This window comes from Hymenobacter terricola, from assembly GCF_017921975.2.
GTDB lineage: Bacteria > Bacteroidota > Bacteroidia > Cytophagales > Hymenobacteraceae > Hymenobacter > Hymenobacter terricola.
Window position 1 is genome coordinate 1 of sequence record NZ_JAGEMO020000062.1, and the last position, 87,670, is coordinate 87,670.

Consider the following 87,670-nt stretch of genomic DNA (forward strand, 5'->3'; position numbering starts at 1 on the left):
CTCCCTCCATACTGTGCAGTCTTCAGGCAAAAACGAGAAACGAGGCACAGGTTCTCCTGTACACGGTCGACACCAAAGAGCCGCCGTTAGAGAATAATAGTGTCCTCGTTTCCTTTTCTGGCTACCTCTCTACTTGAAAGGCAGGGCAATCATACAAGAGTATGCTCTCAAAAATGGTCTTCCTTGCACCGTATTCCCACCTTTCGCATTCTCACCCGCTCATGCTGGCTCGCCGCACGTTTCTTACTGGTTTGGTTTTGGCGCCGTTTGCAAAGGACTGGGCAGGCCTCGCGGCCGGCCGGTTGATTGACTATCCCAAAAGCGACTTCTCAAAATTCAGCAGGCACCTCAAGCCCGTGGGCCGGGCCCTGGAGCTGCCCGACTATTACGTGTGGTGCAACTCGCCCATTTATGCCCCCGATGGCAAGGTGCACGTCTTTTTCTCGCGCTGGGAGGCCAAAAAGAGCATGAGCGGCTGGATAAATGGCTCTGAAATCGCCCATGCCGTGGCCGACCATCCCGCCGGCCCTTTCACGGTGCTCGACACCGTGCTGGCCCCGCGCGGCCCGGGCTACTGGGACGCCACCACCTGCCACAATCCCAGCATTCAGTTCGTGGATGGCCAGTATTGCCTGTTTTTCATGGGCAACTCCAACGGCAAAACCGACACCAAGCGCATCGGGCTGGCCACCGCTCCCACCCTCAACGGCCCCTGGACGCGCCCTGACCAGCCCCTGCTGCTGCCCGGCCCCACCGGCGCCTGGGACGACCACTGCACCACCAATCCCGCCTTCATTAAGCACCCCAACGGCCAATACTGGCTCTACTACAAGTCGTGGAACACCCAGGAATATGTGGAGTCGAAAGACCCCGTCATTCACGGCAACCGCAAGTACGGCCTCGCCGTGGCCGATAAGCTGGAAGGTCCCTATGTAAAATTCGAGGGCAACCCGGTCATCGACTTCTCCAAGCAAGGCAACAACAAGCAGTTCGAAGATGCCTTTGTGTGGCGGCAGCACGGCAAGTTCAACATGCTGGCCCGCGACATGGGCGTGTACAGCCAGGAAGTAGGCCTCTACCTCGAATCAGAGGACGGCAAGGCCTGGACTTTTCCCAAAATTGCCTTCCTGCCCATCCGCGACTACGGCGTGGCGCAGCCGCCCGCACCGCCCAAGCTCAAACGCTACGGCCGCCTCGAACGGCCACAGCTGCTGCTGCGCGATGGCAAGCCGGAGTACCTGTTCTGCGCCTCGCAAGGGGGCAAAAGCATGACGGCTTCGGCTTTCATTCTGAAAGTTGGGTAGCGGGTGGGGCGACGGGGCCGCCCGCCCCGGCAGGCAGGAGGGTACGGGATGGCAGCGCTACGGAAAAAGCGGATTTTTATACAACTGATTGAGTAAGGGCTCGGCTGGTGGTCCCCACGCTACCAACCAGTCGGCTCCACTTGCCAGTGCCAGGCAGGGCCGCGCCCCGGCAAAGTGCACTGGCGCCTTCTAGAGAGCTGTCTGAAGCGCTTTATCTGTGAGCACTCACTTATAAATCGGTGCGGCACCACCAATCCTACCGCCCACCCTACCGCCCGCGAACCGGGAATAGTGGAGTCCGCGCGTTGCCCCATTTCCCGGCCCGCTGCCGCACGCCGGCCAAAGTGGAAATCCAGCGACACAACAACGCTAAGATTTCACTAAAAACTCACTGAGCAGTAGTCTACAGGAGAGTATGGGCACAATAGGGCCATAATATTGACTTAGGTTCCGGCTTCCACTTTCTGCTTGCATCCCAAAATCTCACCCACCAATTACCAGTATGAAGAAGTTAGACACCTGGCAACGTTTACGCTTTGCAGCGTGCTTGCCAATGCTCCTGTTGGCGGGGCCGGGCATGGTGGCCGCGGCAGCGCACCCGGTTCGGCACGTTGTGGCTGAGTGGCCACTCACTGGCAAAGTCACTTCCCCCACCGGCGAACCCCTCCCCGGCGTGACCGTGGTGGTGAAGGGCACCACCCTGGGCACCTCCAGCAACGCCGACGGCTCGTTCAGTCTGTCGGTACCGGATAAGGCTGGCACGCTGGTATTTAGCTTCATTGGTTTTCAAACCCAGGAGAAAGGCTTTTCCGGACCCGACAGCTTCACCATCAAGCTGGCCGATGACTCCAAGAGCCTCGACGAAGTGGTGGTGGTGGGCTACGGCACCCAGAAGCGCGCCGATGTGACGGGGGCCATTGCCACGCTCGACGCCCGCAAGCTGGAAGAGCGGCCCCTGACCCGCGTGGACCAGGCGCTGGTGGGCCAGCTGGCCGGTGTGCAGGTGAAGCAGGTGTCGGGCGTGCCCGGCCGGGCCTTCAGCATTCAGGTGCGGGGCGCGGGCTCCATCTCGGCCGGCAACGAGCCGCTGTATGTGATTGACGGTTTTCCGCTGGAAACGGCGGCGGCCAACGGCGGCGGCCGGTTCAGCGCCGGCAGCCCGCTCGATAACATCAACCCGAACGACATTGAGAAGATTGAGGTGCTGAAGGATGCGGCCGCGGCCGCCATCTACGGCTCACGCGCGGCCAACGGCGTGGTGCTCATCACCACCAAGCGCGGCCGCAACGGCAAGCCCCAAATCAGCGTGAACTCCTACGTGGGGGGCTCGCAGGCTGCCAAAAAGCTCGACGTGCTCAGCGGCGACGATTGGATTTCGCGGGCTACGGAAATCATCAACACCAACTGGGTGCGTTCGACGCCAACTACGCCCGGCGCCACGCCGCGCACAGCCGACCAGAATAACACCACCCGTCGCCAGATTCTGAACACCACGCTCACGGCCACCGGCGTGCTGCCCACGCAGCTGGGGGCCACGCAGTACAACACCGACCTGATGCTGGACGAGCGTTGGGCCCTGCCCGGCCATCCCGGCCTGGCGTTCGTGGACTGGCAGGACCAGCTGTACCGCACCGGCCTCAGCCAGAGCTACCAGGTGAGCGCCTCCGGAGCCACCGATAACGTGAACTACTTCGTGTCGGGCAACTACAGCGACCAGCAGGGTTTCGCCATCGGCCTCGACTACAAGCGCTATTCGGCCCGCGCCAACGTGGAAGTAAAAGCCAGCGACAAGCTGCGCTTCGGCCTGACGGTGAGCCCCTCGTTTTCGATTGCCACCGACCCGGGCATTGAGGGCAAGGACAACCGCTTCCACCAGCTGCTCACCGAAACCCCGGTGGTGGAAGACACGGCCGGCGTGAACACCGGCTATGGCAAAAACGACGTGTACCGCTGGGGCGTGAGCACGGCCAGCCCGATTGCCGTTATCAAAGCCTACCAGGGCGATACCCGCACGTTCCGGACCCTGGGCACGGTGTTTGGCGAGTTTCAGCCCATTGTGGGGCTGCGGCTGCGCTCGTCGCTGAACTTCGACAACACCGACGCCACGTCGAAGTCGTTTCAGGCGCCCACGCGCAACTTGGTTACCTCGCTGGCCAGCGGCTCGTACAGCGCGTTCCGCCGCCAGACGTTTGTGAACGAGAACACAGCCACCTACAGCAAGGTCATCGGCAAAAACGATTTCTCGGTGCTGCTGGGCCAGGCCTACAACTTCTCCAAGCTCGACAACGTGGCCCTGGCTGCGAACGGCGGCTTTATCAACAACAACCTGACTACGCTCAACGCGGCCACCAACATCACGGGCACGGCCGCCAACTACACCACCGAGACCCAGAGCGTACTGCTCTCGTACTTCGGCCGCCTGCAATACGCCTTCGACGGCAAGTACCTGGTTTCGGCCAGCGTGCGCCGCGATGCTTCGTCACGCTTCGGGTTTGAGGACCGGGCCGGCGTTTTTCCGGCCGTATCGGCCGGCTGGCGCATCTCCCAGGAGCCGTTTATGGCGGCCACCACCAACGTGCTGAGCGACCTGAAGTTGCGCGGTAGCCTGGGCTACTCCGGCAACAACACCATCGGCGACTACAGCAGCATTGCCACGCTGGGCTTTGCCAACTACGCCCTGGGCGGCACCGCCCCGGTGCAGGTGACGGGCCAGGCCCCCAACAAAGTGGGCAACCCGTCCCTGAAATGGGAGCGCAACCGCACCATCGACTTCGGCGCGGACGTGGCCTTCCTCAAAAACCGCATCGTTGTTTCGGCCGACTACTACACCAAAACCAGCCAGGACCTACTCCTGAACGTGCCCGTGGCCAGCGGCGCGGGCTTCACCACCAGCCTGCAAAACATTGGCGAGGTGCGCAACAACGGCTGGGAGCTGGAGTTGAACACCCGCAACCTGGAAGGCGCCTTCTCCTGGACGACCTCCTTCAACCTGAGCCACAACACGAACAAAGTAGTGCACCTAGGCCCCGGCGATGCCACCATTGAAGTGCCCAACGGCCTGGACACGCCCAGCAACATCCTGAAAGTGGGCTTGCCCATCTACAGCATTTTCGTGGTGAAGCAGACCGGCATTCTCACCCAGGGCGACATCGACGGCAAGGCAGCTCAGCTGGGTACGCAGTCGGCCGGCGAGCCCAAGTTTGAAGACTTCAACGGCGACGGCAAGATTGACTTCAACGACCGCCAGGTGGTGGGCAACCCCAACCCCACCTACACCTACGGCATGACCAACACGCTGCGCTACAAGGGCTTCGACCTGAGCTTCCTGGTGCAGGGGCAGGCCGGCGGCTCCATCTACTCCACCCTGGGCCGGGCCATCGACCGGATGGGCGTGGGCTACAAGGAAAACGCCCTGGGCCGCGTGCGCGACCGGTGGCTGTCGGCCGACAACCCCGGCGACGGCATCAAGGGCAAGGCTACGCCGCTGAGCACCACCTTCATCCGCAACACCGACTGGCTGTACTCGTCGAACTACTACCGGGTGCGCACCATCACGCTGGGCTACGACCTGGGCCTGATTATCAAGAAAAGCGTGGCGCAGGGTGCCCGCGTGTACGTGACCGCCGAAAACTTCTTTGGCCACGACAACTACTACGGCGGCCTCAACCCCGACGCCCTGAACACCAACAACGGCAGCACCTTCGTGTCGGGCTCCGACTACGGCGGACTGCCGCTGGCCAAAACCCTGATTCTGGGCCTGAACCTTACTTTTTAATCGGCTGGGTTTGTCCCGCTCACCCTTCTAAAAATTCCCATGAAACGAATATTCCTCTTCTTAAGCCTGGCCTGCGCCGTGGCCCTGAGCGGCTGCGAAAAAGACCTGGACCAGCTCCCGCTGTCGAATGGCTCGGTGCCGGTGTTCTATAAATCGGCCGCCGACTTCGACCAGGCCATGACCTCGGTGTACAGCCAGCTGCGCGGCTACCCCGACCGCGAGGTGTACCTCTCGGAAGTGCGCTCCGATAATATTTATGCCTCCAGCGCCGTGGGCGGGCGCGACTGGGACCCCATCAACAACTTCTCCACCCTGCTCAACATCAACGCCATCGTGGCCGATGCCTGGGCTTCGGACTACGCCACCATCTACCGGGCCAACACGATTCTCGACCAGCTGGCCGCCAATGGCTCCGTGGTGCCGGCCGCGCTGCGCACCCGCTACGAAGGCGAAGCCAAGTTCATCCGGGCCTTTATGTACTTCGATTTGGTGCGCAAGTTTGGCCGGGTGCCCGTGATTGAGCACGCTCTGCTGCCCCGCGAAGTGGCCCTGATTCCACGCGCCGAAGTAGTCGATGTATACAAGTTAATTTACCGGGACCTGCGCACGGCCATTGCAACCCTGCCCGTTTCCTACACCGGTGCCAACGTGGGCCGCGTGACGGTGGGGGCCGCCAAGGGCATTCTGGCGCAGGTGTTCCTCACCCGTTCCGGCCCGGACTACGGCATCAAAGGCCCCGGCCTGAACTCCAACGAGTTTGCCCGAGCCGATTCTCTGCTCAGCGACATCATCGCGGCCAGAGGCACGGCGCGCTACGCCACCCAAGCCACGTACGCCGGCATTTTCGCGCCCACGGCCGAGAACAACTCGGAGGTAATCTTCGACATTCAGTACTTCGCCAACGGCACGGTGGGCGGCTCGTTCCAGAACATCGTGGTGCCCGATGGCTACTATACCCAAATAGGGTTGGCATTCTCGGCCGGCTCGGTCGAAATCAAGCCCTGCTCGAACGACTTGGTGAATACGTATACTACTGCTGACCTGCGCAAGGCATTCAATATACAGCTTGGCTTCTCGTACGTCTCTGGTGCGACTACTATCTCGGATACCCGGCCGTTCTTCAAAAAGTACGTGAACGTGGCAGCCAAAGGTGCCAGCCGCACCGACTGGGGCCTGAACTACATCGTGCTGCGCTACACCGACATCCTGATGATGAAGGCCGAGTGCCAGATGCGCGGCGTAGGCGGCGGCGTGGGCGATGCCCTGCTGCTGGTGAACCCTATTCGGGTGCGGGCGGGCGTGCCGGCCCTCACCACCCTCACCCTGGAAAGCCTGATGGAGGAGCGCCGCCGCGAGTTTGCCGGCGAAAACCTGCGCTGGAACGACCTCATGCGCTCCGGCCTGGCCCTGACGGTGATGAACGCCTGGGCTCAGCGCGAAGACCTGGCCCCGCCGTTCAACAAAATCACCCGCCCCATCACGGCCAACCTGCTGCTCTACCCCGTGCCGCAGGCTGAGCTGGCCGCCGTGCCCGGCCTCTACGACCAGAACCCCGGCTACTAAAAAACCCGCTTGCTGAGGCGCTACGCCCGGTTTTGGATTTCGTTGGCACCCTGCCGGCGGGGCCGGAACCGGGCGTAGCTGCGTTCAGTCCCACCCACACCCCACAGTACAGGACAGTGCGGGCAGCATCGGCAGCTTCTTTTGTCACTCCCTCCTTTTTCACGCCCCATGTTAAATCTCAATTCCGGCCGGTTTGCAAGGGCGTGGCAGCCAGCGGGACTGCTGCTGTTGCTGTGGAGCCTGGGCACCGCCGTGCTGGCCGCCTCACCCCCGGCCGGCCGGCTGAAATTCAATTTCAACCCCGAATGGAAAGTGCGGGTAGGCGATGCTCCCGGCGCGGAAGCTGTCACATTTGACGACGCCCAGTGGAAAAAGGTGACGCTGCCCTACGCCTGGAACGAGAGCGAAGCCTTCAGCAAGGACATCAAGGATTTGAGCACGGGCGTGGCCTGGTACCGCAAGCATTTCCGGCTCCCGGCCGGTGCGGCGGGCCAGAAGGTTTTCATCGAGTTTGAGGGCGTGCGGCTGGCCGGCGAATTTTTCCTGAACGGCCAGCGCCTGGGCCTGCACGAAAACGGCGTGATGGCCGTGGGCTTCGATTTGACGCCCTTTCTCAAGCCTGTGCCGCAGGACAACGTACTGGCCGTGCGCACCGACAACGACTGGGACTACAAGGAAAAAGCCAGCGGCCAAACCTTCCAGTGGAGCAACCGCAACTTCAACGCCAACTACGGCGGCATTCCGAAAAACGTGTTTCTGCACCTCATAAGCCCGCTGCACCAGACGCTGCCGCTGTTTTCGACGCTGGGCACCACGGGCGTGTATGTGTATGCGCAGGAGTTTGACGTGGCCGGCGGCAAGGCCACCGTGGTGGCCGAGGCGCAGGTAAAAAATGAGTTTCCCGCCGCCCGCACCTTCACGTTTGAAACGTCGGTGGCCGACGGGGAAGGCAAAACCATCAGCACCTTCAGCGACGGCGAAACGACTTTGCAGCCAGGGCAAATGAAAACGGTGACGGCCCGCGCCAGCCTTGCGGGGCTGCATTTCTGGAGCTGGGGCTACGGCTATCTGTACACGGTTTCAACCAGATTGATAGTCGATAAGCAAGTCATCGACGAAGTCAAAACCCGCACCGGCTTCCGCAAAACGGAATTCGCCAACGGCCTCATCAAGCTCAACGACCGGGCGATGATGGTGCACGGCTACGCCCAGCGCACCAGCAACGAGTGGCCCGCCGTGGGCCTGGGCGTGCCCGCCTGGCTCTCCGACTACAGCAATGGCCTGATGGTGGCCGGCAACGCCAACCTGGTGCGCTGGATGCACGTCACCCCTTGGAAGCAGGACGTCGAAAGCTGCGACCGGGTGGGCCTGCCCCAAGCCATGCCCGCCGGCGACGCCGAAAAAGACGTGACCGACCGCCGCTGGGGCCAGCGCCGGGAGCTGATGCGCGACGCCATCATCTACAACCGCAACAACCCCAGCATCCTATTCTACGAGGGCGGCAACGAGAGCATCAGCGCCGCCCACATGCAGGAATTGAAGGACATTCGGAACCAGTATGACCCGCACGGCGGCCGGGCCATCGGCTCGCGCGAGATGCTCGACATTCCGGCCGCCGAGTACGGCGGCGAGATGCTTTATATCAACAAAAGCGCCACCAAGCCGCTCTGGGCGATGGAATATTCGCGCGACGAGGCCCTGCGCAAGTACTGGGATGAGCTCACGCCGCCCTTCCACAAAGACGGCGCGGGCCCGCTCTACAAAGGCGCCAACGCATCCGACTACAACCGCAACCAGGACTCGCAGGCCCGTGAGGACGTCATTCGCTGGTACGACTACTGGCACGAGCGGCCCGGCACCGGCACCCGCAGCAGCGCCGGCGGCGTCAACATCGTTTTTTCCGATACCAACACCCACTACCGGGGCGAGGAAAACTACCGCCGCAGCGGCGAAGTCGACGCCCTGCGCATTGCCAAAGACGGCTACTACGCCCACCAGGTAATGTGGGACGGCTGGGTAGAGCCCGAGCACCCGCACACGCACATCATCGGCCACTGGAACTACAAAGCGGGCACGGTGAAGAACGTGGACGTGGTATCAAACGGCGAGAAAGTGGAACTGTTTCTCAACGGCAAGTCGCTGGGCTTCGGGCAGCAGAATTACCGGTTCCTGTTCACTTTCAAAAATGTGGCCTGGCAGCCCGGCACCCTCCGCGCCGTGAGCTACGACGCAGCCGGCAAGCCCGTGAGCGAAGCCGGGCACCAAACTGCCGGCCCGGCCGTGGCCCTGCGCCTCACGTCCACCGCCAGCCCCACCGGCCTGCACGCCGATGGCACCGACTTGGCCCTGATTCAAATCGAAGCCATCGATGCCCAGGGCCGCCGCTGCCCCACGGCGCTGAACATGGTCAATTTCACCCTCAGCGGCCCGGCCGAATGGCGCGGCGGCCTCGCGCAAGGGCCGGGCAACTTCATTCTGAGCAAAAATCTGCCGGTGGAAGGCGGCGTAAACCGCGTACTCATCCGCAGCACCACGCAGGCCGGCAAAATCAATATCACCGCCACGTCTGAGGGCTTGAAAGCGGCCACGGTCAGCCTGAAATCGCAGCCGGTGCAAGTGGAAAACGGCCTGAGCACGGCGCTACCCGGGGCCGACTTGCCGGTGAGCCTGCGGCGCGGGCCCACGCCGGCCGGGCCGTCGTTCACCGTCTCGCGGGTGACGGTGCCGATAACCGGCGCCACGGCCAGTTCCAACGTGGCCAATGCCGCTTACAGCTTCGATGACAACGAACTGTCGGAGTGGATTTCGGACCGCAAAGAAATCAACCCGTGGATTGAATACACGCTGGCCCGGCCCGCGCCCATTAGCCAGGTAGCCATGAAGCTGACCGGCTGGCGCACCAGCACCTACCCCATCCGCATTCTGGTGGATGGGCAGGAGGTTTTTCGGGGCCCTACTGAGCGCAGTCTGGGCTACTTCACGGCCGTTTTTCCGCCGCGCACCGGCCAGAAGGTCCGAATTGAATTAACGGGCATTACCCAGGCGAAAGACGCCTTCAACATCACCGAGCTGGAAACGCCCAAATTAGCCGCCGCCGCCACCGACCAGGCCGGCCCGCCCGGCACGTTGGGGCTGGTGGAGGTGGAAATGTATGAAAAGCCGGCGGGTACGCTGGCGCCGTAGGTTTTGGATAGCACCGCCAGCCACCAACCTCACCCCCTGGCCCCCTCTGCAAAAAAGAGGGGGCACCGGTTCGGCCCAGTTAAAAGTTGTGAAATGTCCATTGCAGTCAATTTTTCACCCTCTTTATCATCCCAAAAGGCAAAACCGGTGCCTCCTCTTTTTTGGAGAGGGGGCCAGGGGGTGAGGTTCCGTTGGGCGATACTGCTAGTATTATTAACCCTCGCCGCCCACGCCCAAACCGCGCCGCCCGTCCTCTGGCACAACCAGCCGCGCACCCTGCGCTACCACCCCGAAGGCCCCGATTTCGTCATCACCAACGGCACGCACCGCTTCACCCGCGCCCTCTACGGCACCAATACCGCCTTCCGCATCGAGGCCGGCGACCTGCCGGAATTCGCCCTCTACCTGCCCGGCATGGGCGGCAACCTGAAGTTTGGCCTGCTGGCCAACGGCCAAAGCAAGTGGCTGATAGAAGCCGAAAACATCACCGCCCGCTACCGGCCCGGCACGATGCTCTACGACATCACCGACCCGCTGCTGAGCACGGGCAAATTGCACCTCGAAGTGCTGGCCCTGGCCGGGGCCGAAGGCATATTGGTGAAAGCCCGATTCGAAAACGTGCCAGCCAATACGGTGCGCTTGCTCTGGGCTTTTGGCGGGGCCACGGGCAAGAAATTCAGCCGCGACGGCGACATCGGGGCCGACCCCGAATCGAGTTTTTACCTCAAGCCGGAGTATTGCCAGGGCAACGTGTTCGAATTGAAAAAGAACAGCTTCACCCTTAGCTACGGCGCGGCCGCCAGGCCCGCCGCCGATGCCTACCGCGACCTGGGCACCCAAGAATCAGCCACCAACTCAGCACCGTCCACGCCGCCAGCCGCCGCCAAAACGCTGCTGGGCGTAGTGCCGCCCGCATCCCAAAACCACGTTGCAGACGCTACGCAACAGGAGACGCCCCAGCAGCTTTTCGCCTCTCAGGCTTCAGTCACGCCGGTGCTGACGGGCGCAGTAACTGCCAAATCGGGTAAGGAGCTGTACTTCGCGGTGCAGAAATCAGAAGACAGTATAGCCTTGACCTATAAGGATTTGGCCGCTGCCTTTGTCCGCGCCGAAGCGGCCCGCACCGTACTGGCCGGCCGCGTGAAAGTAAGCACGCCCGACCCGTACATCAATACCCTGGGCGGGGCGCTGGCAGTGGCCGCCGATGCCATCTGGGAGTCGCCCTCGTACCTGCACGGCGCAGTGGCCTGGCGCATCCGGCTCGATGGCTGGCGCGGACCCTACGCCGCCGACCCGCTGGGCTGGCACGACCGCGCCGCCATGCACTTCCGCGCCTACGCCAAGTCGCAGCTCACCCGCCCGCCCAGTGGCCCCGTGGTGCCCGACACGGCCCTGCACCTGGCCCGACAGCTGGAGAAACTGGGCACCACGGTATTTAGCGAAGGCTACATCAGCCGCAACCCCGGCGGCGATTTCCGGCCCCACCACTACGACATGAACCTCGTGTTCATCGACGCCCTGCTGCGCCACCTGCGCTGGACCGGCGACCTGGCTTTTGGCCGCGAAATGTGGCCCGTGCTCCAACGCCACCTCGCCTGGGAGAAGCGCAATTTCGACCCCGACAACGACGGCCTCTACGATGCCTACGCCGCCATCTGGGCCTCCGATGCGCTGCAATACAGCGGCGGGGCCGTCACGCACACTTCGGCCTACAACTACTTCGCCAACCAGCAGCTGGCCGAGCTGGCCGTGTTGTTGGGCGAAAACCCCGCGCCCTATCGCCAGGAAGCCGCCCACATCCATCAGGCGATGCAGGCCCGGCTCTGGCTGCCGCACCACGGTTGGTTTGCCGAATACCAGGATGCCCTGGGGCTCAAAAGCCTGCACCCCGCCGCCGGGCTGTGGACCATCTACCACGCCCTTGATTCGGAGGTGCCCGATGCCTTCCAGGCCTACCAGGCGCTGCGCTACGTCGATGCCGAAATTCCGCACATTCCGGTGCGCGCCGCCGGCCTGCCCGATGCCGGCTACTACCTGCTCTCGACCACCAACTGGCAGCCCTACGACTGGTCGCTGAACAACGTGGTGCTGGCCGAGAACCTGCACACCAGCCTTGCCAACTGGCAGGCCGGCCGCCGCGAAGAAGCCTTCCTGCTTTGGAAAAGCGCCCTGCTCGAAAGCATGTACCTGGGCAGCAGCCCCGGCAATTTCCAGCAGATTTCCTATTATGATGCCTACCGGGGCGAACTCTACCGTGACTTTGCCGACCCCGTCGGCATGGCCGCCCGCTCGCTGGTCGAGGGCCTGTTCGGCGTCCGCCCCGATGCGCTGCACGACACCCTGCGCATCGCGCCCGGCCTGCCCGCCGCCTGGGATTCGGCCGCCCTGAAAGTGCCCGATGTGGCCTTCCAATTCCGCCGCCAGGGCCAGCGTGAAACGTATATCATAGCCCAGCAACTCCCGAAACTGCTGGCGCTTCAGCTCCAAGTGCCCGCCCTGGCCAGCCGCGTAGCTTCGGCGAAAGTGAACGGCCGGCCGGCCGCCTGGCACAGCGTTGCTGCCGCTGTGGGCCGGCCGATTATCGAAATCAGCAGTGCCCCGGCCGCCCGTTACGTGGTGGAAATCGAGTGGCAGGGCGAAGTGCCCGATGCCGCCGCGCCGCAAGCGCCGGTTGCGTTCGGCGCGGCCATTTCCGCAACATTGGCCCATGCTCAGGTAGCCGCCGTTTCCGACCCGCAGCAGGTGCTGAGCCAAACCCAACTCGCTGGTTCAAAACTCACGGCGCGGGTGGCCGGAGGGGCCGGCAGCCGCACCGCATTCGTGCAATTAAAACAAGGGGATTTGACGTGGTGGGAACCGTTGAAAATCACCGTTCAAAAACCCGAAATGCCCGCTGCTGAAGCGGCTTCAGCTACGCCCGCAACCTGGGAAACCATTGACCTAAGTGCTGCTTACAACGACCGGGTGACGCAGATTTTCCAGAACAAATACCTCTCGCCCCGCGCCGAAACCGCCACGCTGGAGCTGCCCACCCAGGGCATCGGCAACTGGTGCTACCCGCTCATTCAGGCCACCATTGACGACAGTGGGTTGCGCCTACTGGCCGGCCCGAAAAACGAAATCCGGCTGCCTTCCGGCGTGCCGCTGCGCACGCCCGGCGCGGCCGGCGCGAAGAACATTCTGTTCGTGTCGCAGTGGGATAATTACCCCAGACAGGCCACGGTGCAACTAAAAGGGCACGCCGCCCGCGCCGTGCTGCTCGTGGCCGGCTCCACCAACGCCATGCAAAGCCAGTTTGTGAACGGCGAAGTCACTGTGACCTACGCCGACAACAGCACCGCCACGCTGCCCCTGCGCAACCCCGAAACCTGGTGGCCCATCGAGCAGGACTATATGGACGACGGTTTCGCTTTCCAGACCGGCGCGCCCAACCCCTGGCGCGTCCACCTCAAAACCGGCCTCATTACCCAGGATTTCAATCAGTACACCAGCATCAAAGGCTACAGCACCCGCTCTATCGACGGCGGCGCGGCCACCGTGCTGGAGCTGCCGCTCGACCCGAAAAAGAAGCTCAAAAGCCTCACGGTGAAAGCCCTGGCCAATGACGTGGTAATCGGGCTGATGAGCGTGACTTTGGGGCGCTAAACAGGAAAGCTTCAACCGACTGCAGAAACGAAAGATTCCTAATAACTCCCGTATAATATCCAGGCGCATGCTTCCCGCTCTTTCCTTCTATAAATGGCTGGTTGTTAGGACATGGCTGGGTAGCTGGCTGCTGCTGGCAGGGCCGGCGCTGGCCCGGGGCGCCACGCCCAACGTGCAGCTGACGCGGGGCAGCTGGCAGCTAACCGTGGCACCGGAGGGCAGCCTCGTGGGCATCAGAAATGTGGCCGACTCGACGCGCATGAACTGGGGGCATTGGGGTTACGGCTGGGGCCTGTTGCGCCATGCCGCCATGCCGGCCCGGGCACCTACCGTTTTCAACCAGCCGGCGCTGCGTTGTCCCGACGACCATACCGTGGAATGCGTGTACCGCCGCGACGGCCTGGAGCTGGCCGGCACGCGCATCATTACGGCCGAGGACGAAGCCACGGAGCAGTACCCGCTCACCAATACCGGCCCGGCGCGGCGGGAGTTTCCGCTGGGTACGCTCAGCCTCGCGGTGCCGTTCAGCGACGGCTGCGAAGGCGGCGCGGCCTGGTGCCTGCACCAAAATTGCAACGCCCACCTCGGGATGGGTGGGGCGAGTGCGTGGGCGAATGCCGTGCGCATGAGCGGTGCTGGCCCGCACCTGGGCAGGGCGCTCAGCGAGGGCAATGCCGCCGCCTACAGCGTGCTGGAAGGGGCGACGTCCAACGACCGGGGCCACCTGGCCCCGCACCCGGCGGCCTTTGCCCTGAACCCCGGCGAAAGCCACACGATGGCCTGGGCAAATGACCCGGATTGGGCGCTGGTGCACTGGCTGATGCTCAAAAACCGCAAACAACTGAAATAAAGCCCCCGCCACTCATCGCTGGAATTTCCTTTATCACTATGAAAAACACGAACCCAGAACTCACGTCCGGCTCCCCTTCTTCACGGGCGAGGGGGCCGGGGGGGGAGGCAACCCGCCTGGCCCTGTTGCTGCTCATACCCTTCTCGCTGGTAAAAGCCCAGCCCATCAACCGCCAGGCCGTAGTGGAGCGCCACAAAGTGCACGTCAGCAACACCGACTCGCTCAACTCGCTCTCCGTCGGCAACGGCAGATTCGCCTTCACGGCAGACTTCACCGGCCTCCAAACCTTCCCGCTGCACTACGAGAAGGGCATTCCGCTGGGCACCGAATCGGAATGGGGCTGGCACCGCTTCCCCAACAAGAAAGGCTATACATTCGCCCAAAGCCTGCGCGAATACCCCTTCAACGGCCGCACCGTGAGCTACTCGGTGCAGGTGAAAACGCCCGGCAACAAAGACGCCGTGGACTACCTCCGCGCCAACCCGCACCGCTTGCAATTGGGCAATCTGGGCTTCGTCATTCTGAAGAAAGACGGTAAGCCAGCCGAAATCAAGGACATCAAAAACATCAGCCAGGAGCTGAACCCCTGGACGGGCGAAATCCAGAGCCACTTCACGGTGGAGGGCACGGCAGTGGACGTGGTGACCGTCGGCCACCAGACGCAGGATGCCGTGGCCGCCAAAGTCACTTCCGAATTGCTGAAAGCGGGCCGGCTGAAAGTGGCCCTGCGCTTCCCGTTTCCCACCGCCGGCTGGGCCGATATGGCCGTGGATTACTCCCACGAGGCCGACCACAAATCGGCCATTGCTTCGCAGCAATCCGGCCGCGCCCTGCTGAGCCACCAGCTTGATACCACAAAGTATTTCGTGGCCCTGAGCTGGACCGGCACCGCCGCGCTGGCCGCCACCAGGCCCCACGAATTCGTGCTCACGCCCGGCCGCCAGAGCAGCACGCTGGAGCTGGGTTGCCAGTTTGCGCCCCACCAAATGGCCGCGCCCACCTTCGCCGCCACCCGCGCCGATAGCCACGCGCAGTGGCAGCGCTTCTGGCGCAGCGGCGGAGCCGTCGATTTCAGCGGCACCGCCGACCCGCGCGCGGCGGAGCTGGAGCGTCGGATTGTGCTCTCGCAATACCTGACCAACATTCACAACGCCGGCTCGCAGCCACCGCAGGAAACCGGCCTGCTGCTCAATAGCTGGTACGGCCGCCCGCACCTCGAAATGCACTGGTGGCACGCAGCCCACTTCGCACTGTGGGGCCGCCCCGAAATCCTGGAAAAGAGCCTGACCTGGTACGCCCGGCCCGACGTGCAGGCCGAAGCCCGCGCCATTGCCCAGCGCCAGGGCTACGCCGGCTGGCGCTGGCAGAAAATGACCGACCCCTGGGGCGCCGAAGGCCCGTCGTCCGTGGGGGCCTTTTTGCTGTGGCAGCAGCCCCACACCATCTATTTTGCCGAAGAAGCCTACCGCGCCCACCCCGATGCGGCCACGCTGAAACTCTACCAGGAGCGGGTGAATCAGACAGCGGAATTCATCGCTTCGTATCCGTTTTTTGAGAAAGACAAGGGCCGCTACATCCTCGGGAAAGGCGTAATTCCGGCGCAGGAGCGGTTCAAGGCCGAGGACACGTTCAACCCCACGTTTGAGCTGGTGTACTGGCATTGGGCTTTGGAAACGGCGCAGAAATGGCGTGAGCGGCAGGGCCAGCCCCGCAATGCTCAGTGGGACGACGTGCTGGCCAGACTTTCGAAACTGCCCGAAGCCAACGGCGTGTACCTGGCCGCCGAAAGCGCCCCGGATTCCTACACCAACCCCGAATACAAAACCGACCACCCTTCGGTGCTGGCCGCGCTGGGCATGATGCCCGCCACCGGCCAGCAGGACGCCGCCACCATGCGCCGCACCTTCGACCTGATTTGGCGCGACTGGAGCTGGGACAAAACCTGGGGCTGGGATTTCCCCATGACTTCGATGACGGCCACCCGCCTCGGCTTGCCCGAAAAGGCCGTCGATGCCCTGCTGATGAAGGTCCGGACCAACACCTTCCTGCCCAATGGCCACAACTACCAGGAAGGCCGCCTGCCCCTCTACCTGCCCGGCAACGGCGGCCTGCTCGCGGCCGTGGCCCTCATGTGCGCCGGCTACGACGGCTGCCAGGAAGCCAACCCCGGCATTCCGAAGGACTGGAAAGTGAAGTGGGAAGGATTACAGAAAATGCCGTAGAAAGCGTAGAATTTCCATTCGCAAGGACCAAATTGGTATTCGCAACCGCTGTTATGGTCCTGGCAACGACCCAAACCGTCCTGGCAACGACCCAAACCGTCCTGGCCAGGACGCCGCAGTTGCTACTGCCGTTTCCCTTGCTTTAATCTGGTATGAATATGAAAGTATTTCTTTTTCTGAGCCTGCTGGGCGTGGCCGGAGTTGAGGTTCAAGCCCAGCCGTCCAGCATCCCCGCGCTGCCCCTCGTCAAACCCACCCGTTTCCCCACCGACACCTTTTCCATCGTCAAGTACGGAGCCGTGGGCGATGGCCAAACGCCGAACACCGCGGCCTTTCAGCAAACCATCGCGGCCTGCCAGGCCAAGGGCGGCGGGGTGGTGCTGGTGCCGCCGGGCCAGTGGCGCACCGGCCCCATCGAGCTGCAAAGCAACGTGAACCTGCACCTGGCCGCCGGCGCGCTGGTGCAGTTCAGCGACCAGCTGGCCGACTATATGCTGATAAAAACCAACTGGGAAGGCGTGGCCGCTGTGCGCAACCAACCGCTGATTTACGGCAAAAACCTGGAGAACGTGGCCGTCACCGGGCACGGCATTCTGGACGGCGCGGGCGCAGCCTGGTGGATGGTGCAGCAGGGCCGCACCCTCGACGGCGACTGGAAGAAACGGGTGGCCTCGGGTGGCGCGCTCAATGACAAGCAGGACCGCTGGTACCCGACGGCCCAGTCCCTGAAAGGAACCACCGTGAAGGAGGCCGGCGTGCTGACCACTGAGAAAGCCAACATCGCCGATTTTGAGGACATCAAGGACTATTTGCGGCCCGATTTCCTGGTGCTCGATGGCTGCAAACGCCTGCTGATTGAGGGCGTCACGTTCCAGAACTCACCCGCCTGGACGGTGCATCCGCTGCTGAGCGAGGACGTGATTATCCGCAACGTGACGGTGCTCAACCCGCCCTACAGCCCCAATACCGACGCGCTGGACCTGGAATCGTGCCGCAACGGCCTCGTGGAAGGCTGCTCCTTCACGGCCGGCGATGACGGCATCTGCATCAAATCGGGCCGCAACGAGCAGGGCCGGGCGCGGGGCGTGCCCACCGAAAACTTCCGCATCCGCAACTGCACGGTGTACCGGGCCCACGGCGGCTTCGTGATTGGCTCGGAGATGTCGGGCGGGGCCCGCAATATCTACGCCTCCAACCTCACCTTTATTGGCACCGATATCGGCCTGCGCTTCAAAACCACGCGCGGCCGGGGCGGCGTGGTCGAAAACATTTTCATCGACCACATCACCATGAAAGACATTCCGAACGAGGCGATGCTGTTCGACATGTACTACATGATAAAGGACCCCAGCCCCCAGGTGCCCGGCTCGAAAGAGCGGCCCGCCTCGCCGCCCAAACCCGTGGATGAGAGCACCCCGCAATTCCGCAAAATCTACATCGACCACGTCACCTGCAACGGAGCCAAAACCGGCATCATGGTGCGCGGCCTGCCCGAAATGGCCATCCAGGACATCAGCATCAAAAACGCCGTGCTGAAGAGCGAGCAGGGCCTTATCTGCATCGAAGCCGACCGCATCAACCTCGGCAACGTGACCCTGCTCAGCACCCGGACCGACCCGGTAATGGAAGTCCATAACAGCCGCAACATCACCCTCGACGGCATTCGCTACGCCCCCGGCGCGGCCGTGCTGCTGCGCGTATCGGGGGCCGAAAAAGCGAAGAGCATCGCCCTCACCAATACCGATATTACCAAGGCCAGACAGGCGCTGGAGCTGGGCGCGGGCGTGAACAAGAAAGTAGTCATTCTGCCCAAAAAGTAAGCCCGTAGGCGGTCATGCAGACCGCCTTTTGCCCGACGTTCTCACACTCTTTAATTCTCCGATGAAACTCCGCACCCTGTTTCTTCCCGCGCTGCTGCTGAGTGGTTCGGCGGCCTCGGCCCAGCAGCCGGTAGTGGCCAAGGCACCATCGCAGCAAATGGCCGATTCGTTCATCAAAGCGTACCCCGATTCGCTGGGCATCACCCAGAGCCGGGTGGCCCGCTGGGGCTACGAGCAGGGCCTGATGCTGAAGGCCATTGAGCGGGTGTGGCAACGCACCGGCGACCGCAAATACCTCGACTACATCACGCGCATCACCGATTATTCGCTGCCCGATGATGGCACTATTACCAATTACAAAGCGGCCGATTTCAGCCTCGACAACATCAATACCGGCCGCACGCTGCTCACCCTGGGTCAGCAGTCGGGCCAGCTCCAGGCCCGGTACCGCGCCGCCGCTACGTTGCTTTATCAGCAGCTCGAAAAGCAGCCTCGCACCAAGGAAGGCGGCTTTTGGCACAAGAACCGCTACCCCAACCAGATGTGGCTCGACGGCCTGTACATGGCCGAGCCCTTCGCGGCCGAGTACAGCAAGCTGTTCGGCAGGCCCAAAGGGTTTGACGACGTGGCGCTGCAATTTGCCCAGGTCGAAAAGCACATGGTGGACTCCAAAACCGGCCTGCTCTACCACGGCTACGACGAAAGCCGCGAGCAGAAATGGGCCGACAAAACCACCGGCCTCTCGCCCAACTTCTGGAGCCGCGGCATGGGCTGGTACGCCATGGCCCTGGTCGACGTGCTCGACTATTTTCCCAAAAACCACCCCCAGCGCGCCCAGCTCATCAAGGATTTGCAGCGCCTCGCGCCGGTGCTGGCCCGGTACCAGGACCCCGCCACCGGCGGCTGGTGGCAGGTAACGGACCAGGGCACCCGCGCCGGCAACTACATCGAAACCTCCGGCTCCTGCATGTTCGTCTACGCCCTGGCCAAGGGCGTGCGCCTGGGCTACCTCGACAAAAAATACGCCCCCGTGGCCAAAAAAGGCTACGACGGCATCGTGAAGAAATTCGTGCAGCCCGCCCCCGGTGGCGGCCTCAACCTGGAAGGCACGGTGAGCGTGGGTGGCCTCGGCGGCCAGCCCTACCGCGACGGCAGCTACGAATACTACCTCGCGGAGCCCATCAAGCAGAACGATTTCAAAGGCATCGGCCCGTTCATCATGGCCAGCGTGGAAATGGAAATGGCGCGCTGAATTTGCGTGCTTGTTGTGAGCTGAGGGGACTTCTGCGCTGGAACAGTTAGGGAGAATGCTGGCGATGCATCAATGCAGCGCGGGCTCTGCGAATCCGCGCTACGGCCGGTTCTGGCATTTAGTCCGTTTCACCTTCATTTTCTGACTTTTAGCGGCATTTCCGGCGGGCCGGGGGCAGCGCCCGAATTACTTCGGAAAGGATGGCAAAACTATTTTTTCGAATAAAAATTCTAAAAGTATATATATTATGAATAATTTATATACTTTTACCCCGACTCCTCCACTCTTCATCTGGCTCACCTGAGCCACCCGGCGCTTCGCTGTCCCAGCCTTGGGCAGCACTTGTCACTTGCTAGCTAAGCCGTTGCCAAACAGCTTTTTTTCCGCCATTCAGCGGCGAATTCTACCACCGATGCGCTATGATTTTTGAGGCTCTTGAACTGATTCGGACCGAGCTGGCGGCCTACCTTGCCCCCCGCAACGCCACGGCCGTGGACGTGGCGTTGGGCAGCATTGCCAGTGCCGCCGGCACCCAAACCGACCAGGTACTCATCAGTCTGGTGAACGTGGAGGAAGAAACGGCCCTCAAAAACAGCAGCCCCTACCAGCGCAACGCCACCGGCGGCTTCGATGTGGTGAACCCGCCCGTGTTCCTGAACCTGTTCGTGCTCATCGCGGCCAATTTCAACGACAACGCCACCTACGCCACCGCCCTGAAGCGCCTGGCCTGGGTGGTGCAGTGCTTCCAGCAGAAAAGCGAGTTCACGGTGGCCAACACCCCCTCCGCCACCATTGCCGACGCGGCCGTAGCCGTGCGCCTGCACGTCGCGCTCGATTTGTATTCGCTCTCCTTCGAGAAGCTGAACCAGCTGTGGGGCACCCTCGGCGGCAAGCAGGTGCCGTGCGTGCTCTACAAGGCGCGGGTGGTGGAAGAACAGGCCGACGGCTTGCTCAACACCGGACCGGAAATCATGCGCGTCGAAGGCCGCACGGGCACCCTGGAACTCCAGCTTTCCTAACCCGCGCACCGGCCATGCTCCTCGAAACCTTCACCACGGGCTACGAAACACTGTTTCAGGTGCAGATTCTGCACCGCTACTTCCTGAACGTGGGCACCACGGCCTTCGACGCGGCCGCGCCCCTGCCGGCGGTGCAGCCCGCCCTGGCAGCCGCCCGCCGCGCCTACGCCGTGCAGCCGTTCTGGCGTCTCATGCCCGATGCGGCTACTCAGGAAGCCCTGCGCAACGCCCGGTTGCTCTTCAAGCTGCTACCCGACGGCTTCCGCGTGGGCGTGCCCACCGATGGCGGGCACCACCCCGTCGTGCCCCTACCTGATGAGCTGGATTTGAACTTCCTTGTTTATTCCACTGACCCGTTTTTTGCGCTTTACACGGACATTGACCGGGCCGTGCTTGATGCGTTCCAGCCCACACCGGCTGCGCCGCAGGGCCAGGTTTTCGGCTGGACCAATACGGCCGGCAGTTCGGTACTGAATGCGCACGAAACCATTCAGCTGGCTGATTTGCGGCCCCGGCCGGCCGGAAGCGGCGCGGGCGGGCCGCCGCTGGGCATCATCGAAATCCGGCACCGGCCAGCGGGTGGCCCCAGCCTGCTCGATGGCGCGGGACAGGTGCTGCGCCCGGTTTTCACGGCCGTGCTGCGCAACCGCTCGACGCGCTGGGAATACCAGGGGGCCGATGTGGGCCTGTTTCCGTTGGTGCGCGCCGGGCGGCTGGCCGCCAGCGGCGGCAACCCCGTTCGGCCGCTACCGAACCCCACGCCAGCCACCACGGCCGACCGGGGCGCGGCCTTTGTATCAGTCATTTATTGAATGCATGACGTGCTACTGACTCTTACCAACTCCTTCCCGATTTCCCAAACTCCCAACTTTTTCAACCCATGGCCAGCACCCTCAACCTCGGCACCGTGAAAACGCCCGGCGTCTACATCGACGAAATGTCGCTGTTTCCTCCCTCGGTCGCGCAGGTCGATACGGCCGTGCCGGCCTTCATCGGGCCCACGCGGATACACCTCAAGGACGGCAAATCCGTGCAGAACATTCCCACCCGGGTGAAGTCGATTGCCGAGTTTCGGGCCTGGTTTGGCGGCGGGCCTGACCGCAACCTGACCGTGGTGCTCGACCCGCTAAATGGTGTGCAGTCGGTGACGGCCAACGCGGCGTTTTACCTCTACGACAGCCTGTTGATGTATTTCGGCAACGGCGGCGAGAAGTGCTACATCGTCTCGACCGGCCAGTACACGGCCGCCGCGCCCACCGCCGCCACTTACGCCAACGCCCTGGATACGCTGCGCAAATACGACGAGCCCACGCTCATTGTGATGCCCGATGCGGTGAGCCTGACGGCCGTCGGGGCGCTGGCCAGCGTGCAGCAGGCCGCTCTGGACCATTGCCAGGGCTTGCAGGACCGGTTTGCGGTGCTCGACGTGCACGTTGCCAACCCCAACATTGTGGACCTCGACAGTAACGACATCATCACCTTCCGCAACGGCGTAACCAACCACCTGAACTACGGCGCGGCCTACTATCCGTACCTCAAAACCAGCCTGCCGCTCACCGTCAGCTTCGCCGGCCTGACGCTGCAAAAGCCCCTGGGCACCACCAAAACCCTGGATTCGCTGCTCGACCCCGGCGCCGGCCAAACCCTGGCCCTCGACGCCAAAGCGCTGGTGGGCGACCTCAAAGCCCTGGCCGACCCCGGCAGCGCCGCCGCCGAGCTGACAAACTACGCGGGGGCCACCAAAACGGTGCAGAAACAAACCCTGGCCGATGCCCTCGACATTTTCGCCGGTACCAACGGCAAAGCCGCCCCGGTCCTCACCGATGCCACCAGCCTGACCGACCACGCCAAGTACATGGACGAAGCCACGCCCACGCCCGATGGCCAGAAGCTGACCAGCCTGCGCACGGCCGTGACCGCGCTGGTGCCCTCGGGCGCGGGCGAGTCGCCCCAGGCGCTGCTGGACCTCACGTTTGCCCAGGTCAGCGACTACGTGGGCGGCTTCTCGAACAAGGTGGCGCTGCGCCTGCAAGCCAAAGAGGACGACATGAAGGCCAAAATCCCACTGTACGCCGCCGTGGTTTCGGCGGCGGAGGCCCAGGGTATTGTGCTGCCACCGAGCGGGGCCGTGACCGGCGCTTACGCCCGCACCGACAACGACCGCGGCGTGTGGAAAGCCCCCGCCAACGTGGGCCTGAACTACGTCATCGGGCCCACCGCCATGCTCACCGACAAGGAGCAGGAAGACCTGAACGTGGACGTGAACGCCGGCAAGTCCATCAACGCCATCCGGGCCTTCACGGGCAAGGGCACGCTGATTTGGGGCGCCCGCACGCTGGCCGGAAGCGACAACGAGTGGCGCTACGTGCCGGTGCGGCGCTTCTTCATCATGGTGGAAGAATCGGTAAAGAAGGCCACCGGCCAGTTCGTTTTCGAGCCCAACGACGCCAACACCTGGGTGCGCGTGCGGGCCATGATTGAGAACTTCCTGACCCTGCAATGGCGGGCCGGGGCGCTGGCCGGCATCAAGGCCGAGCACGCGTTTTTCGTGCGCGTGGGCCTGGGCCAGACCATGACGGCGCAGGACGTGCTCAACGGCTTCATGATTGTCGAAATCGGCATGGCGGCGGTGCGGCCGGCCGAATTCATTATCCTCCGCTTCTCGCATAAGATGCAGGAATCATAGAACATCAGGTAACAGAACGTCATGCTGAGCGCAGCCAAGGCATCTCGCTCGCTTCGTTGCTTTCCACATGGATTACTTATGCGGTAGAGATGCTTCGACTCCGCTCAGCATGACGGCCTTTTAGCCGCCTAAAATCACCACCTCACATCTCACCAAAACCACCACATGGCAACGTACCCGCTTCCCAAATTTCACTTTCTGGTTGACTGGGGCGGCACCCGGCTGAGCTTCACCGAAGTGACTGGTTTGAACACCGAAACCGACGTGATTGAGTATCGCGACGGGGCCTCGCCGGAATTCCATAAAATCAAGATGCCGGGCTTGCAGAAGTTCTCGAACATCACGCTCAAGCGCGGCACGTTTAAAGGTGACAACGACTTCTTTAAATGGTGGAATACGGTGGCGCTGAACACCATTGAGCGGCGCGACCTCACCATCAGCCTGCTCAATGAGCAGCACCAGCCGGTGGTGGTGTGGAAGGTGAAGCAGGCCTGGCCCAACAAGGTGATGTCGGGCGACCTCAAGGCCGATGCCAGCGAGGTGCTCATCGAGAGCATCGAGCTGGTGCACGAGGGCCTCACCATCCAAAACGGCGACTAGGCCGTGGACGGGCTCCTGACTTACCCGCTGCCGGGGTTCCACTTCCTGGTCACGTTCGAGCTGCTGCCCCAGACGGTGCAGGACGTGCGCTTCCAGGAGGTGAGCGGCCTGAACGTGGAGCTGCTGATGGAAAGCGTGAAGGAAGGCGGCGAAAACCGCTTCGAGCACCAGCTGCCAGTGCGCACCAAATACGCCGACCTCGTGCTGAAACGCGGCCTGCTGGTGGGCTCTGGCATTTATCAATGGGCCAAAAACGCCTTCGAGGATTTCCAGTTTGAGCCCGTGAACCTGATTGTGTCGCTGCTAAACGAGCAGCACGTCCCGCTCATGTCGTGGCACGTGGTGCACGCGCTGCCCAAAAAGTGGGACCTGTCGGCCTTCAACGCCGAGCAAAACTCGGTGGCCGTGGAAACGCTCACCCTCACCTACCGCTACTACAACGCCATCCGCGTCTAAGCCCGCATCGCCATGCCCGTCGTCATCCGAGAACTTGTCATCACCGCCACCGTGGACGAAAACGCGGCGGCCCAAACGAATTCCGCCGCCACGCCGCCCGCCGAAGCCAGCAAAAAGCTCGTGCAGGAATGCGTGGAGCAGGTTCTGGCGATTCTCAGGGAGCGGGAGGAACGGTAACGGGCGACGCTATTGAACGACAGAAAAGAACGTCATGCTGAGCGCAGTCGAAGCATCTCTACTGCTTCGTTGCAATAGCAAATAATTAGTTGAGCGGTAGAGATGCTTCGACTGCGCTCAGCATGACGTTCTTTTTTCAACCTCACCTTTTCACCACCTCACCACCTCACCACATGCTCGGCGAACTCAAGAAGATGACCCTCACCGGGTACAAGGACAACGCGCTGCAACAGCCGACGGGCAACGTGTACACGGCCGTGGTGAACCCGGAAACCTACACCCTGAACGACGAAATCCAGAGCAACCAGGAGCAGCCGGCCGGCACCAGCGCCAACCAGCCGGCCTTCACCCGCATTGCCCCGCGCAAGCTCGATTTCGAGTTTTTATTTGATTCGACGGGGGCCTTGCAGGGCAACGGCCTGGGCGTGGCATTGCCCCTGAGCGTGGGCAGCCAGCAGGATGTGTGGGAGCAGGTGGAGCAGTTCAAAAAGACGGTTTTTACCTTCAATGGCGACACCCACCAGCCGCCCTTCGTGGCGCTGGAATGGGGCAAATTCCGCTTCCGCTGCAAGGCCGAGAAGGTGAGCGTGACCTACAAGCTGTTCAAGCCCGACGGCACGCCCATTCGGGCCGTGGCCAAGGTGAGTTTCGTGGAAGTGGTGCCCGACCAGCTCCGCGTGGCCCGCGAAAACGCCCATTCGCCCGACCTCACCCACATCCGCACCGTGATGGCCGGGGATAATCTGCCGCTGCTCTGCTTCCGGCTCTATGGCGATGCCACGCTCTACCGCGAGGTGGCGCGCGTGAACCAGCTGGTGAATTTCCGCAGCCTGCGGGTGGGGCAGCAGCTGTTTTTTTCGCCGATTGAAAGGGGCGTGAAATCATGAATAATCTGATTCAAAAGGCCGTCATGCCGAGCGCAGCCGAGGCATCTCGCCCGAATCGACTAACGATTGGATTACTACCCCACGCGAGATGCCTCGACTGCGCTCGGCATGACGTGCCTTTTCCCTTCCTGCCCTCCTAACCTTCTCCCCCTCTTACCCTAAAAAATGCCCGAAACCGAAAACCCCCGCACCCCGGACACGCCCGCCCCGCGCGACCTGCCCACCTTCACCGTGAAGGTGAACGGGCAGGCGCTGGCGCGCAGCTATGGCGTGCTGAGCGTGCGGGTGCAAAAGGAGGCCAACCGCATTCCCACCGCCCACCTGCTGCTGAAGGACGGCAGCCCCGCCGGGGCCACGTTCCCGGTGAGCAACGAGGCGCTGCTGGTGCCGGGCCAGGCGCTGGAAGTGTGGGCCGGCTACCACGGGCAGGAGGTCATGATTTTCAAGGGCCTGATTATCAAGCACGGCATCGAGGGGCGCAGCTCGGGCACCACGCGACTGGCCCTGACGTGTAAGGATGCCTTCGTGAAGACCACGCTGGCCCCGCAAAGGCGCTACTTTATCGACAAAAAAGACAGCGAAGTGACCGAGGAAATCGTGCAGCGCTACGGCGGCCTGCGCGTCGATGCGCAGGCTACCGCCGTGAAGCACGCCGAGCTGCTGCAATACGACGCCACCGACTGGGATTTCCTGGTGATGCGCGCCGAAGCCAACGGCCAGCTCTGCCTCGTGGACGATGGGAAGCTGACCCTCGCCAAGCCTGACCCCGGCCAAAAACCCGTCACCAAGCTGCAATACGGCGCCACCATCCTCGATTTCGACGCCGAGATGGACGCCCGCGACCAGACCCAGAGTCTCACCACTTCTACCTGGAACTACGCCGACGGCGCCATCGACCAGGCCAGCGCCGCCGAGCCGGCCGCCGGCAGCTTCGGCAATTTCTCGGCCGATGACCTCGCCCACGCCCTCCAAACCGACCTCGCGCTGCCCCACGGCGGCCACCGCCCCCCCGAGGAGCTGCAAGCCTGGGCCGATGCCGCGCTGCTCAAGCGCCGGCTGGCCCGCATCCGGGGCCGGGTGCAGTTTTACGGCAATGCCGATGTGAAGCCGGGCACCGTCATCAGCCTGGCCGGGCTGGGCGAGCGGTTCAGCGGCGACGCGTACGTGACGGGCGTGAGCCACCGCCTCGAAGGTGGCTCCTGGCTGACGGATGCGCAATTTGGGCTCGACCCCCGCGCCTTTGCGGCCGAGGTGGAGGTGAGTCCGCCCGCCGCCAGCGGGCTGGTGCCGGGCGCCTTGGGCCTGCAAATTGGCATCGTGACGGCCCTCGAAAACGACCCCGCCGGCGAGGAGCGAATTGCCGTGCGCCTGCCCGTGATTGACCCCGCCGCCGACGGTGCCCGCGCCCGCGTGCTGAGCATCGACGCCGGCAACGGGCGCGGCTTCTACTTCCGGCCCGAAATCGGCGACGAGGTGGTGGTGGGATTTCTCAACAACGACCCGCGCGATGCCGTGGTGCTCGGTGCCCTGCACAGCAGCCACAACCCCATCCCGAGCGACTTCACCACGGCCGATGCCAACAACAAAAAGGGCTACGTTTCGCGCAGCAAGCTCCAAATCCTCTTCGATGATGACAAGAAAACCCTTACCCTGGCCACGCCCGCCGGCAACAAATTGCTACTCGATGACGACGCCAAGAGTATCACCCTGCAAGACCAGCACGGCAATAAAATTGTGCTCGACGACTCCGGCATCACCATCCAAAGCAGCAAAGCCCTCACCCTGAAAGCCGCCACCGACGCCAAGCTCGAAGGCGTGAACGTCGAGCACTCGGCCCAGGCGCAGTTCAAAGCCACCGGCTCGGCCGGCGTGGAGCTGAGCAGCAGCGCCACTGCAGTATTGAAGGGCAGTATTGTAATGATTAATTGACCGTCATGCCGAGCGAAGCGCAGCATCTCGCGTGCAGTAGTAAACCAGATGATTGAATTGCTACCACAAGCGAGATGCTGCGCTGCGCTCGGCGTGACGGTCTTTTCCACTTCAACTCACCACCCCACCGCTATGGGACAGCCCGCCGCCCGCCTCAACGACCTGCACGTCTGCCCGATGCAAACGCCGGGCACGCCGCCCATCCCACACGTGGGCGGGCCGGTGCTGGGGCCGGGCGCGCCCACGGTGCTCATCGGCGGGCTGCCGGCGGCGCGGGTGGGCGACATGGCCCTGTGCGTGGGGCCGCCGGATAGCATCGTGGCCGGCTCCGGCTCCGTGCTGATTGCCGGAATGCCGGCGGCGCGGCTAGGTGATTCCACGGCGCACGGCGGCAGCATCGTGCTGGGGCTGCTTACCGTGCTCATTGGCTAAAGAAGCCTCATCAATCATTCACCACCAACCATTTATTACTTAAACCCATGCCGCTTGAAGACGATTTCCTGGGTCGGGGCTGGGGGTTTCCGCCCAGCTTTGGGCCGACGGCCAGCCCGAAAGGCGTGGTGATGGCGGCCGGCCTGACCGACATCGAGCAGAGCCTGCAAATCCTGCTGACGACGCGGCTGGGCGAGCGGATTCTGGCCCCCGATTTTGGCTGCGATGTGCATGACTCGGTATTTGAGCCGCTGAATGCCACGCTCGAAGCCCGCCTCAAAGACCTGGTCCAAACCGCCATTCTCTACTACGAACCCCGCATCGACCCGCTGAATGTGACAGCCGAACAGCCGCCGGAAACGCCCGGCCTGCTCCTGCTCACCGTCGAATTCCGGGTGCGCAGCACCAACTCCCGCCACAACTTCGTGTACCCATTTTACCTGCAGGAAGGCACCGAATTGGGTATTTCCGGCGCGGGCGGCCTCGCGGTCGACCCAGGATTTTAACTCTCACTTATATGAACGTCATGCTTCGGCTGCGCTCAGCATGACGGCCTGATATGATTGAATAATACCTATTCTGACCAATGCCCCCCTCCTGCCCCGATACCAACCCGCTGCGCCGCGACGGCCTGAGCCAGCCCCAACGCCGGCTCGCCGCCCTCGACCCGTCGTTCGTCCGCCTGGACGAGCGCACGGGCGAGGACCTCATGGCCTTCGCGGCCGCCTACGCAGCGGAGGCGGGCTTGCAGTTTTTCAACCCCGATGGCACGGCGGACGCCACCACCTGGGCCCGCCTGATGGCCCGACCCGATGCCGAAACCCTGGCCGCGCTGGAAGCTAAAAGTGACTTTGAGCCGCACTATGCGCTGTTTCTGGCATTTCTACAGCTGTTTGGGCTGGCGCAGGAGCAGCTGAACGGGCTGGGCAAAAAGCACCTCGACTTCTACTACCACGACGTGTTGCGGCTGACCAACCGCACCCCGGTGCCCGACCAGGTGCACGCGGTTTTTGAGCTGGCCAAGAACGTGGCCGAAGTCATTCTGCCGCCCAAAACCGAGCTGGACGCCGGCAAAGACGCCCTCAAGCAGCCCCTCGTCTACCAGACGCTGGCCAACCGCGTGGTGAACCGGGCCAAAATCGCGCACCAGCGCACGGTATTTATCGACCCCGATTCGGGCACCATCTACTACGCGCCCGCCGCCAATACCGCCGACGGCGTGGCCGCCCCTCTCCCGCCCGCCGACCCGACCTGGAACGCCTTCGGCCCCAGGCGCCGCTCCCTGCTCAGTTGCGACCCGCCCGCGCCCGACCCCATCGGCTGGCCTGAGGCGCAGGTGGGATTTGCGCTGGCCTCGCCGGTGCTGCGGCTGGCCGAGGGCGTGCGCAAAATCACCGTCACCATGCAGTGCGCCAATGACGTGGTGCTGCCCGTGGGCCTCAAGCTGCGGGGGCAGCTCAGCGGCGCCAAAGCCTGGATTGAGGCCGGTGAGTTGGCCGTGGGCGCGGGCATTACCCTGGCCGGCCGCGTGCTGACGCTGGTGCTCACGGTGCCGGCCACTGAAAAGCAGGCCGTGGTCGATTTCGATACCATCAGGCTCAACGGCGGCTACGTGACCGCCGCGCCGGTGCTGCGCTGCCTCCTGGCTCGCTCCGCCGATTATGCCGCACTACGGGCCCTGACGCTGGTTTCGGTGCAGATTGACGTGAACGTTTCGGGCCTCAAAAAGAGCCTGGTACTGGATAACGACCTCGGCAAAATAAACCCCGAGAAGCCGTTTATGCCCTTTGGGCCGGTGCCGGTGGAGCGCTCCACATTTTACGTGGGCTGCGCCGAAGCCGCCGCTAAAACGCTGACTTCGGTGACCGTGGCCGTGCCCGCCTGGGTGGGCAAGCCGGCCGTCTGGAGCACCCAGTTTGCCGCTTACCCAACCGCCGTGAAAACTGAAACCGGCCTCACGGCGACCGTGAAGGTGCAGAACAGCAACCTCACCGGCAGCGTATCGGCGAAACTGTTTACGGACTTGCCGGCCGGCGTCAGCATTCCGCACACGGCGGGCAGCGGCGGTGGCGCGCTGTTCCTCACGTCGCTTCTGTCGTCCTTCAGCCTGTTTGGTGGCTATGTATTCTCGGGGGGCACCTTCATCAGCTACTCCCCGCTGCTGATTTTGCTGAACGGTCTGGCGCCGGTAGCTCCCTCGGTGAGCGACAGCCTGCTGAAAATCACCCTTGACCAGGAGCTGGGCCACGGCCTCTACCCCAAGCTGCTGACCGATGCGGTGATGAGTCGACTGCCGCTTCCTCCCGGAGTAGCCGGGCCGCCCGCCCCGGCCAAGCCCATTCCCAACCCGCCCTACACGCCGCTGGCCTCGGAGCTGCTGCTGAGCTACCTGGCCACCACCGGCGAGGTGTCCTTGACGGAAATTGACGCCGCGAAATTTCCGCAGCGCGGGGTGCAGCTGTTCCATCAGTCGGTGTTTGGGCAGGCCGAGGAACACGCGTTTTTGAAGCGCAACCTGGCTTTTCTGGACAATGCGCCGCGCACCAGCGCCTTCCTGCTGCCGCAGCTGGCGGGCGGTGGCACCTTCCTGCTGGGGCTGAAGGATGTGGGCCCGCAGGAAACCGTGGCCGTATTATTCCAGGTGGCCGAGGGCAGCGCCAACCCCGAGCGCGAGCCCGCCCAGGTGGCCTGGAGCGTGCTCAGCCAGAACCAATGGCGGCCCCTCACGGTGGAAAACGTGCTGGCCGACGCCACCAACCACCTGCTCACCTCGGGCATCATCGAGTTCTACCTCCCGCCCGAAACCCGCCTCGACAATACCCTGCTCGAAGCCGGCGAAGTGTGGCTAAAGGGCGAGCTGCAAACCACCGCCACGCCACCCACGCCGGCGAGTATCGACAGCGTGGGCACCCTGCTGGCACTGCGCCCACAGGCCGCCCTGGCCCGCTTCGACGACCGCCGGAACGACCCCGCCCACTACGCCGCCGCGCTGCCGCCCGCCACCATCGCCAAAACCCGCCAGAGCACGGCCGGTCTCAAGGGCGTGAGCCAGCCCTATGCCTCCTTCGGCGGGCAGGCGGCGGAGGTCGATGCCGCCTTCTACACCCGCGTGAGCGAGCGCCTGCGCCACAAGCAGCGCACCGTAACTATCTGGGATTATGAGCATCTGGTGCTGCAAGCCTTCCCCGGCATCTACAAAATCAAGTGCCTGAACCACACCCGGCTCGACACCAGTCCCGGCGGAAAGCTGCACGAGCTGGCCCCCGGCTACGTGACCGTAGTGGCCGTGCCCGACCTGCGCAACGCCCATGCCATCAACCCACTGGAACCCAAAGTCGACCTCAACACATTGGCCTCGGTGAAGACTTTTGTGCAGCGCCACGCCGGCCTGCTGGCGGGTGTGCAGGCCGTAAATCCGGCCTACGAGCGGGTGCGGCTGCGCTTCCAGGTGGAGTTCCTGAGCGGCTACCCCTTCGCCACCTACCGCAAGCAGCTGCAACAGGATTTACTGGCTTACCTCTCGCCCTGGGCCTTCGATTCATCGGCCGAAATCCCCTTCGGCGGCACCCTCACCAAGAGCGCCGTCCTCACCTTCATCGAGCGCCGGCCCTACGTCGATTTCGTGACCGAGCTCACCATGCAGCACCTCACCGGCGCCCCTGGCCCGCCCAAACCCGACAACGAAACCATCACCGCGTCCGACGCCCGCGCCGTGCTGGTTTCGTGCTCCAGCCATGACATTCAGCCATTTACCGGCTGTTGATTGAACGCAAACCACCCTCCGAAAACCTCACCCCCGGCCCCTCTTCAAAAGAGATGGGTGACAGTCGTCAATAGTCTTTAACTCTTCCTTTTACATGCCTTGGCCTGGCTCCCCTCTCCGCGGGAGAGGGGCCGGGGGTGAGGTTCCGGCGTCAGGCGAAGCGGTAAAGATGCTTCGACAAGCGGACGCCAGATGAAGCACGACACCCTAACAACGAACACTGAACATCTAAAAATGCCCACCATCTCCGCCGCCCCTCCCGCCTGGAAAGCCGCCGACTGGAACGCCCTGCGCGCAGTTGGGCTGAAATATGTGCAGCGCTACGCCCACGACCTCTGGACGGACTACAACCGCCACGACCCCGGCATCACCATCCTGGAGCTGCTCTGCTACGCCATCACCGACCTCAGCCAGCGCACCTCGCTGGACATGAAGGACCTGCTGGCCTCGTCGTTCGGCAGCGCTTCGGCGGCCCAGGCCAGCTTTCTCACGGCCGCGCAAGTGCTGCCCACCGAGCCGGTTACGGAATTGGACTACCGCAAGCTGTTCATCGACATAGCCGGCGTGCGCAATGCCTGGCTGGCCGCCCACAACCTGCCCATTGCCGTCCATCCGCTGGAAGCCGACAAGCACCAGCGCCTGCGCTACGGCAGTGGCAGCGCCCTCGATTTCGAGCTGCGTGGCCTCTATGATATCACGGTTGACCTCGACCCGTTTTTCATCGAAAAAGAGGTGGCCGATGGCCATGCCGCCACCGAAGGAGCCGCCCGCGCGGCCGCGCTCAGCCGCGTGCGCGAGGCCTACCTCAGCCACCGCAACTTGTGCGAAGACTACCTCACCATCAGCGAAGTACCTATTCAGCGCGTGATGCTGTGCGCGGATGTAGACCTGGCCCCCGATGCCGTGGTGAGCGAAGTATACGCCCGGATTTTGCGGGCCGTGGAGGCCTACCTGGCCCCGCCCGTGAAGCGCTACTCGCTGGCTGAAATGCGCGCCCAAACCGATGCCAACGGCCAGCCCCTCACCATCGACCAGAATTTTGAAGGGCCGCTGCTCACCCATGGCTTCGTACTCGACGCGGAGCTGGAAAAAAGCACCCTGCGCCAGACCATCTACACCTCCGACCTGGTGAACCTGATAATGGCCATTCCGGGCGTGGTGGGGCTGAAAAAGGTGCGGCTGAATTCGCTGATTGAAGAGGCCGGCAAGCCCTGCCGCGAGTGGAAAACCGACGATGCCGCCGGGCACCGCTGGTGCCTGCACGTTGCCCCCGGCCACCAGCCCCAGCTCTGCGCCGAGCGGGTAGCGCTGGCGTTTTACAAGGACATTATTCCCGTTGGAAGCCTGGGTGATAAGACCCGCGCCCTCCAGCGGCTCAAGGAGTTGCAGCTCACCGCCAGCCAGGCCAATGCGAAGCGGGTGGACGACCTGCCGGTGCCCGTCGGCACGGTGTTCGACCTGGCCGCCTACCGCTCCGTGGCCAACGATTTCCCCGAAAACTACGGCATCGGACCAATCGGCCTGCCCGCCTCGGCCAGCGTGGAGCGCCAGAGCCAGGCCAGGCAGCTGAAAGCCTACCTGCTGTTTTTCGACCAATTGCTGACCAATTACCTGGCCCAGCTCAACCACCTGAAAGACCTGTTTGGCACTGATGCGGCCACGCCCCAAACCTACTTCGGGCAGGTGATAAAATCGGGCGACATGGCCGGCGTGGCCGAGCTGTATGACACCTACGCCGCCCTGCCCGATAAGCTCACCGCCGTGCTGGCCGGGCAGGAAGGCTACGCCCTTGACCCCAGCCGCAAAAACCGCTTCCTGGACCACCTGTTGGCCCGTTTCGCAGAGAATTTCAGCGAATACGGCCTGCTGATGCACGCGCTTTACGGCGCTCGTAGCGGCACCGAAGTGCTGCGCGACAAAGCCGCCCTGCTGGCCGATTACAAGCACCTGCACCCCGCCCGCGCCTACCACTACTGCCGGCCCGCCTGGCAAACCGACAACGTGGCCGGCATCACCCGCCGCTTCGCCCGGCTGGCGGGAATGGACGATTTTCAGGCCCACGCCGTGGCCGCCCTCACCGTGCTCGACACCGGCCCGGCCCCGGCCGATGCCACGAAATTCAGCTTCTTCCTGCACGCTGCCACCGACCCCGCCGCCGGCCCGCCCGCCCCTGTTTACCTGGAATCAACCACCGCTTACGCCGACCAGCCCGCTGCCGAAAAAGCCCTGCGCCAGGCCTTCCACCCCGTGCCCGACCGCGAAGCCTGGGCCATCATCGACGCGGGCAGCGGCACCTTCACCTACGTGCTGCACGACGCGGCCGGCACCGCCGAGCTGGCCCGCTGCCCCCGCACTTTCCCCACCAAAGCCGCCGCCGAAACCGACCTGGAAGCCGCCCTGCGGACGCTGATTTACGGCGGCGAAGCAGTGTTCGTTGTCGAGCATTTGCTGCTGCGGCCCGACGCTGCCGCCCCGCTCCCACCCGACCCGGCGGCGGAAAGCTGGCTGTCGGTGTGCGCCGAGCCCGACGGCACGTTCTGCGAACCGCTCGACCCCTACAGCTTCCGGGTGAGCGTGGTGCTGCCCGGCTACACCGCCCGCTTCCGGAACGTGGATTTCCGGCGCTACGCCGAGCGCCTGCTGCGGCTGGAAATGCCGGCGCACATCCTGGCCCGCATCTGCTGGGTGGGCCGGACGGAGCTGCTGGAATTTGAGCAGAAATACCAGGCCTGGCTCACAGAAAAGGCTGCTGCCTGTGCAGTAAAGGCTATTCCGGCCTACGCCACCGCCCAGCGCGAATTGATTATTACCCTCGAAAAACTCTTCACCATCTACCCGCCAGGCGTGCTGCACGACTGCGACAATGCCGACGAAGAAAACCCCATTGTGCTGGGCCGCAGCACGCTGGGGTCGTTGTGATTGATTGATTTACCGAATAAAAAGAACGTCATGCAGCGCGCAGCGAAGCATCTCGCTCGTGGCAGTAATTCAATCGTTTGACGATTATGATTAGTGGCAGCACGCGAGATGCTTCGCTACGCGCTGCATGACGTTTCGATTCCCCTAACCTCCCTTTTGCCCTCGCCATGTCGAACCCCTATCTGACCATTCAAAGCCCGCCTTTCGACCCCAGCGACTACGGGCTGACCGTTTTTCAGCCCGACATGGTGCTCACGGCCGGGCAGCTCAACCAGCTGTTTGGCTTCCTGCTGGGCCAGGAACAGCAGACGCGCACCCGCCTGCTGGGCGTGGGCGTGGCCTGCGGGCTGGTGCCCGGCCGCGCCGCCGATGGGGCCAGTATCAGCGTCACGCCCGGCTGCGGGGTGACCACGGAAGGCGACCTGTTGTGCCCCAAAGTCGATGCGCCATTCGTTCGCTACGCCGTCTTCGACCAGGCCAACCACCCCGATTACCCGCCGTTTCAGGTGATTGGGGGCTTGCAGCTGTGGGAGATTTTCCCGGCGCTGCCGGCGGGGGCTGAGGCGCCAACCGGTGCCCCGGTCACCACGCCGCTGGCCGGGTTCGAACTGAGCGATAAAGTGGTGCTGCTGTACCTGGAAAGCGCCGTGCAGGCCGCCGACGAGTGCACCGGCGTGGCCTGCGACAACAAGGGCGACGCCTATAACAACCGCCTCCATGTCCTGCTCTGCCGCCAGACCGATGCCGCTGCCCTCATCCGGGCTGAGCACCGCGAAGCCGCCGCGGCCTACACCCGTCTGCCCATTCTGCCGATGGCCCGCGTGCAGCTCGACGCCCAGGACTACCCCGATTCGCTGCTGGCGTTTCAGGCGTTTATCAGCCGGGCGGCCAGTGATTTTGCCAAGGGCCTCACCCACGCCCGCAGCCTGATTCAGGACGTGGCCGGCATCGGGCCGGTTAAGGATTGGGCGCACCTGCTCGTGAAAAAGGCCCACGATGCCAGCCGCGACGACTACATTCAGTACGCCTACGACTGGCTGAAGGACCTGCACGAGGCCTACGAGGAATTCCGCCAGGCCACCGCGCTGTGGCTGGTGGCCTGCCTGCCGCCCGAAACGGCCTTCCCCAAGCACCTGCTGCTGGGCGAGCTGGTGCCCGCGCCCGGCCTCTGCCAACCGCAGTACCGCCACGCCTGGCTGCGCTCGCCGGCCGTGGATGCAGCCCCGAATGCCCGTGACCAGGCCGTGTGGCTGTTTCAGCGCCTGGGTCATCTGATTGAGGAATTTGTGGTGCCGGCCAGTCCCGGCAAGACCGTCGTGGCCAGCGCGGAGGCGTTGCGGCTGACGCCCGACGTTGCCCGCACGGCGGCGTTCGACCGGCGCAGTCTGCCGTTTTACTACCGGCCCGATTTGCGGGCTTTCTGGAGCTACGACAAGGCCCACAGCTGCCGCACGGGCCACCTTTTGTCGTACCACGAGGCCGTGGCGGGCGCGCCGCCGCAGGTGGTAACGCCGTTTCGGTTTCAGGTTGAACCGTTCTCGTTTTACCGGATTGAAGGCCTGCTGAACGCGCCGGTGACGAACGTGCTCACGCGCCTGCTCACGCTGCGCCAGCAGTACAATCTGGCGTTTGATGTAGTGGCGCTGCGCGTGGACGACCGCCAGAACCTGCTGTTCAGCCAGACGCAGGAGTTTGACTTCGCCGATTTGCAGATTGATTTCGATGAGCTGATGGCCGAAATTCGTTGCGAGGAAGCAGAGATTCAGGCTCCGGACAAGGAGTTCAAACCCTTGCAGGTGGCGCTGCCCATGCTCACCACGCTGTTTACGGCGCGGCTCACGCCTTATGAGTTTCTGCTGCAACGGCTCATCGGCCAACTGCCGGCCGCTCAGTGCATCAAGGACAAACTGCCGCTGCTGCTGCGCCTGAACCAGGCCTACCAGCAGCGCAAAAAGGACCTGGAAGATGCCCTCACGTTTGGCCCGTTTCTGCGCGCCAATCCGGGGTTGGAGCACGGCGCGGGCGTGCCGCGCGGCGGCACGTTCGTGCTGGTGTATAGGGGCGATGAACTCAAAAGACTGCGCGAAATCAGCCCCCGGTTGCGCAACCGCAGTGGCTTTCCCATCACACGCCGGGGCGGTGCGCCGCTGGTGGTGGCCGATTTTTACCTGCCCTACCGGCTGGGTGGGCGCGGCCCGGCGGTGCAGTTTGTGCTGCCCCAGCCGCCGGCCAGCATCTCGATGGAAGCCGCCCGGTTTTGCCTGAACGACCCGGCCAGTCCGCTCACGGTGGCCCCCGCCGGCGGCTCATTTGGCGAAGATGCGCTGGTGAGCCGCGAGGGCAACCGCTTCTTTTTCAACCCCACGGCCGTGGGCAGGCACCCGCTCACCTACACCGCGCCCGATGGCCAGACGGCCAGCCTCGACGTGGAAGTGCTGGCCCTGCCCACGGTCAGCTTCAACCCCGACGCGGGCCCGAACGGACTGGTTTCGTTCGGCCTCCAAGCCACCGATGCCACGGAAGTGACCTGGGATTTTGGCGACGGCACCGCGCCCGAGCGCATTGTGCTCGATGCCAATACCACCGGCGCTACCCGCCATCAATACCAGCTCCAGGCCGATGGCTCGGGCAAGTTCGAGGTGCACCTCACGGCCTCGAATGGCGTGTGCGGCACGGCGGCCGAGCCCAAAGTGGTGGAGTTCAAGCCCCGGCCCACGCCCGAAATCAAGCAGTTGGGGCCGGTGTGCTTTAATTCCGACAACAAGCTGACGGCCAAGCCCGCGGGCGGCACCTTCAAATCGGAAACGCTGGAGGTGAATGCCAAGGGCCAGTTCAACGCCAACCGGCCCGGCAAGCACGTTATCAGCTACGAAGTGGGCGGCGGCCAGACCACCACCGAAGTCTTCGTGCTGCCCGGCGATTTCACCCTCGAAAACGTGAAGAGCATTGGCCAAAATGCCTTCCGCGTCGAAGCCGTGGTGCTGACGCCACCCGAGGGCGTGGCCTACGAATGGCAGTTCAGTAAACCCGTTGACCCCAAAGACCAGAAAGTGGAGGGCGACAACACCCGCTTCGTGTTTGAACTGACATTCCAGCAGCCGCCGCTCACCCATGCAGTGCCCCTGCCTACGCTGGACCTGATTATCCGCAAAAAGGCCGACGGCAGCGCCTGCCCCACCATCTCCAAATCTCTGCGCGGTAACCAGTAGCCATGCCTTCCGCCCCGCACGTCATTCAGCGCCAACGCCTCCTGCTGCGCCTCGCGCCGGGAGCCGATGGCCGTGCCGTGCAAAAAACGGCCGAAGCCGCCCTGCAAAGTCAGCCGCTGCTGGCGGCGCTCGATGCAGCGCTTTCGGCCGCCGGCCGGCCCGATGAATGGCTGACGCTGGAGCACCTGGAGCTGGACCTCGGCCACCTCGACAGCACCCAGCTGGAACACCAGTTCCTCGACCGGCTGCCCGCCCTGCTGCGCCGGGAAATAGCGGAGGCCTGGGTGGCCGGCAGCGCAGGCGCGGCCGGTGCCGCCGATATTGCCTGGGCCGCGTGGCTACACTTTTTGCGGCACGGCACGCTGCCCACAAGCTGGCCGGCCCCCGCCAGCCTGGCCGCCTGGGAAACTGCGCTGCCGGCACTGCTGGCGGCGGCCACTGAGGGCCAGCGCGCCGCCTTGCGGGCGGCGCTGGCCGGGGCCACCGGGCGGCAGCGGCTGGTCCGGCAGTTTTCGGCCCCGGTCGCCGTGGCCGTAATCTGCACCCTCGAGCCCAGCGCCCGGCCCTACCACGCTGAGCTGGCCGAGGCCCTGGCCCCGCTGCTGCGCCGGCTGGGCAGCTATTCAGGCACCCTAGGCGAGCATTTGGTGGCCGAGCTGCTGTGCCGCGCTAGCACGGCACCACCGCTGCCGTGGCTGGACCTATTGGGCATTCTCGCCCCCGAAAAGCGCCTGGCACAACCCGAAATACTGGCCCGGCTGGCGCTCGAGGCCTTGGCGATGGCCCGGGAATCGTCGCCGCCGTCGGCCGGGCCGCCGGCTGATGCCGGGCCCCGTGCAGCCGGGGCGGCCCCGCCGGACGAAGCCGAATTTGTGGCAAATGCTGGCGTGGTGCTGCTGCACCCGTTTCTGGCTGTGTGCTTCAGGGCCTGCGGCTGGGTCATGGCTGACAAGTTTGTTAGCGAAACGGCCCGCGCCAAAGCCGTGCTGCTGGTGCATTTCCTGGCCACGGGGGCCGCCCAGGCCCCCGAATACGAGCTGCGGCTGCCCAAGCTCCTGTGCGGCATGGCGCCCGACGCCTCGTTTAGCCACCACCTGAACCTGGGCCGCGCCGCCCGCGCCGAAGGCGTAGCCCTGCTCGCGGCCGCTATCGCCCACTGGACCGCCCTGAAAAACACCTCGCCCGATGGCCTGCGCGAGGCTTTTTTGCAGCGCGAAGGCAAGCTGGAGCTGGCTCCCGAGGGCAACCACCACGTCCTCACCGTCGAGCAGCGCGCCCAGGACGTACTGCTCGACCGCCTGCCCTACGGCTGGGGCCTGGGCCTGGTGCAGCTGCCCTGGATGGCCGCCCGTCTCACCATCAACTGGGCCTGATTTAGCCAGCCAGCCATGAACACTACCCAACTTGTGCCCCCCGCCGCCGCCCCGAAGACGAATACCGCGTCCTCGGCCGCGCCGGCGTTGGTGCAGGCGAAGGCCGGCACATTTTTCGGGCCACCGGTGGCGGAAACGCCGTTTTTTGCACCCGTTCGGCCAACTGGAGTGCACGCCAAACTCACCATCGGCCGGGCCGATGACGGATTTGAGCGCGAAGCCGATGCCACGGCCGACCGCATCGTGTCCATGCCGGCCCCAACCAGCCGGGCGGCAACCCCGGCCAGTGCTGGCCCGCCGCCCGCCATTCAATCCAAAACCGAGGAGCGCGAAAAAAAGGACATTCACAAGAAAGAGCAGCCCACGCCACCGCTCGTTCAGCTGAAAACCGAGGACGACGACCAAAAGCTGCGCCGCAAGGGCACCGAAACGGCCACCCCCGCGCCCACGGCCAGTTTCGAATCGGGCCTGGCGGCCAGCCACTCCGGTGGGCAGCCGCTGGCGGCCGAAGCGCGGCAGTACATGGAGCCGCGCTTCGGGGCCGACTTCTCGGGGGTGCGGGTGCATACCGACGCGCCCGCCGTGCAGCTCACCCAGAGCATTGGGGCGCAGGCTTTCGCGTATCAAAATCACGTTTATTTCAACGCCGGGCAGTACGACACCGGCAGCAGCGGCGGCCGGCACCTGCTGGCCCACGAGCTCACCCACGTGGTGCAGCAGGGCAGCGCCGTGCAGCGCCAGCCACTCGCCGAATCGGCAGCGGTGCCGCAGGTTTCGAGCGCCGCGCCAGCCGTGCAGCGGCTGTTTGGGTTGGACGTGGCGGGCACCATCGACGGCTGGCTGGGCGTGGTGCCGGGCTGGCGGCTGCTCACCACGCTCATCGGCTACAACCCGGTGACGCAGCGCAACGTGGCCCGCTCCACCGTCAACCTGCTCAAAGGCTTTCTGACGCTGGGCGGGCCGCTGGGCGCGCTGCTGTTCAACCGCTTGCAGGCCGAAGGCATCATCGACCGGGCCGCCGGCTGGATTGATGCGCAGGTGGCCGCGCTGGGCATTTCACTGTCTTATATCCGGGGATTATTTAGCCAGGCCTGGGATGAGATGGGCATCACACTCGGCATTGAGGGCAACCTGGCCGTGGCGCGACGCATTTTCGGGCCTCCCATCAGCCGAATGATTGCCTTTGGCGGGCGGCTGATATCGCAGGTGGTAGCCTGGCTGAAGGAAACCATTTTGCGGCCCCTGAGCGCCCGCGCCCGCACGTTCCGGGGCTTCCCGCTCATTACGGTTATCATTGGCAAAGACCCGTTTACCGACGAAGTGGTGGAGCGTAGTCCCACCAACCTCGTGCGCGGCTTCATGCTGCTGATGGACGGCGGCGAGGAGCGGTTCACCCAGATGCAGCAGTCGGGCGCGCTGGCCAAAGCCTTCGCCTGGTTCAACACCGAAACCAGCAAGCGCAACCTCACCTGGACGCGCATCAAGGGCACGTTCCTGGCCGCCTGGAACGTGCTCACGCCCGAGGCCGTGCTGCACCCAATTGACACGATTACGACCATCGCCGGCCTGTTTTCGGGCCTGGCTTCTGATGTGGTGGGCTTCGCCGGCGCGGCCCTGATTCAGATGCTGGAGCTGATTTTTGAGGCCGTGATGGGCGCGGGCGGAGCGCGGATACTAGCCATTCTGAAGCGGGGGCGCGACACGTTCAATGTTATCATCCGCGACCCGGTGACCTTTGTGGGCCACCTCGTGCGGGCCGGCAAGCTGGGTTTTCAGCAGTTCATGGCCAAGGGCTTACAGTATTTGCAGCAGGGCGTGGTGGGCTGGCTGCTGGGCGCGCTCGAAGGCGCAGGCCTGCAGCTACCGGCGCAATTCGACCTGCGCGGCGTGCTTTCGCTGGTGCTGCAAGTGCTGGGCCTGACCTATGCGAACATCCGCGCCAAGCTGGTGCGGGCCACCAGCGAAGCCTTCGTGGCGCGGCTCGAACAGGTGTTCGATTTCCTGAAAATTCTGGTGACGCAGGGCCCGGCCGCCGCCTGGCAGAAGATTCTGGAGTACGTGGGCAACCTGCGCGACATGGTGCTCGACGGCATCAAGGCCTGGGTGATGCGCACCGTGGTGGGCCAGGCCGTGGTGCGCATTCTGAGCATGCTGAACCCGGCCGGCGCGGTCATTCAGGCCATTATGGCTACCTACAACACGGTGATGTTCTTCATCGAGCGCATCAACCAGATTACGGCCGTGGTGGAGGCTTACGTCGATTCCATCGCCGCCATCGCGGCCGGCAACATTGGCGCGGCGGCCAACCGCGTGGAGCAAACCATGGGCCGCATGGTGCCGGTCATCATCGGCTTCCTGGCCCGCTTGCTGGGCCTGGGCGGCATTTCCGACACCATTCGCGGCCTCATTGCCCGCATCCGCCAGCCCGTAGACACGGCCCTGGACCGCGTGGTGGACTGGGTGGTGGCGCAGGGCCGCCGGCTGGTGGGTGCCGTGGCCGGTGGCGCGCCCGCCGACCGCGTCGACAGTGCGCTGGCCGTGGCCGTGCCCATCGTCAACCGCTTTGCCGGCCGGCCGGTGACCGGGGTGGTACTGGTGCCGTTGCTGGCGGCCCTCCGGGTGCGCTATCAGCTTAGCCTGCTGGAAGTAGTACCCACCGACCAGGGCGTGTGGGCCGTGCGGGCGGCTGCCAGTCCGCCCAAAACCGCGCCCACCCTGGCGCTGGTGAGCGGCGCGGCGGGGGCAGCGGCGGCCGGCAGTCCCATCGTGGTGGGCCAGTTCGTGGAAAACATCACCACGAGCCAGGTAGAACGAATTATTATGTCGAACGCCACCGGCGACCCTTCCCGCCGGCAGCAATCGTCGGTACCCGTTGGCTCGTTTGTTACCCGCAAGGCCGATAACACGGTGGCCAATTATCAGGTAGCCGAGGAGAATGCCCGGTGGCGGCCGAGTACGTTCAGCCACCGCTCCGGCTTCGTGACCAGCGGCGGCACCAGCGCGCAGTTCGTGCTGAAGGCCGAGCACCGGGGCGGCACCACCATCCGCTCCACGTTTTACCGCGACCCCACCACCCGGCCCAGCCTGGCCAGCCGGCTCGCCGCGCTCCGGGTAGGAGCCCCGCCCGGCACGTTTTTTAGCGAAGCTTCGGCCACCGAAGAATCGGCGTTTGGCTATCCCACCCACCCCAATGGCAAGGCCATAATTCCGATGAACAACTATTCGGAAGACCACCGGCCACCCGTGGCCCAGCACTGGAACGGCGGCGGCAACGCCACCACGCAAAGCGCCCGCGAGGCCTGGAACGGCAATGCTGGTAACTTCAAGCTGATTTCAAACCGGCTCAACTCCAGCCTCGGCAGCGGCGGGGCCACCTACACCCCGGCAGTGCTCATCGGTTTCCGAGGCGCGGGCGACCCGGCATAAGCAACTGCACCCATGACCAACCTGAGCCTGGCGCTGGATTATCTGCGGGATTTTATTGGGTGGCGCCTGGCGGCAACGGCCACCAATCCGCCGCCGCCGCCGCCCGCTTTCAGCCTGGTCGAAGACACGGGTTTTGCCGGTTTCCTGGGCCAAACCCGGCTCAATCAAATCGAGCTGCTTTACCTGACGCTGGCCCTTGCGCCGCACCTTCAACCCGGCTTTCTCGACCAGCTCATTCGCAATCACCTGCCCGAAGGTGGCGAGTTTCCCGCGTTCGGCGGCGTGCGCGGCACCGCCCATCGCGGCCTGCTGCCAACCGGCGAAACGGCCCTGTTTATCCTGGCGGCCAATGACTTGACGGAGCGTCTGGCCCTGATGGAATTATTCGGCCCCGACCACATTTTCGCCCAGCACAAAATCCTTACCCTCGCCGAGGTGCCGCCCGGCGAGCCCCGCCTCAGTGGCCGGCTGGTGCTGGACCCGGAGTACGTCGAATTATTCACCACCGGCCGGGTGGCCGCGCCCACGCTCAGCCAGGGGTTTCCGGCCCAGCGCATCAATACCGAACTGGAATGGACGGACCTGGTGCTGCCCGCCGCCACCCGCGCCCAGATTCAGGATTTGGAACATTGGGTGCAGCACCATGCCGCCCTGCGGGCCGATTGGGGCCTGAGCCGGCGGCTGCGGCCGGGCTACCGCGCCCTGTTTTACGGCCCGCCGGGCACCGGCAAAACCATGACGGCCACGCTGCTGGGCAAGTACACCGGCCGGGAGGTCTTTCGGGTCGATTTGTCGTTGGTGACCTCGAAATATATTGGCGAAACCGAGAAAAACCTCGGCGGCCTTTTCGACCGGGCCCAGGCCAAAGGCTGGATTCTGTTCTTCGATGAGGCCGACGCCCTGTTCGGCAAGCGCACCGACACCCGCGACGCCCACGACCGCTACGCCAACCAGGAAGTGGCCTTCCTGCTCCAGAAAATCGAAGAATACGACGGCCTCGTCATCCTCGCCTCCAACCTGCGCGGCAACCTCGACCCCGCCTTTGCCCGCCGCTTCCAGGCCATGATTCACTTCCCGCTGCCCAATGCCGACGAGCGCCGCCAGCTGTGGGCCAGCACCCTGCCCCCGCCCGCCCGCCGCGCGCCCGACGTGTGCCCCGACGACCTCGCCGCCCGCTACGAGCTGTCCGGCGCGGCCATCCTCAACGCCGTGCAGTTTGCCGCCCTGCGCGCCCTGGGCCGCCAGGAAACGGTGCTGCAGCTGGCCGACCTCACCGAGGCCGTGCGCCTGGAATTCCAGAAGGAAGGCAAGCTGCTGTGAGCCATTCGCAGCGGCAAAACGTGCTTATTCTGCCCGTTTTCGGCGTTCGAGGGCATCGCGCACGCGGGCGGCGCGCTCGTATTCTTCCCGCTTGAGGGCGGTGCGCAGCAGGTCTTCCAGCTCTTGCAGGGTGAATTCGAGGTACGCGCTCTGGCTCTCCCAATTCTGCTCGTCGGTTTCGTAGGCGGCCACCGCCAGAATATCGGCCGTGGTGTAGAGCGGGCAGCCAAACCGGACGGCCAGCGCAATGGCGTCCGACGGGCGCGCATCGACGAACAGGCGCTGGCTGGCGTGGTCCTTCAGCACCAATTGGGCGAAGAAAACCTCCGCATCGAAGCGCGTAATCAACACTTCTTCGAGGGTGATGCCCAGGGTTTGCAGGGTGCGCTGGAACAGGTCGTGGGTGAGCGGGCGGGCGGGCTCCAGGTTTTCGAGGCTGATGGCAATGGCCTGGGCCTCGTGGCTGCCGATGATGAGCGGAATGCGCCGCCGGGAAACCGGCTCTTCCAGCACGAGCGCGAAGTGCCCCGGCTGGGAAATGCTTTCCGACAGGGCCACAATCAGGAGTTCGATTTTTTCCACGGCCGGCAGGAGTTAAGGCCAGAACGTCTACGAGTTGCGCTCAATAAAAGTACATAGCTTCTCAATATCATCGAAGGGCGAAATGACCCAGCCCTCGTGCGAGAGGCGGTACAAATCCTTGCTTTCGACTTCGACCACGAAGCCGTTGGCCAGCTCGAAAATCCGGCCCTCGCGCTTCGCCACCGCAATGCCCATGTGGGCGAAAGCGTAGGCCACGAAATCGGCCTCGGGATAGGTTGGCGGAAGGGTTTCCATGGCTAAACGGTCAGGTTTTGGTACAGCACTTTTAGCCCCAGCCCCACGCACAGCACCGAGGAAACCACCGAGAGGGCCGTGCGCAGGCCGCTGCTTTGCAGAATAGCCACCGAAAACGGCAGGCTGAAAATGCCCGCCGCCACCATCATGCCCGCCACCGAGCCCGCCCCGAAAATCAGCAGGTAGCGGATGCCGTCCCAGCTGCTTTTGATTTGGGTGAGCACGGACAGCAGCAAGGCCCCGCTGCCGGCCAGGCCGTGCACCATGCCCACGCCATAGGCCAGCGAAAAAGCCGGCTCTGCGTGCGCGTGCCCGGCAATTCGCAGGTGCCTCATCTTCCAGAGCCGCCCGCCGCCCAGCCCCACCAGCATGAGGCCCACGCTGGCTTCGAGGTAGCGAAAAGTGCCCAGATGCAGCACCAGCCGCCCCAGCAGAAACACCAGCGCCACCAGCAAAATGGTGGAAGTGTGCCCCAGCCCCCAAAACACGCCATCCTTAATGGCGGCCCGCGCCGTGGTGCGGCGCGTCACAATGTTGCTCACCGCCACCAAATGGTCGGCCTCGAACGCGTGCGCGAAACCGGCCACCAGGGCGACGACGACGGGAAAGGCAGCGTTCATTGGCGTAGGAGCAAAAAGGTAAACGTCATGTCGAGCGCAGCCGAGACATCTCGCGTGTGGTAGTAATCAAATCGTTCAACGCAGCCTGCGAGATGTCTCGGCTGCGCTCGACATGACCGGTAATTAGCCATTTAGCGTGTACAGGATAATCCGATGGTTGCCGGTGTCGGCTACGGCCAGCGTGCCGCCATCGGCGCAGAGCGAAAACGGCCAGTACAGCTGCCGGTCGGTGCCGAGGCGGGTGGTGTTGTTTTCGCTGCTGATGCCGAAATCGGCGTGGCCGAGCAGGTTGTCGGCGGCGGCATTGCTGGCCGTGGGCACGGTGTCGAACCACAGCAGGCGGCTGTTGCCGGTGTCGGCCACCAGCAGCTTTTCCTGATGAAAAAAGGCGTCGTACACCCAGCTCAGCGTATTTTCGGCCGGAAAGAGGCGGTACTGGTTCTGGCCATTGGCCGCTAAGTCGGGCTGGCCGATGATGACTTCGGCGGGCCGTTCGGCGGCCGTGCGCCAATCGGGCCAGAGCAGGGCGCGGTAATACTGGGTATCGACGATGAGCAGCTGGCCGGCGGGGCTCACGCGCACGGCGTAGGGCCACACGGGCTCGTCGCTCTCGTAGTCGCGCCCGGTGAAGGTGGGCTTGCCGATGACGGCCGTGGCCGCCGCGTGGTTTTCAGTCGGAATCTGGTCGTAAAACAGCACGCGGCGGTTGCCGGTATCGGCCACCCAGAGGCGCTGTCCGTCGGAAAACACCCCGTAGGGCCAGTTCAGGCTGTGCGTTGAGGGCGCGGTGCCGATGCCCTTTTCATTGGGCTGATTCCCGGCGAAATCAGCCTGCCCCACCACCACATCAGCCGGCTGCCCGTGCCGCGTCGGGAAGCGGTGCCAGATGAGCACGCGGTGGTTCCAGGCATCGGCCACCACCAGCCGCGTCCCATCCGACCACAGGCCCGACGGGTAGTGCAGCGTGCCGGCCTCGACCTGATGGCCCGAATTGCGGCCGGTATCGAGCAGCTGCGTCTGGCCGAGTACGACGTCGGGCTCAGCAAATTCGGTGGTCGGCAGCTGGTTCCAGATGAACACGCGGTTCTGGCCGGTATCGGCCACCAGCAGACGCGGGCCCACTTTCCACACCCCGCGCGGGGCCAGAAACGGATTCCCAGGGTCGCCCCGAAACACCGTGGCGGCCGTCACCAGCGGCGGCCGGCCCGGCAGCGAGGCCGTGGGGCTGGATGCGCCCGCGCTGGCCGCGGCGGCGGCGTTTGGGTTTTTAGAGAGGGAGATGGTGAGGGATTCCACGGGATGAGAAAGGCTTGTTCAAAACGTCATGCCGAGCGTAGCCGAGGCATCTCTACCGCTTCGCTACGACGATTGATTTACTATTGCGGTGGAGATGCTTCGACTCCGCTCAGCATGACGGGCTTTTATCGTGACGTTCTAAAACTTCTGTTCGAATCAACAAATCCGCGGCAGCTGCTCGCCCACCAGCATGCTCACCACGCGGCGGCCGCCGATGCGGCTTTGCAGCACCACCTGGCGCGGGTGCTCGACCACCACTTCGCCGATGACGGCAGCGGCCGCGCCGTGCGGCAGCTCCCGAAGCTTCGCCACGAAAGCATCGGCGATTTCGGGGGCTACCACGCTCAGGAAAACACCTTCGTTGGCCACGTAGAGCGGGTCGAGGCCCAGTAATTCGCAGGCGCTTTGCACGTCTTCCAGCACCGGGATGGCGGGCTGGGCCAGAGCCACGCCGAGGCGGGCTTCCTGGGCAATTTCGTTGAGCACGGTGGCCACGCCGCCGCGCGTGGGGTCGCGCAGCAGGTGGATTTGCTCGCCGAACTCATCGAGCAGGGCGGCCACGGTGTGGTTGAGGTTGGCGGTGTCGCTCACGAGGTCGGTTTCGAAGGTGAGGCCGGTGCGCACGCTCATGATGGCAATGCCGTGGGTGGCGACGTGGCCCGATACCACGATTTTATCGCCGGCCCGGACGTGGCGGGTGGCAATCCGGGCCTTCGGGTGCAGCTGGCCGATGCCGGAGGTGTTGATGAAAATGCCGTCGCCTTTGCCTTTCTCCACCACTTTGGTGTCGCCGGTCACAATCTGCACGCCGGCCCGCACGGCCGCGTCGCGGATGGCAACCAGGATGTCCCAGAACTCGGTCATCGGCAGGCCTTCCTCCAGAATAAAGCTGAGGGATAGGTACTTCGGGATGGCGCCGCACATGGCCAGGTCGTTCACGGTGCCGTTCACGGCCAGCTCGCCGATGTTGCCGCCGGGGAAGAAAATGGGCGACACCACGTAGCTGTCGGTGGAGAAGGCCAGCCGGCCGGTCAGCTCGAAAATGGCCCCGTCGTGGCGCTCATCGAGCAGGTCGTTTTTGAAGAGGCTGAACACGCCCGATTCCAGCAGCCGATGCGTGAGGATGCCCCCGCTGCCGTGCCCGAGCGTTATCACGTCAAAATCCAGGACCGGCATGGGGCAGGAGAGGTTCATAGAGATGGGCGGTAATGATGAATGTTTGTTGTTGGAAGAACGTCATGCTGAGCGGAGTCGAAGCATCTCGCGTGCAGCAGTAATCCAATCAATTCAACGAAGCGGTAGAGATGCTTCGACTCCGCTCAGCATGACGTTCTTTTATCTATTGTTAAACAGAAACCGGGGCCTCTGCCTGCGCGAAGTGGTAGTAAGCCGCGCACGCGCCCTCCGACGATACCATGGGCGCGCCCAGCGGATTGAGCGGCGTGCAGCGCTTGCCAAACTGGCTGCATTCGCTGGGCTTTTTGATGCCTTTGAGGACCTGGCCGGCGATGCAGTCGGCGCACTCAGAGACTTTGGCGATGTTCACGTTGAACTTGCGGTTGGCGTCGAAGGCGGCCAGCTCGGGGCGCACTTCCCAGCCGCTGCGCGGGATGTTGCCGATGCCGCGCCACTCGCGGTCCGTCACATCGAATACCTCTTCGATGACGCGGCGGGCATCGGGGTTGCCATCGTCGCTTACCACGCGGGTGTACTGGTTTTCGAGCCTGGCCTCGCCGCGCTCCAGCTGCCGCACCGTCATGAGGATGCCTTGCAGCAAATCGACGGGCTCGAAGCCGGTGACGACGATGGGCACCTGGTATTTCTGCACCAGCGGCACGTAGTCGTACACGCCCATGATGGTGCAGACGTGCCCGGCCGCCAGAAAGCCCTGGATGTTGGTTTCGGGGTCGTCCATCACTGCTTCCATGGCCGGCGGCACCAGCACGTGCGAGGCCAGAATGGAGTAATTGGTGAGCCCCAGCCGCCGGGCGTGCACCACGGACAGGGCGTTGGCCGGCGCGGTGGTTTCGAAGCCCACGGCGAAAAACACTACCTCGCGGCCGGGGTTCTGCTGGGCAATCTGCACGGCCTCCAGCGGCGAGTAGAGGATGCGCACGTCGCCGCCGTTGGCCTTGGCTTCCAGCAGGCTGCGCTCCGAGCCGGGCACGCGCACCATGTCGCCGTAGGAGCATAAGATTACGCCGCACTTCTCGGCCAGGTACACGGCTTTGTCAATCAGGTTCAGGGGCGTGACGCACACCGGGCAGCCGGGACCGTGCACCATGCGCACGTTGGTCGGCAGCAGGCTCAGAATGCCGTTTTTGACCAGGCTATGCGTCTGGCCGCCGCACACTTCCATGATGGTCCACGGCCGGGTGGCGGTGCGGTGCAGCTCGGCGAGGTATTGCTCCACGAGCTCGGGGGCGCGGTATTCGGACAGGTATTTCATGGCTAATACGGTTTGTCGATTTGGCTGCCGGCCACCAGCTCATCCAGCTCGCCGATTTCGCGCAGGTAGGCGAAGGACTTTTCGGCCTCCTCCTCGTCCACGATGGTGATGGCCACGCCCACGTGCACCAGCACGTAGTCGCCTATTTTGGCGTGCGGCACCATGTCGAGGCTGGCTTCTTTCACAATGCCGCCAAACTCCACTTTCGCCATGCGCACCAGGCCGCCGTACTGCAGCTCAATGGATTTTATCTTACCGGGAATTGCTAAACACATAGGATGATGGGGTTAGGTGGAAAGGTGATTTAGTGAAAAGAAAACGTCCTGCTCATCTGACGTCCACTTGTCGAAGCATCTCTACTGCTTCGTTGCAGTCCGGCCCGCGCCAACCTCACCCCCGGCCCCTCTCCCGTGGAGAGGGGAGCCACGGCGGCGTGGCAGGGATGCTTCGCTGAGCTCAGCATGACAGGCTGTTGGGTTGAAATCGGCGGCAAACAGCTGCCCGAAGGCAATGCACTCATCATTCGGCGCCAGCTGCTGATGAAAGAGCAACGTGAAACTCCTTGACAGCCGCTCAATCAGCAAGTCTACCAGCAGCGCATTCTGGAACACGCCGCCGCTGAAAGCAAGCCGCCGTACTCCTTGCGCCGCCGCTACTTTTTCGATGATGCTAATCAGTGAATGATGAAAAGCCGCCGCGATGAAATCGGCCGGCCTGTCCGCCTGCACGTCGTCCAGAATTTCCTGCAGTATTCGCTGAGTCGGGACATTGCCAGCGCCATCCCAGTCGCGCAGATACTCATGCCCTAATTCGTAGCCGTGGCGGGCCACGTAGTCAGTCGCCAGCGTCTCAAGCAGCAGCGCGGCTTCGCCTTCGTAGCTCACCACGTCGGCCAAACCCAACACGGAAGCCACCGCATCGAAGAGGCGGCCGACGCTGCTGGTTTTGAGCTGGTTATGACTGAGTAGCCGGGTGTATAAATCGTACTCGCGGGCGGTGAATTTGCCGTGCAACAGGACCTCGCCTCCACGCAGTTGCCGGGCCAGCGAAAAGGCCGACAGGCGCGGCTCACGCGGCATTTTGTCGCCCAGCAACGCGTCGAAATAAGCAAAGTGCGTGAGGCGCCGGGGTGCTGTGGCAGCAGAAGAAACTTCAGCTGCCACTGGAGAATTCAGGAGGAACTCACCGCCCCAGATGTGGCCGTCGGTGCCGTAGCCGGTGCCGTCCCAGATGATGCCGAGCGTGGGCGCGGGGCTGGGGGCGTGCTCGGCGAGGACGGCTGCCAGGTGGGCGGCGTGGTGCTGCACGAGGTGCAGCGGCACCTGCCATTCGGTGGCCAGCTCGGTGGCCAGCTGCGTTGCGAAGTAGCCGGCGTGGGCATCGGCGCGCACCTGAGCCGGTTTTTTCACCCGCAGCAGCTGCTGAAAATGGGCCAGCGCGTGCCGAAAACCCTCCTGCGTGTCGAAACTCTCCAAGTCTCCCAGGTATTGACTGGCATAAACCTGCCCATGCACTGCCCAGTCGAAGGTGCTTTTCAGCGAAGCGCCGAAAGCCAGCATATTGGGCGTGTCGGCATTATCGGTGGAAACGTTGGTGGCTGAGGCAGCAACTGTAGGCGTAGTGGGAAGCGGCACCGCCGGTGCCAGCCCGCGCCCGCGCCGCAGCAAAATGCGCTGCTGGTGGCGGGGCGAAAACCGCATCACCGAATCGTCCTGTGGCACCACGATGGCGCGGTTGTGGGCCAATAGCGCATCGGCCACCGGGCGCAGCCGGGTGCGGGCCACATCATCTTCATAAATGATGGGGCTGCCGCTGATGTTACCGCTGGTAGCCACCAGCGGCCGGCCAAATTGGCGGGCCACCAACTCCAGCAGCGGCGCGGCGGGCAGCATCACGCCCAACTGGCACAGGCCGGGGGCCACAGCCGCCAGGGCCACGCCCGAGGCGGGCGTTTCGCGCACGGCCAGCAGCACAATGGGCGCGGCCGGGCTGGTCAATTCGGCCAGCTCGACCGCAGCTAAATGGCAGTCGGCGCGCAGGGTTTCGGCATCGGGATAGAGCACGGCCAGCGGTTTGGATGGGCGGTGCTTGCGCTGGCGCAGGCGCTGCACGGCGGCGGCATTGGTGGCATCGCAGAGCAGCAGGTAGCCGCCAATGCCCTTCGCGGCCACGGTGCGGCCGGCGCGCAGCTGGGCATCTACTTCGGCCAATTCTCCACCTGATGGCACGGGGTCATCATCCACCCAGCCTTGCAGCGCGGGGCCGCAGGCAGGGCAGGAAATGGTTTGGGCGTGGAAGCGGCGGTTGGCGGGGTCGGCATATTCGGCGGCGCAGGCGGGGCAGGGCGGGAAGGCGGCCATGCTGGTTTCGGCCCGGTCAAAGGGCAGGCCGTGGGCAATGGAGTAGCGCGGGCCGCAGTCGGTGCAGGTGATGAAAGCGTAGCCGAAACGGCGGTTGGCCGGGTCGTGCAGCTCGGCGCGGCAGGCGGCGCACATCCCAAGGTCAGGCGTGAGCCAGAGGCCGGTGCGCGCCTCGGCAGTGCTTTCGATAATGCCAAAACCGGCGTAGGCCGGCTGGTCCATCACCGCCACTTCCACGCCCGACAGTACGGCCAGCGGCGGGGCCTCGGCCTGCACGCGGGCCAGGAAATCGGCGGCCGTCGCCTCGTCAGTTTGCAGGTGAACGTGCACGCCGTCGGCCCCGTTGCTCACGGTGCCGCACAGGCCCAGCGCCTGCGCCAGCCGGAACACCAGCGGCCGGAAGCCAACGCCCTGCACCCGGCCCCGCAAATGGACGTGCCAGGTTTTCACGCGAGCTGGGGCTCGGCAGCCCGCTTTTTCTCCGCTACTTTGGCCAGCACCCAGGCGCACCAGCCGTCCATGCCCTCACCCTTGTAGCTGGATAGCGTGAGCACCTCGATTTCGGGGTTGCAGTCGCGGGCATCCTGCGTGGCGGCCTCCACCGAAAACGGCAGGTAGGGCAGCAAATCGGACTTGGAAATGACCAGCAATTCGCTGGTAACAAACATGCGGGGGTACTTTTTGGGCTTGTCGTCGCCCTCGGTGGTGGCCAGCAGCACCACCCGGAAATCCTCGCCGAGGTCGAACGACGCCGGGCACACCAGGTTGCCCACGTTCTCGATGAACAGGATATCGACGCCCGCCAGCTCGATATGGTCGAGGGCCTGAAACACCATCTGGGCCTCCAGGTGGCAGGTGCCGCCGGTCACGATTTGCAGGCTGTCGATGCCGGCCTGACGGATGCGGTCGGCGTCGCGCTCGGTTTCGAGGTCGCCCACCAGCACCGACAGTTTTAGCTGGTCCTTGAGGCGGCGGGCAGTTTCCTGGAGCAGGCTGGTTTTGCCGCTGCCCGGCCCCGAGCAGATGTTGATAACGAGCGTATTATTCGCCGCCATCCGCTCGCGGATATTTTTGGCGATGAAGTCGTTCATCTTCAGCAGGTGCAGCGAAGTTTCCTCCACCTGCACTTTGCCCAGCGGGGCCTGGTTCGATTTGGGCGTGTTCATGGGTGGGAGGGGGTAGCGGGTTGGGATTCTTCTTCAAACGACACCCGATGAATCAGCAATTCGGTGCCCTGGGTGATGTTTTTGGTGGGCGTATCGCAGGCCGCGCAGCGAAACCGGTAGTTGGTTATGGTCGATTCGTGCCCGCACAATTCGCACACTACCAGGATTGGCAGCACTTCGACGTGCAGCGTCAACTGGTCGTAGCACCGCTCGGCCGCCTGCACGGCCCAGAAGGCGTTCTGCATCAGGGCCGGCTCCACGTTCGAGAGCAGCCCCACCCGCAAATACACGTCGCGCACCCGCGCCACGCCCTCCGCCCCGAACTCGTCTTCGAGCGTGCGAATGATGTTGCGGACGAGGGAGACTTCATGCATTTTTTTAGGGTTGGTTCGGGTTTCGCCCTCCACGGCTTACCTCACCCCCCGGCCCCCTCTCCTGCGGAGAGAGGGTGTCATGGCGGCGTGGGCTTAGTAGGGAAGCGTTGATGGGTTAAAGGAAGGTTTTTGAATTGTTTGGAACGTTGAAAATCAATTATTTTTTGAGACGGTAGGCTCCCCCTCTCCGCGGGAGAGGGGGCCGGGGGGTGAGGTAAGCCGTGGAGAGCGACTCATCCCACCTGCAATAGTTCCAGCTGCGCCAAGTGCCGCTGCGCCTCCTCCCGCAGCGCCGGGTCGTCCACCAGTTGGCTGACTTGCTGTGCGTAGCCTGTCATTTCGGTCAATAGCACTTCCGGCTCCGGGTAGTTTTCCAGATTCACCTGCCAGGCCGCTTCCAGAAAATTGAGGATGGTCAGCGTCCGCTCATAGGGGTAGTCGCGAGCAGTACGCACGGCCAGGGCTTCGCGGTAATAGTCGAGGGCTTTGGCAAAGTTGTCGGTGCGGGCGGCCAGCGGGTATTTGGTGAGGGCGTTGGCGTAGTGGTTGCTGATGGTGGCGTATTCGTAGGGGTGCGTTTCGCGGGTGAAGTATTCCAGCGCCTGATTGAAGGAGCTCACCGACACGGCCGCCCAAATGGATTTCTTCTTCACCTCATCGGGAATTTCCGAGTAGATAATGCCCAAATGATGCTGGATTTCGGCAAACACCGGGTAAGCGTCGTTGCGGGTGAACACCTTGAGGGCCTGTTGGTAAGCCGTCATGGCCCCGCGGTAGAACTGCGGGTTGCCGTTCTGCGCCCAGGTGAAGAGCAGCACGCCCTTGCGGTACTGCGCGTTGGCCAGCAGCTCGGGCGCGTCTTCGGTTTCGAGCAGGGCCACGGCACGGTTGAGGTAGCCCAGCGCCTCGGCAAAGCTGTCGGAGAAGTTGGCTACCTGCGCGGCATCGAGCAGGGTGAGGGCGGCGTTCAGGCCCCGGTCATGCTGCTCGTGATATTGCAGCGTCTGCCAGAGCTTGTCCTTCAATTCACTGAGCAGCGCCGCATCATACGGCACGGTGAGCTGCTGGAGCAGCACGCCGGTTTCGATGGATAATAATTCGTGATAGGCGGTTGCATCCAGTGGTAAGTTCTGGGCGGCAGCCAGCTGCCGGCAGGCCTCGTTCAATTGCCCGTTATCGAGCAGAAACGTGGCGTAGTGCTTGGCCGAAAACGCCTGCCAAGCGGCAGCGGGCGCATGGGCAATGGCCTGCTGGTAAGCCGCATGCAGGTCGTTGGCCTGAGCCGGGCGGGCGAGGTTGCCGTAGTGCAGGGCCACGGCGCGGTTGTGCCAGCGGCGGTAGTGCCGGAAGCTGCCCACGTCATTGATTGGGGCCGCCGGGGCTTCTGCCGAAACCCCCGCTTGCAGCCGGTTCAGCAGGTCCAGGTCATCGCGCAGCGTGGCATCAGCCGCCGCGTACTCGTAGGCTTTCTCCCAGTTGCCGAGGTGCAGAAACACCAGCGCCAACAGGTTGGCTTTGGTGAACGGCAGCGGCTGGGGCAGCACCACGGGCGGCAGCGCTTCCGACCAGTCCACTCTGCCTGTGATGCCGGCTAGGCCAATTACCAGCACCGGGCCGGCCTCTTCGGCAGGAGCGTCGGCCACCACCCGCACCAGCTCGTGCAGGCGCGGCTCGCGGTGCAGCGCGGCAGCGAGTTCGGCCGCCATTCCGGGCGGGGCAACGAGGGTGAGCAGGGGGGTTACAGGGTCACGCATAGGATGCCGGTGGGTTGGAGGTCGTAAAGCACTTCGCGGTCGTGCAGGTCGAGGTCGTGGTCAAGCAGAATGTCGCGGATGAGAATGGCTTTGTCGCCTTGCGGGTTGCGCTCTTTCAGCACCAGCCACTGGGTCTTGTGCATCTTCTCGAAGAAAATGTCCGACTTGGCCGCCATCAGCAGTTCGTGGCGGTCGGGGTAGTACACGAGGCGAATCTGCTCTTCGTGCGGAAAAGCCCGCGCGGCAAACTCAGCGGGCAGCAGCAGATGGCCGTTTTTGATTTGCAAGGCACTCATGAAAAATGTGGTCAAGAACCTGGTTGCCGGCGGCGCGCACGGCCTCCGAGAGGCCCACGTCGAGGTGCGTATCGTCCACGGCAATCAGGAAAACGGTGATGTCGTCGGGGTACTGCTCGCGCAGAATTTTTCGGGCGTAGGACAGCGCCTGGTCCCATTTCAGCCCGTGCAGAAACACCATCGGGTCGTCCTGAATGGCCGCTTCCACCGCTTCAGCCGGCAGCCGGAACAGCGTCCCCACGGGTTCGCCGGAGTTTACCACCGCATCCACGATGATGAACTGCCCGTGCCCGGCCAGCTGAAAAAGCACTTCGAATGCCGAAGTGCCCATATCGAACAGGCTCACCTGCGGCGGCAGGTCCGAACGCTGCCGCAGCTGCTCAATGACGTAGCAGCCAATGCCGTCGTCGCTGCGCACCGGGTTGCCGAAGCCGAGAATGGCGGTTTTTGGAGTCACGCGGCAGAAATTAATGAATTAAAAAGAACGTCACACCAACCCGTCCTGCTGAGCTTGCCGAAGCATCTCTACCGCTTCGTTGCTTCGATTGAATTACTATCGAGGTAGAGATGCTTCGGCAAGCTCAGCATGAAGTGCTATTTTCTCATAGCTTAAACTTGGCCAGCGTCTTGCCGCTCTTCGCATCATGCGCGTGCACCGTGCACACCAGGCACGAGTCGAACGAGCGGGCCACCATGCCCACTTCCACCGGGTCGCTTTCGTCTTCGATTTCAATGCCGGTCAGGGCCGCTTCGATGGGGCCGGCCTGGCCCGATGCGTCATTCGGGCCCACATTCCAGGTGGTGGGGGCCACTACCTGGTAGTTTTTGATGACGCCGTTCTCGATTTCAATCCAGTGGGCCAGGGCACCGCGGGCGGCCTCGGTGGCTCCGAAGCCCTGGCCGTCGCGCTCCTCGGGCTTGATGTAGAACTCGCCGTTGAGGTCCAGCTGGCGCAGCCATTGGTCCACGTAGTGGTAGTTGCGCGGGGCCTCGTGCATGCGGGCCAGCACGCGGGTAAATACGCTCGGCCCGATTTGCTTCATGATGTCGCCGAAGAGTGGGTCGTAGAGCTGGTGCGGGGCCAGGTGGCCGGGGTCGGCGTTGATGACCACGCGGGCCAGGGGGCCGGCTTCGGCGGCCATTTCCATGTAGCGCGGCGATTTCGACCACGAATACTTGCCGCTCACGTCGGAGTTGTGCAGGCTTTGGGACGGCACCGGCGTGGGCAGCGGCTCGCTCCAGGGGTGGGCGCCGGGCACGGTTTCGTACCAGGAGTGCTCCACGTATTCCTTCACCTTCATATGGTCGAACACCGAGTAGTTCCTGCCATCGTAAAAGCCGGCCCGGCTGATGAGCGCCGCATTGCGCCCCTCCACGGTGGGCTGGTTGTAGTGGTCCTTTTCCAGGTACGTGCCGGTGGTGATGTACTTGCCCACGCCCTGCCCAAACTTGTCGAGCCCAAACTGCAGCCCGGCCCGGATAAACAGGCCGAGGTCGCTGTTTTTCTGCGACTCATTCTCATCCACCCAGGCCAGTAATTGGTCCCAGGTTTTGATTTCGAGGTAGCGCTCCACCGAGCAGCCCAGCCACACGGTTTCGAGCCAGTCTTTGCGAAACTGGTTCATGATGGCGTGGGCGCGGGTAATGTCCTTCAGCGTGGGGGCGCACATCACGCCGCCGGGCACCATGTAGCTGCTGTGCGGCCACTGCCCGCCAAACAGCGCGTACACCTCCACCGGCCGGCCCGAGGCCGTGACGCCCTTCTGAAACGAGGTGCCCACGTAAGCCGAAAAGCGCTTCACCACCTCCGCGTACAACGGCTTGTTGGCGAACTTTTTGTTGGCCATATCGGTGGCAAAAATGGCGTAGAACCAGCGCGGAATGCTCTGCGCTGTCTCCGTGGCCTGGCCAATGGCGCGCAGCAGCAACGCGTTGGGCGTGAGCGTGGTTTTCCACACCGTGTCGAGCGCCGACGACGCGCAGTACAGGTGCGAGCCGCCGCAGATGCCGCAGATGCGCGGCGTCACAATCAGGCCGGCCTGCGGGTCCTTGCCCGCCATAATGCGCTCGAAGCCCCGGAACATGGCGGCCTGGGTGTGAGCGCGGGTCACCACGCCGTTTTCCATGTATACGCGCACGTCCAGGTCACCTTCCACGCGGCCAACCGGCGAAATGTTGAGTTCTTTAACTAAAGTTGCCATCGGGCGGGATTTTTAAAGAATGAGACTATGATGCGACGAGAACGTCATGCTGAGCGTAGTCGAAGCATCTCTACCGCAGCAGTAAATCAATTGATTTTAGTTAGGCGGCAGAGATGCTTCGACTACGCTCAGCATGACCGCCATGTAGCCCAAGGTCTTATTTCGAGCCTTCGTTAAACGCCTTTGTGATGCCCGCCGCGCCTTCCAGCACGCCCAGGGTTTTCTCGAAGCCCGCCCGCAGCATGTAGCCGATTTTGGAGTTGCCGGTAGGGGTATCGTCGGGCACGCCCAGGTAGCGCATGGTTTTGAACACGCTGCCCTTCACCAGGTCGTTGTGCGGAAAGCCGGGCTCGGTGCAGCCCAGGCAGGGGTGGTTGGCCCGCGTCTTGCTCGATTGCCGGTTCCAGAGAATTTTGTTGCAGCTCGAGCGCGTCATCGGCCCGCGGCAGCCCACTTCGTAGAACAGGCAGCCGTTGCCGCGCTTGCCAAACCCGCCGTCAATCTTGTTGGCGAAGTTCACCACGTTGGTGCAGCCCGTCTGGGTAAAATCGGTGAAGAACGTGCGCGGCCGGTGGTACTCATCAATCAGTACATCGCCGATGCGGCCGGTGGAAATGGCCACCAGAATCTGGGTAATCCAGTCCGGGTGGGCCGGGCAGCCCGGAATGTTGATGACCGGCAGGCCGCCCTTCGACACGAAATCAATGCCCAGAAAACCGCCCTTGTGCTTCTTAAAAAACTGCATGCCCACCGAGTCGCTCGGGTTGGGGTCCACGGCCGGAATGCCGCCCCAGGTGGCGCAGTCGCCAATGGCCACCACGTAGCCGGCCACGGCGGCCAGCTCTTTCACCCAATCCTTCATGGGCCGCTCGGCGAAGTAGTTCATCGTGCCCGTGCCGTTGGGCCCCTGGATGATGGTGCCCTCAAACACGAGAATGTCCATCGTCACCTTGCCGGCAATGATGTCCTTCAGCAGGTCGTTCACCTGCGCTCCAATCTCAAGCCCGATGGATGGATGCCAAAGGATGTTAATGCCAAAGTCCGTCACTAAATCGACGACGGTGGGCTCTTCGGCATTGAGAAACGACATGGTGTTGCCACTGCACGCGCCCCCCTGAAGCCACAAAACATTAGCCATAGGATGAGAGGAAGAAAATGTGAAAAAGTATTACTCAGCCAATTGCCGGGTAACCGCAGATGCGTACCGTAATGTAGAAAAATTTTCCCGATAATCCCCCTTTCTATCGCTCAGCAATTCCCTTATAGTCAACTCAGAAAAGACTAAACTCGTCCCTATAAAAAATCCGCAATCGATTTCGAGTGCGGCAACACATGCACACAAGGCCCGCGCATGGCCTTTACGGGCCCTGAAACGAGTTTCCGGCGTGTTCAGCACAAGAGGCTACCTACGGGAAAAGGTCGTTGGTGGGATTCCCCCGCTGCATTTGCACCTCCCAAAAAATAGTGCCGGCTGGCACCGTTTTTTTCGATGAACATTGCTTCTAATTAGGACTCAGCCGGAGCTGCTCCACGCTTACGGCGAGGGTGCCGCGCTGGTCTTTGGCCGCGAGGCGGCGCATGTAGTAGGCCTGCTGCGCGGCCCGCGCCTGGGTGGGGTGCGCGGTGATGTGCCGCTTGATGAACCGCAACGGGTTGTGCACGTGCACAAAAACCAGGCTCACGCGCCACTCGCCGCGGATGCACGCCAGGTGGCCAATCACGGCGGTGTCGATCAGCCATCGGTCTTCGTAAAGCGGGGCAAAATCGGCCCGGCTGCCCTTGCGCTCTGCCACGGCCTGGGCCAGGAGGCCGCGCCGGGCATTGGCCTGGGCACCGGGGTCTAGTTGAAAGGCGTGCGCCATAGAAGGTCGGAGTTGAAACGGCGAAATGCGGGCTCAGGCGAGGGAGGCGTAGGCCTGGGCCAGCCGCTTGTCGTATTTGAAAGCCTTGTAGCCGGCCCCGTTGTAGTAGTACGCAAACACGCCCCAGTCCCGCTTCCTGAGGGCGGAGGCCATGCGCGGGGTGGCTTTGATGAAGCGCAGCATGGCGGCCAGCTGGTTGGCTTCCGCTTGGCGGAAGGCCTCAATCATGGCCTCGACGGTGGCAAACCCGCCTGCCGCGTGGTTGAAACCCATCATTTGGGGCAGGCCCCAGCTCGTGGCCAGGTCGGCGGCGTGCGGGTCAATCCGGCGGGCCGCGTCGAACGCCAGCCGCTCATTCACCTGCCCTTCCACGCCGTTGGCCTGGGTCGTGACCCAGTCCTGCAGCAGCGCGGCCTGCGCCGGCGTGGCGGTGTGCCGGGCCACGGCCGTGGCGGCGGCGGCAATGGCCTGCGCGGTGGCCGTGGGCAGCTTGCGGCGGAACCAGCTGGGCTCGAACTGAATCAGCAGGAAACCGGTGATTTTGTCGTACCCCCGGCCCCCGGTCTCGACCTGGATAACGGCCCGCACGGCTCGGGGCTCAAACCCGGCCGCCGCCGCCGCGGTGGCAAGCTGCTGGGATGTCAGTTTGTTGCTCATTGCTTGCTGAGTGCGGTTGGCAGTAAGGAATCGGGCGCACGCGGTAGTTCCGCCCCGGCCGGTGCTGGCGCGGCGATGCCGCGAATACGAGCATTAAATATATAAAATTAATATCCTGAATATTTTACCCCAGAAACAAAAATTCGCTTTTTTTTAGGCCGCCGCAATGGGGCAAATGCCCCCGCAGCGGCCGTTTCGGCCTGTCCAACCGGAGCCTCTGGCCTTGGGGCTGTTGCATATATCTGGCTCATAATTTATCTTCACAAAGTCCTGTCAAAATCGGTCAATCAACTGCCCAGGTTACTAAGGCTGCTTCTCAAGGCACTTAATCGGTCTGCGTTAAGCGGCCAGGGGCCGCCGCCCAGGGTAGTGTCCTTCGCATATTTAAGCTCCCTCAACTTGCTATGGAAACCTCTATGCTCGTTCAGCCGGCTGCTGGTCAGCGCTCAGCGGCGGCACGGCGCGCGGTACTGCTCGCGGCCGCACTGCTGCTGGCTATGGTGGCGCCGGCCCAAACCATTTATGGCCTGGGTACCGTTGCGGGCAGCAACGTCCAGGGCGCCCCCGTGGGCCAGCAGGCCCTGATTACGATTGATGCCACGACCGGCGCCTCCCTCAATCTTACTCCCACCGCCATCACGGGCGTCACGCCCGGCCAGACGCTGGTGGGCATCGATTTCCGGCCCGCCGATAACGTGCTCTACGGCCTGGGGTATGATGCGGCGACGGCGGGCAACAACGCGCAGCTGTACGTGCTGAACACCACCACCAACGTGGCCACGCCCGTGAGCGGTGCCATTCGGCTGGAGCTGGGCGGGACCGGTGAGCGCATCGGTTTCGACTTCAACCCCGTGGCCGACCTGATTCGGGTGGTGAGCACCAGCGACGCCAATTACCGCCTCAGCCCCGCCACCGGCGCCCTGGCCGGCACCGACGCCAACCTGAACTACGCCGGCGGCACCCCGGCCGACCCCGGCGTGGGCACCGTGGCGTACACCAACTCCTTCGCGGGCAGCCCCAGCACCACGCTCTACGGCCTCGACTACCTGAACAACGGCCTGCTTTCGACACTAGCCCTGCCCAACAGCGGGGCCATGACCACGCAGAGCACGGTCATGTTCGTCATTCCCTCGGGGCCATCGGCGGGCACCTACGGCATTGGCACGCCCCACGACCTGGAGCTGGATATTTATTACGATGCCACCGCGAACACAACCGCTGGCTACCTCACCGAAGTAACGGACCTGCGCCCCAACGGCACCCGGGCCAGCAACCTGTACCGCCTCGACCTGGCCACCGGCATCGCCACGCTGCTGGGCAACACCGTGCCCGCCAGCACGCTGCTGAACTTTGAAATCCGCGACCTGGCGGTGGCCATTCCCTCTTCGGCGCCACTGACCTGGAACGGCAACACCAGCTCCGACTGGGACACGGCGGCCAACTGGACGCCGTCACTGGTGCCCACCGCCCTCAACAACGTCACCATCCCGGGCGGCACGCCGCATCAGCCCAGCGTGGCCAAAACCCAACGGGCCCGCAACCTGTCCCTGAACACCGGCGCCGTGCTCTCGCTCACGACCGGTAGCTCCCTGAACGTAGGCAATCCCTTGCTCAACCCGTGACTGTGGCCAGCGCAAGGCCCCACCGAAACGGCCAACTCAGGTATCCGAAAAAGCACCCTTCGTCACCTCCGTCCACGGCGGTGGGCCCACCACGGTGTAGTACCGGGGCCGCACTATGCCAGCGGCTTTCAGGGCTTCCACCAGCCGCCGGGCCTCCTGCTCCGGCGAGGTGTCGCGGGTGTGCGTGATGTGGTAGAGCAACTCCTGCAACTCCTGGTAGCGGGCATCTTTGGTGGTCAGAATACGCTCGGGCACGTGGCGGTAGCGCTCGACGTATACTTTAACGATGGTGATTTCGGTCGACATGCAGCACTATAATCTGGCAGCGAAAAAAAGATACCGGGCACCCCCAAAAGACCAGGCCGGTATTGGCCGGACTGCTCGCTGATGGCCGCGCAGCTACGCGTCGCGGCACTTACGCAAGTACCAGGTGGTAGACGGGAACGATGATAAACTCCCGGCACCGAATCATGATTTCGGGGTTGTCTGCCACCCACTCGTGGGCGGCTGCTTCGCTATCGAACTCATGGTTCTCCTCCCCCACCAAGGGCTTGAACGACCAGACGGTATCGTGCCCCGGCGTGCGCTCATGGGTCAGCTTGAAGATGCGGAATTTGGTAAGCAGGCGTGTGTTCATGCCGCCAAACTACGAAAACCTTGGGATTCTGCGCGTGAAAAAGCCCCAGGCACAACGTGCAACGCCCTTTAACCACCACTGCCCGGCGCAGAACCTTTTAAGGATTATTGCTTTGGACAGCGCGGCCGGCCGGGCGGCCGAGCTCGGCGCAGATGGGGCAGCGGGCGCGCGTTTCCGCTATCTGCGCGGGCTCGTAATACTGCCACTCGCCGCTGGCCTTCACTTCCTGGCCGATGGGGCAGACGTCGTTGTCATGAAAGGGATAGCGCTCCGGCTCGGGCGCGGGGGCCATCAGGCCAGTAACGTGCGCGGTGTGGCGAAAGAAGGGGAGCGTGCGAGCCATGGCAGGAAAGCATTTTTTGCCCAAACCTATCACGTCAATCTGTGCCAAATCTGCCAGCCTGGTTTCTCCTCGCGAAACTTTTGAGCGCTACTCCCCTGCTGTTTCCACATCGACCGACGCAGCCCATACCCCGGCCGGCTCCATGGGCACCCACAGCGCCGACTCCAGCGGCAGGTCGCTGGCAAAAGCCCGCATCCGGGGGCATCGCCCGCCCGCAAGCAGCAAAAAGCGTCTGACCAGCCCAACGGAGAAAGCCATACTAATGCCAACTTTTTGGCGGTGGCGCGTTCTTGTCTCCGGGAAAAACCTACGACTACCATCTCAATGAGTGCGGCTGGCAGGGGGCGAGGGCGACTGCTCGCCCAGGACGCGCCCGGCCTTGATGGGGCTGACGAAAGGCACCGCATGCCCCGGCGTGAACGCGCTGGTATCGGACGCGGTCAGGCTGTCGGCCACCGGCGGGGCCGGGTGGTTGCCGGTGATGGGCTGGTGGGATGAGGGGCCATTGCAGGCGCCCAACAACACGCTGGCAAGGGCAAGCAGTGCGGCAGCACGGGTTTTCTTCATGGAGGCTCAAGCAATGGTTGACTATTTAACCCAAGTTGCGGAGTAGCCGCCGCGCGGCGACAGGTTGGTAGCCACCGCCGGATATTGAGGCTTAAAGCCGCGTAGCGGTGACCGAGGCGCCCGTAAATCTGTCACCGCTACGCGGCTTCGCCGGCCTGATAGCACAAATGCTACCAACCTGTCGCCGCGCGGCGGCTACTCCGCAACTTGGGTTATTTAACGTGCCCCACACCCCAAGGTTCCCCGGTGGGCCCTACGCTCGCAACGGGTGCGGTTGCAAGGGGCGCGGTTTCGCTTTCCTGCGAAGTACCTTCGGGGCGCTCCAAGCTGAACCATTTAACCATGGGTATCCGCAACGCTTTCCGCACTTTCCCATGCACTACGAGTTGAATTTTGGCCCAGCGGAACACACCCGTGAGCAGCGGCGGGCCATTGCCGACCAAGCGCTGGCCATCACCCTGGCCGAAGGGCACGCGCCTACGGCCGAATTGCTCGCCCTCTACGACCGGTACGTGGCCGGGGAAACGGATTTGTACGCCATCAGCGTCCACGTCGGCGGGCGGGCCCGCCAGCAGCTCCACGCGCAGCTCGGCCCCATTGCCTTATCGCTGCAAACCCCTAATCTGCCCTCCTAAGCGCCACTGCGGTGGCAGGGCCTATGGTTTGCATTGGATGCATAATATCAAAAAAGCCCCTCTACGTTGCCGTAGAGGGGCTTTTAGTGGGCCCACTTGGAATCGAACCAAGGACCTGCTGATTATGAGTCAGCTGCTCTAACCGATTGAGCTATAGGCCCGGTGCCGGAGGCAGTCATCTTTCACCTCAACCCTTGCCGTTTCCGGCCCTCCAACGGCGCAAAAGTACGACCTTCGCGGACGGAAAAACAAGTCAGCCCATGCTTCCCCACCTGCTATTCGATTTCGGCGGCGTTATCATCGACATTGATTACGACGCGACCCCCACCGCCATGCGCCGCCTGAGCCGGGCGGGCAGCACCATTGCCTTCAGCCAGGCCCAACAGGCCGAGCTGTTTGACCGGTTTGAAACCGGCCACCTCACGCCCGCCGAGTTCCGGGCCAGGCTGCGCGCCGCCTACGACCTCGACGCCACCGATGCCGAGTTGGACGCGGCCTGGCATGCCATGCTGCTCGACGTGCCCGCCGAGCGCCTCGCCCTCATCGGCGAGCTGCGGCGGCAGGGCCACCAAACGGCGCTGCTCTCGAACACCAACGCGCTGCACATCGCCGAAATCAACCAGCGCCTGGCGTCGAAATACGGCTTCAAAAACGGCATTGCCGACGTGCTCGACCGGGTGTTCTACTCCCAGGAAGTGGGCCTGCGCAAGCCGGGCGAAGAAATATTCCGGTACGCGCTGGCCGAAATGAACTGGCAGCCGGCGGATACGTTGTTCATCGAGGACAGCCCGCAGCACATTGCCACGGCCCGCCGCCTGGGGCTGCGGGTGCTGCACCTGGCCCCGCCCCTCACCCTCGTCACCGCCTTGCCCGAAGCCCTCCGTGCCTTTCCCCGAGAATACGCCCCTGCCCACTCCTGAGTCTGATTTCGCGGGTTTTCCGGCCGATGCCGCGGCGCCACCCACGGCAGAGGCGGCCCTGGAGGCCCGCCGGGCGCGGAAGCTGTTTCGGCGGTTTGAGCGGCCGGCGCCGTCGGCGGGCCGCACGGCGGCGCTGCACATCGGGCTGTTTCTGGTGACGCTGGTTACCACCACGCTGGCCGGCATTCAGCTCACGCGGGGCGCTGTCGACTTTTTGCCGCTGGATGTGTTTCAGCTGCGCGGGCCGGCGCTGGGGGCCGAGCTGCGGCGCGGGCTGTGGTTTGCGCTGCCGTTTCTGGGCGTGCTCACGGTGCACGAGTTTGGGCATTATTTCACGGCCCGCTACAACCGGGTGCGTGCGTCGCTGCCCTACTACATCCCGTTTCCGATGGGGTTGGGCACGTTTGGGGCCATCATCCGCATCCGGGACCGGATTTTTTCGCGGCGCGAGTTTTTCGATATCGGGCTGGCCGGGCCGCTGGCGGGGTTTCTGGTGGCGGTGCCGCTGCTGATTTACGGCTTCACGCACCTGCCGCCGCTGGCCTATCTGTTCTCGGTTCATCCCGAATACGCCCGCTACGGCGCCGATTATGCCCGCCATGTGTACCCGCCCGGCGTGCAAGGCATCACCCTGGCCAAGCCCCTGCTCTACCAATTCCTCGAAACCATTTTTGCCGACCCTGCCCGCCTGCCCCATCCCAACGAGCTGATGCACTACCCCGTGCTGCTGGCCGGGGCCCTCAGCCTGTTCTTCACAGCCCTCAACCTGCTGCCGATGGGCCAGCTCGACGGCGGCCACATCCTCTACGGCCTGCTGGGCCGGCGGCGGTTCAACCAGCTGGCGCCGGTGCTGTTCGTGGGTTTTATTTTTTACGCCGGGCTGGGCCTGTTTTCGGTGCGCGAGGGCTGGCAAACCTGGCTCTACGGCGGGCCGGTATACGCGGGCTATCTGGCGCTGATATTCTGGCGGGTGCTGCCCCGGCCGCACCAGGGACTGCTGCTGGCGGCGGGCATCTGGGCGGCGCAGGTGGCTTGTACGGTCGCCTTCCCCGGCATTTTGGGCAACCCCGGCTGGCTGGTGTTTGGGCTGCTGCTGGGCCGCCTCACCGGCATCTACCACCCGCCGGCCCCCGACGAACGGCCGCTGAGCCGGGGACGCCAAGTGCTGGGCTGGGTGATGGTCGCTATTTTTGTGCTTTGCTTCACGCCCAGTCCATTTAAATAATATTTGGTTGCTAGTCAGTAGTTGTTAATTATTAGCACACTGACAGCTAACAACTACTAACTACTAATTAAACAGAGGCCAATCATACGAAATGCCGTCCATCCTGCGGAGCTTAGCGTAGTTATTTTACCGTTGTCTTATTCCCCCTCTTGCTGCCGCCACGTCAGCGCCCTCCCGTCACTTTCTGCATGATTTTCAACCAAAAACAGCTATTTCAGGGCACCACGCACATTGCGCTGCGGGCCGAAAGCCTTTACGTGTGCAAGCGCAACCCCCAGGGCGTGGCCACGCTCGAAACCGAAGTCCCCTACGAAGAGATTCTGCCCATCAAATCCGGTGAGCACCGTCACATTCCCACCAACCAGCTGCTGCTCACGGCGCTGCTGCTGCTGGTGCTGGGCTATGGGCCGTGGAGCACGCTGCTGGCCACGGGCCAGGCCACCAACGCGCTGTATTCCTGGGGAGCAATTTTTGCGCTCAACGCCCTGGCCTTCTGGCTGCGTTTTGAGCAGCAGTGGTGCACTTTCCGCCTGCAAACGGCCCATCTGGCCATCACGCTGGCCGGCCGGCCCTGGCAGCGCAAGCAGTTCCGGGCCCTGGTTGCGGAGCTGGAGCGCCGCACCAAAACCTACCTGCGCGACGAATACGGCCAGGTTAACCCCCTGGGCTTCATCGAGCCGCAGCTGCGCCGCGTGGCCTGGCTGCACGAGCTGGATGTGCTCAGCGCCCGCGAAGCCCAGGCCCTGAGCACGCGCCTCACCGGCCGCCGCAACACCGACACGCTCAAGAGCATGGGCCAGGAGCTGGAAGCACCGTATCTGAATTAGAGCCTGACAAAAGGCCGTATTTGTGAGAAGACAGGACGCAATAATTTGTCCTCATCCAAGCGGCTTAAAGTGGCAATCAGCCCTTTTTCAGACAACAAAAAGCCCCGACTCATCCAGAGTCGGGGCTTTTTGCATTAATCAGGCTAGTCGGCTTCTGGAGGACGAAATAGCCGGGCTGAACTTCGTTTGCCACGGCCTGCGGCCGTGCAACCACGAGGCCGCTCCTACTCCCGCGTTACCCGCAAGGTTTGGGTGGCACCGTCGAGCACCAGGCGCACGAGGTACACGCCGGCGGCTAGGCGGCCGGCTTCGGGCAGGGCTACTGCGCTCAGGCCGGCGGGCATGGAAACGGTGCGCTGCACCAGCAGGCGGCCGGCGAGGTCGTACACGGCCACGGAAGCGGTGGGCAGCGACCGCGCGGCTTGCACCGAAAGCGAGAACCCCGCCGCCCCAAAAGGCACCGGCTGGGCCTGCACGATGAAGCCCGCCGAGGCGGCGCTGCGAGTGGGCAGGATGGCGGCGGGCGTGCTCAGCGTCCAGGTACCGGAGATGGCGGAAACGCCTTCCACGTAGTTCAGGCTGGTGCTTTGGGCCGAGGCGGCGATGGGCGTCCAGGGGCCGGCCAGCGTACCGGCCCGGAAAGGCTGGAGGCTGCTTTCGGCCAGGCCGTTCAGCTCGGCGTCGCGGTAGTTCAGCCGCACGGTGGCGCTCACCACAATAGTGGGAATGTAGTCGAGGACGAAGTAGCGCCGGATGCTGGTGCGGCCCGGAGCCCGGCCAATGGCCTGGTCGGTGATGCGGACGAGGCTCACGGCACCGGGGCTGGAAAGCGCCTGGCTCAGCATCAGGCCCACCCCGCCAAAGTCCTGGCTGCCATTCACGGCCAGGACGCCCGTGGCCTGCACGCGCCCCGAAACGTAGGCATCAGCCGTTTCGGTGATGGTCGCGCCCTGGGTTAGGGTAAGGGCCGAAGCCTGGGTTTTCAGGATGCCCCGCTGCATAATGACGGCCGTTCCCACAGTCAGGCTTTGGGCCAAACGGGCCGTATCAGCGGCGGCGGGCAGGTTTACCAGCAGGCGCGGCACGCTCAGGGAGTTGGCCGTGGGCGCATTCAGCACCACGGCGGAACCGCGCAGGCTGAGAACCCCAGTGGTGCCCGCGATGGTGGCCCCGGCTTCCAGGGTCAGACTGCCATATACTTCCAGGGTGCCCCCGTTGAGGGCCAGGGCGGTACCGGCGCGCAGGGTGAGGTTGCGCACCTGCACGAGGCCGGCGCTGAGCACGGGCTGCGCGTTGTTGGCGCCGCGCACTTCGGCATCGGTGGTGGGGGTGGGCAGGCAGGTCCAGTTGGCGGCCAGGGCCAGGTCGGCGTTCTGCCGCAGGTGCCACTCGGGGCCGGGGGCCACGCGCACGTTCACGGTGTCGCGGAAGGTGCAGCCGCCGGCACTGGTGGTACCGATGTAGCGGTAGCGGCCGGGCGTGGTGGGCACGGCGGCCAGCACGTTGCTACCCGTGGCGGTGAGGCCGTTCGGGCCGCTCCAGGTCACGCTGTTGTCACGGGCAACGAGGCTCCAGGCCGTGACGGGGCCGACATCGGCCGGGCCGCCATCGACGACGAACAGGTTCCAGGTGCCGTTTTGCGGCGCGGCGCGCAGCTTGGCGAAGCCCGTGGGCTCGTCTACCTGCCAGCTGCCCAGGAAAGGGGCCACGCCGAGGCCCAAAGCCCGGGCTCCCACCGAATCCACAAAAAGGGTGTTCTGGTAGTTCTGGCCCGCGCCGCCGTTCATGCGGCTCAGCAGCACGCGGGTACCATCGGGGGCTTCCACGTACAGCGTGAGGTCGCCGGTGTAGGTGTGGGTGATGCTCACGCGGATGCCGCGCAGGTCGAAAAAGCCTTCGGCCGGGCCCGCTACGGTGAGCGGAATGCGCACACCCACGGGGTTATTGTCCGGAATCTGCACGCTGCCGGTGAACTGGTACGGGCCGGTCAGCTGGTTTTCGAAGGGGCGGCTGCGCAGGCGCGTGGTACCGCCGGCGCAGGCCACGGAGTCGATGCCGGCGGGCGCGGCGGCCACCGGGCGGCGGGCCATCACGGTCACGGTTTGCTGGGCGGCGCAGTTCGAGCCGGGCGTGGACGTGCTCACGGTGTAGCGCAGGCGGCCAGCCACGGTGGGCGTGGTGCGGCGGCGCTTGCCGGTGGCGGCGTAGCCGCCCGGCCCCAGCCACAGATACGCCTGGCCGGCCACGCTGTCGTCGGCCGTCACGCGCAGGTCGATGGGACTAAAGCCCTGGCCGCGCCCGGCGCACAAGTCCGTTTGCAGGGCCGAGGCCGCCAGCACGGGCTGGCTCACGCTTACGCTCACGGCCTGGGCGCTGGTGCAGCCGAAGAACGGGTCCGAAGCCAGCACCGTGTAGCGGTACGTGGCTGTGCCGCCGCCCACCGGCCCGGCTGGCGCGGTGGTAGCCACGAGACCGGCCGACTCCACGCCCGGCCCAACCCAGCGCACGGAAGGCACATCAGCCGGCAAGCGGTTGAAAAGCAATTCGACCAGCTCCACGTTGCCGGCGCTGCCCACCTGTCCGTCCTTGGCTTCGAGGTTGATGGCCACCAAGGTGCCGCTCGTAACCAGGCTCGCAAAGGGCGACGAGGGCAGGAACGTGCCCGTGAGCGTGGTGCCGCTCATAGTAGCCGGCAGGGCTGTCGGCGCATTATCGGCAAAAGTGAGGTCAAGAGTGGCGGGCGCGGTGCCGACCGCCGTGGGCAGGGCCGCGGCCAGGTCCAGATACGCGACGGCAAACGAGCTGTTGCGCACGGCCAGGCGCAGGGCCACCTGGCCGGGTTGGGCGTGGGTGAGGCGCACCCGCACCCCGGCCAGGCCGCTGTAGTTGCGGTAAGTGCTTTCGAGGCCGTGCTGCAGGGTGGCGCCGCTCACCACGGTGGTGCTGTACACGGGCACGGCGGTGAAAGCGGTGGCCCCGTCGGGCAGCGCCGTGACAATGGAGTTGCGCAGGCGCCGGGTGGCCGAAAATGTGGCCGTAGATGTCAGGGTTAAGGTATTGCCGGCGCAAATGCTGGTGGCCGAAGCTGCGGCAGTGAGCGTAGGCACGTCATCGGTGGGGCACTGGGCCTGGGCCCCGGCCGGAGCGGCGGCGCTGTTGCCCAGGCCCACGGCGTACCAGGCGTCGGTCACGGCCGTTACTTCGGCCGAGCCGGCCCCGAATAAATCCGTGGCGGCCTGAATGGTAAACACCCGCGCCGAGCGGTAGTCGGAGTTGGGCGTGAGGTAGAGGCGCTCGGTACGGTAGGCAATGCGGGCGGCTTTGGCGATGCCGATGCCCGTTACGCTATACGCTTGCTGCTGCTCGTTCACGCCGGTTTTGCCCACGCTCAGGATGTAGTACCAGTGGTTGAGCACGCCGGAGTTGGTGTGCACACCGCCATTATCGGCGGTGCCGAAGCCCCAGAGGCGCCCCCGGTAGTTGGACGGGCACGGCGAGAGCACGCTGGTGGTTTGCGGGTCGCTCATCGAGCGCAGGCCGCCCGAGGTCAGGCAAATGTCCTCGCCCACAATCCAGGTTTGCTTGGTGGGGTCGACGTAGTTTTCAATGGTAGCGCCCCAGATGTCGGAAAAGCCTTCGTTCAGCGCCCCCGACTCGTTCAGATACACCAGTCCGGCCGTGGCCTGGCACACGCCGTGGCCGGTTTCGTGGGCGCACACGTCCAGCGCCGTGAGGGGGCGAAACAGCGAGGCCCCGTCGCCGTAGCGCATGGCCGAGCCGTTCCAGTTGGCGTTGTCGTAGTTGGCCGAGAAGTGCACGTAGTTAATCAGCTTGCCCCCGTTGGCGTCCCAGGAGTTGCGGCCGTGCACGGTCATCCAGTAGTCATACACCTGCGTCGAGCCAAAATGCGCGTCGAGGGCCGCGTTGTCCCTGGCCGCGTTGTTGAATTCGGCCGCCGTCCAGTTGTTATCGGCATCGGTGAAATCCACGCCGGCCGTGAGCACGGTGCCGTTGTGCAGGTTGTAGGTTTCGATGCCGGCGGCGCGGGTGTAGTCGCGCAGCCGGTAGCTGCCGCTGAACAGGTCGGTGGCTACCTGGCGGCTGCCCACGTAGCGCGTGGCAAACGTGCCGGTAGCCGTCGATTTCACCCCGCGCTGGCCGGCCGGGCGCAGCGCGACGGCCGCCGCAGTGTGGGCCACCGCCGTCGCGGCCGGCACCAGTCCGTTGGCGTGTTTGATGATGGCATCCGTCAGCACCACGGCGCCGGAACGGGCGTCCACGTACACCAGGGCCCGGCTTTCGGGCTGCTGGGCGTAGATATTGAACTTCCAGGCCAGCACCAGCGGGCGCCGGGCGGGGTCGGCCACGCGGTAGTCTTCCACCACCACCAGCTCGCCGCTAGGGCGGTAAGTGGCGGCTGGGTTTTGGGTTTCGCGCTTCAGGCCGGCTTCCTCGGCGGCATCGTCCCACATGTAGCGGCGGGCGCCCACGGCGGCCAGGCCGCGCTGCAACGCGGCGGCCGCGCTCAGCGCCGGCTTGGTGCTGAGCGTGGCGGGCACGGGCTTGAACTCGCCACTGAGCACCCCGGCGGCGCGGTGCACCGTGTACACGCCGTGCTCCACTTTCACGCCGTTGAAATATTGCTGAAACCGCTCGTGGCGCTGGCCCAGCTCGTCGGTTTCCACGCGCAGGGCGCGAAGGTCGTCGGCGGGGCGCAGGGCCAGCTCCTGGCGCAACAGCTCGCGGCTATCGGGGGGCAGCTGGCGCAGTGCGGCGGCCTCTTTGGTGGGCAGCTGCCGCAGCTGCGGGCCGCCATCGGGCAGCAGGGTTTGGGCGGAAACGGCGGCAGCGGCCAGCAATGGCAGCATTCCGAACAGCCCGGCGCGTAGAGGTTTTTGCATAAATAAGCTGGGGTTGGGGACTAGGGGTGGCTAAAGATAACAACATTGCTATGCCACCAATTTTCCGAACCGCTCAGCCAACCATCCAGCCTGCACCGCCGAGTAGAGAAAAGCCAGCTGCGTTGCGCAGAGTGCGATACAGGGGACCGTTTTTTTTCGGTGCAGGCCCGGACAGCGGTGATTTTCTCACTGCCTTATGCGGCCGCCGCCGTTATTTTCTATCTTTAATAACTCTCCCGTTTACCTTTGCTGCAGTGGGCACCCGCCCGCCATTCTGCCCGTGAACCGCTTTCTGGCTTTTTTCCTCATCGCCCTCATGCTGCTCCAAACCCTGGGGCAGGAGGTGCTGGTCGTGGATTATCAGCTCAACAAGGCCCGCATCACCGAGCTGTACTGCGTGAACAAGGCCCGCCCGATGCTGCACTGCAACGGCAAGTGCCACCTCGCCCAGCAGCTGCGCAAAGCCGAAGGCGGCGACAAAAAAGCCCCTACCGAGGCCCTGGCCAAAGTAAAATACGAAGTGCTGCCCACGGCCGCCTTCGCCCTGAGCCCGCCGCCGCGGTGGCGGCAGCCCACCCGGCGCTACCCAACCCTACTCCCGGCGCATTGCGCCGCCGGGCCCGGCGCGGACGTGTTCCGTCCCCCGCTCCCACTAGCCTGATTTTGGGTCCGATTCTTCCTGCCCAGCCGGAAGAATAGCCCTTTTGCTGCCCAGCCGTTCCATCCAGCGGCCGGGTAGCTGGCGCGCGTTCGCGGGCCGCTTATTCAATCAGCTATTGGTTTTTCCCTCCTTCATTTTCGATGAAACGTTTCCCTGTTTTCGCTTTTGCGGTCCTGCTGGCCCTGGCCACTTTTGGCCTGAATGGCTGCAAAAAAGACGAACCCGTGGCCAATACCGGCGAATTCACCCTGCACCTGGAAAACGTGGTCGGGACCGCGCCGCTCGACCTCGATGCCACGACTTACCACAATGCCAACGGCGACAATTTCACCGTCAGCACTTTCAAATACTACATCTCCAACGTTACGCTGCGCAAGGCCGATAACTCCAGCTACCTCGTGCCCAACAGCTACTTTCTGGTGGACCAGTCCAAGGCAGAATCGCAGGACCTGCTGATGAAAAACGTGCCGGTGGGCGACTACACGGGCATTTCCTTTACGGTGGGCGTGGACAGCGCCCGCACCAAAGCCGGCAATTTCACCGACGTGCTCAATGCCAACAACGGCATGTACTGGGACATGAACGGGCCGGAATTCATCAACCTGAAGCTGGAAGGCCGCTCTCCGCAGGCCCCCTCCAGCGGGCTGATTTTCCACATTGCCGGCTACAAGCACTCCACTACCAACACCATCCGGACCGTGACGCTGCCCTTCCCGGCCGTGAGCCTGCTGATTCGGCCCGACCACTCGCCCGAAATCCACACCAGCGCCGACGTGCTGAAGATGTTTACCGGCGTCAACCCGATAAGCTTTGCCACCATTTACAACACCATGGGCGGCCCCAATTCGGTGAAAGTGGCTGATAACATTGCCGCCGGCATGTTCACCGTCGAGCACATTCACGCCAATTAGCTTTTCATTGTCAGGTGCTCGTTGCTCGTTGTCAGCTTCAGTTGGAGCCTCTTTTTACGGTTTGACCAACAGCGGACGACTAGCAACGAGCAACTATAATCCTTGATTCCGGCATGAAATACCTCGCCCTTTTTCTCCTCGGTGCCCTGCTGTTGCTGGCGCCGCGCCCCGGCCGGGCCTGCGACATTTGCGGCTGCTTCATGGGCATCACGCCCTACGACAACCAGAGCGGTTTCAGCCTGATGCACCGCTACCGCATCTTCAACGGCTACCAGGCGCTGGGCCAGTCGGCGCGGTTTTTCCCCAGTGGCGCGCGGCCGTTTTTCCCCTCGCCCTTCAACGGCGACACCGGCTACCACCACGACCACCACGGCGACCCCACCGATTTCGAGGCCTTTCGGGTCATCGAATTGCGGGGCAAATACTTCCTCTCAAGGCGCGTGGAGCTGAACGCCTTCGTGCCCTACGTGATGAACACCTCGCAGATAAACGGCAAGCAACTCAACTCCTCGGGCGTGGGCGACGTGACGGTGTTTGCCGGCTACCACCTCATCCGGGCCATCGAAACGGCCGGGGTGCAGAGCCGGCTCATCGTGGGCGGCGGCCTGAAGCTGCCCACCGGCGAGTACACCCGCCAGAACGCCCAGGGCCAGCGCTACCCGCTGCTCAACCAGGTGGGCACCGGCACCACCGACGGCTTCGTGTACGCCAACTACATCGGCAGCTACCGCAGCTTTGGGCTGAGCGTGAACAGCAGCTACCGGCGCTCGACGGAAAACACGTTCCGCAACAGCCTGGCCCCGAGCACGGCCACCTACGCCAGCCTGTTCTACCGCGTGCCGCTGGGCGAAAACTGGCAGATTTACCCCTCGGCGCAGTTTTTTTACGAAAAAACCAAGGGCGAAATGCTCGAAGGCCAGCTCACCGGCGAGCACGCCATGAACAACGCCCTGCTGGGCCCCGGCCTGGATGTGTACTACAAAAACGTGTCCTTCAACACCAGTTTCCAGCTGCCCATCTACACCGCCGAAACCGACCACCCGGCCAGCGCCGGCCGCTTCGTGGTGTCGGTGGGCTACAGCTTCAAGCAGACGAAATATCTGCTGCACGGCAAAAGCTGAGCGCTGGGAACCCACGAACAAAAAGTGCGTAGGTATTCGAATCCAGCCACTTTTCCCTTCTTTTCAGCTATGAGCATTTTATTGAATTCCGCCGCCGTCACCTTCGCTAAGGACCTCATCAAGCACGGCAAAATCAAGAACGACCAGGGCCACTGGGGCCAGCACAATCCCGGCTCGACGGAAGAAAACTCCTTCCTCAAAAAGCACGAAATGGACGAGTACGCCAACTGGCACCTCGGCCTCGACAAAAGCCACAGCGAAGACACCAAGGGCCGCTACAAATTCCCCTACGGTGACTTTAAAGCGGTGCACCGCGACGGCCTGATTGCTGCTAAGGAGCGCGCCGCCCAGCAAGGCTACCACGACATTGAAAAAGCCGCCGACGAACTGCTTCAGCTGCTGGAGCAGCACGCTGGGAACCCAGCCTAACCCTCGCAGAAAGCCCCGGCCGCAGCACTGGCCGGGGCTTTCTGTTGGCGCTTGGGTAAGCACCAAGCCCAAGGCCCGGGCTTTTGCCCCGGCGGGCCCTCAGGAACTTCGGCACTTGCCAGCTATACGAATCGGATTTGAGCAAACTATATCTCCGAATGTTTCCATTAACCTGAGTAGCGGGCTACATTTAGGCTTGTGATTGAACCCCATTCGCTGCCTCCCGCTCATGGCTCCTCTACTGTCCTGGTTGCGCCCGCGCCCGTGGTTTCCGGTGCTGCTGTGCCTGCTGGTGCTGCCCCTGGCCCTGCTGCTTAACCTGGGCCTGCTGCCGCTCATTGCCGATGAGCCCATCCGGGCGCTGGTGGCCCTGGAGCTGAAGCTCAACGGCAATTTCTTTGTTTCGACGCTGCAGGGCGAGTATTATTTTAACAAGCCGCCGCTGTTCAATTGGCTGCTACTGGGGTTTTTCCGCATGTTTGGCGCCATTAATGAGTGGGTAATTCGCCTGCCCACCGTAGTGGCCTTGCTGGGCATGGGCGGCAGCTTGTACTACTTTGTGGGCCGGCGGCTGGGGCGGGGGCTTGGCATGGCGGCGGCGCTGGCGTTCGTCACCAGCGGGCGCATGCTCTTCTACGATTCCGGCCTGGGGCTGATTGATACCCTGCATGCGCTGGTGACGTACCTGGGCTTCATGGCGGTGTTTGAGCTGGGCGAGCGGCGGCGCTGGCGGGCGCTGTTCGTGCTAAGCTACGCCATCACGGCGGTGGGCTTCCTGCTGAAAGGGCTGCCTTCGCTGGTGTTTCAGGGGGCGGCGCTGGTGGTGTATTTCGTGTTGGTGGCGGGCCAGTGGCGGCGCTTGCTGTCGGGGGCGCACGCGCTGGGGCTGGCGGTGCTGGCGGCGCTGGTGGGCGGCTACTTTGCCGTGTACCACCACTTTCATCCGCTGCGCGAGTACCTGGCCACGCTCCTCGAGCAGTCGACGCAGCGCACCGTGGCCGCCCACGCCTGGCGGGAGTCGTTGGTTCACCTGGTAAAATATCCGTTCGATTTCGTTTCCGATTTCCTGCCCTGGACGCTGCTGCTACTGTGCCTGGCCCGGCCCGGCTGGCGACGGGTGCTGCGCGGGCACCCCTTCCTGCTCTTCAACGCGCTGCTGTTTGCGGCCCTCACGCCGGTGTTCTGGCTGTCGCCGGGCACCATTCCGCGCTACCTGTTTGTGCTCACGCCGCTGTGCTTCACGGTTGGGGTCTATTTTTACCAGCACTTCTGGGCCGAGCGCCGCTGGCCCCAACGGGTATTCGACGGCGTGCTGCTCGCCGCCATGGCCCTCCTCACCCTGTGCCTGGTGGCGGTGCCCATCATCCCCCAGGCTGCCCACCAGCCCGGCGTGGTCTGGAAAACGGCCCTGGTGGTACCGGCCCTGGCGGGTTGCACGTGGGCCTTCTGGCGGCTGCCGGCCCAGCGACTGGTGTGGCTGGGGCTGTTTCTGCTGTGCGCCCGCGTGGTCTTCAACCTGTTTGTGCTGCCCGCCCGCCTGCTCACCCGCGACGAGACACCCTACCGCACGGCGGCGCTCCGCGTGGCCGCCATTGCCGGCCACGCCCCCGTCTACAAGCTGGCCGATACCCACGTCGACAACGACGAGGCTTTTTACATCACCCGCGGCACGGGCCATATCGTGTACTCGTCCACGTCGGCGCGGCTGCCGGCGGCCCCCGCCAAAGATGCCTTCTACCTGGCCGAGGACCGCTACCTCACCGACCGGCGCTACCATCAATATTATGAGTTTGTCATTGATGACGGGATTCGCCTGCACTTGGTAAAATTTGAGTAGCGGGTACTATTTTCAATTTTTGGCCGGGCACTCCTCCCCCGCTTTCTGCCGGCTCCTTATCCCTGCTACTTGACAAGTCCGCCCCGCCTGCGCGCCGCCCTGTTGCTGCTGCTGAAGCTGGTGCTGCTGGCGGCCGCGCTGTGGTTCGTCTTTCGGCGCATCAGCCCCGGCCAGCTTGCGCAGGTGCTGGCCAGGGCCCGGCCGGGGTGGCTGGGGCTGGCGGTGGTGCTGTTCATGGCCTCGAAGTGGATTTCGGCGCGGCGGCTCAACTACTTTCAGCGCGCCATCGGGGTCCATTTATCCGAAGCCGCCAACCTGCGCCTCTACTGGCTGGGCATGTTCTACAACCTATTTTTGCCCGGCGGCATCGGCGGCGACGGCTACAAAGTGCTGGTGCTGCGCCGCATCTACCCCACCAAAACCGCTGCCCTGGTTCGCGCCCTGGTGCTCGACCGCGTCAGCGGCCTGCTGGCCCTGGGGGTACTACTGGCGGCTCTCACCTGGGTGGTGCCGCTGCCGCTGCCCGCGCTGTGGGCCTGGCGGGCGGCGGCTGGTTGCGGGGCGGCGGGTGTGCTGCTGGGCGGGGCGGCGGCTACCCGGCGGTGGTTCGCGGCGTTTGGGCCCACGTACTGGCGCACCCAGGCGCTGGCGCTGGGCGTGCAGGCGGCGCAGGTGCTGTGCGCGCTGGCGCTGCTGGCCGGCACCGGCACCGGCACGCAGCGGCCGGCGTACCTGCTGGTGTTTCTGGCTTCATCGGTGGCGGCGGCGCTGCCCTTTACGGTGGGCGGCGCGGGCGCCCGCGAGGTGGTGTTTCTGCTGGGCGCGCAGTGGCTGGGGCTCGATGCGGCGGTATCGGTCGGGCTCAGCCTGCTGTTTTATTTGATATCGGCCGCAGTGGCCCTGCCAGGGGCATTGGTGAGCGGCAACGAGGTACTCGGAATCGCGGAGAAGAACCCGTAGTTGCTCGTTGCTCGTTGTTGGTTGCTAGTTGCCATACAACATTCTGGCTAACAACTAACAATGAGCAACTAATAACCCGCTTACTGTTGAATGACTACTTAAATTTCATCGTACCGAATCAGTCGCCCGCCTTGCTCGGCCAGATGGGCGCGCCAGGTGCCGCCGCGCCAGAATTCGTATTCTGCGCAGCGGGCCAGGTACGAGCCGGGCCGGTCAGCCAGGCCGGGGTGCGTCATAAATTCCACGATGGGCCCCAGCCGCCGGGCGCGGGCCAGCCCCTGCGCAAACAGGGGCAGCGTGGCCGCCTGCGCCGCCGAAAAGTCGGCCGCCAGCGCGTTCGGAGTCACCAGGCCCCGCAAGCCAGAGGCCGAAATCCGCCCGAACACGTTCAGAATACGCCCACGCTGCCCATAGCCGGGCTGAGAGCTCCAGCGCCGCACCCGCCCGATGCCGAGCTGGCCGAGCATCTGAATGAGGGCCGGCCCCAGGCGGGGGTACAGGTGCAGGTGCTGGTGCGAGTCGGCGTGGCTGAGGGGCAGGCCGTGGTCGCGCAGGCGGCCGATTTGGGCGGCCAGCTCCACGGCCAGCTCGGCGGGCCGCACCCGCCCGCGCAGGTAGCGCAGCCACAGCTGCGGGGCGGTTCGGAACTGCCCATCGGGCCCCAGCAGGCTGGGCACGGCGGCGGCCGGCGCCACGGGATGGCCAGATATCAGGTTGAGGTGGTAGCCGACGGACAGGCGGTCGGTGACCCCGCGCAGGGCCGCCAGGTCGGCTTCGGTGGCCAGATTGGCCATGGCGGTGGTGCTGCTGAGGGCACCCTGCGCGGCCAGGGCGAGAATGGCGGCCGTGGCGGGCGCATCCCAGCCGAAATCGTCGGCGTTGATGATGAGGCGAAGGGCCATGCTTTACAGCTTCAGGGCCGGCTCCCGCAACTCGTGCCGCACCACGTAGGGCGCGCGGTTGCGGCGGGCGTAGTAGGCATACGTCCCAATTTCGGCCAGCAAGCCAAAGCAAATCAAAAAGATGCCGCCCATTATCAGGAAAAGGCTGAACAAAAACTCCATGGGGAAGCGCTGGGACAGGTTCACCCCAAAAAACAGGGAACTGACCAGCAGGCTCCCCGTGGCCAGCAGGCCCGTCACCAGGCTTAAGATGCCCAGCATGCCAAACAGGCGAAACGGCTTGCGCGAGTAGCTCAGAAAAAAGCGGAGCATCACCAAATCGACCATGACCAGCAGGGCCTTGCCCAGGCCGTAGTGGCTGGCGCCGAACTGCCGCTGGCGAATCTCAATCGGGAATTCGCGGTAGCGGATGCCCTTGCGGGCCACCAACGCCCCCAGAAACCGGTGGGAATCGCCGAGGAGCTCCACGTTGCGCAGCAGGTAGCTGCGGTAGGCCTTGTAGGTGGCCCCAAAGTATTCGAGCTGCACCCCCGAAAGCATCGAAATGAGCTTGTGGGCCGTGTTGGCCAGCAGGGAGTGAGCACGGCTATCGGGGCGCTTGGCCTTGGCCCCACCCACCATGTCGTAGCCTTCTTGGATGTAGGCCACGAACTGCGGCAGGTAGGCCGGGTCGTGCTGCAAGTCGCCGTCCATGGCCACCACGATTTCGCCTTTGGCCCGCTCGAAGCCCGCGCGCAGGCTCAGGGTCTGGCCGTGGTTGCCGGCCAGGTCGATGCCCACTATGGCGGGATTTTCGGCGGCCAGGGCGGTGATGCACGCCCAGGTGCGGTCTTCGCTCCCATCGTTGACCAGCAGTAGCTCATACGGCAGGCCGTGGGTGGTCATGACGTGGTCAATCTGCTCGACGAGCAGCGGCAGGCTTTCGTACTCGTTGTACAGCGGCACAACGATGGACACCAATTCTGCGGCCATCGGGGCTCCAGTAGCAGCCAGGGGCACCGTGGTTGGAACATCGGTAAGCAATTCGGCGAACATAGGCGGGCAGGCTGCTGTAAGTGTGTATCCAAATAGGCTAATCAGTGGGTTCTTAGGCGTGCAATAGACACAATATACTTCATGTATTGTTTATTTAACCCAAATAACTTGGACTTAATTATTACTGTTCAGCTACAATGCAGCTGGCCCCACCCGCCTTCCTGCTGGCATTCTGGGGGTCCAAAAGCACCCATTATGCCGAAAACACAAGGCGGCCTTAGCCCACCAAAAAGCCCCAGCCGCGTGCGCGAGTGGGGCTTTTTGGTGGGCTAAGGCCGCCTACCGGACAATTACTGGCGCTGAATTTCAGCTAGTGCCAGCTCCGGGTAGGGAATGTATCCGGGCGGATAGGCAGGCACCGAATACCACTCGTAGTTGGTTTTCCAGGGAGTTTGCTGGTCCTGGGGAACCAGCTGGTAGGTAAAGCTCAGCTTGGTGCCCACCCGGAAAGTGACGGTATCGGGCAGGTCGAACACCTTCACCTGGGTGTAGTCCTGGTTGTTCCAGCCTTTGGCCGAGAGCGGCGCGGCCAGCTGCACAATCCAGCGCAACCGGGGCGCCTGGTTGTGCTCGTCGTAAGTGAGGTCGTAGCGAACAATCTGGCCCTTGCCGGGCGTGGCGAGCCCCGGAATCGGAGCGGTTTTCTGGCAGCTGCTCAAGGCGGCGGCCAGCAGCAGGAAAGTAGAAAGCTTGTTCACGTAGCAGGAAGTAAGGAGGCCGGTAATCCGATGACCGGGCGAAGTCCGGGAAGGTTGCTCACGCTTCCATAATTTTTCGGAGCCGGCATCAGTCCTCCCCAAGTGCGGCGAAAAGCGGGCCGGGGTACGGAGCAAGAGCAGCCGGCTCCCCAAAACCCTCCCTTAAACGAAAAGCCCCGAACTGCTTGCACAGTCGGGGCTTTTCAGGATTTCAGCAACGTGGCTATTCCACCACCAGCTTCTTCACCACCACACCGGCGGCCGTTTGCAGGCGCAGCGAGTACTCGCCCGCGGCCACATTGGTGAGGGGCAGCGTGTGGGTGCTGCGGCCGGCGGCCAGCTGCTGCGTCAGCACCACCCGGCCCAGGGCATCCACCAAAGCCGCCGTCACCGCCTGGTGGCTGAGGGCCGCAGGCAGCTCCACCGAAACAGCGGCGTGGGCGGGGTTCGGGAACACCGCAACCTGGCCGGCCAGCGCGGCCGAAGCCGTGCCCAGCACCTGCTGCGGCCCAAACACCACCTCAAAGCGCGGGGCCGTGCTGAAGGCATTCTGGGTGAAGGCATAGGTGGGCTGCTGGCTCAAATCGGTGAGGGTATTGAGCTGCAAATCGCGCAGGAAAGGTTGGGCGCCAGTCGTGAAGTTGAGTACCTGCGCCGCGTTCAGGGTGTACGTACCCGTGGCCGGCAGGCCAATGAAGAGCGGCACCGTAACCGTAGTGGTGCTACCCACTGGCAAGCCATTGATGGCCAACTGCGTGCCCATGGCAATCGAGGCCAGATTCAGGCCCGTGGAGTTGGGCAGCTTCACGGCATCGTACTGCGGGTCGATGCCGGCCGTGGCCCCGGCCTGGAAGTACACGTAGGTGTCGTCGGAAGCCGTGGTGCCCGTGGCCCCGCGCAGCGTGAGCTGCAGCAGCGGCCGGGTTTCGGCGGCGCCGCGCTGGAAGGGCGTGGCATCGGGCGAGGTCAGGCGCTGGCTGTTGCGGAACGTGACCGAGCCGCTGGTCTGCCCCGGGCTCACCCGGGCAAAGAAGCCCTGCCCCACCGGCACCACCGGGTTGCCGCCGATGCCGTTGACATAGGAACGGTACTGGCCCGCGTACTGGGCCGTGCTGCTGAACACGTAGATGGATGCGTCGAGGTTGGGGCGGTCGGCCAGGTTTATGGCGCTGGCGTCGAGCGGGGCCGGGTACGGGTTGCCGAGCAGCTGCCAGCCGGCATCGGTGGCCGTGGCGCCGGCATTGCGGGCCAGCGGCAGGGTCAGGTCGCCATTATTGAGCGTGCCCACGAAATCCACCAGCTGGCTGGCCCCGATGTTCACGGTGTAGCCCCGGCCCACGGTCAGGCCCGAGCTGAGTGCCGCGGGCGAGAAGAAGCCTTTGTCGAATGCACCCAGGCTGCTGGTGAGGGTCAGGCGGCTCTGGTCGTAGCCATACACCGTGGGGAAGGGCGTTTCCAGCGCGGGCGTAGCCGACGTATTGTAGGTCGGGTTTACCACCGGCGAGAAGCCGGCCGTGGTCAGGTCGGCCACGATGGAGTTGCTTACCGGGGCGCTGTAGTGGCGGTAGCCCAGGCCGGCGTTCAGGCTCGGGTCGATGTAGCGCTGCACGGTGGCATTGCCCAGCACTACGCCAGTGGTATTCACCACCAGCGCCGTGCCCGTGGCATCGGAAAGCAGGGTGAAGGGCTGGCCGCCGGTGGCGAGGTTGCCGGTCAGGGTGAGCACCCGCGCCAGGGTGGCGGGGCCGCTGAGCGTGGCGCCGGCCGCGCCCACGCTCAGGTTCCAGAGCGTGGCCGGGCTGCTGCCGCCCACGGCCTGGCTGGCCGCGCCCGTCAGCGCGAGCGTGCCGCCCGTGGCCGAGTAGCTGCCATTGGTCACAAAATCGCCTTTCAAATCCAGGGTGCCACCGGTCTGGCTTATGGTCCCGCCAGTGTTCAGGGTGAGGATTTTGGCCGTGGCCGAGCCGCTGGCAATGCTGGGGTAGCGCGGCATACCAGCCGGCACCAGGGCATCGAGCGTGGCCGTGGGTACGCCGCCGGTCCAGTTGCCGGCCGTGAACCAATCGGTGCTCACGCTGCCGTTCCACACCACCTGCGTGATGGGCGCATTGTACTGAATGCTCAACTGCGGCGCGGCCGTGTTGTCGTTGGTGGCCGCATCCTGAGCCACGCTGGCCGCCACGTTTACGGTCACGAGGCCCGTGCCCGCGGGCGTAATGCTGAAGGTGTAGACCGTGCCACTAACGGCCGTGAAGCCGCTGAGCGTGCCATTGGTCACCGCCACACCGGAGGCCGAGAAGCCGGTCACGTTTTCCGAGAAGGTCACCGTCACCGGAATCGGCGAGGTGCTGGTTGGGTTGCTGGCTGTGCTCGTGATGGCCACTGTTGGGGCCGACGTGTCAAGCGTATAGGACTGGCCGGTGGTGAAGCCGCCCACGATGGCGTTGCCGGGCACGTCGGTAATTCCCGTGCCGGAGCTATTCAGGTCGAGGCGCAGCGTGCCGTTGCCGCTCACGGGGTTCACCGTCACGTCGTACACGCCGCTCGAAACCAGCGTGGCGAAAGCAATGGAACCTGTTGCGGTTCCGGTGGCCATCAGGGCAAAGTCGGTCGGCCCCACGCCGTTCACCGCTTCACTAAACGTGACGCGGTAGACCAGCGTGGTGGCGTTGGTGAGGGCCGCGGCCGGAGTTTGGCGGTTGATGCTCGTGAGGGTGGGCGCTACGCCATCAACCAACACCCCGGCCGTCGGGCCCACACCGTTAAGGGTCAGCACGGCATCCTGGGCCGCCGCGTCGCGGATGGTACCGCCGTTGGCCAGCAGGGCGGTGCCCAGCGCGATACCGGTGGCATCGAGGTTGCCACTAACTACGGTGTAGCGAAAAATCAGGGCACTGGTACCGCTGCCCGATAGGTAGGTGGCCGCCACACTCCCGCCCGTGTCCAGGGTCAGGAGCAGCGTGGGCGTGCCGCCGGCGGCATTCACCGTCACGGCCGCCGTGAACGTTACCGTAAAGTCCAGGTTCTGGCCGGTGCGGTAGGTGCCGTTGACCGGTACGGCCACGCTGGCCACCGTTACGGCCGCGCGGGCCAGGGTCACGGTTTTCGTGGCCACGTTGCTGGCAGTGGTGCCGTCGTTTGCAGCGAAGGAAATGGTCCGGTTGCTGATATTGGGAGCCGCCGCCGTGTTGGTGTAGGTGACGGCGCGCAGGGCGGCCTGCCACTGGGCCACGGTGGCCGTGGCGCCGGCCGAGGTCAGGGTCAACACGCCAGCCGTATTGCTGGCGATGGCAATGTTGCCCATGGCCACGTTGGTGAAGGCCAGCACGTCTTCCGCGCTCTGGTAGTTGCCCGTGATGCTCACCGTAGCCGAAGCCAGCGTGGCATTATCCAGGTCCGTCACGGTCAGGGCCGCGTCGATGGCGACCGGCGTAGAAGGGCCGGGCAGACTCTGCGTAAACGCGGTGTTGCCGCCGCTGGTCGTCACGACGGGTGCATCGTTCACCGCCGTCACGCTCACGTTTTTGGTGGCCACGTTGCTGCCGAGGGCGCCATCATTCACCGCGAAGCTCACGGTGCGGGGCGTGGTGTTGGGAGTATTCGAGGAGTTCGTGTAAGTAACGGCGCGCAGGGCGGCCTGCCACTGGGCCACGGTGGCCGTGGCGCCGGCCGAGGTCAGGGTCAACACGCCGCCGCTGTTGCTGGCCGGGGCAATGTTGCCCATGGCCACGTTGGTGAAGGCCAGCACGTCTTCCGCGCTCTGGTAGTTGCCCGTGATGCTCACCGTAGCCGAAGCCAGCGTGGCATTATCCAGGTCCGTCACGGTCAGGGCCGCGTCGATGGCGACCGGCGTAGAAGGGCCGGGCAGACTCTGCGTAAACGCGGTGTTGCCGCCGCTGGTCGTCACGACGGGTGCATCGTTCACCGCCGTCACGCTCACGTTTTTGGTGGCCACGTTGCTGCCGAGGGCGCCATCATTCACCGCGAAGCTCACGGTGCGGGGCGTGGTGTTGGGAGTATTCGAGGAGTTCGTGTAAGTAACGGCGCGCAGGGCGGCCTGCCACTGGGCCACGGTGGCCGTGGCGCCGGCCGAGGTCAGGGTCAACACGCCGCCGCTGTTGCTGGCCGGGGCAATGTTGCCCATGGCCACGTTGGTGAAGGCCAGCACGTCTTCCGCGCTCTGGTAGTTGCCCGTAATGCTCACCGTAGCCGAAGCCAGCGTAGCGTTATCGTCCGTCAAGGTCAGGGCCGCATCAATGGCAACCGCCGTGGAGGTCACGTTGTTGCCTTCGACGAAGGCCGTGGTGCCACCGCTGGTCGTTACGACGGGCGCGCTGTTGGAATCCAGCACCAGGCCGTTGTAGGTGGCGCCCGCCGTGGCCGGCACCACCACCGTGCGGCCCGTGCCGGTGCTGCTATAGCGCAGAATGGCGCCCGTGCCCACAAACTGGTCCGTAACGTACACCTGCCCGCCTAGCGCGTCATACGCCAAATCCGTCGGCTGCGTGAAATTGACGGCCCCCGAAGCCAGCGGCGTCACCGTGAAGCCGGTGCTCAGGCTCACTACTTTCAGGGCATCGAGCGTAGCCGTGGCGCTGCCCTGGGTGAAGAATAAGCGGTTGCCGGCCACATCCAGCGCCAGTCCATTGTAATCGGCATTGGCCGTAGCGGGCACGATGACCGTGCGGCTCGCGCCCGCCGTGGTGAAGCGCAGAATAGCGCCTGTACCCGTGAACTGGTCGGCTACGTAGAGCAGGCTGCCAGCCGCGTCCAGCACCAAATCGGTAGGCTGCGAGAAACTGGCAGGCCCCGAAGCCAGCGTGGTTACGCTCAAAGTGGACAGGTTGACCAATTTCAGCGCATCGAGGGCGGAGTTGGTGGCGCTGCCCTGGGTGAAAAAGAGGCGGTTATTGGCCGCATCCAGGGCCAGGCCGTTATAGGTGGCCCCGGCCGTGGGCGGCACGATAACCGTGCGGCCCGTGCCCGCCGTGGTGAAGCGCAGAATGCCACCCGTGCCCACGTACTGGTCGGCCACGTAGATAAAGCCGTTGGCCTTATCGAGCACGATGTCCGTGGGCTGCGAGAAGCTGGCCGCCGCCGAGGCCAGGGTCGCGCCCCCGCTCCCGTCCGGGTTCACGGCTTTGGCGGCATCGAGGGTGGCCGTGCTGCTGCCCTGGGTGTAGTATATTTTGGAAAGCTGCGCCCACGCGCCGGGCGCGGTCAGCAGCAGCAAAAAGAGCACCCCAGCTCCCAGGTGGAAGCAGCGGGCAAGAGAATAGCGGTGTTTCATTGGAAACTGCGTGGTGAAGCAAACTCAATAGTGGGGCCCTCCCCCGCTGCCAGCGGGTGGGGCATGCCGCCCAAAACGGCGGCCAGCAGCAACCAAGGCCTATTGCGACGGAAAATCGCCGAACAGGGAAATGCAATAGTTCATCACCAGCGAGGTGGGCATAATATCAACGGCCAGTCCTGAGCCAGCTCCCTGAATGGTGCTGGCGTGCGCGGGGGTGGTGGCCGGGGCGGGCCCGTAGCCCAGCACGCTCACGGTTTCGCCATTCACATCAACCCCGGCCAGCGTGGCGGGCACGTTGCCCACCGGCGAGCTGCTGGTGGGCACGGTGTTGGCCTGAAGCGCGTGGGTATGGGCCGGCAGCTGCGTGCCGGTCAGCGTGCGGGTTTCGGTGCCGCCCAGCTGCCCAAGCGCGTAGTTCGACAGGCCGGGGCCCTGGTGGTAGTGGCGCGGGGCCCGGCCCCGCAGGTCGGGCAGGGCAAAGGTGGTTTGACCGTCGCCACCGTAGGTAGTGCCCAGCAGAAAAAACAGGGTCGTATTCTGCGCAATGGACTGCAGGCTGCCATCGCAGAAAGCCCAGCCCTGCGGCGCGAAGTTGCCGGCAAAGAGCATGATTTCGCCCACGTAAGGGCTGCCACCCGTCACCTGCCGGGGCGCGGCCAGGGCCGGGCTGGCCACCGCCGCGCCCGTGAGCGCGGCCCCCAATCGTTTCAACCAATTGCGGCGGGCCGGTCGGGCGGGGGCCTGCCGAGGGCCCATAATCGGCTCCAACCCAGCAGCAGTTGCTCTTAAACGCATAACAAACGGGAATTAAAATTCAAAAAAAAGCGCCCGCAACTTAGGACCGGGACGGATAAATGCCTTGCAGCGCGATGCAGTAGTTGAGCACCAGGTAGGGCGACTGCAGGCCAATGGGCAGGCTGCTGCCGGCAACTCCCAGGGTGGTGGCCCCGGCCAGCGCGTTGGGCGCGGCCGCCCGGTGCAGCACGCTCACGGCTTCGCCGCTGGCATTGGCGGCGGTGGTGGCCACGGCGGGCACGTTGCCGCCGGGGCTGCTGCTGGTGCCGGCCACGGCAAGCACCTGCGCGCCGTGGAGGTGCGACGGCAGCTCGCTTATTAGCAGGGTGGTGCTTTCGTTCCCCACCTGCTCCCCAATGGTGCGGGCGGTGAGGCCGGGGCCCTGGAACTGACCAATGGGCGTGGTCCCTTGCAGGTTAGGCAAGGCGAAATTGGTGCGCCCATCGCCCCCGTAAAACGTGCCCAGTAACGAAAACAAGGCCGTGTTCTGCTGAATGGACAGCAGCTGCCCATTGCAGAGCGCATAGCCCCGCGGCGCAAAATTGCCCGCAAACAGCATGATTTCGCCCACGAAAGTATCGGCGTCGAGGATATTTTCGGGGCTGGCCGGGCGGGCCAGGGCGGGCGTGGCCAGGGCCGCGCCCCCCAGCAGCGCCCCCAGGCGCTTTAGCCAGCTGCGCCGGGCGGGTTCGGCGGCGGGAGCAGTCGTGGTGTCCGGGCCTGCGGGGAGGAATTGGGAGGACATAGCGTTGAGCAACAGGAAGTAAATGGAAAATTAGCGGGCCGAAGTCCCGGCCGCTAGCTGCGCGAAGGGAAAATCCCTTGCAGCGCGATGCAGAAATTGAGCGTGTTGTAGGGCGCGAGGATGCTGACGGGCAAGCTGCTCCCCGTGGTGGTCACGGCCGTGGCGTCGGCCGCCGCGTTGGGGCCGGGCGCGTAGGCCAGCAGGTTCACCGTCTCCCCGTTGAGGTCGTTGGTGGCCGAGGCCACGGCGGCAACCGTGCCCACGGGCGAGTTGGAAGTGGCGGCCAGGCTGCTCACCTGGTAGCCGTGGCTGTGCGCCGGCAACTGCCCGGCGCTGATGGTTACGTTCTCGGTGCCCCCGCTCTGGCCCAGGAGGTAATTGCTGCTGGTGCCGCGCGGAGTGCGCCCGCGCAGGTCGGGCAGGGCGAAGTTGGTTTGGCCATTGCCGCCAAAAGTGGTACCCAGGATGGAAAACAGGGCCTGGTTTTGGTTAATGGGCAGCAGCTGGCCTTCACAGGCGGCCCAGCCCCGCGGCGTAAAGCCGAACGCGAACAGCTGGATTTCACCCAGGTAAGGCTGAATGCCCTGCACCTGCTGCGGCGACGCGGGCCGGGCCTTGGCTGCCCGGCTCAGCAGCAGGCCGCCCAGCACTGCTGCCAGGCCTTTCAGCCAGCCGCGCCGGGTGGGCGGCTCCGTTTGCGAAATAATGGCCGGCAAAGAAGGGCCAGCGGGAGTAATGTTTTTTTCCATACAGAGAAGAAGGAAGAACTACTTGCCTGAAAGCAGCAGTAAGCACCACCATTCAGGCCCCAAACGTAGGGGTTTAAATTGAGCATTACAAGGTATTAATCCAAAAACAACTATATCGAATCCCTGCTAAAAAACCCGGCCAGTGCCGGGGGGCGCATCCGGCCGGATGCGCCCC

At 64.0% G+C, this 87,670-nt stretch carries 65 protein-coding genes and 1 tRNA gene; 36 read left to right on the forward strand and 30 right to left on the reverse strand.

The window, feature by feature from the left end; genetic code table 11:
- Positions 1-221 precede the first annotated feature (221 nt).
- The 25 genes from J4G38_RS22045 to J4G38_RS22165 all read left to right on the forward strand — a co-directional run bounded on the left by J4G38_RS22045 (position 222) and on the right by J4G38_RS22165 (position 43,810).
- On the forward strand, positions 222-1,304 hold the full coding sequence (locus J4G38_RS22045; protein WP_210518765.1) for a glycoside hydrolase family protein: 1,083 nt from the start codon (positions 222-224) through the stop codon (positions 1,302-1,304).
- A gap of 553 nt (positions 1,305-1,857) precedes the next feature.
- Positions 1,858-5,079, forward strand: a complete 3,222-nt coding sequence (locus tag J4G38_RS22050; RefSeq protein ID WP_210518767.1) for a SusC/RagA family TonB-linked outer membrane protein — start codon at positions 1,858-1,860, stop codon at positions 5,077-5,079.
- Between the two features lie 39 nt (positions 5,080-5,118).
- On the forward strand, positions 5,119-6,642 hold the full coding sequence (locus J4G38_RS22055) for a RagB/SusD family nutrient uptake outer membrane protein (protein WP_210518768.1): 1,524 nt from the start codon (positions 5,119-5,121) through the stop codon (positions 6,640-6,642).
- Between the two features lie 168 nt (positions 6,643-6,810).
- The gene (locus J4G38_RS22060; RefSeq protein WP_210518770.1) at positions 6,811-9,825 is read left to right on the forward strand and encodes a glycoside hydrolase family 2 protein; all 3,015 of its coding nucleotides are present in this window, start codon (positions 6,811-6,813) and stop codon (positions 9,823-9,825) included.
- Between the two features lie 147 nt (positions 9,826-9,972).
- Positions 9,973-13,470 (forward strand): DUF4450 domain-containing protein, encoded by a 3,498-nt coding sequence (locus tag J4G38_RS22065; protein ID WP_210518772.1) that lies wholly within the window; start codon positions 9,973-9,975, stop codon positions 13,468-13,470.
- Between the two features lie 67 nt (positions 13,471-13,537).
- The gene (locus J4G38_RS22070) at positions 13,538-14,320 is read left to right on the forward strand and encodes a hypothetical protein (protein ID WP_210518773.1); all 783 of its coding nucleotides are present in this window, start codon (positions 13,538-13,540) and stop codon (positions 14,318-14,320) included.
- 38 nt (positions 14,321-14,358) lie between these two features.
- Complete coding sequence (locus tag J4G38_RS22075; RefSeq protein ID WP_226163664.1) at positions 14,359-16,542, forward strand: hypothetical protein; 2,184 nt, start codon at positions 14,359-14,361, stop codon at positions 16,540-16,542.
- Between the two features lie 158 nt (positions 16,543-16,700).
- Entirely contained in the window at positions 16,701-18,362 is a 1,662-nt protein-coding gene (locus tag J4G38_RS22080) for a glycoside hydrolase family 28 protein (RefSeq protein WP_210518775.1), read from the forward strand.
- 61 nt (positions 18,363-18,423) lie between these two features.
- Entirely contained in the window at positions 18,424-19,614 is a 1,191-nt protein-coding gene (locus J4G38_RS22085; RefSeq protein ID WP_226163665.1) for a glycoside hydrolase family 88/105 protein, read from the forward strand.
- A 419-nt stretch (positions 19,615-20,033) separates the two neighbouring features.
- Positions 20,034-20,633, forward strand: coding sequence for a DUF4255 domain-containing protein (locus tag J4G38_RS22090; protein ID WP_210518777.1), 600 nt, complete (start codon positions 20,034-20,036; stop codon positions 20,631-20,633).
- A gap of 14 nt (positions 20,634-20,647) precedes the next feature.
- Positions 20,648-21,445, forward strand: a complete 798-nt coding sequence (locus tag J4G38_RS22095; protein ID WP_210518779.1) for a hypothetical protein — start codon at positions 20,648-20,650, stop codon at positions 21,443-21,445.
- A 68-nt stretch (positions 21,446-21,513) separates the two neighbouring features.
- Positions 21,514-23,319, forward strand: coding sequence for a phage tail sheath family protein (locus J4G38_RS22100; RefSeq protein ID WP_226163667.1), 1,806 nt, complete (start codon positions 21,514-21,516; stop codon positions 23,317-23,319).
- 165 nt (positions 23,320-23,484) lie between these two features.
- A complete protein-coding gene (locus J4G38_RS22105) occupies positions 23,485-23,919 on the forward strand; it encodes a phage tail protein (protein WP_210518781.1) in 435 nt (144 codons plus the stop codon).
- A gap of 3 nt (positions 23,920-23,922) precedes the next feature.
- Entirely contained in the window at positions 23,923-24,375 is a 453-nt protein-coding gene (locus J4G38_RS22110) for a phage tail protein (protein ID WP_210518783.1), read from the forward strand.
- 12 nt (positions 24,376-24,387) lie between these two features.
- Positions 24,388-24,552, forward strand: a complete 165-nt coding sequence (locus J4G38_RS22115; protein WP_210518785.1) for a DUF5908 family protein — start codon at positions 24,388-24,390, stop codon at positions 24,550-24,552.
- Between the two features lie 173 nt (positions 24,553-24,725).
- On the forward strand, positions 24,726-25,439 hold the full coding sequence (locus tag J4G38_RS22120; protein ID WP_210518787.1) for a CIS tube protein: 714 nt from the start codon (positions 24,726-24,728) through the stop codon (positions 25,437-25,439).
- Positions 25,440-25,604: 165 nt separating this feature from the next.
- A complete protein-coding gene (gene vgrG / locus J4G38_RS22125; RefSeq protein WP_210518789.1) occupies positions 25,605-27,368 on the forward strand; it encodes a type VI secretion system tip protein VgrG in 1,764 nt (587 codons plus the stop codon).
- A 132-nt stretch (positions 27,369-27,500) separates the two neighbouring features.
- Positions 27,501-27,800 (forward strand): PAAR domain-containing protein, encoded by a 300-nt coding sequence (locus J4G38_RS22130; protein WP_210518791.1) that lies wholly within the window; start codon positions 27,501-27,503, stop codon positions 27,798-27,800.
- A gap of 47 nt (positions 27,801-27,847) precedes the next feature.
- Positions 27,848-28,306: a GPW/gp25 family protein gene (locus tag J4G38_RS22135; protein ID WP_210518793.1), complete on the forward strand. Its 459-nt coding sequence runs from the start codon at positions 27,848-27,850 to the stop codon at positions 28,304-28,306.
- A gap of 80 nt (positions 28,307-28,386) precedes the next feature.
- Entirely contained in the window at positions 28,387-31,563 is a 3,177-nt protein-coding gene (locus tag J4G38_RS22140; protein WP_210518795.1) for a baseplate J/gp47 family protein, read from the forward strand.
- 234 nt (positions 31,564-31,797) lie between these two features.
- Complete coding sequence (locus J4G38_RS22145; RefSeq protein ID WP_210518797.1) at positions 31,798-34,482, forward strand: hypothetical protein; 2,685 nt, start codon at positions 31,798-31,800, stop codon at positions 34,480-34,482.
- 167 nt (positions 34,483-34,649) lie between these two features.
- Complete coding sequence (locus J4G38_RS22150; protein ID WP_210518799.1) at positions 34,650-37,691, forward strand: PKD domain-containing protein; 3,042 nt, start codon at positions 34,650-34,652, stop codon at positions 37,689-37,691.
- A 2-nt stretch (positions 37,692-37,693) separates the two neighbouring features.
- Positions 37,694-39,064 carry a contractile injection system tape measure protein gene (locus tag J4G38_RS22155; protein ID WP_210518801.1) on the forward strand — a complete coding sequence of 457 codons (1,371 nt, stop codon included), beginning with the start codon at positions 37,694-37,696 and terminating at the stop codon, positions 39,062-39,064.
- Between the two features lie 15 nt (positions 39,065-39,079).
- Positions 39,080-42,490 (forward strand): eCIS core domain-containing protein, encoded by a 3,411-nt coding sequence (locus J4G38_RS22160; RefSeq protein ID WP_210518803.1) that lies wholly within the window; start codon positions 39,080-39,082, stop codon positions 42,488-42,490.
- 12 nt (positions 42,491-42,502) lie between these two features.
- The gene (locus J4G38_RS22165) at positions 42,503-43,810 is read left to right on the forward strand and encodes an ATP-binding protein (protein ID WP_210518805.1); all 1,308 of its coding nucleotides are present in this window, start codon (positions 42,503-42,505) and stop codon (positions 43,808-43,810) included.
- 24 nt (positions 43,811-43,834) lie between these two features.
- Here the strand turns inward: J4G38_RS22165 and J4G38_RS22170 are convergent, their stop codons facing one another.
- The 17 genes from J4G38_RS22170 to J4G38_RS22250 form a co-directional block, all read right to left on the reverse strand.
- Positions 43,835-44,392: a bifunctional nuclease family protein gene (locus J4G38_RS22170; RefSeq protein WP_210518807.1), complete on the reverse strand. Its 558-nt coding sequence runs from the start codon at positions 44,390-44,392 to the stop codon at positions 43,835-43,837.
- A 27-nt stretch (positions 44,393-44,419) separates the two neighbouring features.
- Positions 44,420-44,647, reverse strand: coding sequence for a hypothetical protein (locus tag J4G38_RS22175; protein ID WP_210518809.1), 228 nt, complete (start codon positions 44,645-44,647; stop codon positions 44,420-44,422).
- Between the two features lie 2 nt (positions 44,648-44,649).
- Complete coding sequence (locus tag J4G38_RS22180) at positions 44,650-45,267, reverse strand: urease accessory protein (RefSeq protein ID WP_210518811.1); 618 nt, start codon at positions 45,265-45,267, stop codon at positions 44,650-44,652.
- A gap of 123 nt (positions 45,268-45,390) precedes the next feature.
- Positions 45,391-46,563: an NHL repeat-containing protein gene (locus J4G38_RS22185; protein ID WP_226163669.1), complete on the reverse strand. Its 1,173-nt coding sequence runs from the start codon at positions 46,561-46,563 to the stop codon at positions 45,391-45,393.
- 156 nt (positions 46,564-46,719) lie between these two features.
- Complete coding sequence (gene hypE / locus J4G38_RS22190; protein ID WP_226163671.1) at positions 46,720-47,757, reverse strand: hydrogenase expression/formation protein HypE; 1,038 nt, start codon at positions 47,755-47,757, stop codon at positions 46,720-46,722.
- 151 nt (positions 47,758-47,908) lie between these two features.
- A complete protein-coding gene (gene hypD / locus J4G38_RS22195) occupies positions 47,909-49,012 on the reverse strand; it encodes a hydrogenase formation protein HypD (RefSeq protein ID WP_210518813.1) in 1,104 nt (367 codons plus the stop codon).
- Between the two features lie 2 nt (positions 49,013-49,014).
- The gene (locus J4G38_RS22200) at positions 49,015-49,287 is read right to left on the reverse strand and encodes a HypC/HybG/HupF family hydrogenase formation chaperone (RefSeq protein WP_210518815.1); all 273 of its coding nucleotides are present in this window, start codon (positions 49,285-49,287) and stop codon (positions 49,015-49,017) included.
- 81 nt (positions 49,288-49,368) lie between these two features.
- The gene (hypF, locus tag J4G38_RS22205) at positions 49,369-51,822 is read right to left on the reverse strand and encodes a carbamoyltransferase HypF (RefSeq protein WP_210518817.1); all 2,454 of its coding nucleotides are present in this window, start codon (positions 51,820-51,822) and stop codon (positions 49,369-49,371) included.
- Positions 51,819-52,538, reverse strand: a complete 720-nt coding sequence (hypB, locus tag J4G38_RS22210) for a hydrogenase nickel incorporation protein HypB (RefSeq protein WP_210518819.1) — start codon at positions 52,536-52,538, stop codon at positions 51,819-51,821. The genes hypF and hypB overlap by 4 nt, the downstream gene beginning before the upstream one ends.
- Positions 52,535-52,912, reverse strand: a complete 378-nt coding sequence (locus tag J4G38_RS22215; RefSeq protein WP_210518821.1) for a hydrogenase maturation nickel metallochaperone HypA/HybF — start codon at positions 52,910-52,912, stop codon at positions 52,535-52,537. Before J4G38_RS22215 ends, hypB begins: the two co-directional genes overlap by 4 nt.
- A 233-nt stretch (positions 52,913-53,145) precedes the next feature.
- A complete protein-coding gene (locus tag J4G38_RS22220) occupies positions 53,146-54,666 on the reverse strand; it encodes a tetratricopeptide repeat protein (RefSeq protein ID WP_226163673.1) in 1,521 nt (506 codons plus the stop codon).
- The gene (locus tag J4G38_RS22225; RefSeq protein ID WP_210518824.1) at positions 54,651-54,962 is read right to left on the reverse strand and encodes a hypothetical protein; all 312 of its coding nucleotides are present in this window, start codon (positions 54,960-54,962) and stop codon (positions 54,651-54,653) included. The genes J4G38_RS22220 and J4G38_RS22225 overlap by 16 nt, the downstream gene beginning before the upstream one ends.
- Positions 54,916-55,419 carry a hydrogenase maturation protease gene (locus J4G38_RS22230; RefSeq protein WP_210518826.1) on the reverse strand — a complete coding sequence of 168 codons (504 nt, stop codon included), beginning with the start codon at positions 55,417-55,419 and terminating at the stop codon, positions 54,916-54,918. The genes J4G38_RS22225 and J4G38_RS22230 overlap by 47 nt, the downstream gene beginning before the upstream one ends.
- Positions 55,420-55,564: 145 nt before the next feature.
- Positions 55,565-57,163, reverse strand: a complete 1,599-nt coding sequence (locus J4G38_RS22235; RefSeq protein ID WP_210518828.1) for a nickel-dependent hydrogenase large subunit — start codon at positions 57,161-57,163, stop codon at positions 55,565-55,567.
- A gap of 157 nt (positions 57,164-57,320) precedes the next feature.
- Entirely contained in the window at positions 57,321-58,301 is a 981-nt protein-coding gene (locus J4G38_RS22240; RefSeq protein WP_210518830.1) for an NADH-quinone oxidoreductase subunit B family protein, read from the reverse strand.
- Between the two features lie 364 nt (positions 58,302-58,665).
- A complete protein-coding gene (locus tag J4G38_RS22245) occupies positions 58,666-59,025 on the reverse strand; it encodes a hypothetical protein (RefSeq protein WP_210518832.1) in 360 nt (119 codons plus the stop codon).
- 33 nt (positions 59,026-59,058) lie between these two features.
- Positions 59,059-59,682 (reverse strand): N-acetylmuramidase family protein, encoded by a 624-nt coding sequence (locus J4G38_RS22250; RefSeq protein ID WP_210518834.1) that lies wholly within the window; start codon positions 59,680-59,682, stop codon positions 59,059-59,061.
- Positions 59,683-60,086: 404 nt separating this feature from the next.
- On the opposite strand from J4G38_RS22250, the gene J4G38_RS22255 reads away from it, so the two are divergent.
- The gene (locus J4G38_RS22255) at positions 60,087-61,304 is read left to right on the forward strand and encodes a DUF4394 domain-containing protein (RefSeq protein ID WP_210518836.1); all 1,218 of its coding nucleotides are present in this window, start codon (positions 60,087-60,089) and stop codon (positions 61,302-61,304) included.
- A 36-nt stretch (positions 61,305-61,340) separates the two neighbouring features.
- Here J4G38_RS22255 and J4G38_RS22260 read toward each other — a convergent pair whose 3' ends face one another.
- The 4 genes from J4G38_RS22260 to J4G38_RS22275 all read right to left on the reverse strand — a co-directional run bounded on the left by J4G38_RS22260 (position 61,341) and on the right by J4G38_RS22275 (position 62,809).
- Entirely contained in the window at positions 61,341-61,610 is a 270-nt protein-coding gene (locus J4G38_RS22260; RefSeq protein ID WP_210518837.1) for a hypothetical protein, read from the reverse strand.
- 109 nt (positions 61,611-61,719) lie between these two features.
- Entirely contained in the window at positions 61,720-61,941 is a 222-nt protein-coding gene (locus J4G38_RS22265) for a hypothetical protein (protein ID WP_210518839.1), read from the reverse strand.
- A 97-nt stretch (positions 61,942-62,038) separates the two neighbouring features.
- A complete protein-coding gene (locus tag J4G38_RS22270) occupies positions 62,039-62,284 on the reverse strand; it encodes a hypothetical protein (RefSeq protein WP_210518841.1) in 246 nt (81 codons plus the stop codon).
- Between the two features lie 321 nt (positions 62,285-62,605).
- Positions 62,606-62,809, reverse strand: a complete 204-nt coding sequence (locus J4G38_RS22275; protein WP_210518844.1) for a hypothetical protein — start codon at positions 62,807-62,809, stop codon at positions 62,606-62,608.
- Positions 62,810-63,225: 416 nt separating this feature from the next.
- Between J4G38_RS22275 and J4G38_RS22280 the strand changes: the two genes are divergently transcribed.
- A complete protein-coding gene (locus J4G38_RS22280; RefSeq protein WP_210518846.1) occupies positions 63,226-63,486 on the forward strand; it encodes an antitoxin VbhA family protein in 261 nt (86 codons plus the stop codon).
- 87 nt (positions 63,487-63,573) lie between these two features.
- Here J4G38_RS22280 and J4G38_RS22285 read toward each other — a convergent pair.
- A tRNA-Ile gene (locus tag J4G38_RS22285) sits at positions 63,574-63,647 on the reverse strand.
- 99 nt (positions 63,648-63,746) lie between these two features.
- On the opposite strand from J4G38_RS22285, the gene J4G38_RS22290 reads away from it, so the two are divergent.
- The 3 genes from J4G38_RS22290 (at position 63,747) to J4G38_RS22300 (ending at position 66,458) form a co-directional block, all read left to right on the forward strand.
- The gene (locus J4G38_RS22290) at positions 63,747-64,406 is read left to right on the forward strand and encodes an HAD family hydrolase (RefSeq protein WP_210518848.1); all 660 of its coding nucleotides are present in this window, start codon (positions 63,747-63,749) and stop codon (positions 64,404-64,406) included.
- Positions 64,369-65,631 (forward strand): site-2 protease family protein, encoded by a 1,263-nt coding sequence (locus J4G38_RS22295; protein WP_226163675.1) that lies wholly within the window; start codon positions 64,369-64,371, stop codon positions 65,629-65,631. Before J4G38_RS22290 ends, J4G38_RS22295 begins: the two co-directional genes overlap by 38 nt.
- 188 nt (positions 65,632-65,819) lie before the next feature.
- Entirely contained in the window at positions 65,820-66,458 is a 639-nt protein-coding gene (locus J4G38_RS22300; RefSeq protein ID WP_210518849.1) for a hypothetical protein, read from the forward strand.
- A gap of 224 nt (positions 66,459-66,682) precedes the next feature.
- On the opposite strand, the gene J4G38_RS22305 is transcribed toward J4G38_RS22300, so the two are convergent.
- Positions 66,683-71,359, reverse strand: coding sequence for a M4 family metallopeptidase (locus tag J4G38_RS22305; RefSeq protein WP_210518851.1), 4,677 nt, complete (start codon positions 71,357-71,359; stop codon positions 66,683-66,685).
- Positions 71,360-71,639: 280 nt separating this feature from the next.
- Here J4G38_RS22305 and J4G38_RS22310 point away from each other — a divergent pair, with 280 nt between their 5' ends.
- The 6 genes from J4G38_RS22310 (at position 71,640) to J4G38_RS22335 (ending at position 77,278) form a co-directional block, all read left to right on the forward strand.
- Positions 71,640-72,020, forward strand: coding sequence for a hypothetical protein (locus tag J4G38_RS22310; protein ID WP_210518852.1), 381 nt, complete (start codon positions 71,640-71,642; stop codon positions 72,018-72,020).
- A gap of 140 nt (positions 72,021-72,160) precedes the next feature.
- Positions 72,161-72,931: an MbnP family protein gene (locus tag J4G38_RS22315; RefSeq protein ID WP_210518854.1), complete on the forward strand. Its 771-nt coding sequence runs from the start codon at positions 72,161-72,163 to the stop codon at positions 72,929-72,931.
- Between the two features lie 113 nt (positions 72,932-73,044).
- The gene (locus J4G38_RS22320) at positions 73,045-74,052 is read left to right on the forward strand and encodes a hypothetical protein (RefSeq protein ID WP_210518856.1); all 1,008 of its coding nucleotides are present in this window, start codon (positions 73,045-73,047) and stop codon (positions 74,050-74,052) included.
- 69 nt (positions 74,053-74,121) lie between these two features.
- Positions 74,122-74,481: a hypothetical protein gene (locus tag J4G38_RS22325; RefSeq protein ID WP_210518857.1), complete on the forward strand. Its 360-nt coding sequence runs from the start codon at positions 74,122-74,124 to the stop codon at positions 74,479-74,481.
- Between the two features lie 229 nt (positions 74,482-74,710).
- Positions 74,711-76,318 (forward strand): ArnT family glycosyltransferase, encoded by a 1,608-nt coding sequence (locus J4G38_RS22330; protein WP_210518859.1) that lies wholly within the window; start codon positions 74,711-74,713, stop codon positions 76,316-76,318.
- A gap of 69 nt (positions 76,319-76,387) precedes the next feature.
- The gene (locus J4G38_RS22335; RefSeq protein WP_210518861.1) at positions 76,388-77,278 is read left to right on the forward strand and encodes a lysylphosphatidylglycerol synthase transmembrane domain-containing protein; all 891 of its coding nucleotides are present in this window, start codon (positions 76,388-76,390) and stop codon (positions 77,276-77,278) included.
- A 98-nt stretch (positions 77,279-77,376) separates the two neighbouring features.
- Here the strand turns inward: J4G38_RS22335 and J4G38_RS22340 are convergent, their stop codons facing one another.
- The 7 genes from J4G38_RS22340 to J4G38_RS22370 form a co-directional block, all read right to left on the reverse strand.
- Positions 77,377-78,180, reverse strand: coding sequence for a carbohydrate deacetylase (locus tag J4G38_RS22340; RefSeq protein WP_210518862.1), 804 nt, complete (start codon positions 78,178-78,180; stop codon positions 77,377-77,379).
- Between the two features lie 3 nt (positions 78,181-78,183).
- A complete protein-coding gene (locus J4G38_RS22345; RefSeq protein ID WP_210518864.1) occupies positions 78,184-79,215 on the reverse strand; it encodes a glycosyltransferase family 2 protein in 1,032 nt (343 codons plus the stop codon).
- A gap of 290 nt (positions 79,216-79,505) precedes the next feature.
- Entirely contained in the window at positions 79,506-79,913 is a 408-nt protein-coding gene (locus tag J4G38_RS22350; RefSeq protein WP_210518866.1) for a hypothetical protein, read from the reverse strand.
- A gap of 223 nt (positions 79,914-80,136) precedes the next feature.
- On the reverse strand, positions 80,137-85,203 hold the full coding sequence (locus J4G38_RS22355) for an Ig-like domain-containing protein (RefSeq protein WP_226163677.1): 5,067 nt from the start codon (positions 85,201-85,203) through the stop codon (positions 80,137-80,139).
- A 99-nt stretch (positions 85,204-85,302) separates the two neighbouring features.
- Positions 85,303-86,001 (reverse strand): phage tail protein, encoded by a 699-nt coding sequence (locus tag J4G38_RS22360; protein ID WP_226163679.1) that lies wholly within the window; start codon positions 85,999-86,001, stop codon positions 85,303-85,305.
- Between the two features lie 40 nt (positions 86,002-86,041).
- Positions 86,042-86,746, reverse strand: coding sequence for a phage tail protein (locus J4G38_RS22365; RefSeq protein ID WP_226163682.1), 705 nt, complete (start codon positions 86,744-86,746; stop codon positions 86,042-86,044).
- Positions 86,747-86,799: 53 nt separating this feature from the next.
- On the reverse strand, positions 86,800-87,495 hold the full coding sequence (locus tag J4G38_RS22370; protein WP_226163684.1) for a phage tail protein: 696 nt from the start codon (positions 87,493-87,495) through the stop codon (positions 86,800-86,802).
- Positions 87,496-87,670: the final 175 nt, after the last annotated feature.

Excerpts from the sequence above, each read along its gene's own strand:
- J4G38_RS22320 (WP_210518856.1), top strand. The coding sequence starts at position 73,045 with ATGAAATACCTCGCCCTTTTTCTCCTCGGTGCCCTGCTGTTGCTGGCG.
- J4G38_RS22255 (WP_210518836.1), top strand. The coding sequence starts at position 60,087 with ATGGAAACCTCTATGCTCGTTCAGCCGGCTGCTGGTCAGCGCTCAGCG.
- J4G38_RS22100 (WP_226163667.1), top strand. The coding sequence starts at position 21,514 with ATGGCCAGCACCCTCAACCTCGGCACCGTGAAAACGCCCGGCGTCTAC.
- J4G38_RS22085 (WP_226163665.1), top strand. The coding sequence starts at position 18,424 with ATGAAACTCCGCACCCTGTTTCTTCCCGCGCTGCTGCTGAGTGGTTCG.
- J4G38_RS22370 (WP_226163684.1), bottom strand. The coding sequence starts at position 87,495 with ATGGAAAAAAACATTACTCCCGCTGGCCCTTCTTTGCCGGCCATTATT.
- J4G38_RS22050 (WP_210518767.1), top strand. The coding sequence starts at position 1,858 with ATGCTCCTGTTGGCGGGGCCGGGCATGGTGGCCGCGGCAGCGCACCCG.
- J4G38_RS22130 (WP_210518791.1), top strand. The coding sequence starts at position 27,501 with ATGGGACAGCCCGCCGCCCGCCTCAACGACCTGCACGTCTGCCCGATG.
- hypE (WP_226163671.1), bottom strand. The coding sequence starts at position 47,757 with ATGAACCTCTCCTGCCCCATGCCGGTCCTGGATTTTGACGTGATAACG.
- J4G38_RS22365 (WP_226163682.1), bottom strand. The coding sequence starts at position 86,746 with ATGTCCTCCCAATTCCTCCCCGCAGGCCCGGACACCACGACTGCTCCC.
- J4G38_RS22160 (WP_210518803.1), top strand. The coding sequence starts at position 39,080 with ATGAACACTACCCAACTTGTGCCCCCCGCCGCCGCCCCGAAGACGAAT.
- J4G38_RS22070 (WP_210518773.1), top strand. The coding sequence starts at position 13,538 with ATGCTTCCCGCTCTTTCCTTCTATAAATGGCTGGTTGTTAGGACATGG.
- J4G38_RS22240 (WP_210518830.1), bottom strand. The coding sequence starts at position 58,301 with ATGGCTAATGTTTTGTGGCTTCAGGGGGGCGCGTGCAGTGGCAACACC.
- J4G38_RS22280 (WP_210518846.1), top strand. The coding sequence starts at position 63,226 with ATGCACTACGAGTTGAATTTTGGCCCAGCGGAACACACCCGTGAGCAG.
- J4G38_RS22045 (WP_210518765.1), top strand. The coding sequence starts at position 222 with ATGCTGGCTCGCCGCACGTTTCTTACTGGTTTGGTTTTGGCGCCGTTT.
- J4G38_RS22105 (WP_210518781.1), top strand. The coding sequence starts at position 23,485 with ATGGCAACGTACCCGCTTCCCAAATTTCACTTTCTGGTTGACTGGGGC.
- hypD (WP_210518813.1), bottom strand. The coding sequence starts at position 49,012 with ATGAAATACCTGTCCGAATACCGCGCCCCCGAGCTCGTGGAGCAATAC.
- J4G38_RS22075 (WP_226163664.1), top strand. The coding sequence starts at position 14,359 with ATGAAAAACACGAACCCAGAACTCACGTCCGGCTCCCCTTCTTCACGG.
- J4G38_RS22330 (WP_210518859.1), top strand. The coding sequence starts at position 74,711 with ATGGCTCCTCTACTGTCCTGGTTGCGCCCGCGCCCGTGGTTTCCGGTG.
- J4G38_RS22225 (WP_210518824.1), bottom strand. The coding sequence starts at position 54,962 with ATGAGTGCCTTGCAAATCAAAAACGGCCATCTGCTGCTGCCCGCTGAG.
- J4G38_RS22325 (WP_210518857.1), top strand. The coding sequence starts at position 74,122 with ATGAGCATTTTATTGAATTCCGCCGCCGTCACCTTCGCTAAGGACCTC.
- J4G38_RS22180 (WP_210518811.1), bottom strand. The coding sequence starts at position 45,267 with ATGAACGCTGCCTTTCCCGTCGTCGTCGCCCTGGTGGCCGGTTTCGCG.
- J4G38_RS22095 (WP_210518779.1), top strand. The coding sequence starts at position 20,648 with ATGCTCCTCGAAACCTTCACCACGGGCTACGAAACACTGTTTCAGGTG.
- J4G38_RS22345 (WP_210518864.1), bottom strand. The coding sequence starts at position 79,215 with ATGTTCGCCGAATTGCTTACCGATGTTCCAACCACGGTGCCCCTGGCT.
- J4G38_RS22215 (WP_210518821.1), bottom strand. The coding sequence starts at position 52,912 with ATGCATGAAGTCTCCCTCGTCCGCAACATCATTCGCACGCTCGAAGAC.
- J4G38_RS22175 (WP_210518809.1), bottom strand. The coding sequence starts at position 44,647 with ATGGAAACCCTTCCGCCAACCTATCCCGAGGCCGATTTCGTGGCCTAC.
- J4G38_RS22200 (WP_210518815.1), bottom strand. The coding sequence starts at position 49,287 with ATGTGTTTAGCAATTCCCGGTAAGATAAAATCCATTGAGCTGCAGTAC.
- J4G38_RS22165 (WP_210518805.1), top strand. The coding sequence starts at position 42,503 with ATGACCAACCTGAGCCTGGCGCTGGATTATCTGCGGGATTTTATTGGG.
- J4G38_RS22235 (WP_210518828.1), bottom strand. The coding sequence starts at position 57,163 with ATGGCAACTTTAGTTAAAGAACTCAACATTTCGCCGGTTGGCCGCGTG.
- J4G38_RS22265 (WP_210518839.1), bottom strand. The coding sequence starts at position 61,941 with ATGAACACACGCCTGCTTACCAAATTCCGCATCTTCAAGCTGACCCAT.
- hypB (WP_210518819.1), bottom strand. The coding sequence starts at position 52,538 with ATGAACACGCCCAAATCGAACCAGGCCCCGCTGGGCAAAGTGCAGGTG.
- J4G38_RS22305 (WP_210518851.1), bottom strand. The coding sequence starts at position 71,359 with ATGCAAAAACCTCTACGCGCCGGGCTGTTCGGAATGCTGCCATTGCTG.
- J4G38_RS22360 (WP_226163679.1), bottom strand. The coding sequence starts at position 86,001 with ATGCGTTTAAGAGCAACTGCTGCTGGGTTGGAGCCGATTATGGGCCCT.
- J4G38_RS22135 (WP_210518793.1), top strand. The coding sequence starts at position 27,848 with ATGCCGCTTGAAGACGATTTCCTGGGTCGGGGCTGGGGGTTTCCGCCC.
- J4G38_RS22155 (WP_210518801.1), top strand. The coding sequence starts at position 37,694 with ATGCCTTCCGCCCCGCACGTCATTCAGCGCCAACGCCTCCTGCTGCGC.
- vgrG (WP_210518789.1), top strand. The coding sequence starts at position 25,605 with ATGCCCGAAACCGAAAACCCCCGCACCCCGGACACGCCCGCCCCGCGC.
- J4G38_RS22120 (WP_210518787.1), top strand. The coding sequence starts at position 24,726 with ATGCTCGGCGAACTCAAGAAGATGACCCTCACCGGGTACAAGGACAAC.
- J4G38_RS22220 (WP_226163673.1), bottom strand. The coding sequence starts at position 54,666 with ATGCGTGACCCTGTAACCCCCCTGCTCACCCTCGTTGCCCCGCCCGGA.
- J4G38_RS22060 (WP_210518770.1), top strand. The coding sequence starts at position 6,811 with ATGTTAAATCTCAATTCCGGCCGGTTTGCAAGGGCGTGGCAGCCAGCG.
- J4G38_RS22245 (WP_210518832.1), bottom strand. The coding sequence starts at position 59,025 with ATGGCGCACGCCTTTCAACTAGACCCCGGTGCCCAGGCCAATGCCCGG.
- J4G38_RS22115 (WP_210518785.1), top strand. The coding sequence starts at position 24,388 with ATGCCCGTCGTCATCCGAGAACTTGTCATCACCGCCACCGTGGACGAA.
- J4G38_RS22140 (WP_210518795.1), top strand. The coding sequence starts at position 28,387 with ATGCCCCCCTCCTGCCCCGATACCAACCCGCTGCGCCGCGACGGCCTG.
- J4G38_RS22260 (WP_210518837.1), bottom strand. The coding sequence starts at position 61,610 with ATGTCGACCGAAATCACCATCGTTAAAGTATACGTCGAGCGCTACCGC.
- J4G38_RS22090 (WP_210518777.1), top strand. The coding sequence starts at position 20,034 with ATGATTTTTGAGGCTCTTGAACTGATTCGGACCGAGCTGGCGGCCTAC.
- J4G38_RS22355 (WP_226163677.1), bottom strand. The coding sequence starts at position 85,203 with ATGAAACACCGCTATTCTCTTGCCCGCTGCTTCCACCTGGGAGCTGGG.
- J4G38_RS22290 (WP_210518848.1), top strand. The coding sequence starts at position 63,747 with ATGCTTCCCCACCTGCTATTCGATTTCGGCGGCGTTATCATCGACATT.
- J4G38_RS22080 (WP_210518775.1), top strand. The coding sequence starts at position 16,701 with ATGAAAGTATTTCTTTTTCTGAGCCTGCTGGGCGTGGCCGGAGTTGAG.
- J4G38_RS22150 (WP_210518799.1), top strand. The coding sequence starts at position 34,650 with ATGTCGAACCCCTATCTGACCATTCAAAGCCCGCCTTTCGACCCCAGC.
- J4G38_RS22055 (WP_210518768.1), top strand. The coding sequence starts at position 5,119 with ATGAAACGAATATTCCTCTTCTTAAGCCTGGCCTGCGCCGTGGCCCTG.
- J4G38_RS22145 (WP_210518797.1), top strand. The coding sequence starts at position 31,798 with ATGCCCACCATCTCCGCCGCCCCTCCCGCCTGGAAAGCCGCCGACTGG.
- J4G38_RS22315 (WP_210518854.1), top strand. The coding sequence starts at position 72,161 with ATGAAACGTTTCCCTGTTTTCGCTTTTGCGGTCCTGCTGGCCCTGGCC.
- J4G38_RS22270 (WP_210518841.1), bottom strand. The coding sequence starts at position 62,284 with ATGGCTCGCACGCTCCCCTTCTTTCGCCACACCGCGCACGTTACTGGC.
- J4G38_RS22340 (WP_210518862.1), bottom strand. The coding sequence starts at position 78,180 with ATGGCCCTTCGCCTCATCATCAACGCCGACGATTTCGGCTGGGATGCG.
- J4G38_RS22300 (WP_210518849.1), top strand. The coding sequence starts at position 65,820 with ATGATTTTCAACCAAAAACAGCTATTTCAGGGCACCACGCACATTGCG.
- J4G38_RS22250 (WP_210518834.1), bottom strand. The coding sequence starts at position 59,682 with ATGAGCAACAAACTGACATCCCAGCAGCTTGCCACCGCGGCGGCGGCG.